This window comes from Buttiauxella sp., from assembly GCF_049686335.1.
Lineage (GTDB): Bacteria > Pseudomonadota > Gammaproteobacteria > Enterobacterales > Enterobacteriaceae > Buttiauxella.
This window is the reverse complement of the sequence record NZ_JBAVHX010000015.1, coordinates 1-115,343: the sequence shown is the minus strand read 5'-3', so window position 1 is coordinate 115,343 and position 115,343 is coordinate 1. Positions and strand designations below refer to the sequence as shown.

General features: G+C 50.7%; 97 protein-coding genes, 3 tRNA genes and 2 pseudogenes (1 of these 102 running past the window's edge). 44 read left to right on the top strand and 58 right to left on the bottom strand.

The genetic code is table 11. The annotated features are described in order from the left end of the window. Positions 1-819, top strand: the 3' portion of a protein-coding gene (gene lplA / locus WBL83_RS12885) for a lipoate--protein ligase LplA (RefSeq protein WP_424589521.1). 198 nt of this gene lie to the left of the window's left edge; only the last 819 of its 1,017 coding nucleotides appear in the window; its start codon lies off the left edge, out of view; it ends in the stop codon at positions 817-819. Here lplA and yjjJ read toward each other — a convergent pair. The 14 genes from yjjJ to WBL83_RS12815 form a co-directional block, all read right to left on the bottom strand. After that, the gene (gene yjjJ, locus WBL83_RS12880; RefSeq protein ID WP_424589520.1) at positions 816-2,144 is read right to left on the bottom strand and encodes a type II toxin-antitoxin system HipA family toxin YjjJ; all 1,329 of its coding nucleotides are present in this window, start codon (positions 2,142-2,144) and stop codon (positions 816-818) included. The two genes, lplA and yjjJ, sit on opposite strands and share 4 nt — an antisense overlap. A gap of 141 nt (positions 2,145-2,285) precedes the next feature. Then, entirely contained in the window at positions 2,286-3,005 is a 720-nt protein-coding gene (gene deoD / locus WBL83_RS12875) for a purine-nucleoside phosphorylase (RefSeq protein WP_034459469.1), read from the bottom strand. 57 nt (positions 3,006-3,062) lie between these two features. Continuing rightward, positions 3,063-4,286, bottom strand: coding sequence for a phosphopentomutase (deoB, locus tag WBL83_RS12870; RefSeq protein WP_424589519.1), 1,224 nt, complete (start codon positions 4,284-4,286; stop codon positions 3,063-3,065). A 73-nt stretch (positions 4,287-4,359) separates the two neighbouring features. After that, positions 4,360-5,679 carry a thymidine phosphorylase gene (gene deoA / locus WBL83_RS12865; RefSeq protein ID WP_424589518.1) on the bottom strand — a complete coding sequence of 440 codons (1,320 nt, stop codon included), beginning with the start codon at positions 5,677-5,679 and terminating at the stop codon, positions 4,360-4,362. 59 nt (positions 5,680-5,738) lie between these two features. Continuing rightward, positions 5,739-6,518: a deoxyribose-phosphate aldolase gene (deoC, locus tag WBL83_RS12860; RefSeq protein WP_424589517.1), complete on the bottom strand. Its 780-nt coding sequence runs from the start codon at positions 6,516-6,518 to the stop codon at positions 5,739-5,741. A gap of 340 nt (positions 6,519-6,858) precedes the next feature. Continuing rightward, positions 6,859-8,136, bottom strand: coding sequence for a NupC/NupG family nucleoside CNT transporter (locus WBL83_RS12855; RefSeq protein WP_424589516.1), 1,278 nt, complete (start codon positions 8,134-8,136; stop codon positions 6,859-6,861). A 166-nt stretch (positions 8,137-8,302) separates the two neighbouring features. Further along, on the bottom strand, positions 8,303-9,082 hold the full coding sequence (locus WBL83_RS12850) for a TatD family hydrolase (RefSeq protein ID WP_424589515.1): 780 nt from the start codon (positions 9,080-9,082) through the stop codon (positions 8,303-8,305). Further along, the gene (locus WBL83_RS12845; RefSeq protein WP_424589514.1) at positions 9,079-10,152 is read right to left on the bottom strand and encodes a patatin-like phospholipase family protein; all 1,074 of its coding nucleotides are present in this window, start codon (positions 10,150-10,152) and stop codon (positions 9,079-9,081) included. Before WBL83_RS12845 ends, WBL83_RS12850 begins: the two co-directional genes overlap by 4 nt. A gap of 195 nt (positions 10,153-10,347) precedes the next feature. Then, complete coding sequence (locus tag WBL83_RS12840; protein WP_064513877.1) at positions 10,348-10,509, bottom strand: DUF1328 domain-containing protein; 162 nt, start codon at positions 10,507-10,509, stop codon at positions 10,348-10,350. Between the two features lie 214 nt (positions 10,510-10,723). Beyond that, positions 10,724-11,341 (bottom strand): molecular chaperone OsmY, encoded by a 618-nt coding sequence (gene osmY, locus WBL83_RS12835; protein ID WP_424589513.1) that lies wholly within the window; start codon positions 11,339-11,341, stop codon positions 10,724-10,726. Positions 11,342-11,691: 350 nt separating this feature from the next. Continuing rightward, positions 11,692-13,281 carry a peptide chain release factor 3 gene (gene prfC / locus WBL83_RS12830; RefSeq protein WP_424589512.1) on the bottom strand — a complete coding sequence of 530 codons (1,590 nt, stop codon included), beginning with the start codon at positions 13,279-13,281 and terminating at the stop codon, positions 11,692-11,694. 272 nt (positions 13,282-13,553) lie between these two features. Beyond that, positions 13,554-14,228 carry a pyrimidine 5'-nucleotidase gene (gene yjjG, locus WBL83_RS12825; protein ID WP_424589511.1) on the bottom strand — a complete coding sequence of 225 codons (675 nt, stop codon included), beginning with the start codon at positions 14,226-14,228 and terminating at the stop codon, positions 13,554-13,556. Between the two features lie 15 nt (positions 14,229-14,243). After that, complete coding sequence (rimI, locus tag WBL83_RS12820; RefSeq protein WP_424589510.1) at positions 14,244-14,687, bottom strand: ribosomal protein S18-alanine N-acetyltransferase; 444 nt, start codon at positions 14,685-14,687, stop codon at positions 14,244-14,246. Next, positions 14,656-15,078: a DNA polymerase III subunit psi gene (locus WBL83_RS12815; protein WP_424589509.1), complete on the bottom strand. Its 423-nt coding sequence runs from the start codon at positions 15,076-15,078 to the stop codon at positions 14,656-14,658. The genes rimI and WBL83_RS12815 overlap by 32 nt, the downstream gene beginning before the upstream one ends. Positions 15,079-15,186: 108 nt before the next feature. Between WBL83_RS12815 and rsmC the strand changes: the two genes are divergently transcribed. The 4 genes from rsmC to WBL83_RS12795 all read left to right on the top strand — a co-directional run bounded on the left by rsmC (position 15,187) and on the right by WBL83_RS12795 (position 16,660). Further along, positions 15,187-16,218, top strand: coding sequence for a 16S rRNA (guanine(1207)-N(2))-methyltransferase RsmC (rsmC, locus tag WBL83_RS12810; RefSeq protein WP_424589508.1), 1,032 nt, complete (start codon positions 15,187-15,189; stop codon positions 16,216-16,218). 120 nt (positions 16,219-16,338) lie between these two features. Continuing rightward, positions 16,339-16,425: transfer RNA gene (locus tag WBL83_RS12805), tRNA-Leu, on the top strand. 29 nt (positions 16,426-16,454) lie between these two features. Continuing rightward, positions 16,455-16,541 (top strand) — tRNA-Leu (locus WBL83_RS12800). Between the two features lie 32 nt (positions 16,542-16,573). After that, positions 16,574-16,660: transfer RNA gene (locus tag WBL83_RS12795), tRNA-Leu, on the top strand. A 53-nt stretch (positions 16,661-16,713) separates the two neighbouring features. Here the strand turns inward: WBL83_RS12795 and WBL83_RS12790 are convergent. Further along, complete coding sequence (locus WBL83_RS12790; RefSeq protein ID WP_424589588.1) at positions 16,714-16,953, bottom strand: DUF1435 domain-containing protein; 240 nt, start codon at positions 16,951-16,953, stop codon at positions 16,714-16,716. A gap of 274 nt (positions 16,954-17,227) precedes the next feature. On the opposite strand from WBL83_RS12790, the gene WBL83_RS12785 reads away from it, so the two are divergent. Both WBL83_RS12785 and fhuF read left to right on the top strand, forming a co-directional pair. Continuing rightward, the gene (locus tag WBL83_RS12785) at positions 17,228-18,292 is read left to right on the top strand and encodes a GGDEF domain-containing protein (RefSeq protein WP_424589507.1); all 1,065 of its coding nucleotides are present in this window, start codon (positions 17,228-17,230) and stop codon (positions 18,290-18,292) included. Between the two features lie 108 nt (positions 18,293-18,400). Continuing rightward, positions 18,401-19,189 carry a siderophore-iron reductase FhuF gene (gene fhuF / locus WBL83_RS12780; RefSeq protein WP_424589506.1) on the top strand — a complete coding sequence of 263 codons (789 nt, stop codon included), beginning with the start codon at positions 18,401-18,403 and terminating at the stop codon, positions 19,187-19,189. Between the two features lie 45 nt (positions 19,190-19,234). Here the strand turns inward: fhuF and WBL83_RS12775 are convergent, their stop codons facing one another. Continuing rightward, the gene (locus WBL83_RS12775) at positions 19,235-20,581 is read right to left on the bottom strand and encodes a PTS sugar transporter subunit IIC (RefSeq protein WP_424589505.1); all 1,347 of its coding nucleotides are present in this window, start codon (positions 20,579-20,581) and stop codon (positions 19,235-19,237) included. Between the two features lie 439 nt (positions 20,582-21,020). Between WBL83_RS12775 and WBL83_RS12770 the strand changes: the two genes are divergently transcribed. Then, positions 21,021-21,479: a YbaK/EbsC family protein gene (locus WBL83_RS12770; RefSeq protein WP_424589504.1), complete on the top strand. Its 459-nt coding sequence runs from the start codon at positions 21,021-21,023 to the stop codon at positions 21,477-21,479. 42 nt (positions 21,480-21,521) lie between these two features. Here WBL83_RS12770 and WBL83_RS12765 read toward each other — a convergent pair whose 3' ends face one another. The 4 genes from WBL83_RS12765 to pobA all read right to left on the bottom strand — a co-directional run bounded on the left by WBL83_RS12765 (position 21,522) and on the right by pobA (position 25,262). Further along, positions 21,522-22,226: a helix-turn-helix transcriptional regulator gene (locus WBL83_RS12765; protein ID WP_424589503.1), complete on the bottom strand. Its 705-nt coding sequence runs from the start codon at positions 22,224-22,226 to the stop codon at positions 21,522-21,524. Between the two features lie 21 nt (positions 22,227-22,247). After that, positions 22,248-22,898: a LuxR C-terminal-related transcriptional regulator gene (locus WBL83_RS12760; protein ID WP_424589502.1), complete on the bottom strand. Its 651-nt coding sequence runs from the start codon at positions 22,896-22,898 to the stop codon at positions 22,248-22,250. Positions 22,899-23,136: 238 nt separating this feature from the next. Beyond that, on the bottom strand, positions 23,137-24,024 hold the full coding sequence (locus tag WBL83_RS12755; protein ID WP_424589501.1) for a helix-turn-helix domain-containing protein: 888 nt from the start codon (positions 24,022-24,024) through the stop codon (positions 23,137-23,139). A gap of 53 nt (positions 24,025-24,077) precedes the next feature. Further along, positions 24,078-25,262: a 4-hydroxybenzoate 3-monooxygenase gene (gene pobA, locus WBL83_RS12750; protein WP_424589500.1), complete on the bottom strand. Its 1,185-nt coding sequence runs from the start codon at positions 25,260-25,262 to the stop codon at positions 24,078-24,080. 303 nt (positions 25,263-25,565) lie between these two features. On the opposite strand from pobA, the gene WBL83_RS12745 reads away from it, so the two are divergent. The 4 genes from WBL83_RS12745 to WBL83_RS12730 all read left to right on the top strand — a co-directional run bounded on the left by WBL83_RS12745 (position 25,566) and on the right by WBL83_RS12730 (position 28,175). Next, a complete protein-coding gene (locus WBL83_RS12745) occupies positions 25,566-26,342 on the top strand; it encodes a threonine/serine ThrE exporter family protein (protein WP_424589499.1) in 777 nt (258 codons plus the stop codon). After that, positions 26,333-26,806, top strand: a complete 474-nt coding sequence (locus tag WBL83_RS12740; RefSeq protein WP_424589498.1) for a threonine/serine exporter — start codon at positions 26,333-26,335, stop codon at positions 26,804-26,806. The genes WBL83_RS12745 and WBL83_RS12740 overlap by 10 nt, the downstream gene beginning before the upstream one ends. A 108-nt stretch (positions 26,807-26,914) precedes the next feature. Further along, positions 26,915-27,556, top strand: coding sequence for a TetR family transcriptional regulator (locus WBL83_RS12735; RefSeq protein ID WP_424589497.1), 642 nt, complete (start codon positions 26,915-26,917; stop codon positions 27,554-27,556). Positions 27,557-27,671: 115 nt separating this feature from the next. Further along, entirely contained in the window at positions 27,672-28,175 is a 504-nt protein-coding gene (locus WBL83_RS12730; RefSeq protein WP_424589496.1) for a DUF2501 domain-containing protein, read from the top strand. A 46-nt stretch (positions 28,176-28,221) separates the two neighbouring features. Here WBL83_RS12730 and WBL83_RS12725 read toward each other — a convergent pair whose 3' ends face one another. The 3 genes from WBL83_RS12725 to WBL83_RS12715 form a co-directional block, all read right to left on the bottom strand. Further along, positions 28,222-29,238, bottom strand: coding sequence for a class I SAM-dependent methyltransferase (locus WBL83_RS12725; protein WP_424589495.1), 1,017 nt, complete (start codon positions 29,236-29,238; stop codon positions 28,222-28,224). 140 nt (positions 29,239-29,378) lie between these two features. Continuing rightward, positions 29,379-30,545 (bottom strand): M20 aminoacylase family protein, encoded by a 1,167-nt coding sequence (locus tag WBL83_RS12720; protein ID WP_424589494.1) that lies wholly within the window; start codon positions 30,543-30,545, stop codon positions 29,379-29,381. A 14-nt stretch (positions 30,546-30,559) separates the two neighbouring features. Then, positions 30,560-31,894, bottom strand: coding sequence for an MFS transporter (locus WBL83_RS12715; RefSeq protein ID WP_424589493.1), 1,335 nt, complete (start codon positions 31,892-31,894; stop codon positions 30,560-30,562). Positions 31,895-32,064: 170 nt separating this feature from the next. On the opposite strand from WBL83_RS12715, the gene WBL83_RS12710 reads away from it, so the two are divergent. Beyond that, the gene (locus WBL83_RS12710; protein WP_424589492.1) at positions 32,065-33,012 is read left to right on the top strand and encodes a LysR family transcriptional regulator; all 948 of its coding nucleotides are present in this window, start codon (positions 32,065-32,067) and stop codon (positions 33,010-33,012) included. 67 nt (positions 33,013-33,079) lie between these two features. On the opposite strand, the gene rfbC is transcribed toward WBL83_RS12710, so the two are convergent. From rfbC to ascF, 3 genes are all read right to left on the bottom strand, one after another. Then, complete coding sequence (rfbC, locus tag WBL83_RS12705; RefSeq protein ID WP_424589491.1) at positions 33,080-33,628, bottom strand: dTDP-4-dehydrorhamnose 3,5-epimerase; 549 nt, start codon at positions 33,626-33,628, stop codon at positions 33,080-33,082. A gap of 180 nt (positions 33,629-33,808) precedes the next feature. Beyond that, positions 33,809-35,239: a 6-phospho-beta-glucosidase gene (locus WBL83_RS12700; RefSeq protein ID WP_424589490.1), complete on the bottom strand. Its 1,431-nt coding sequence runs from the start codon at positions 35,237-35,239 to the stop codon at positions 33,809-33,811. Positions 35,240-35,256: 17 nt separating this feature from the next. After that, the gene (gene ascF, locus WBL83_RS12695; protein ID WP_424589489.1) at positions 35,257-36,717 is read right to left on the bottom strand and encodes a PTS cellobiose/arbutin/salicin transporter subunit IIBC; all 1,461 of its coding nucleotides are present in this window, start codon (positions 36,715-36,717) and stop codon (positions 35,257-35,259) included. A 292-nt stretch (positions 36,718-37,009) separates the two neighbouring features. Between ascF and WBL83_RS12690 the strand changes: the two genes are divergently transcribed. Beyond that, the gene (locus WBL83_RS12690; protein WP_424589488.1) at positions 37,010-38,026 is read left to right on the top strand and encodes a LacI family DNA-binding transcriptional regulator; all 1,017 of its coding nucleotides are present in this window, start codon (positions 37,010-37,012) and stop codon (positions 38,024-38,026) included. 132 nt (positions 38,027-38,158) lie between these two features. On the opposite strand, the gene WBL83_RS12685 is transcribed toward WBL83_RS12690, so the two are convergent. Then, a complete protein-coding gene (locus WBL83_RS12685) occupies positions 38,159-39,190 on the bottom strand; it encodes an NADP-dependent oxidoreductase (RefSeq protein WP_424589487.1) in 1,032 nt (343 codons plus the stop codon). Positions 39,191-39,288: 98 nt separating this feature from the next. Further along, positions 39,289-40,809 carry a methyl-accepting chemotaxis protein gene (locus tag WBL83_RS12680; protein ID WP_424589486.1) on the bottom strand — a complete coding sequence of 507 codons (1,521 nt, stop codon included), beginning with the start codon at positions 40,807-40,809 and terminating at the stop codon, positions 39,289-39,291. A gap of 295 nt (positions 40,810-41,104) precedes the next feature. Between WBL83_RS12680 and proP the strand changes: the two genes are divergently transcribed. The 8 genes from proP to WBL83_RS12640 all read left to right on the top strand — a co-directional run bounded on the left by proP (position 41,105) and on the right by WBL83_RS12640 (position 50,617). Then, on the top strand, positions 41,105-42,610 hold the full coding sequence (gene proP, locus WBL83_RS12675) for a glycine betaine/L-proline transporter ProP (protein ID WP_424589485.1): 1,506 nt from the start codon (positions 41,105-41,107) through the stop codon (positions 42,608-42,610). A gap of 335 nt (positions 42,611-42,945) precedes the next feature. Then, entirely contained in the window at positions 42,946-44,514 is a 1,569-nt protein-coding gene (locus tag WBL83_RS12670; protein ID WP_424589484.1) for an ABC transporter substrate-binding protein, read from the top strand. A 120-nt stretch (positions 44,515-44,634) separates the two neighbouring features. Then, positions 44,635-45,663, top strand: a complete 1,029-nt coding sequence (locus WBL83_RS12665; protein ID WP_424589483.1) for an ABC transporter permease — start codon at positions 44,635-44,637, stop codon at positions 45,661-45,663. After that, entirely contained in the window at positions 45,663-46,496 is an 834-nt protein-coding gene (locus WBL83_RS12660) for an ABC transporter permease (RefSeq protein WP_424589482.1), read from the top strand. The genes WBL83_RS12665 and WBL83_RS12660 overlap by 1 nt, the downstream gene beginning before the upstream one ends. Further along, on the top strand, positions 46,489-47,325 hold the full coding sequence (locus WBL83_RS12655) for an ABC transporter ATP-binding protein (RefSeq protein WP_424589481.1): 837 nt from the start codon (positions 46,489-46,491) through the stop codon (positions 47,323-47,325). Before WBL83_RS12660 ends, WBL83_RS12655 begins: the two co-directional genes overlap by 8 nt. Beyond that, positions 47,312-48,034: an ABC transporter ATP-binding protein gene (locus tag WBL83_RS12650; RefSeq protein WP_424589480.1), complete on the top strand. Its 723-nt coding sequence runs from the start codon at positions 47,312-47,314 to the stop codon at positions 48,032-48,034. Before WBL83_RS12655 ends, WBL83_RS12650 begins: the two co-directional genes overlap by 14 nt. 254 nt (positions 48,035-48,288) lie before the next feature. After that, the gene (gene ygjG, locus WBL83_RS12645) at positions 48,289-49,680 is read left to right on the top strand and encodes a putrescine aminotransferase (RefSeq protein WP_424589479.1); all 1,392 of its coding nucleotides are present in this window, start codon (positions 48,289-48,291) and stop codon (positions 49,678-49,680) included. A gap of 112 nt (positions 49,681-49,792) precedes the next feature. Continuing rightward, complete coding sequence (locus WBL83_RS12640) at positions 49,793-50,617, top strand: benzoate transporter (RefSeq protein WP_424589478.1); 825 nt, start codon at positions 49,793-49,795, stop codon at positions 50,615-50,617. Between the two features lie 119 nt (positions 50,618-50,736). Here the strand turns inward: WBL83_RS12640 and WBL83_RS12635 are convergent, their stop codons facing one another. From WBL83_RS12635 to WBL83_RS12615, 5 genes are read right to left on the bottom strand one after another with little or no spacing between them, the layout of a single operon-like run. Next, entirely contained in the window at positions 50,737-51,801 is a 1,065-nt protein-coding gene (locus WBL83_RS12635) for a glycoside hydrolase family 130 protein (RefSeq protein WP_424589477.1), read from the bottom strand. Further along, on the bottom strand, positions 51,785-53,368 hold the full coding sequence (locus tag WBL83_RS12630) for an alpha-glucosidase (RefSeq protein WP_424589476.1): 1,584 nt from the start codon (positions 53,366-53,368) through the stop codon (positions 51,785-51,787). Before WBL83_RS12630 ends, WBL83_RS12635 begins: the two co-directional genes overlap by 17 nt. An 11-nt stretch (positions 53,369-53,379) precedes the next feature. Next, on the bottom strand, positions 53,380-54,207 hold the full coding sequence (locus WBL83_RS12625; RefSeq protein ID WP_424589475.1) for a carbohydrate ABC transporter permease: 828 nt from the start codon (positions 54,205-54,207) through the stop codon (positions 53,380-53,382). Then, positions 54,208-55,074, bottom strand: a complete 867-nt coding sequence (locus WBL83_RS12620; protein WP_424589474.1) for a carbohydrate ABC transporter permease — start codon at positions 55,072-55,074, stop codon at positions 54,208-54,210. 9 nt (positions 55,075-55,083) lie between these two features. Next, positions 55,084-56,256, bottom strand: coding sequence for an ABC transporter substrate-binding protein (locus WBL83_RS12615; RefSeq protein WP_424589473.1), 1,173 nt, complete (start codon positions 56,254-56,256; stop codon positions 55,084-55,086). A gap of 297 nt (positions 56,257-56,553) precedes the next feature. Here WBL83_RS12615 and WBL83_RS12610 point away from each other — a divergent pair, with 297 nt between their 5' ends. From WBL83_RS12610 to WBL83_RS12600, 3 genes and pseudogenes are all read left to right on the top strand, one after another. Next, positions 56,554-57,606: a LacI family DNA-binding transcriptional regulator gene (locus tag WBL83_RS12610; protein WP_424589472.1), complete on the top strand. Its 1,053-nt coding sequence runs from the start codon at positions 56,554-56,556 to the stop codon at positions 57,604-57,606. 81 nt (positions 57,607-57,687) lie between these two features. Continuing rightward, positions 57,688-57,930, top strand: a pseudogene (locus tag WBL83_RS12605) (phosphomannomutase CpsG); the annotation flags it as partial. Positions 57,931-58,032: 102 nt separating this feature from the next. Further along, positions 58,033-59,106, top strand: a complete 1,074-nt coding sequence (locus WBL83_RS12600) for an ABC transporter ATP-binding protein (RefSeq protein WP_424589471.1) — start codon at positions 58,033-58,035, stop codon at positions 59,104-59,106. A gap of 55 nt (positions 59,107-59,161) precedes the next feature. Here WBL83_RS12600 and lsrG read toward each other — a convergent pair whose 3' ends face one another. The 6 genes from lsrG to lsrA are packed head-to-tail and all read right to left on the bottom strand — an operon-like array spanning position 59,162 to position 64,889. Next, positions 59,162-59,455 carry a (4S)-4-hydroxy-5-phosphonooxypentane-2,3-dione isomerase gene (gene lsrG / locus WBL83_RS12595; protein ID WP_424589470.1) on the bottom strand — a complete coding sequence of 98 codons (294 nt, stop codon included), beginning with the start codon at positions 59,453-59,455 and terminating at the stop codon, positions 59,162-59,164. Next, entirely contained in the window at positions 59,452-60,342 is an 891-nt protein-coding gene (lsrF, locus tag WBL83_RS12590; RefSeq protein WP_424589469.1) for a 3-hydroxy-5-phosphonooxypentane-2,4-dione thiolase, read from the bottom strand. Before lsrF ends, lsrG begins: the two co-directional genes overlap by 4 nt. Before the next feature lie 10 nt (positions 60,343-60,352). Beyond that, positions 60,353-61,372 carry an autoinducer 2 ABC transporter substrate-binding protein LsrB gene (gene lsrB / locus WBL83_RS12585; RefSeq protein ID WP_424589468.1) on the bottom strand — a complete coding sequence of 340 codons (1,020 nt, stop codon included), beginning with the start codon at positions 61,370-61,372 and terminating at the stop codon, positions 60,353-60,355. A gap of 2 nt (positions 61,373-61,374) precedes the next feature. Further along, a complete protein-coding gene (lsrD, locus tag WBL83_RS12580; protein WP_424589467.1) occupies positions 61,375-62,379 on the bottom strand; it encodes an autoinducer 2 ABC transporter permease LsrD in 1,005 nt (334 codons plus the stop codon). Further along, a complete protein-coding gene (gene lsrC, locus WBL83_RS12575) occupies positions 62,380-63,411 on the bottom strand; it encodes an autoinducer 2 ABC transporter permease LsrC (RefSeq protein ID WP_424589466.1) in 1,032 nt (343 codons plus the stop codon). Continuing rightward, positions 63,408-64,889 carry an autoinducer 2 ABC transporter ATP-binding protein LsrA gene (gene lsrA / locus WBL83_RS12570; RefSeq protein WP_424589587.1) on the bottom strand — a complete coding sequence of 494 codons (1,482 nt, stop codon included), beginning with the start codon at positions 64,887-64,889 and terminating at the stop codon, positions 63,408-63,410. Before lsrA ends, lsrC begins: the two co-directional genes overlap by 4 nt. 231 nt (positions 64,890-65,120) lie before the next feature. Here lsrA and lsrR point away from each other — a divergent pair, with 231 nt between their 5' ends. Together lsrR and lsrK are read left to right on the top strand one after the other, a co-directional pair. Then, positions 65,121-66,092 (top strand): transcriptional regulator LsrR, encoded by a 972-nt coding sequence (lsrR, locus tag WBL83_RS12565; protein WP_424589465.1) that lies wholly within the window; start codon positions 65,121-65,123, stop codon positions 66,090-66,092. 40 nt (positions 66,093-66,132) lie between these two features. Further along, entirely contained in the window at positions 66,133-67,725 is a 1,593-nt protein-coding gene (lsrK, locus tag WBL83_RS12560; RefSeq protein ID WP_424589464.1) for an autoinducer-2 kinase, read from the top strand. A 357-nt stretch (positions 67,726-68,082) separates the two neighbouring features. Here the strand turns inward: lsrK and WBL83_RS12555 are convergent, their stop codons facing one another. Then, a complete protein-coding gene (locus WBL83_RS12555; protein ID WP_424589463.1) occupies positions 68,083-69,477 on the bottom strand; it encodes a carbohydrate porin in 1,395 nt (464 codons plus the stop codon). A 446-nt stretch (positions 69,478-69,923) separates the two neighbouring features. On the opposite strand from WBL83_RS12555, the gene WBL83_RS12550 reads away from it, so the two are divergent. After that, positions 69,924-71,942, top strand: coding sequence for an FAD-dependent oxidoreductase (locus tag WBL83_RS12550; protein WP_424589462.1), 2,019 nt, complete (start codon positions 69,924-69,926; stop codon positions 71,940-71,942). Between the two features lie 112 nt (positions 71,943-72,054). Here the strand turns inward: WBL83_RS12550 and rlmG are convergent, their stop codons facing one another. Next, positions 72,055-73,191 (bottom strand): 23S rRNA (guanine(1835)-N(2))-methyltransferase RlmG, encoded by a 1,137-nt coding sequence (rlmG, locus tag WBL83_RS12545; protein ID WP_424589461.1) that lies wholly within the window; start codon positions 73,189-73,191, stop codon positions 72,055-72,057. A gap of 107 nt (positions 73,192-73,298) precedes the next feature. Here rlmG and WBL83_RS12540 point away from each other — a divergent pair, with 107 nt between their 5' ends. Next, positions 73,299-73,799, top strand: a complete 501-nt coding sequence (locus WBL83_RS12540; protein ID WP_424589460.1) for a M48 family metallopeptidase — start codon at positions 73,299-73,301, stop codon at positions 73,797-73,799. Between the two features lie 71 nt (positions 73,800-73,870). Here the strand turns inward: WBL83_RS12540 and WBL83_RS12535 are convergent, their stop codons facing one another. Next, positions 73,871-75,514 (bottom strand): glycerone kinase, encoded by a 1,644-nt coding sequence (locus tag WBL83_RS12535; protein ID WP_424589459.1) that lies wholly within the window; start codon positions 75,512-75,514, stop codon positions 73,871-73,873. A gap of 135 nt (positions 75,515-75,649) precedes the next feature. On the opposite strand from WBL83_RS12535, the gene WBL83_RS12530 reads away from it, so the two are divergent. Continuing rightward, positions 75,650-77,152, top strand: coding sequence for a helicase HerA-like C-terminal domain-containing protein (locus WBL83_RS12530; protein ID WP_424589458.1), 1,503 nt, complete (start codon positions 75,650-75,652; stop codon positions 77,150-77,152). A 110-nt stretch (positions 77,153-77,262) separates the two neighbouring features. Here the strand turns inward: WBL83_RS12530 and lptG are convergent, their stop codons facing one another. Together lptG and lptF are read right to left on the bottom strand one after the other, a co-directional pair. Next, the gene (lptG, locus tag WBL83_RS12525; RefSeq protein WP_424589457.1) at positions 77,263-78,342 is read right to left on the bottom strand and encodes an LPS export ABC transporter permease LptG; all 1,080 of its coding nucleotides are present in this window, start codon (positions 78,340-78,342) and stop codon (positions 77,263-77,265) included. Then, positions 78,343-79,446 (bottom strand): LPS export ABC transporter permease LptF, encoded by a 1,104-nt coding sequence (gene lptF, locus WBL83_RS12520; protein WP_424589456.1) that lies wholly within the window; start codon positions 79,444-79,446, stop codon positions 78,343-78,345. A 275-nt stretch (positions 79,447-79,721) separates the two neighbouring features. Here lptF and pepA point away from each other — a divergent pair, with 275 nt between their 5' ends. The 3 genes from pepA (at position 79,722) to WBL83_RS12505 (ending at position 84,673) form a co-directional block, all read left to right on the top strand. Continuing rightward, positions 79,722-81,233 (top strand): leucyl aminopeptidase, encoded by a 1,512-nt coding sequence (gene pepA, locus WBL83_RS12515; protein ID WP_424589455.1) that lies wholly within the window; start codon positions 79,722-79,724, stop codon positions 81,231-81,233. Between the two features lie 119 nt (positions 81,234-81,352). Then, positions 81,353-81,811, top strand: a complete 459-nt coding sequence (locus WBL83_RS12510; protein ID WP_424589454.1) for a DNA polymerase III subunit chi — start codon at positions 81,353-81,355, stop codon at positions 81,809-81,811. A 6-nt stretch (positions 81,812-81,817) separates the two neighbouring features. After that, positions 81,818-84,673, top strand: a complete 2,856-nt coding sequence (locus WBL83_RS12505; RefSeq protein ID WP_424589453.1) for a valine--tRNA ligase — start codon at positions 81,818-81,820, stop codon at positions 84,671-84,673. Between the two features lie 52 nt (positions 84,674-84,725). Here WBL83_RS12505 and WBL83_RS12500 read toward each other — a convergent pair whose 3' ends face one another. Beyond that, entirely contained in the window at positions 84,726-85,931 is a 1,206-nt protein-coding gene (locus tag WBL83_RS12500; RefSeq protein WP_424589452.1) for a YjgN family protein, read from the bottom strand. A 197-nt stretch (positions 85,932-86,128) separates the two neighbouring features. Here WBL83_RS12500 and WBL83_RS12495 point away from each other — a divergent pair, with 197 nt between their 5' ends. After that, positions 86,129-86,632, top strand: coding sequence for a GNAT family N-acetyltransferase (locus WBL83_RS12495; protein ID WP_424589451.1), 504 nt, complete (start codon positions 86,129-86,131; stop codon positions 86,630-86,632). A gap of 53 nt (positions 86,633-86,685) precedes the next feature. On the opposite strand, the gene uhpT is transcribed toward WBL83_RS12495, so the two are convergent. The 6 genes from uhpT to rraB form a co-directional block, all read right to left on the bottom strand. Next, positions 86,686-88,077: a hexose-6-phosphate:phosphate antiporter gene (uhpT, locus tag WBL83_RS12490; RefSeq protein ID WP_424589450.1), complete on the bottom strand. Its 1,392-nt coding sequence runs from the start codon at positions 88,075-88,077 to the stop codon at positions 86,686-86,688. A gap of 138 nt (positions 88,078-88,215) precedes the next feature. Continuing rightward, on the bottom strand, positions 88,216-89,544 hold the full coding sequence (locus WBL83_RS12485; RefSeq protein WP_424589449.1) for an MFS transporter: 1,329 nt from the start codon (positions 89,542-89,544) through the stop codon (positions 88,216-88,218). Positions 89,545-89,553: 9 nt separating this feature from the next. Further along, positions 89,554-91,056, bottom strand: coding sequence for a signal transduction histidine-protein kinase/phosphatase UhpB (gene uhpB, locus WBL83_RS12480; RefSeq protein ID WP_424589448.1), 1,503 nt, complete (start codon positions 91,054-91,056; stop codon positions 89,554-89,556). Then, a complete protein-coding gene (uhpA, locus tag WBL83_RS12475) occupies positions 91,056-91,646 on the bottom strand; it encodes a transcriptional regulator UhpA (protein WP_424589447.1) in 591 nt (196 codons plus the stop codon). The genes uhpB and uhpA overlap by 1 nt, the downstream gene beginning before the upstream one ends. A 92-nt stretch (positions 91,647-91,738) precedes the next feature. Beyond that, a complete protein-coding gene (gene miaE / locus WBL83_RS12470) occupies positions 91,739-92,500 on the bottom strand; it encodes a tRNA isopentenyl-2-thiomethyl-A-37 hydroxylase MiaE (RefSeq protein WP_424589446.1) in 762 nt (253 codons plus the stop codon). A 57-nt stretch (positions 92,501-92,557) separates the two neighbouring features. Beyond that, the gene (rraB, locus tag WBL83_RS12465) at positions 92,558-92,983 is read right to left on the bottom strand and encodes a ribonuclease E inhibitor RraB (protein WP_424589445.1); all 426 of its coding nucleotides are present in this window, start codon (positions 92,981-92,983) and stop codon (positions 92,558-92,560) included. Positions 92,984-93,147: 164 nt separating this feature from the next. Here rraB and argF point away from each other — a divergent pair, with 164 nt between their 5' ends. Next, complete coding sequence (gene argF / locus WBL83_RS12460) at positions 93,148-94,152, top strand: ornithine carbamoyltransferase (protein ID WP_424589444.1); 1,005 nt, start codon at positions 93,148-93,150, stop codon at positions 94,150-94,152. 169 nt (positions 94,153-94,321) lie between these two features. Here the strand turns inward: argF and WBL83_RS12455 are convergent, their stop codons facing one another. Beyond that, complete coding sequence (locus WBL83_RS12455) at positions 94,322-94,774, bottom strand: YhcH/YjgK/YiaL family protein (protein WP_424589443.1); 453 nt, start codon at positions 94,772-94,774, stop codon at positions 94,322-94,324. A gap of 689 nt (positions 94,775-95,463) precedes the next feature. Between WBL83_RS12455 and speFL the strand changes: the two genes are divergently transcribed. From speFL to ridA, 6 genes are all read left to right on the top strand, one after another. Beyond that, on the top strand, positions 95,464-95,568 hold the full coding sequence (speFL, locus tag WBL83_RS12450) for a leader peptide SpeFL (protein ID WP_121814831.1): 105 nt from the start codon (positions 95,464-95,466) through the stop codon (positions 95,566-95,568). Between the two features lie 323 nt (positions 95,569-95,891). Further along, positions 95,892-98,054, top strand: a complete 2,163-nt coding sequence (gene speF / locus WBL83_RS12445; protein WP_424589442.1) for an ornithine decarboxylase SpeF — start codon at positions 95,892-95,894, stop codon at positions 98,052-98,054. Positions 98,055-98,176: 122 nt separating this feature from the next. Continuing rightward, complete coding sequence (gene potE, locus WBL83_RS12440; protein WP_424589441.1) at positions 98,177-99,493, top strand: putrescine-ornithine antiporter; 1,317 nt, start codon at positions 98,177-98,179, stop codon at positions 99,491-99,493. A gap of 285 nt (positions 99,494-99,778) precedes the next feature. After that, positions 99,779-100,711: an aspartate carbamoyltransferase gene (gene pyrB / locus WBL83_RS12435; RefSeq protein ID WP_424589440.1), complete on the top strand. Its 933-nt coding sequence runs from the start codon at positions 99,779-99,781 to the stop codon at positions 100,709-100,711. A gap of 17 nt (positions 100,712-100,728) precedes the next feature. Further along, entirely contained in the window at positions 100,729-101,190 is a 462-nt protein-coding gene (gene pyrI / locus WBL83_RS12430) for an aspartate carbamoyltransferase regulatory subunit (protein ID WP_424589439.1), read from the top strand. A gap of 172 nt (positions 101,191-101,362) precedes the next feature. Further along, positions 101,363-101,749: a 2-iminobutanoate/2-iminopropanoate deaminase gene (ridA, locus tag WBL83_RS12425; protein WP_424589438.1), complete on the top strand. Its 387-nt coding sequence runs from the start codon at positions 101,363-101,365 to the stop codon at positions 101,747-101,749. 154 nt (positions 101,750-101,903) lie between these two features. Here the strand turns inward: ridA and WBL83_RS12420 are convergent, their stop codons facing one another. Next, positions 101,904-104,294 (bottom strand): beta-N-acetylhexosaminidase, encoded by a 2,391-nt coding sequence (locus tag WBL83_RS12420; protein ID WP_424589437.1) that lies wholly within the window; start codon positions 104,292-104,294, stop codon positions 101,904-101,906. Positions 104,295-104,448: 154 nt separating this feature from the next. Then, positions 104,449-107,163 (bottom strand): magnesium-translocating P-type ATPase, encoded by a 2,715-nt coding sequence (gene mgtA, locus WBL83_RS12415; protein ID WP_424589436.1) that lies wholly within the window; start codon positions 107,161-107,163, stop codon positions 104,449-104,451. 466 nt (positions 107,164-107,629) lie between these two features. Here mgtA and treR point away from each other — a divergent pair, with 466 nt between their 5' ends. From treR to treC, 3 genes are all read left to right on the top strand, one after another. Continuing rightward, positions 107,630-108,577: a trehalose operon repressor TreR gene (gene treR, locus WBL83_RS12410; protein WP_424589435.1), complete on the top strand. Its 948-nt coding sequence runs from the start codon at positions 107,630-107,632 to the stop codon at positions 108,575-108,577. Between the two features lie 124 nt (positions 108,578-108,701). After that, the gene (gene treB / locus WBL83_RS12405; RefSeq protein WP_424589434.1) at positions 108,702-110,120 is read left to right on the top strand and encodes a PTS trehalose transporter subunit IIBC; all 1,419 of its coding nucleotides are present in this window, start codon (positions 108,702-108,704) and stop codon (positions 110,118-110,120) included. Positions 110,121-110,249: 129 nt separating this feature from the next. Further along, positions 110,250-111,905, top strand: coding sequence for an alpha,alpha-phosphotrehalase (gene treC / locus WBL83_RS12400; protein ID WP_424589433.1), 1,656 nt, complete (start codon positions 110,250-110,252; stop codon positions 111,903-111,905). Between the two features lie 103 nt (positions 111,906-112,008). Here treC and WBL83_RS12395 read toward each other — a convergent pair whose 3' ends face one another. The 4 genes and pseudogenes from WBL83_RS12395 to WBL83_RS12380 all read right to left on the bottom strand — a co-directional run. Further along, positions 112,009-112,560 carry a hypothetical protein gene (locus WBL83_RS12395; RefSeq protein WP_424589432.1) on the bottom strand — a complete coding sequence of 184 codons (552 nt, stop codon included), beginning with the start codon at positions 112,558-112,560 and terminating at the stop codon, positions 112,009-112,011. Continuing rightward, positions 112,557-114,194 (bottom strand): LysM peptidoglycan-binding domain-containing protein, encoded by a 1,638-nt coding sequence (locus tag WBL83_RS12390; protein ID WP_424589431.1) that lies wholly within the window; start codon positions 114,192-114,194, stop codon positions 112,557-112,559. Before WBL83_RS12390 ends, WBL83_RS12395 begins: the two co-directional genes overlap by 4 nt. Before the next feature lie 8 nt (positions 114,195-114,202). Beyond that, positions 114,203-114,577, bottom strand: a complete 375-nt coding sequence (locus WBL83_RS12385; RefSeq protein ID WP_424589430.1) for a DUF4431 domain-containing protein — start codon at positions 114,575-114,577, stop codon at positions 114,203-114,205. Positions 114,578-114,613: 36 nt separating this feature from the next. After that, positions 114,614-115,343, bottom strand: a pseudogene (locus WBL83_RS12380) (hypothetical protein); the annotation flags it as partial.

Sequence of the window (115,343 nt, the reverse complement as noted above, 5' to 3'; positions counted from 1 at the left end):
CGACTGGCCAGACGCAGCAGCGGCGGTGGCGCGGTGTTCCACGATTTAGGCAATACCTGTTTCACGTTTATGGCGGGAAAACCGGAATACGACAAGAGCGTGTCGACGGCCATTGTGGTCAATGCGCTTAACGCTCTGGGCATCAGTGCCAGCGCTTCCGGACGCAACGATCTGGAAGTCGCGACACCTGAAGGGGTGCGTAAAGTTTCGGGCTCAGCGTACAAAGAGACTATGGATCGGGGTTTCCATCATGGCACGTTATTGCTTAACGCAGATTTGAGCCGCCTGGCAAATTATCTGAATCCAGATAAAAAAAAGCTTCAGGCCAAAGGCATAACGTCAGTCCGCGGTCGCGTGGCAAACCTCAGCGATCTGCTGCCGGGCCTGACCCACGATCAAATATGCGATGCGGTGCGCGACTCTTTCTTTGCTTATTACGGTGAGCGTGTCGAGGCGGAACACATCTCCCCAGATGCCCTGCCAGACCTACCTGGTTTTGCAGAAACCTTTGCCCGCCAAAGCAGTTGGGAATGGAATTTCGGCCAGGCACCGGCTTTTAGTCATTTGCTGGATCAGCGTTTTACCTGGGGTGGTGTTGAACTGCATTTTGATGTGGAGAAAGGTCATATCACCCGCACGCAAATATTCACCGACAGCCTGAATCCCGCGCCTCTTGAAGCGCTGGCTGCCCGTTTGCAGGGTTGCCTGTATCGCAGTGAGATGTTGCAACAGCAATGTGAAACGCTGATTGCCGATTTCCCGGAACAAGAAATGGAACTGCGTGAAATGAGCGCGTGGATTGCGCAGACGGTGCGTTAGGCAAGACGTTTCACGCTGGCTTCTACCGCATCCATTTCTGAAGCCATCGCACAACTCAGCTCACGGAAACTTTCGCTAATCCCCTGCTTCTGGCTTGCTTCAAGCCAGAACTGGCGAGCAAAAGGCACCATCTCCAACCACACCTCGCGCGGGACAACGGGATCAATCTGCGGTTTTACCCGTTCCCTGCGCATATTCCCGGCGCTGTTCGGGGCAAAGGCCATGGGTAGCATGTCGTAGACAGGCGCCAGGCGCAGCGGCATATCAGAAAGATAGAACGAAAGATTCCCTGCGTGCATATCGCTGTTGGCTATTAACCGGCCAAACGCCCAGATGCGTTGCGTCAGGCGTAGAGTTGCAGGTTCAACCGACTTTTGGGCGAGTAATTTTTCCATCGTGACGGGCCAATGCTGTGCCCCGCTGGCAAACTCACTCTGCACCGCCTCTAGTGAGACAATTCCTCTGCGGCCCTGCGCGCCAATACAATCAAAACGAATGACTTCAAGGAATGTTTGCCCTTGCGTATTGGTCAGAACTTTTGCCGTCGAGGCGGGGATTCCGGCCTGAGCCAGAATGCTGAGCGCTAAGGCTTCAGCATAAAGTAAATCAGACCAGCGCTGGCTATTCTCGTTTTGTAGCGACGGGGTAAATTTAACGATGACCTGTGCCGGCCCGGTCGTAGTTTGTGCGTAACAGGTAAATTTAGGCTGTTCGCCCCCCGCCGACGATCCGACAATATCACCCGCAAGTGCGTTATTCGCCCGTTCGCTATAGACAGATAATTTATCCGCCTCAGGAATGACTGACGGCAAAGGCGTTTCAAACCAGCGCCGATAGCTTTCCTCGCCAACCAGCCAACCACCAAGGTTTTCCGATACCTGCTGTGACAGCGCCAGTAGAACATCCTCTTCCTGCCACAAGCGAATATCTTCCGGTAACCCCGCTTGCTGCGCTAATTTGCGCCCCCACATTCTTCCCAAAAAACCCTGGGGGCGAAGATCGGTCAAATACCAAGGGATCCCGTCAAACCACTGCGCTGCACCATTATTCAGAATGACCAGACAACTCCCCTGCGGCCAAATGGGATACAACTCGCCGAAGCGCCACGCCTGCCCGACATCATCAATTTGCCACAACGGGAACTGCTGAATCTGACGAACAGGACGCCGCAGAGCGTAGCGAGTTGCTCTGGCGGCGCCCGCTTTAATCACATTGTTCTGAGCATTTACAAGACGTGAAAACGTCGCCTGGCTGACACCCAAACGCTGCCGCAATAAATTTGCAGTTTGTGGCCCGTGGAGTAATAAATCAGTCAGAGCGCTCATGTGAATAGATTCGTGAATAGATACTTGAATAGATTTATAGCGCTATATATTTGAAAGGTAAAGCAGGTATGAAGATTGAGGGAGTTTAAGTGAATAGATACTATGAACAAATAAAGGGTGCCGAAGCACCCTTTTTGAATCTTACTCTTTGTCGCCCAGTAACACAGACTCAAGAGCAATCTTGATCATATCGTTAAAGGTGGTCTGGCGCTCTTCAGCAGTCGTCTGCTCGTGAGTACGGATATGGTCAGACACGGTGCAGATGGTCAGTGCTTTCGCGCCGAATTCTGCTGCCACGCCGTAGATACCCGCAGCTTCCATTTCCACGCCCAGGATGCCGTATTTTTCCATTACGTCAAACATGGTTGGGTCTGGAGTATAGAACAGGTCTGCAGAGAAGATGTTGCCAACGCGAGCGTCAACGCCCAGCGCTTTCGCCGCATCAACCGCGTTACGCACCATGTCGAAGTCAGCGATTGCTGCGAAGTCATGGTCTTTGAAACGCAGACGGTTCACTTTGGAATCGGTGCAAGCACCCATGCCGATAACCACGTCACGCAGTTTCACGTCAGCGCGTACCGCACCGCAAGAACCCACACGGATGATTTTCTTCACGCCGAAATCAGTGATCAGCTCTTTGGTGTAAATGGAGCAGGATGGGATACCCATACCGTGACCCATTACAGAGATTTTGCGGCCTTTGTAAGTACCGGTGAAACCCAACATGCCACGCACGTTGTTAACTTCACGAACGTCTTCGAGGAAAGTTTCTGCAATATGTTTTGCACGCAGCGGATCCCCAGGCATCAAAACGACGTCTGCGAAATCACCCATTTCAGCATTAATATGTGGCGTTGCCATGTTTATATCCTTGTTAAAAGAGGTTCATCACGGGCGGAAAAACTCCGCCCGACAAAATCACAGCATGTTCTTGCCGTAGTCCATCGGGGACGTGCCGAAATAGCTGGCAACCGTCTGGCCGATATCCGCGAAGGTTTCGCGATGGCCCAGAGAACCGGCTTTCACTTTCGGGCCGTACACCAGAACTGGAATGTGTTCACGGGTGTGATCGGTACCTTGCCAGGTTGGGTCACAACCGTGGTCCGCAGTGAGGATCAGAATATCGTCCTCTTTCAGCAGCTCCATCAGCTCTGGCAGGCGACGGTCAAACAATTCCAGCGCAGCAGCATAACCTGCTACGTCGCGACGGTGGCCGTAAGACGAGTCGAAATCAACGAAGTTAGTGAACACGATTGTCTCGTCGCCCGCATCTTTCATCTCTTTGATGGTGGCATCAAACAGCGCATCCAGACCGGTCGCTTTCACTTTTTTGGTGATGCCGACTTCAGCGTAGATATCTGCAATTTTACCGACAGAAACTACCTGACCATTCTTCTCATCAACCAGTTTTTTCAATACGGTTGGCGCAGGTGGTTCAACAGCCAGGTCATGACGGTTACCGGTACGCTGGAAGTTACCCGCTTTATCGCCGATAAACGGACGCGCGATAACACGACCAATGTTGTAGCCACCTTCAGTCAGCTCTTCACGTGCGATTTCGCACAGCTCGTAAAGTTTATCCAGGCCGTAGGTCTCTTCGTGGCACGCAATCTGGAACACGGAGTCAGCGGAGGTATAGAAAATCGGCTTGCCGGTTTTCATATGCTCTTCGCCCAGCTCGTCCAGAATGACTGTACCGGAAGAGTGGCAGTTACCGAGGTAGCCCGGCAGGTTTGCGCGCTCAACCAGTTTATTCAGCAGTTCTTCCGGGAAGCTGTTTTGCGTATCAGAGAAGTAGCCCCAGTCGAATAGCACAGGAACACCGGCGATTTCCCAGTGACCTGACGGGGTATCTTTGCCTGATGACAGCTCATGCGCCCAACCGTATGCACCGATAACTTCTGCATTACCGTCCATACCTGCCGGGATTTTACCGGTAGAACCTTCGGCGGCTTTCACCAGCCCAAGGCGAGTCAGGTTTGGCAGATGCAGTGGCCCTTTACGACCTTTGTCTGCTTCGCCTTTTGCACAAGCCTCTGCAATGTGGCCGAAGGTATCAGAGCCAACATCGCCAAATTTTGCTGCATCTTCTGTTGCGCCGATGCCGAAAGAGTCCAGCACCATAATAAATGCACGTTTCATAATTTCTCCTGCGTCGTTGCGCCTGAAACACCCAGGGGCGTTTCAAAAAGTGATCAGATCAGTATGCCAGCATTTAGCTAATACGGCGATACACGACTGGCGTTTCGACTGGCTTTGTACCGTTAACTTTGATTGCCGCTTTTACTGCGCGGGCTGCTTCCTGCCACTGGTCTTCACTTGCTGCGTGAATCACGGCCAGCGGACGGGAAATCTCAACGCTATCGCCCAGTCGCACCATGTCTGTAAAACCAACGCTGTAGTCCAGGGAGTCGGAAGCCTGACGGCGACCACCACCCATAGCAACCACCGCCATGCCTAATGCACGGGTGTCCATTTCTGAGATAAAACCTGATTTATCGGCATATACGGCTTTGCTCAACACCGCGGTTGGCAGGTACTTCGCATAATTTTCGACGAAGTCTGTCGGGCCTTTTTGTGCCGCGACCATACGTCCAAACACTTCTGCCGCTTTACCGTTATCCAGTACCGCTTGCAGTTTCTGGCGTGCTTCGACGTCATCTTTCGCCAGGTTACCGGAAAGTAACATTTCCACGCAAAGCGCCATGGTGACTTCATGCAGACGCGGGTTAACGTATTCACCGGTCAGGAACTGCACCGCTTCGCGAACTTCAACCGCATTACCCGCGCTGGATGCCAGCACCTGGTTCATGTCGGTCAGCAGCGCCGTGGTTTTCACGCCCGCGCCGTTCGCCACGCCAACAATGGCCTCAGCGAGTAATTCAGAAAGCTCATAAGTCGGCATAAATGCCCCGCTACCGACTTTCACGTCCATCACCAGCGCATCCAGGCCTTCGGCCAGTTTCTTCGCCAGAATAGAAGCGGTAATCAGCGGGATGGAGTCTACAGTCGCGGTAATATCACGCGTGGCGTAGAAACGTTTGTCCGCCGGTGCGAGCGAATTAGTCTGGCCGATAATCGCCACGCCGACATTTTTGATGATGTCGCGAAAACGGTTATCGTCCGGGAAAATATCAAAACCAGGGATCGCTTCGAGTTTATCGAGCGTACCGCCGGTATGGCCTAAACCACGGCCAGAAATCATTGGCACATAACCGCCACATGCCGCCACCATTGGGCCGAGCATTAATGACGTTACATCACCCACGCCGCCCGTTGAGTGTTTATCAACGATTGGGCCGTTCAGATTGAGACTCTTCCAGTCCAGTACGGTTCCTGAATCTCGCATCGCCATGGTCAGTGATACGCGTTCCGGCATAGTCATGTCGTGGAAGAAAATGGTCATTGCCAGCGCGGCAATCTGCCCTTCAGAGATAGTGTTATCCCGAATACCATTGATGAAGAAGCGAATTTCTTCATCACTTAGAGCATGACCATCACGTTTTTTACGAATAATTTCTTGAGCGAGGAACAAGGTAACCCCCTGAGTGGATCAGGTGAAATGCGGCGGGGAAACCGCCGCAAAGGAAGAGATTAGTAGCCGCTAGCGCTTTTGCCATCGCCATGACCCAGAGCTTTTAACAGGCTCGCGAGCAGGCTGGATGCACCAAAACGGTAGTGACGGGAATCAGCCCAGTCAGCACCAAACAGTTCATCAGCGATAGACAGGAACAGAGCGGCGTCTTCAGCAGTACGCACGCCACCCGCTGGTTTGAAACCAACAGTTTTCGCGACATTCATATCACGAATGACTTCCATCATGATGCGCGCGCTTTCTGGCGTTGCGTTGACCGGGACTTTACCGGTAGAAGTTTTGATAAAATCAGCACCGGCTTTGATAGAAATTTCAGACGCTTTACGAATCAGCGCTTCTTCTTTCAGCTCGCCGGTTTCAATGATCACTTTCAGCAGAACGTTCGCCGCTGCACAAGCTTCTTTGCAGGCTTTCACCAGTTCAAAACCCACTTGCTCGTTACCGGCGATCAGCGCACGGTACGGGAACACCACGTCAACTTCGTCTGCACCGTATGCGATAGCCGCACGGGTTTCAGCCAGGGCAATTTCGATATCATCATTGCCGTGTGGGAAGTTAGTCACAGTCGCAATGCGGATATCAGGCGTGCCTTGTGCGTTCAGGGTTTTACGAGCAATAGGGATGAAACGAGGATAGATACAAATCGCCGCAGTATTACCCACCGCTGTTTTGGCCTGATGACAAAGTGCTATCACTTTTTCATTCGTGTCATCGTCGTTCAGGGTAGTCAGGTCCATCAATTTCAGGGCACGCAGACTGCTTGCAGTTAAATCGGTCATAACACTCTCCAACAAAAGATATAGAAGTCTCTGGCTTCGAAACTCAACACGTTGGAGCGGACTTGGTTCCTTGAAGAGCAGAGGCAACACTGGTCACCCTCACGTTGAGATCCATCTCACCGCACATCATATGTAGCAATGTTATAATTATAACATTCACTGCATTGATAATTTTGTGTCTCGCTTCACAAAAGCCAAAGGAGAAATTACATGCTTTGTACAGTATATGTGATTTAACAACGTTAGATAGAGTAAAAACGCGAATCGAAAATAAAAAATGGCCGACAAAACTGCCGGCCATTGATTTCACAGGGATGTTAAAATTTTAACATCGCCTTTTTTAGAGTGACAGGAACACCCCGGCAATGGTTGCACTCATCAGGTTAGACAACGTACCTGCAGCAACAGCCTTCAGGCCAAGTTGGGCAATATCGTGACGGCGGTTTGGCGCCATGCTTCCAAGGCCACCAATCAGGATAGCGATAGAAGAAAGGTTAGCAAAACCACACAACGCGAAGGAAATAATTGCTTTGGTGTGATCTGACAGAACTTGCAAACCTGCTGCCGCAACGGTGGCGTCATCTTTCAGGTATTCCCCGAAGTTCAGGTATGCCACAAATTCGTTGATGATCAGTTTCTGGCCGATGAAGGAACCGGCAACGTTAGCTTCACTCCAAGGCACACCGATAACCCAGGCAAGCGGTGAGAACACCCATCCCAGGATCAATTCCATCGAAAGTTGCGGGAAGTTAAACCAACCGCCGATACCAGACAGCATGCCGTTAAGCAGGGCAATCAATGCCACAAATGCCAGCAACATGGCGCCAACGTTCAGGGCCAATTGCATACCAGAAGCCGCACCTGATGCCGCAGCATCCAGCACGTTCGCCGGGCGATCTGGGTCGTTTTTCATCGACTCCAGTTCTGGTGCATCGTTTGGTGTTTCTGTTTCAGGCAGGATGATTTTTGCAAACAGTAAACCGCCAGGTGCCGCCATGAAGGATGCGGCAATCAGGTACTCAAGCGGCACGCCCATTTGTGCGTAACCGGCTAATACTGAGCCTGCAACAGAAGCTAAACCACCACACATGACGGCGAACAGCTCTGAACGTGTCATGGTCGCGATATACGGACGAACAACCAGCGGAGCCTCAGTCTGCCCAACAAAGATGTTGGCGGTTGCAGACAGAGATTCGGTACGAGAGGTTTTCAGAACCTTACGCAGACCACCACCCAGAACACGGATGACTAACTGCATGATGCCCAGGTAGTAAAGCACGGCAATCAGAGAGGAGAAGAAGACGATAATTGGCAGAACGCGCAGGGCAAAAACGAAGCCGCCGCCGCCAAAGACTTCGAACATTTTGTCCGAAACCAGCCCGCCGAACAGGAAGGAAATACCCGCGTTACCATAAGCGATAACGTTAGCAACCCCTTCAGACATGGCTAACAGAACTTTACGACCGACCGGAACATACAGGATGAGAGCCCCGATACCGACCTGGATAAGCCAGGCACCCAGTACGGTGCGCAGATTAATCGCTTTGCGATTACTGGAGAGTAAAACCGCGATCAGCAGCAGAACGATCATGCCGATCAATCCCATGATTAGTTGCATACAGAGTCCCTGTGTATAGATTGAAGAAATGTCAGCGAGCAAAAAGCTACAACGGGCGGGATTATAGCGGCAGAGGTGCCCGTAAATGCCATGGCAATCACGTATTTCTACAAATTCAGGGAGACGTTTATCTTATATAGTGAGCTACATCACATTCCACTGATGATTATTCCAAACCAAATAATTGATGGCAGTTATGAATGAAGGTATTTGCAATAACATCCGCAGGTTCTGAACGCAGCGCACACAGCGTCTGAAAAACCTCAAAAATACGTTCCGGGCGATTAGCCTGCCCTTGCCAACCATTAAGTGGCATATCGGGTGCATCAGTTTCCAACACCAGAGCGCTAAGCGGTAATTGCGCCATCACATCACGCGTTTTGCTGGCTCGCGGATAAGTGATTGTTCCTCCCACCCCAATCTTGTAACCCAGGGCCACAAAGCGTTCGGCCTGTTGCAGGCTTCCCGCAAAGCCGTGCACCACGCCGGTTCGCGGTAAGTCGTGGCGTTTTAAATGGGCGGCGAGTTTGTCATGTGTGCGGCGGGAATGAAGGATAACCGGCAGATCGTAACGTTTAGCCAATTTGAGCTGGGCATCCAGCATCGCTTCTTGCTTATCAAACAGCGGATTATCCATATACAGATCAAGACCCATCTCGCCAATAGCGACAAGCTTTTTCGGGCGTTGTTGCAGATGATGTTCCAGCAGTGCCAGCGACGCATCCTGGTGTTTATGAATCACTATCGGATGCAAACCCAGTGCGACATACAGCGGCGGATAATTATCGGCCAGCGCCAGAACCACACCAAAGCGGTCGGCCTCAATGGCTGGAACGATAATTTTTTCAACGCCTGCCTGCGCGGCAAGCCCCAGGCTACTGACTTCATTACCGCTAAACGGCGGGAAGTCGAAGTGACAATGAGTGTCGTAAAAGGTCATCGTCACGCCGTGTCCTCGTTATTAAAGGTAGAATCGTTCGCCTCCGGGGTTTCTACCACCGCCTGGGATAACGGTTCCTGAGCCACCACTTCAGGGGTAAGCACCACAGAACCGGGCACCAGAATACGCGGAGAATGACGTTTGATTGGCGGTTGCGTCGCCAGCATTCTGCCTATGGTGGCGAGGAAATAACGCCCGCATAAACGGCCAGTTTTATAGTCCGTATTCAGCGCCGGTAACCGGCTGCCTAACGCCATGCTCATCAGGGGTTTCGGTGGATAAATTTCAAAAATTCTCAGTTTGCCCGGCGGCTTTTCAATAAAGTTCTGTATCTCCCGATAACTGGTTTCGTGATGATGCACCAGATTGAGTAGCGGTTGCAGGCTGCTGTCCCCAAGCCAGCGTTCCATTCGTTTAAACCATTCAGGTGTGTAATACATTTGCGAAGGCACGGTGCGGATAACCACCAGCGTGTCTGCGCCCAGACGCACCGCTTCTCGTACCGGAATGGCATCGCTTATTCCACCATCCTGATAACCGATTCCATCAATCTCCACACCACTGCGGTAAAAACCGGGGATTGCGCTGGAGGCTTTGAGAATATTCAGCCAACTGGTGCTGTTTGGCGAAAAATACCCGGGACTGTAATCATCGCTACGGCAGGCGCACATATAAAACGCTTTGTCAGACTCAAACAGTTTTTCAGCTGTCGCCATAGAGAGCGGAATTTTTGTCGAAGTGGCCTCAACCAGCCAGTCGAGATCGATGAGATGCCCGCCACGCACAAAGCGCAGAGGATCGAAAAATTCACGGGTCGTGGTAAAACGGGTGATCACTCTTCTGGCGTAACCAGGTTGGTGACAAACGTAAGCGGAAAGGTTTTGTGCACCGGCTGAGGTGCCTAAGAAAAGGTCGAACGGGTTGAAATTAGCGCGCATAAACTCGTCCAGCACGCCGGCTGTAAAGATCCCACGCTGCCCACCACCTTCACAAACAATGGCAAGTTTGCCGGGACGAAACGCTTTTAACGCAAGCGGCGCGATATTGCCGAGCGTAACGGGTATTCGTTGTCCCACCCTGCTTTTCCTTGGTTCGTTATCCTTCATCTTTCAAGTCGCAGGGGTGTTGGCTGCAACTCGAAATCTAAAGGATATTTATTATTAGTTATTAGTTATTTGTTAGTCGCTTAAATACGCGAGAGCCAGTCTATATAGACTGGCTCTCTGGTCTGTCTTTACTGATTATATACCCAAAATTGATGGGTAAAACCGCTAAGGACGTTTTCGTCCCATAAACAGGCTAACCAGGAACAGAATAATACCTACCACGAAGACAATTTTTGCTGCACCTGCCGCAGTACCCGCAAGAGTACCAAAACCCAGTGCTGCTGCAATCAACGCAATGACCAGAAAAATAATGCCCCAACGAAACATATGCCTCTCCTTAACCATAGTGAACCCGAATCGCTTCTGGATGAGTGCGAGCTAAGCACTCATTGGCGATATTTGGTATTGATGTTACTGACTGCTCCCTCGCTTTGACGAGGGATAAAGCTTCTATACCCGCCATACTTGAAGCCGCATCAGCGTTGGCGTTACACCGTTGCCGCCTTGATGCAGCTTCAAATACTTTGGCTATGAATTTTATTTACTTCACTTTCAGGTCGTTTTTGACGCTTTTAACGCCATCAACTGCTTTTGCGATGCTTTCAGCTCGCGCGGACTGCGCGTTTGATTCCACTGTACCTGACAGCTGTACAACACCTTCGGTGGTTTCAACTTTCACATGGCGCGAAGGCACGATGTCGTCAGATAAAAGTTTAGCTTTAATTTCGCTAGTGGTTGCAGTATCGCCTGCATAACCGCTGGCTGATTTATCAGCGCCTTCACGTACATGCAGCTTATCGCTGACGGAAGAGACCCCTTCCACGCCTTTAGCGACTTTCACGGCTTGCTCAGCCTGCGCCTGGCTCTCAACGAAACCACTTAAGGTCACGACTTTTTTCTCAGTTTTCACTGAAATGTCAGTGCTTTTGATATCTTTGTGATCGACGAGGGCTGCTTTCACTTTCGCTGTGATCGCGCTGTCGTCCATGTAATTACCGACGTCTTTTACAGAGCTATCAATTTTTTCGCCTGCTGTAGTGGCTGTAGATTCCGTTTTGTTCAGCATGGTGTCTTCAGCCAGCGCACTTCCGCTTGCCAGCACTGAACCCAAAACAACCGCTAACAGAGTTTTAGAAATCTTAGTCGTAGTCATAGTCATCGATTAATTCCTATTGTTTTGCTCGCTATTCGAGCACAAGCCGTTGCGTCACGGCTTTCCATTTAAAACAAGCTAGTACTGCAGCCTAAAAATTTACGTACAGTTTTAAATAACGCCGTTCGAAATCAGTGTGAACGAACTCGCCAGAAAGCTTCACTTACCTGACATATTCGACCAACTAATTTGTCACTGGTTTGTTAAATATAGACAACAATCACAGAATTGCATGGGGAGGACGGGGAAAAACAGGGAATAGTGGGGGAAATGGGGGAAATTAAGAACATTCCGTAAGGGATTAATAAGACGGGAAAAGTAGCAGGACGCGACGGCTGTCGCGCCCTGAGAGACGATTAGTGCTCGCGAGTTTTACGGAAGTTCACTTCTGGGTAACGATCTTGCGTCAGGTTCAGGTTTACCATGGTTGGCGCGATATAAGCGAGGTTGTCGCCGCCATCGAGTGCCAACTGCAATTCGTTTTTCCGTTTGAATTCTTCAAACTTCTTCACGTCGTTACTTTCAACCCAACGCGCCGTCGAAACGTTGACTGACTCGTAAATCGCTTCAACGTTGTATTCGCTTTTCAGTCGCGCCACAACCACATCAAACTGCAGCACACCCACCGCACCGACGATCAGATCGTTGTTGGCGATTGGACGGAACACCTGCACCGCGCCTTCTTCAGAAAGCTGAACCAGGCCTTTGAGCAACTGCTTCTGCTTCAACGGGTCACGCAGACGAATACGACGGAACAGTTCCGGTGCGAAGTTCGGAATGCCGGTGAACTTCATCATTTCGCCCTGGGTGAAGGTATCACCAATCTGGATGGTACCGTGGTTGTGCAAGCCGATGATGTCGCCTGGATAGGCTTCTTCAACGTGCGAGCGGTCACCGGCCATAAAGGTCAGCGCATCAGAGATCACCACGTCTTTACCGGTACGAACCTGGCGAAGTTTCATGCCTTTTTCGTATTTGCCGGACACCACACGCATAAATGCCACGCGGTCGCGGTGTTTCGGATCCATGTTTGCCTGAATCTTAAACACGAAACCGGTGAACTTATCTTCTGCTGCCTCAACCTGACGGGTGTCAGTTTTACGCGGCATCGGCGCTGGAGCCCATTCAACCAGGCCATCGAGCATATGGTCTACGCCGAAGTTACCGAGGGCAGTACCGAAGAAGACTGGCGTCAGCTCGCCTTCAAGGAACAGTTCACGGTCAAACTCGTGAGAAGCACCTTGTACCAGCTCCAGCTCGTCACGCAATTGTGCCGCCAGGTCTTCACCAACAGCCGCGTCAAGTTCAGGGTTGTCTAATCCTTTAACGATGCGCACTTCCTGAATGGTGTGACCTTTACCGGTCTGGTACAGATACGTTTCGTCTTTATAGAGGTGATAAACCCCTTTAAACAATTTGCCGCAGCCGATTGGCCAGGTGATAGGAGAACAAGCAATTTTCAGCTCACGTTCAACTTCATCCATCACTTCCATTGGGTCACGGATGTCACGGTCAAGTTTGTTCATAAAGGTGAGGATCGGCGTATCACGCAGACGGGTTACTTCCATCAGCTTACGCGTACGATCTTCTACACCTTTCGCGGCATCGATAACCATCAAACAGCAGTCGACAGCGGTCAGAGTACGGTAAGTATCTTCGGAGAAGTCTTCATGCCCCGGGGTATCAAGCAGATTGACCAGGCTGTCGCGATACGGGAATTGCATAACAGAGGTAGTAATCGAGATACCACGCTGCTTTTCCATTTCCATCCAGTCAGATTTAGCATGCTGGCTGGAGCCACGGCCTTTGACCGTACCTGCTGTTTGGATCGCCTGTCCGAACAGCAACACTTTTTCAGTGATGGTCGTTTTACCGGCATCCGGGTGAGAAATGATCGCAAAAGTGCGGCGTTTCCCCACTTCTTGCAAAAAAGGAGACAAAGTCATAATGAAATCTTCTGTGAAATGCGCACAGAGAAAGCTGTGCGGCAAATGAACATTACCTGGCGGCTATTTTACCCATCAGGTCAGGTTTAACAATGGAGCTTGATACCCAAATGGAGCTTGATACCCAAATGGAGCTTGATACCCAAAATAATTCGAGTTGCATTGAGGCGGCAAGAGAGCGAGTCCCGATGAGCTTACTTTAGTAAGTGATTCGGGTGAGTAAACGCAGCCAACAATGATGCAGCTTGAAGTATGAGGGGTATTTGCAGTCATTAGTTACACAACAATCGCTCCAGTTCATTTAATGAGGCAACTTCCCAGGTTGGTCGGATGCCTTCCGGTAAGCTTCTTCCGTGGGCATTCAGCCAGCAGGTCGCAATTCCCGCGTTTATGCCGCCCAGAATATCTGATTCTGCGGTATCGCCAACCATCAAAACGCGGTCGCGTCGCGGGTTGCCCATTTTCTCAAACGTAAAATCAAAGATTTTGCGATCGGGTTTTGCGACCCCAACTTCCTCTGAAATCACCAGCAGGTCTAAATAGTCTCGCAGGCCGGTACGCTCAAGGCGGATTTGCTGCAACGCCGTAAAACCGTTGGTAATAATACCGATTTTTACTTTATCTTTTAGGGCATTAAGCAACGAGAGCGCACCGGGTAATGGCACGCAAATTTCAGCCATCGCATTCAGAAATGCGGCGTTAAGGTCACCCGCCGGGACAGATAATCTTTCCGACCAGCCCTGGAAACGTTGGTGCTGCAACTGCAGTGCGCTAATGGCACCGTTCTGGTAATCGACCCACAAAGGCTTGTTAACTGCTTGGTAATCCTGGAAATCGTCAGCGGTAAACGTCACGCTATAATCGAGAAACATCCGCTGTAAGCCGCTAAATGCGTCAAAGGTAAATAACGTTTCGTCAGCATCAAATAAAATCCAGTCCCAGTTCATCAACACACCTTCGTTTTAGCCTAATGGTAACGCCATAATGATGGCGTCTTCCCGACCCTCTGTTGTCGGGTAGTAATTACGGCGAATAGTCGCCTCGTTAAAGCCCAGGCTTTCATAAAGTGCAATCGCTGCCTTGTTCGAGGCGCGCACTTCAAGCCACAGGGTAAACACATCTCGCGCTTCCAGTTCGCTGATTAAATACTCCAGCAACTGACGGCCCAATCCCTGCCTTTGATAAGCAGGATCGACCGCAATATTAAATAACGTCGCTTCGTCCAGCACGACCTGGGTCACCGCAAACGCCGCCATTTTGCCGTCTACATCGAGACGCAAATTCAGATACCGATCGCCTTCGTTGCTGGCGAAAGTTTTTTCACTCCACGGGAAGGCATGGCTGCGAAGCTCGATGGCATACGCCGAGCTCAAGTCATTTGTGGTGAGGGAAGAAATCGTGTTCATATTCGCAAATTTGCTGCCACAGCGCCTGTCTTGCCGCGCCATTTTGATAAAGTTCGTTTAATTCGGGGGTCGCTAACTGCGCCCCTGGAATGGAGAGCGGTTCACTCACTCCCAGTCGCCAGCTATTACAGCGGCTTTCGCCAGGTAGCATCGCGGCACGTTCAGGTGTTAATTGCATAACCTGCTGTGCATCCAGATTCAAACTGCGCAAAACATCATTAACCAATGGATCGCTTAAATCTGGAAGGTTTTCGGCAATCATCAGTAGCTTAACGTTTTCATGCAGTGAGACTGCAATTTCGCCCTTCAATGCAGCCGGGCGTCGCAGCTCCCACTGGGTAATGCCCAGTTGTTGTAACAACCAGTCACGTCGCAAAGGTATTTGGGGCATAGCGAAACCCGATAGAGAGTGCCAATTGGGGCGCAAATATAGCAAATTCATCGAATGTACGCCATTAAAGCTCTATAATCGCCGCTCTGCTTTAATAGGAGTGTCCTGATGTCTGCGTTAACCCCGGCAAGTGAAGTGCTGCTGCGCCATAGCGATGATTTTACCGAAAGCCGCGTGCTGTTTGCCGGTGATTTACAAGACGACCTGCCTGCGCGTTTCGAAACGGCTGCAAGTCGCGTCCATACCCAACAATTTCACCATTGGCAGGTGTTGAACGCCCAGATGGGCGATGATGCACAATACAGCCTGGTGGCAGATGCCAGCACCATTGGCGACTGCAACACCCTGATTTACTACTGGCCTAAAAACAAGCCAGAAGCTCAGTTCCAGTTGATGAATATTCTTTCGCTGATGCCAGTCGGTAGCGACATTTTTGTGGTTGGCGAAAACCGCAGTGGTGTGCGCAGTGCTGAGCAAATGCTCGCAGAATTCAGCCCACTGAATAAAATTGATAGCGCTCGTCGTTGCGGTTTCTATCATGGCCGTCTGGAAAAACAGCCACAGTTTGATGAGCATTCCTGGTGGGATGAGTATCAACACGAAGGCCTGACCGTGAAAACGTTGCCTGGCGTATTTAGCCGTGACGGCCTGGATACCGGCAGCAAATTGCTGCTTTCCACGCTAACGCCGCATACCAAAGGCAAAGTGCTGGATGTCGGTTGTGGTGCTGGCGTGCTGGCAGTTTCACTAGCAAAACATTCTCCAAAAGTCCGTCTGACGTTGTGTGATGTTTCAGCGCCAGCTGTCGCAGCCAGCCGTGCAACTCTTGCAGCCAATGAGATTGAAGGCGAAGTTATCGCCAGTAACGTCTACTCCGAAGTGAATGGTCGTTTTGACATGATTATCTCTAACCCGCCGTTCCACGATGGTCTTCAGACCAGCCTTGATGCAGCGCATCAGCTGATCCGTGGCGCAGTTCGTCATCTGAATATGGGTGGTGAATTACGTATCGTGGCGAACGCCTTCCTGGCGTATCCGGACGTGCTGGACGAAACCTTTGGCAACCACGAAGTGATTGCTCAAACTGGCCGATTCAAAGTTTATCGCTCCGTTGTTATGCGTGGCGTAAAGAAGCGCTAACACCCTGTTGTGCCGCTTTTTCCAGCGATTAGAAAAGCGGCACCAAATTAACTGTTGACGACGCGCAGAAAACATCTAGAATGCGCCTCCGTGGTTACAATACTTCGGTGTTGTGGGTATGCGAAGGTGGCGGAATTGGTAGACGCGCTAGCTTCAGGTGTTAGTGTTCTTACGGACGTGAGGGTTCAAGTCCCTCTCTTCGCACCATTAACCACGCAAGATATCGTTCGCACTGCGCGAAGGTGGCGGAATTGGTAGACGCGCTAGCTTCAGGTGTTAGTGTTCTTACGGACGTGAGGGTTCAAGTCCCTCTCTTCGCACCAATGCGAAGGCGATATCAGATAAGTTTTGAATTGCGAAGGTGGCGGAATTGGTAGACGCGCTAGCTTCAGGTGTTAGTGTCCTTACGGACGTGAGGGTTCAAGTCCCTCTCTTCGCACCAATTCTTATCAATCTTTTCCTTTAGTACTCTCATCATCCTCTGTTTTATCTCCTTTATTTCATCGTTCCCAAATTCATCATCACTAATGCAAGTCCGCTGGCAAACGCAACGCATGATGGCAATAGTACAAAGTGACGTAACCGTTTATGGTACAGCATTGCCGTAGTCGCCAATAATCCCAGTACAATCAGCACTCGCCACTGACTAAAAGAAAGATCCAGATACAATAACGCGGCGACGATCCCTCCAGGTATCAGTACACCCCACGCGCTCTCTAACTGCCGTTGTAACATCATCGCCATCTCGCCAATCGTAAATGATAACCAATATCATATGATATAATTTCTCGTTTGTCAGCGATGGCATCGCGCTTTGTTTACATGAGTAATTGTTCAGCATTCATCATCATCGGATGACATAATTTCATTAAGGTGATAGATTTAGCACCGAATTAAAATCTATGATTAACAACCACATAATTACTTTACGTAATCATATTCCCTGTCTCTTTTTTATAACATTATTCAACAACATAACGTTGTATTCGAGTCGAAAGAATTATTTGATATGACAGCAACAACCTGGCGCGCTTTACTCAAAGGGAAACATCAACTCTCGTTGCGTTTATTTTTATTACTGAACGCCTTTTCTGCGGGATTTAGTATTGCGTCGCCTTCTGCCAACACTCAGCATCTTACCGTACCGATAATCATGGTGCTGGTGATAAGCCTCGCATGCCTGGTTTGGCAGTTCGTTAACAAAAAACAGTTGATCAACATTAACGCTATCTCGTTAATAATTGGATTACTTTGGTCGTGGCATATTTATATAAAAGTCAGTGTGATGCCAATTAGAGATCTCAATTTTCTAATTATTGCCTTATTGGCGATATTATTTATTGGTTCGATCTCTTTTATTAATAATATACAAGCATTTATTGCCTCCTGCCTGCCTGTAACCGCGATGATATTGTGGCTCGATCGAGGGGATAACTGGCCCCGTGTTTTGTATTCGATTGCCCTGCCAGGCATAGGCATTACCATTCAGACCATCATTCAGCAACGAAACGATAAATTTACCCGTCGCTTGATGGATAAACTGCTCGAAGAGAAAGAAACTCTTAATGATTTGAGCATGTTAGACCCGCTTACCGGTCTGTATAACCGGCGTGGTTTTCAAAACCGTCTTGAGACCGTGCTCGCTCTCGGTAGTGGCACGCATTTCGTCTTGTTGCTCGATATCGATCATTTTAAAGCTTTCAATGACAATTATGGCCACAGCATGGGCGACCAGGCCCTGACGCATGTTTCCGCAGCCATTCGCGATGCCGTACGTTCGCGCGATATCGTCACCCGCTATGGGGGTGAAGAATTTATGGTGTTGCTGACGAATGTGGATGCTGAGCAGGCTTTGCAAACCGCTGAACGGATCCGCAAGCGGGTTTATGATTTAAAAATACCCCATTTGTTTAATGAAGATGTTGCCACTCACGTCACGACCAGTATTGGTCTTGCTGTTCTCGAACAAGGGGATATTGAAGAAGCTTTACGCCAGGCTGATAGCGCTCTTTATCGGGCCAAACGCCAGGGCCGTAATAGCATATTTGTCAGCGAGTCGCTGCAACCCTCCTGAGTCATAACCGCCTTTCAAAAACTCGCGCACAAAATAGCCTTGCTAAAGGCCATGCCTATAGATAGGATTAGCAATCATTATCATTTGTATTAGTGGTCTTGTTTGTCGATGGCTTTACAGTCTTCACTGTTTTTTGATGAATTTGCATGGCAGTCGCCATTTACCCGCTCACAACCGTCGCAGGCGGATGAGTTGCGCGCGCATTTCGTCGCACATCGGCCCTATTTTAACGACTTCATCAACCTCGGTGAGCACGCTCCAGCACACAGCCAGACGCTTTTACAATGGTCGCAGCCAGCGGCATTAACCTCGCTTCTCGCCTGTTACAGTGACCATATTTATCGCAACCAGCCGCAACTTGCCCGTGAAGGTAAACCGCTGAAGTCCCTGTGGGCGCAATGGTACCTTGGCCTGTTAGTACCTCCGCTGGTGATGGCGTTGATAACTCAACCGCGCGCCCTGAATGTCGACCCACAACATATTCATGTCGAGTTCCATGAAACGGGCAGAGCCGCTAATTTCTGGATAGACGTTCATGAAGACAAAGTGGCCACCACTCTGCCGTTGCAGCAACGCCTCGAGAAACTCCTGGTTGAAGGGATACTGCCTGTCGTGGATGCGCTGGAAAGCACCGGTGATATAAATGGAAAACTCATCTGGAGCAATACCGGCTATTTGCTGAATTGGTTTTTTGGCGAGCTGAGAGAGTTGCTTGATGAAGCGACAATCGCGCAATTACGTCACGCTTGTTTCTTTGAAAAACAACTGCACAATGGGCAAGAAAATCCCCTTTACCGCACAGTCATTCAACGCGAAGGTTTACTGGTTCGTCGCACCTGCTGCCAGCGTTATAAGTTGCCAGATGTACAACGTTGCGGTGATTGCACCTTAAAGTAAAACGGCGGGTTTCCCCACCGTTTCATCTCACTCTTTCCTTCTCTATCAGGCAGCTTGTTGGCTCTCTTCGCCAGACGCTTTCTGAGCTTCTTCTGCTTCTTGTTCCAGCAACTGCTTCTCGTACACCTTGAAGAACGGGAAGTAGATAATGGCGGAAACAACGGCCAGCAAGATAACCAGAACGGCCGCACGGAAATCCCAGCCCAGCGCCCATGCCGCACCGATTGGAGCAGGCGCTGTCCATGGCACAACGGAAATCACCCGGCCAATTAAATCCATCTTCATCGCGCCCCATGCCAGCACGGCGTTAACCATTGGTGCCAACAAGAATGGAATGAAGAACACTGGGTTCATCACGATTGGCGTACCGAAAATCACCGGCTCGTTAATGTTAAAACAGGTTGGAACGATACTCAGTCGGCCGATAGAACGCAGGTGGGCAGACTTACTGCGTAGATAGCAAATCACCAGACCCATGGTTGCACCCGAACCACCCACAACGATGAAGAAGGTCCAGAACGCTTCCATAAAGATATGCGGCAGTGGTGCACCTTGCGCCAACGCGCTCTGGTTCATCCCCAGATTGGTCAGCCAGAACATTTGCAGCATACCGGAAACAATCGCCGCGCCGTGGATCCCTGCAAACCACAGCAAGTGGCCAATCAGCACCGCCAGCAGAATCGCAGGCAATGAATCAGCAGCCGATACCAGAGGTTTAAACACAGACATAATCGCTTGCGGGATCAGCATATCGAACTGCGACTGAATCAGCAGGCTCAGCGGGTAAAGTGTCAGAACCACAACCAGTACCGGAATCAGAAGATCAAAGGAGTTTTTGATCATCGGCGGAACCTGGTCTGGCAATTTGATCCCGATATTATGCGCTTTCAGGAACCGCATCATTTCGACGCAATAAACTGCCACCAGGATCGCAGTGAAGATCCCCGTTCCACCCAGGCTATCCATTGGCATAACGCCTTTGGTTTTCGGTGCTGCCACCAGCAAAAATGCCATCAGTGAAAGCATCGCACACATGAACGGATCAAGGCCGTGCGACTTCACATAGTGTTTACCGAGGTTGTAGGCGATGGCCGCACAAATGTAGATAGACATGATGCCCATCGTCATATCAAACGGCGTCAGAATTTGCCCTTCAAACTGTTTTGCCATATCCAGCCACGCACGAGCAAAGCCCCAGGTGGTGGTTGGCGAGAAAGGTGGATAAGCGAAGACCAGCAGGAACGAACCGACAATCATGAATGGCATCGCAGAAATAAATCCATCACGAATCGCCATGACGTGGCGTTGTGAAGAAATTCTTCCAGCGACTGGACTCACGTAGTTTTCTACAAAGCGGAAAATTAAATTAAAGGCTGCATGATTCGATGACATAGCGGTGCTCCTGTCAGGCTTTCAACGCGAAGGTTGCTGCGGGAAGCGAATTGCCGCGCAACAGTCCGTCATTCATATAATTGATCCCCGTAGCCGGGACCTTTTTAGTAAAAGCTTTAATGTCTAAAACACTGGCAGGGGCATCAGTGGCACAGCATAAAAAAATATGTTTCATAGGCTGCTCTTATTATTGGGTACAGGTGTGTGACCGTTTCAGTATTCATCGCCTTTTCTTACTCTGCAACCGGTTACTGAAACCGGTTGCAGTGATTGTGAAGAAGATCCAGAAATCACTGAAACTTTGAGTTGTTTAGCTATTTCACATCACAGCATTGCACTTGGCTCACTATCTTCTGGGCGCAGATAAATGAGCGTGCGCTGGTTTACATATAGCCCAGCCTTATGCCAAATTATTTGCGACCAAAAATGGGAGAAAAGCATGAGCCTGCAGTCAGTCCGGCAATTCTTTGCCGAAAACGCCCCGGATATCGACATCATCGAATTAAATCAAAGCACCGCTACCGTCGCTCTGGCAGCTGTCGCCCATAACGTTGAACCGGGTCAAATTGCTAAAACATTGTCGTTGAAAGTTAAGGATCAAGTCGTGCTGGTTGTCGCGAAAGGTGACGCAAGGCTAGATAATAAAAAACTTAAAGCCGCTTTGGGGGCAAAAGCCCGCATGTTAAGCAGTGATGAAGTGGTTATCTGGACGGGTCATCCGGTCGGTGGCGTTTGCCCGTTTGGCCTGGAAAATCCGTTAACGGTTTACTGTGATATTTCGCTTAAACAGTATGAAGAAGTCTTGCCTGCGGCGGGAGCCATTCATAGCGCGGTGCGTATTTCCCCTGCTCGTCTGGCTGAACTGACGGCCGCACAATGGGTTGATGTTTGCCAGTAATCAGATGACTGAGGTCGACTTAGCGAACCTCAGTCATTTTCTTCAAATACCCTGGTGATAGGGCGGTAAATTTAGCTCCTGCATTCCTTGCTCACTGAGCATCCACGCAAACATTTCGGCATCCGTTTTCAGCGCCAGTCTGCGCAGAGCACTGCTTTTTTGCGCACTGATAGTTTTGTAGTTTTTCTCGAGAAGTGTCGCAATTTGGGCCAGCTGCCAGCCTTTGCTGAGGAGCCGTAAAACACGGCGTTCTGAAAAAGTTAAGTTGGTGTTGGTCACCGTATTACTGGCCGAGCTTACGGCTATTTCCTGCAAAAGATGCCGGCTGATTCTTTCGATTTGGCCACCGCGGTTAAACACATGCTCGATAATACTGTTCAGCGGTTCATGTAACGAAAGCAACGCGGTGTTAGCTGTTAACAACCGTTCAATGGCGATATTCACCAAATTCGCAGGGAGAGTGAAAACCCACTCCACTTGCCGAAATTCATTTTGCAAATGATTGAAGTCATCACAGACTTTAAAGATCTCCTGCAAAGGGCTGTCCAGCTCAATCAGCGCCACATCGATATGCAGCAAAATTTCAGGCCTGAGATCCAAATAGTTATCCATAAGAATGAGTGATGACTTCTCAGCACGTTCCTTCATCAGAAACTGAAGGCCTTCTCTCATCAGTGGCCGTTTGCTAATCACTAATGCGCGGCAAAATGGGTTGCGCAAAAAGATCTTCTCTTTGCTGTCCTGCATAAATACCTCCCTTTAAAACAGTTACTTCCCTGAAAATGCACAACCCAGTTCGTGGAGATCTTTCTCACACTGTAGGCCAAGTTTTTCCATCGCATGTCGTTTATGCGCACTCACGGTTCTGATATTGCGCCCTAAACTCTGCGCCACCTGGCTGACGTTGTAGCCAAGAAATAGCTGCCCCATGACCTGGGCTTCGCAGACAGTCAATTCACTGGAAATTCTCGTATCCAGAATGTTCCTGATCATCGGGCTGGAAATCATCGACTTAGAGGAGAATGATTTTATGATTAAGTCAGTGAAGGTTGCGGTTGGCTCAATTTGAGAAATAATCGCCCGCACGCCTAAAGCAGAAATATAATTCAGCACGCCAGGTTTGTGGTTGCGCGTGTAAGCAACAATGGCAGTGGTCGGTTGTACCGTAAGGCACCAGTTAATAAATTTTACCTCCTCGGCAAGCTGCATTGAGGATTCGCTGATATTCAATATCACAAGCGATCCAGGCGCCATTAATACATCGCCATAGGCTTCATCAAGCCTTTTGATATTATTGACTAATTTATTAATTCTCGGTATCGACTTCAAGCGATGAACTATCCCTACCGCCGTTAACACGCAGGGTACAACGACCATTATCTTGCCAGGAATATTGCCAGCAGTGATTATATTTTCCATATCATACCTTTAATTAATATAACCCTATCATAAAAAATATGAACGATGATTCATTAATAGATTAATTATATAAAGGACATCACCTCTACAATATTAATCATCTTAAAATAGAAGGAGGGTTTGATAACGGGCGAGTATTTCAAATAATGGTCGTTATTACAAGAGAACGACAAGCGAGGTAATAAAATTAGCATTGGTAAATGCTAATTTAAATATAATTAAATAATACTTTTTTAGATTAAAGCGTTTTCAATTGGTGCATGGGATGAAGACGAAAATCCTTCGGCGTCGTCCCTGTATAACGGCGGAAAAAGCGTGAAAAATAGGTTGCGTCACTGAAGCCGAGAAAATCCGAAATCTGGCTAATCGTCATGCTGGTATACAGTAAACTCCGTTTGGCTTCGAGCAACACCCGTTGATGGAGCACATTCAGGGCGCTACAACCAAAGAACTCATGGCACAGGGTATTAAGATGCACCGTTGATAAACCCACTTCACAGGCATAATGCGTGATGTGTAGTTGTTCACGATAATGACTTTCAACCAGTTGATTGAATTGATGAATGACCGCGCGCTTACGCTCAACGCGTGAGCTACTGCCCGGAGCCGGAGCACTCTGCCGATTGAGCCAGACCAGCAGTGCGCTTATCAAAGAGTGCAGCATCATGTCGCGCGCTTCTCCCGTCCCCTCGTATTCACTCTGTAGAGTACTAAACAGCGTATTAATCTGCCGGTTCGAGCCTTTCACCGGTACGCATGCGGCCTGATTAAGCACCTGCAAAGGCCGGCCAAACTGCTGTTCAAACTGGGCGATTAATGGAGCTGAAAATGACAAAGAATAGCCCTGAGCCCCCGGCGAGAATTTAAAACCGTGCACGCACAATGCAGGCACGACCTGAATACAGGCGTGCCCCACATGGTGCTTAACACCTTCGATATCGATCTCCACCTGGCCTTTATGCAAATAGAGTAATTGCACCAGGTCCGCATGCTGATGAATGCGAATGTGCCATTCATAAAGGCTGCTGCGGCTGTGAATCGATTCGCAATGCAGCAAATCAGCTGCCGGCCAGTTCCGATTTTCACCATACAGTTTAAAGACCGGAATACTGGGGTTCAGATTCATGACGTCCTCTTTCAGGGTACAAAATCCACAGTTTATTGACGAATAAGTGTAGTTTATTCAACTGACTCGAACGGCAGACCGACATAGTTTTCAGCAATCGTCGTCAGTCCTGCGCGAGAAGTCAGATAGTACTCACGGTCCGCTTGCTGCATTTTACGGTCAAACGCGTTCATCCCTTCAAAATCATGCAGAAGATTGGTCATAAACCAGCTAAAACGCTCGCCTTTCCATACGCGGCGCAATGCCATGGGTGAATAAGTTTCCAGTAAATCGGTTCGTCCTTCCTTGTACACTTTACATAAAATCCGATACAGATAGTTCACATCAGAAGCGGCCAGGTTGAGCCCCTTTGCCCCCGTCGGCGGGACGATATGGGCGGCATCGCCCACGAGGAAAAGGTTGCCGTACTGCATCGGTTCGACCACAAAACTGCGTAACGGCGCGATACTCTTCTCAAGTGAGTGAGCAGTCACTAACTTATCCGTCAGATCTTTTGGCAGTCGCTGTTTAAGCTCGTCCCAGAAACGTTCGTCCGACCAGGCTTCAACACTATCCGTCAGCGGAACCTGCAAATAGTAACGGCTTCTGGTTAGTGAGCGCTGACTACACAAAACGAACCCGCGTTCGTGATGGGCATAAATCAGTTCATGATTGACCGGCGGTGTGTCGGATAACAAGCCCAGCCAGCCGAAGGGATAGACCCGTTCATACTCGCGCGTGACTTCTGTGGGAATCGCTTTGCGTGAAACACCATGGAAACCATCGCAGCCCGCAATATAATCGCAATCGATGCGGTAGGTTTCGCCCTGCTTCTCAAAGGTGACATAGGGCGAATCACTTTTTACATCAAACAATTGCACATTGGTTACCCCGTACATCGTGGGTGCCTGGCTCTTAGAGCGCGCTTCCATCAAATCACGCGTCACTTCTGTCTGGCCGTAGACCATTACCGTTTTGCCTCCCGTTAACGCTTTGAGCGCAACGGGAATGCGTTTTCCATCGACCAGAAACTCAACCCCTTCATGAACCAGCCCTTCAGAATCCATTCTTTCACTGACACCGGCTTCACGCAGTAAATCTACGGTGCCATTTTCCAGGATCCCCGCGCGGATGCGCCCCTGAACATGTTCCGGTGTTTGTCTCTCTAGCACCACATTGCTGATGCCCGCGTTGTGCAACAACTGCCCCAACAACAAACCTGATGGGCCGGCTCCAATTATCACGACTTGAGTTTTCATAAGGTACGCTCTCAGATAAGACGTTATATAAATGTTATTTTTATGTTTATAAAATGCGCGTTAATGCATTTTTATCGTCCGCAGAGAGGAAAAGAAGGCCAATATCCGTCTAAAACGTGCACTTTTCGAAAGTCGCACCCAAATTGTGGGCGAGTTCATAGTTCGCTGAAATAGTGTGCGAAATCCGTTATTACGCTAAATGTTGATCTGGCGCGCCTGAGTACAGGGGTCGGCCTATGTTAATAATGGAGGATGTTAAAATTTGAGCGACAGATGTCGCTTTTCATCTTTCATAGGCCAGGCATGTCGACAGATGTAAACCCCCAACGTGAAGTCACCCGACTCTGCATTCAGTGTGGGCTTTTTTTGCTGCAGCACGGAGCAGAAAGCGCCCTGGTTGAAGAGCTTTCCTGCCGTTTGGGCATGGCATTAGGGATGGATAGCGTTGAAAGCTCAATTTCAGCGAACGCCATCGTGCTCAGTACCATCAAAGACAATCAGTGTCTCACTACGACGCGCAAGAACATCGACCGTGGCATCAACATGCACGTCGTGACGGAAGTACAACACATCGTGATCATGGCAGAACATAAGCTGCTGGATCATAAAGATGTTTTGAAACGCTTTTCGCACATTAAACCTCTGCGCTATCCCCGTTGGTTAGTGGTGTTGATGGTCGGTCTTTCTTGCGGATGTTTCTGTAAGCTCAATCATGGCGGGTGGGATGGCGCCTTCGTCGCCTTCGTTGCCAGTTCGGTGGCAATGTATGTGCGGTTGCTGCTCACTGCACGCCATCTGCATCCACAAATTAACTTCTGCATTACGGCATTTGTTGCGACCACGATTTCAGGGCTGCTGATTGCCAAAGGCCCATTCGCAACGACCTCAAACATTGCGATGGCGGCAAGCGTGCTGCTGCTGGTGCCGGGTTTTCCACTGATCAACGCCGTTGCCGATATGTTTAAAGGTCACGTCAACACCGGCCTTGCGCGATGGGCAATGGCCAGTTTACTCACGCTTGCCACCTGCATTGGTGTCGTGATGGCGATGTCGTTATGGGGGCTGAAAGGATGGGAATAGTCGACTTTTTACTGGCGCTGATCCAGGACATGGCGCTGGCAGCCATTCCCGCCGTCGGTTTTGCGCTGGTGTTTAACGTTCCCCAACGTGCTTTGCCCTATTGCGCGTTGCTGGGCGCAATTGGCCACGGCTCCAGAATGGCGATGATAACAGCCGGTTTGAACATTGAATGGAGCACGTTTATCGCTTCACTTCTGGTGGGCAGCATCGGTATCCAGTGGTCGCGCTGGTATCTGGCACATCCGAAAGTCTTTACCGTGGCGGCCGTCATTCCGATGTTCCCAGGCATCTCCGCCTACACCGCAATGATTTCTGCCGTGAAACTGAGCCACTTTGGTTACACCGAAGACCTGATGATTCAGCTACTCACTAACTTCCTCAAAGCCTCGTTTATCCTTGGCGCCCTATCGATTGGCCTATCGATTCCCGGCTTGTGGCTGTACCGCAAACATCCACGAGTGTGATGTGTTTCAGGGCTTCGATAACTCGGCAGTGCTTTGCCTGCGCAAACTTGTTTTAATGTCATCAGGCCTGGGCGGTACCAGCGGCCTGATGACATTAAGGAGCCTTGCGTGGAAACCCACGAAATTTATCTTCCGGAGCGTTTTGACGACGCCAGTTTGAAAGAAAAGATTTTCTTCAGCGCCATTAGTTTGTTCGCTGAATTTGGCCTTAACGGCGCACGCATGGAGCAAATTGCAGAGAAGGCAAATACCACCAAACGGATGGTGGTTTATCACTTCAAAACCAAAGAGTTGCTATACGTTCAGGTGCTGGAATATGTCTACACCCAGATTCGTAGCTGTGAGCGCCAACTGAATCTCTCCAACCAGCCGCCAGTAGAAGCGATGGTGGAACTGGTGGAATGGACCTTTGATTTCCACGCCACGCATCCCGATTTCATTCGTATTATCTGCATGGAAAACATGCAGCGTGGGCGTTTCGTCAAAGAGTCCACTTACCTGCGCGAGATAAACCGCAGTGCGCTGGAATTACTGGAAGATGTGCTGACTCGCGGCCAGGAAAAACAGCTCTTCAACAAACTCGTTACCGCCAAAGATGTTCACCGCCTGATCAGTAGCTTTAGCTTCTACCATGTGGCAAACAGCTACACCTTTTCAAACCTGTTTGAAGATGGAAGCGAACCGGTTGATAGCACCTCCCATTATCGGGAAATGGCGGTAAAAGTGGTGCTGCGTTACATTGGCCCCTAATAAATCATGCTTTCTGGATGTTTTAAGAACTCTCCAGGCTCCGAAGGGCCCAGATAAAGCGGTATACTCGAGGAAATTCTCCTGCGATGCAGGTTATATAAAAGAGTATAAGCAGATGAAAGCAAACAATAAGGTCACGTGTGCTCTGGCACTGGCAGCATCCATTTTTGCCGGGCAGGCAGTAGCGGCAAGCTGGCAGGATCAGCTGAGTAGTGCGGCAAGTGAGTTGAGCAAATCCACAAGCAGTACTGGTACTACCGGCACCACGGGCAACTCTGCAGCATCACTGAGCAGCCTGCTCGCCAGTGGGACTAACGCCCTGAGCGCTAACACCATGACCAACGCGGCGGGTATTTTGCAGTACTGCATGAACAACAAACTGGTCTCCGCCACCAATCCAGAAAACGTCAAAAACCAGCTTCTGGATAAACTGGGCCTGGATAGCGGCACGAAAGAGACTCAGCCACAAGATTACACTCAGGGTTTGATGGGTCTGCTGAACACCGGCAAAGGCCAGCAACTGAATCTGCAAACCATCGGCAGCTCGCCGCTGGCAGAAAAAGTGAAAACTCAGGCCTGTGATTTTGTCCTGAAACAGGGCATGAATTACCTGGGTTAATAAATTCTCCTGCTCCTTATTTCAGGAGCAGGATTTTAAAAGCATTCTATTCCCGCACATTAATTTCCATCACCGCGTAAACCCCATCACTGGGAAGTGTTACGGTCACATTCTGCAGATTAATCCCCGCAGCCAGAATAATTTCTCTGAGCTCGAAAAGCGTGCGCGGATAAATCGTCGTCCAGCCAACACAACGCAAAGCGAAATCAATTTGTGGACTGGTTTTAAGCATATTCGAAATAATCAGCACGCCGCCAGGTTTAACCAAACGTAACGCGTGGCGAATAAAATGCACCGCCTCAGACTCCGAGAAATATTCGAAAATCCCTAACCCGTCGACTAATTCCGCGGACTGCTCGCCCAGTTCCTGCACGAGTTTGTCAGTGACAATCATGCGGTCGAATAAATTGCGCATCAGCAGCTGAAAATGCTGCCCTTCCACCAGTCCATATTGTGTCGCCAGACCACGGGCAAACTTCAGCGATTGCCTGTCATGATCAATCAGCAATAAGGTAAATTTCTGCGACTTCAATTTTGCACTGTGCAGAGTCTTGAGGACCGGCACTGCCGCGCCGCAAGCGAGGCTAATCCAGTTGGCAGCAACACTGTCATTAAGATGAAAATCGGCAATGGCGGCCATCACTTTTGCGCGGGAACGAATACCTCGCGCATCATTGGCGTGAATAAACCACGGACGACTATTGAGATCCATTTCGCCACCGCTGATTAATCTCACCGCCAGTGGATGTTGCACAGCCCACAGGGCAAGCGCTGTAGGAACCAGCTGGCAACGCCACTCCTCCAGGGCGGGGCGGGAACGAAAAGCTTGTTCGGAGAGTTTGTTACGGCAGCGGATCCGCCGCTTCCCCAGGTTATCTACAAATATTTCCGGGGCTTCTAACGAGAGATCGCAGGCGAGCTGTTGATTGATGTCATCGATCTGCTCTACAACCTGATCCTTCATCGGCCAGTTATCACTTATGTCGCTGCAAGTGATGTGTTTAATGGCAAGATCCGCAGGCACCGATCCCGGGATCACTGAGAGAAAAGGTTGCCAGGGCATGTAGAACCTCTGCGGACATTTTCTTTCAGTGTAGAAAATTCAGGGTTATTTACCGTCAGCAGAAAGTTGTAATTTTACGGCAGAATTACCGCTTGAGAAGTGCGCCCTCACCGCGCGTTAAGCCAGGCGAGGGCTGAGGATCAGCGTAAAAATGACTCGGTTAATTTGACCCAATAGGTCGCCCCACCTGAAATACAGGCATCGTTAAACTGATAGAGCGGGTGGTGAACCGAGTAATCATTGTTGCCCGTTGCAGTACCCAACCACAAATAGCAGCCCGGCACTTCTTCCAACATAAATGAGAAGTCCTCGCTGCCCATGGCACTTTTCACCTGCGCCGGATCCGCAACCTTATCAGTACCAAAAACATCACGTGCTACCTGTAATGCAAACTCGGTCTGCTGAGGATCATTCACCGTCACCGGATAACCGAAATCCACCGCGATCGAGGCCTTCACGCCGAAGCTTTCAGCCTGAGAATGCACCAGTTTCTGAATACGTTGTTTCACGGCGTCACGGACTTCCGATTTGAAAGTACGCATATTGAGCTTGAGCACGGCGCTGTGCGGGATGATGTTGTGTGTGGTGCCGCTTTGCAGACTTCCCACAGTGACCACCGCGGAATCCTGCGGATCCACATTGCGCGACACAATGGTTTGCAGCGCCATGACGATCGAGGCTCCGGCCACGGTAGGATCGATACAGTGCTCCGGCATCGATCCATGTCCGCCCTTGCCTTCCAGCGTGATTGTCATGCTGTCGGATGAAGCCATCAACGCGCCGGGTTTTGTCGCGATCTCGCCTGCTGGCAGCAATGGGAAATTGTGCAGACCAAACACCGCATCACACGGGAACAGCTTAAATAAGCCGTCATCAATCATTCGTTTGGCGCCACCAACAGACTCTTCTGACGGCTGGAAAATCAGGTGGAGAGTACCGCTGAATGGGCGATGCTCTGCCAGATAACGCGCAGCTGACAGCAAAATGGCGCAATGTCCGTCGTGTCCGCAGGCATGCATTTTCCCTTCGACCACACTCGCCCATGGTAACCCGGTTTGTTCTTGCATAGGCAACGCATCCATATCAGCACGAATGCCCAGACGCTGAGTTCCGGTTCCTGATTTCAGTGTCCCTACCACTCCGGTGCCGCCCAATCCGCGATGTACCTCGTAACCCCAGCCAGTCAGCAGTTCAGCAATGCGATCGCTGGTGCGGAACTCTTCAAAACCTAACTCCGGGTGCTGATGGAAATCACGACGAATGGCAATCATCTCTTCTTCGTAATCGAGAATTTCTTTAATAAGCATAGGGTTATTCCTTTTTATTCATCACAGTAAGTTTTGCGTTCGTGCCAGGCAACTAATGCTGAAAAAGTCACGATAGCGCAGAACATGAGATACCAGGCCGGAGCCATCGGTTGTCCGGTGACTTTCAACAACCAGGTCACGATCAATTGTGCGAATCCACCAAACAACGTAACGCCAATGGCATAAACCATTGCCATACCGGAGGCGCGAACAGCTTTTGGAAATGCTTCGAGGATCAACAGGAAAAATGCCGCAGAACTGATGTTCGCGAGGATCTGATCCAGGGCTATCAGTAGAAGGGTGACCCCGAGCGGTGCGCCATGCAGAATCGAGGCGAAGATCGGCCAAATCAGGATGAATGATCCTACCGCACAGCCGATCAAGATCGGTTTGCGCCGTGGTAATTTGTCTGCCAGTTTGCCGCCAAAGAACGGCACAATTAGCGTTAACGCCGCAGCGGTCAAGCTCACCCACCACGAAGTGCTGGCAGGCATATGCAACGTGTTAACCATATACGCGGGCATGTAGTAGATGATGATGTAAAAAGTGGTGGTGCCTTTCATCACCAGCAAAATGCCCAGTAACAGGGCGCGGCGATGTTCACGCCACAGGGTAAATGCTGAACTTTCTGCCTTCGGGCCAGGTGTGGCTGAATGCGTTTCTTCAAGTTGGCGACGGATGTACAAACCAATCGGCATTATCGCCAGGCCAACAATAAACGGGATACGCCAGCCCCAGTCATACAGCTGCTGTTCGCTCAGAACATGACTCAGACCTGCGCCCATTGCCGCACCGAAAAGTGCCGCTCCGCCCTGGCTGGTCATCTGCCAGCTCACTCGCGCGCCGCGGCGAGACTTATCCCCGGCTTCCATCAACCACGATGTCGCCGCCCCCACTTCGCCACCAGCAGAAAAGCCCTGCAACATGCGTCCCGCTACCAGGACGATGGGAGCCATAATCCCGACCTGATGATAGGTCGGGGCAAACGCCACCATCATCACCCCTAAAGACATTAGCCCGAGGATCAGCGTCATGGCCGCTTTACGTCCGTGTTTATCGGCATAGCTGCCTAACACCATGCTACCGAGCGGGCGCATCACAAACCCCACGCCAAATGTCGCCACCGCCAGCAGCAGCGAGGTGTAATCATTGCTGCTCGGGAAAAACAGATGACCAATGATCACCGAGAAAAAACTGTAAACCGCAAAGTCGTAGATCTCGAGGCCATTGCCGATGGTTACCGCCACCAGCGACTTAGCGTTAGCGCGCTCCGGGACCAAAGCCGCCTGATTCGGAAGCGATGCTGAGATCCCGGCATCCGCCTGGGCATAGCTGACACGTTGTTTCATGCTCACTTCCTATTTTGTTACTCAGATGTAAACAAACTGGGGTTTAATTCACTATCTGCATAAAAAAAGAACATTACAATCATAAAAATTAGTTATGCCTTTGGTTATCTTATTTGTATTGTTAGAGGGCAAAATTTGCACCACGGTGATGAATCAGGCGGGACCGAAAATTGAAAATCAAACTAAATCAGTTAGATATTTTGTTGGAAGTTGCCGCACAGGGCAGCATTGGCAAAGCAGCAAAAGCGTTACACCTCACACAACCAGCGATTTCTAAAACTATTCAGGAGATGGAGGCGGAAATCGGCATGCCGATTCTGCAACGCTCATCACGCGGCGTAACGTTAAATGAGTACGGACAAGTTCTGCTGCGACATGCGCGAGACATCGACCGCTCGCTGCACCAGGCGCGTGACGAAATCGACAATCTGCTGGGTAAAGCCATGCGCCAGTTACGCGTGGGATTCACATCTGCCGCCTCCTACGGGCCATTTACCCAAACGGTCATTCAATTTCAGGCTCGTTATGCCGGCGTGAAACTGATCGTAATGGAAGGCAGACCGCAACAAATTCATCATGCGTTGGAAAATCAGCGCCTGGATATCGCGGTCATCACCAGCGCCAGTAACGAAGTGCCAAACGGCATGTATAACGAAACATTGTATGCGCTGAGTAACACGATAATTGCCGGGAGCCACCATCCGGTCACGCATACGACTTCGCTAAAGAAATTGATGGATTATCCGTGGCTGGACTGGGATGAACCCGGCGAGCATTCGATTCTTGGCCAGGTTTTCCGACGCTACAACCTGCCGCTGCCGCAAAACATCATCCATTGTTCATCGCCGTGGATTATGGCCCGCATGATGGAACAAACGGATATGGTCAGCATGTGGACCTCAGTGCGCCTGCGCTTTCCAGGCTACAGCGCAAACTTGCGCCCATTGCTGCTGCGCGAAGTTCTTCCCGCCAGCAGTATCAGCATTCTGTGCCCGAATATAGGACGCCTCTCCAGTGCCGGGCATACCTTTATGGAAATGCTGAGAATCAACACGCGGGACTGGTTACAAGATAGCGATGCGTTGGAGATGGTGGTGCGGGGCAGGACTGGGGAATAACAGGGGTCGCAGGCACAACCCCTTGAGATAACAAACTATTTTAAGCTATTTCTGCAGCAAAATTCGATTAAAAATAGTCAGCGTCTTTGAAGCTTTTCGCCTGGCGATCTTTATCGGACAACAGACGCGGCGCATCAATTTCAGGCCAGGAGATGCCAATATCGCGATCTTCCCAGAGAATGCTGCGATCGCTTTGTGGCGCGTAGAAGTTAGTGGTTTTATACAAAAACTCAGCTTCATCACTGACGGTCATAAAACCGTGTGCAAAACCTTCAGGGATCCACAACTGGCGTTTATTCTCAGCACTTAACAAAACGCCCACCCACTGACCAAACGTTGCAGAATGTTGGCGGATGTCCACTGCGACATCAAACACTTCACCTACCGCACAACGCACCAGTTTTGCCTGGGCATTCGGTGCCAACTGGTAATGCAAACCGCGCAGCACGCCCTTGCAAGATTTTGAATGATTATCCTGAACAAAATTAACCGGACGCCCTACCGCTTCTTCAAATACTTTCTGATTAAAGCTTTCAAAGAAAAATCCGCGGTCATCACCGAAAACTTTTGGTTCAAAAATAAGGACTTCTGGAATTTTAGTTTGAATAATATTCATGACTATCTTTTTGTGAAGAGAGATTGGACGCACATATTATCGTATCTGGGCCGGACAATCAGCCCCCAGAAAAAAGGCAACCCGTGGAATTGCGGAAAGAAATGTCACCAGACGCAGAAGACAAGAGTGAAAACCGGGTACGGCACCCCGACGATTAAATCGGGGCACCAGACGGGCAAACTAGCTTAAATCCCCACCATTGCTGGCGATCACTTTCTTATACCAGTAGAACGATTTTTTACGCGTACGGGTCAGCGTGCCGTTGCCCTGGTCGTCGCGATCAACATAGATGAAACCGTAGCGCTTGCTCATTTCACCTGTCGATGCAGAAACCAAATCAATGCAGCCCCATGAGGTGTAGCCGATAACCGGAATACCATCTTCGATAGCGTCAGCCATCGCTTTGATGTGCTCACGCAGGTAGCTAATACGATAGTCGTCGTTGATTTCACCCTGCGCGTTGACTTCATCTTTTGCACCCAGACCGTTTTCAACGAGGAAGAGTGGCTTCTGGTAGCGGTCGTACATCATGTTCATGGTAATGCGCAGGCCAAGTGGATCAATGCCCCATCCCCATTCACTCGCTTCAATGTACGGGTTTTTCAAGGACTTCACGATGTTTGCCGCATTGCTGTTGAGCTCGTTCATATCCCCTGAAGCACAACGCGAGGCGTAGTAACTGAACGAGACAAAATCGACGGTATTCTTGAGGATCTCGTCATCGCCTGGCTGCACTTCCAGCTCAAAGCCCTTCTCGCGGAACAGACGTTTGGCGTACGACGGGTAGGCACCACGCGCCTGCACATCGATAAAGAACAGGTTCTCACGATCTTTTTCAAGCGCAGCCCAGACATCTTCAGGTTTGCAGGAATACGGATAGAAATTCCCGCCTGCCAGCATGCATCCGACCTGATTGTCTGGGTTAACTTCGTGAGCAATTTTGGTCACTAAAGCACTGGCAATCAGTTCGTGGTGTGCTGCCTGATATTTCACTTGTTCTTTGTTATCGCCTTCTTCGAAGACCAGACCTGCACCAGAAAAAGGAGCATGCAGTAAAATATTGATTTCGTTAAAGGTAAGCCAGTATTTCACCAGACCGTCAAAGGCTTCAAAACAGGTACGGGCGTAATGGGTGAAAAACTCCACCATTTTGCGGCTGCGCCACGAACCATATTCCTGCACCAAATGCATCGGGACATCAAAGTGGCACAGCGTCACCAGCGGTTCGATATTATGTTTTTTGCACTCGGCAAACAGGTCACGGTAAAAAGCGATACCTTCGGCGTTTGGCTCTTTCTCATCCCCTTTCGGGAAGATGCGGCTCCAGGCAATCGAAGTACGGAAAACGGTAAAACCCATCTCCGCCATCAGGGCAATATCATCTTTGTAGCGATGATAAAAATCGATTGCCTCGTGGCTTGGGTAAAATTCATCATCACGCAGTGCAAAACGTTTTTCTAAACCCAGTTTTACCGCCAGACGATGCTCGCCGTGGGGAATGGTATCGACCGTGGAAAGCCCTTTTCCACCTTCGAGGTAGGCGCCTTCAGCCTGGTTTGCCGCGATGGCACCGCCCCATAAAAAGTCATCTGGAAAAATGGATGCTGACATAAAGTCCCTCTTCTAAGTTAGTTAACGTTTACAGCATGTTGCGGTGCAACAACGGCGTTTGGCTGGATGGGCTCTTTCTCGTCGCTCTGCTCAACTGGGATATCTTCAAAGCCCAGGATTAACGTCAGGAAGAAAGAGAGCACTACGGCCAGAATCATCACGCCAAACACCCAAACGATGCTCATTGGATTTGCTGGATCAAAGAACTGCACACTGGTGAACAGGCCTGGAGAGGCCATGGAATGGCTCGCCAGCCCACCAATTCCTGCGACAGCGCCGCAGACAAAACCACTGATTAATGCCGCAATCAGTGGGCGTTTCAAACGTACCGCCACACCGTAAAGTGCTGGCTCTGAAATACCCGCCACTATCGCCGATGCCGCAGCAGCGAGTGCCGTCTGGCGCAGTTCAGGGTTTTTGGTTTTCCACGCTACGGCCAGTGATGAACCACCCAAAGAGAGGTTGGCCCCAATCTCAGATGGCATAACCATGCCTTCTTTGCCCGTTTCGGCAATGGTCTGAATAATAGACGGTGTAAATACGCGGTGCATACCGGTCATCACCAGCAGCGGCCACAGGGCGCCCATAATCGCCACCGACAACCAGCCCAGATAGCTGTGAATGGTGTAAACCAGTGAAGAAATTCCGCTACCAATCCAGATGCCCAACGGGCCAATCAGCATGATGGCGATAGGTGCGGAGATAAGCACAATCAGCATCGGCTTGAGGAAGTTTTTTGTCACTGCAGGCGTGATACGGTCAACCCATCTTTCAATGTAAGAAAGCAACCAGGTCATGCATAACGCAGGGATCACGGTATAGGTGTATTTCACCGCAGTAACCGATAAACCCATAAATTCAACCGGTTGGCCTTGTGCAGCTTTTGCCATCAGGTCAACAAAGTTTGGGTGCACCAACACACCGGCGATAGCGATAGCCAGCGACATATTGGTTTTGAATTTTATTGCTGCGGACGCCGCAACCATTACCGGCAGGAAGAAGAATGCGCCATCGCCAATCACGTTGAGGATGATGAGCGTGGAGGAGCCTTTGCCAAACACGCCGGTCATATCAAGAATCATCGCCAGCAGTTTGACCATCGACCCGCCGATAATCGCGGGAATCAACGGCGACATGGTACCAATCAGCGCATCCAGAATCCCTGCCCCGATACGCTTCAGCGTGATTTTGTTTTTACCGTTGGCAGGTACCGCCGGCTGCATGCCTTCAGGAAGCAGTTTCAGCACTTCGGCATACGCCTGAGAAACGGTGTTACCGATAATCACCTGGCATTGATTTTCGCTACGAACTACGCCCAATACACCATTAATGGATTTGAGCTTTGCAGTATCTACGCGGCTGTCGTCGTTTAACACAAACCGCAAACGCGTCATGCAGTGTGTCACCGCACCTACGTTTTCCGCACCACCAATTGCGTCGACTATCGACTGAGATACTGCTGCATAATTCTTAGCCATGAGTTACCACTCTTTCGTATGACACTCTAGTTTTATATTTAAATTCATTTAGTTATGAATATTCTTTCCGGTTTCACCGCATCGACTAGTAGGGACTGAGAGGTAGGTAACCGGTTCCACATTAGATTGACCACGCCCAACAAACAGATCAAATACTAATTTTACAGATTGTGAATTTTGTGATGACGATCGCCATAACCGGCGAGTCTGAATGCAAGACACTCCCCGTGGAGCAGTATTTTGTCGCCGGGAATGTGTAAAATGGGGCATTCAATAAAGCCAGGAAGCTCCCATGTCGACAATGCTAGAAGTGGCACAGAAAGCCGGTGTCTCAAAAGCGACCGTTTCACGCGTTTTATCCGGCAAGGGATACGTCAGCGAAGCTACAAAAGAGCAGGTCTATAAAGCGATTGAAGAGGCGGGATATCGCCCTAATTTACTGGCGCGAAATCTGGCGACGAATAAATCAGAATGCATCGGTTTAGTGGTGACCAATACCCTGTATAACGGCAGTTATTTCAGTGAAATACTGTCGCAGGCGGCGAAGAAATTAGAAGATAATGGCCGCCAGCTTATTCTGGTGGATGGCAAACACAGCGCACAAGAAGAGCGTGAAGCGATTCAATTCTTGCTCGATTTGCGCTGCGATGCGGTAATTATTTACCCGCGTTTTTTGACCATTGATGAAATGGACGAAATTATTGACCAGCATAAGCAACCGATTATGGTGGTGAACCGAAAATTAAGAAAACACCAAAGCCACTGTATTTGTTGTGACCACAAAGGCTCCAGTTTCCTCGCGACTAAATATCTTATTGAGCGTGGGCATCATGATATTGCCTTTATTACTGGCACCATGGACTCGCCGACCGCAATTGAGCGTTTAGCCGGTTACAAAGAAGCGTTAAATCAATATGATATTGGGGTAAACGACGCGCTGATCGTACAAGGTAAATGGACGCCAGACAGTGGAGTGTCAGCAGTAGAAACGCTGCTTTCCCGCAAGCAGAAGGTCAGCGCGATCCTTGCCAGTAATGACGAAATGGCAGTCGGCGCGATGAAAAAATTAAGTGATTTGGGAATTTCAGTACCGCAGGAAATATCCCTGCTCGGCTTTGATAATATTCCGACTGCCCCTTATCTTTCACCGGCATTATCGAGTATTAAAGATCCGGTAAGCGAAATGATAAGTGAAGTGATCAGCCGTTTAATATCGATGTTAGATGGCGGGTATTTATCGAAAGAGAATGTTTTCACCTCGGAATTACTGGTACGAAATTCAGTGGCCGATGGGCCATATATAAAGTAAAAAAATGTCGGATGACGCTGCGCTTATCCGACCTACAAAAGAGTGTGGTCAGGTGGATAAGCGTCAGCGTCATCCACCATTTTCACCTAGTGGTCGGGTGGATAAGCGTTAGCGTCATCCACCGTTTTCATCTTAGTCAGCGACTTTCACAATCAACTTACCAAAGTTCTTGCCGACTAACAGACCGCGAAACGCTTCTACGCTGTTCTCCAGGCCATCAACAATATCTTCACGGAATTGAATTTTCCCTTCCGCCAGCCACTGGCTCATTTGTTTAAAGAATTCTGGATAACTATCGGCGTAATCCTGCGAAATAATAAAGCCTTGTACGCGCAGACGTTTTTTCAGGATGGTACCCATTAGCAGCGGCAAACGGTCCTGTTCAAAGGCGCTATTCATGCCGTTGTACTGGCTGATGACACCGCACACAGGAATACGCGCTTTGGTATTAAGCAACGGCAATACCGCATCAAACACCGCGCCACCGACGTTTTCAAAATAGACGTCGATGCCTTTGTCACAGGCCTTTTTCAACTGCTCAGCAAAATCTGGCGCTTTGTGGTCGATGCAGGCATCGAATTTTAAGGTCTCGGTCACGTAGCGGCATTTATCTTCGCCACCCGCGATACCCACGACTTTTGCTCCGCGCAATTTTGCCACTTGCCCCACTACCGAGCCGACTGCCCCACTGGCTGCCGCAACGACTACCGTTTCCCCCGCTTTAGGCTCACCAATATCGGTCAGCCCCATATAACCGGTAAAACCAGGCATGCCGAGTAAACCGAGCGCATACGAAGGGTGTTGCATATTCGGGTCGAGTTTCTCTAAGCCTTCGCCGTTAGACAGCGCGTAATCCTGCCAGCCGGTGTAGGCCAGCACCAGGTCACCAGCCTTGTAATCTGCGTGTTCAGATTTCTCGACACGACAAACCGTACCTGCGCCGATAACGTCACCAATCGCCAGCGGTGCCGAGTAAGACTGGGCATCATCCATGCGCCCGCGCATATATGGGTCGAGGGATAAATAGAGGGTGCGCAGCAATAACTCACCCGCGGCAGGCTGTGGTACAGGGACTTCTTCGAGAAGAATATCTTTATCCGTTGGCATACCTTGCGGGCGTTTTGCCAGCACAAAGCGACGGTTAGTTTGGGACGACTGCGTCATAACGCTCTCCATAGATTAGGGTCGTGAGTAAACGGTCAATCTGTCCCAGACTAGCTAAAAATTCGCGAGAGTGCGGTGAAATATGTGCCTTATAGAATTTAATGCAAAACCGTCACCGCATCTTCCAGTCGCGTTGCGCGGTGCTTCACCATTGCAGACACTTCGGCACTTTCTTCCACTAACGCGGCATTTTTTTGCGTGATAGCGTCCAGTTCTGCGACCGCACGCGTTAAATCAGACAGTCCTTCGGCCTGCTCAGAAGTGGCGTGGCTGATTTGCCCTAAAAGCTGAGTCACATTGCGCACCTGTTCAACGATGTCATTCATGGTGCGCCCGGCTTCGTGAACCTGAATGGTGCCTGACTGTACTTTGCTGGCGCTGGCATCGATAAGCTTGCGGATGTCATTCGCCGCAGTCGCACTGCGCTGGGCAAGGTTTCGCACTTCACCGGCAACCACCGCGAACCCTTTACCCTGTTCCCCGGCGCGCGCGGCTTCTACGGCGGCGTTAAGGGCGAGGATATTGGTCTGGAAGGCAATGTCGTTGATTAAGCTGGTGATGGAGCCAATCCGTTGCGTGCTGTCCGCGATGTCAGCCATGGTCGTCACCACGGTTTCCATCGCTTTGCCGCCATGGGTTGCCGCCTGGCTCGCAGAGCTGGAAAGTTTATCGGCTGCTGCCGCGGTTTCTGAGTTGTTCTGCACCGATACCGCCATCTGGCTCATGGTAGAGACGGTTTGCTGCACATTAACCACCGACTGGCGGGTACGTTCATTGAGTTCGACGTTGCCCTGTGCCAGCGTCTCGCTGCCACTGCGAACATTTTCCACCTGATGGCTAACATCATGAATCAGCCAGCGACACATCAGCCCAAGCTGGCCGATAGCCCGCAATGTCATGCCGATTTCATCCGTTCGGGCGAGATGCAGCACACGCTGCTGATTTCCGGTCGCTACTTCCAGCGCCTGACGCGCCACGTTTTCCAGCGGACGGGCAATTTGCCACTCAAGCAGTGCGCAGACTAAAACGCTCGCCACTGCTGCAATCAACACAGACAGCCCACTTTGCCCCAGCGCGATGGACGCAGCCAACATCAGCATAAAAGCGCTGATGATTATCATCCGAATGCGCCAGCGCAGTGGTAACGCCGGTAATTTCCCCAGCCAGCTTTTACCCAAAACCAGCCCCTTATACAGGCGATATTTGCAGCGCCCCTCTTTGAGCGCTTTGTAGAGTGGTTCGACAGCGGCCACCTCTTCCGGCTGCGCTTTGGTGCGAATTGACATATAGCCAGTGGTTTTACCGTTGCGCACCACCGGCACAACATTCGCCCGCACCCAATAGTGATCGCCATTTTTACGCTGATTTTTGACGATACCGGTCCAGGGTTCGCCCTGTTTCAGGGTGTACCACATGTCAGCGAAAGCGGCTTTTGGCATATCGGCATGGCGCACCAGATTGTGCGGGCAACCGGTGAGCTCCTGAAGCGAGTACCCGCTCACCTTCACAAACGCATCGTTCGCATGGGTAATCGTGCTTTTTAAATCGGTGGTGGACATCAGTGTGATGTCCTCATTCAGCAGGTATTCATGCTGTGTAGCAGCGGTCCGCGCAGTCATAGCAACTCCCTTGGCAGGTTATTTTATTGTTAATTCTTTTGATGTGTTGTTATTTCGGCGCTGCAAAGATTTACTTTAGCGGGTAAACTTGACGGCAATCACACTTTTTAAATTAAGCCATATTTTTTATAATGACTTTAGGGATCATGAACATTTTCCAATAATTTCATAAAGTTATTAATGGAATTTGCATAGTGACGTTGAGTGCTGGAGTTTTAACCTTCAATTTTTAACTACCCCACTACACTTAGTACGGGAGACGTTTTCGCTCCCACAAGGAAAAAAGAGGATAATAATGTTAAAAAGGAAAAAGAGAGTCAGACCTATCAAGGTCAGTGACGTAACCATCATCGACGATAGCCGTCTTAAAAAGGCGATTACCGCGGCATCGCTTGGCAATGCGATGGAATGGTTTGATTTTGGCGTATACGGCTTTGTAGCCTACGCCCTGGGTAAGATCTTCTTCCCGGATGCCAGCCCAAGTGTGCAGATGATTGCCGCGCTGGGTACTTTCTCTGTTCCCTTCCTGATTCGCCCGTTAGGTGGCCTGTTCTTCGGCATGTTGGGTGATAAGTATGGTCGCCAGAAGATCCTGTCCATCACTATCATCATCATGTCATTGAGTACCTTCTGTATTGGTCTTATTCCGTCGTACGCGAGTATCGGTATCTGGGCGCCAATCCTGTTGTTACTTGCGAAAATGGCGCAAGGATTCTCAGTCGGTGGCGAATACACCGGTGCTTCGATTTTCGTAGCGGAGTACTCCCCGGACCGTAAACGCGGCTTTATGGGAAGCTGGCTGGACTTCGGCTCCATCGCAGGCTTTGTCTGTGGTGCGGGTGTGGTGGTACTGATAACAGCCGTTGTGGGTGAAGAAAACTTCCTCGAATGGGGCTGGCGTCTGCCGTTCTTCCTTGCCCTGCCTTTAGGGATTATCGGTCTGTATCTGCGTAACGCGCTTGAAGAGACACCGGCATTCCAGCAGCACGTCGAGAAGCTTGAGCAAGGCGATAAAGAAGGGCTGGCAGACGGTCCAAAAGTTTCCTTTAAAGAGATTGCCACCAAACACTGGCGCAGCCTGCTGACCTGTATTGGTATCGTGATTTCGACCAACGTCACCTACTACATGTTGCTGACGTACATGCCGAGTTACCTGTCTCACAACCTGCATTATTCCGAAGAACATGGCGTACTGATTATCATCGCCATCATGATTGGGATGCTGTTTGTCCAGCCGGTGATTGGCTTGTTGAGCGACCGTTTTGGCCGTCGTCCATTTATTGTGTTCGGTAGTATCGCGTTACTGCTTTTCTCCATCCCTGCCTTTATTCTGATTAACAGTAATGTGCTGGGTCTGATATTCGCCGGGTTGTTGATTCTGGCGGTTATTCTGAACTCCTTTACCGGCGTCATGGCATCGACATTACCGGCCATGTTCCCAACGCATATTCGCTACAGTGCGCTGGCAAGTGCCTTTAATATTTCGGTACTGGTCGCGGGTGTCACGCCAACGGTTGCCGCCTGGTTAGTCGAAACCACCGATAACCTGATGATGCCAGCCTATTATCTGATGGTGGTGGCGGTGATTGGCCTGTTAACCGGTCTGACGATGAAAGAAACCGCGAATAAACCGCTGAAAGGGGCAACACCTGCGGCGTCTGATATTGCTGAGGCGCGTGAAATTGTTCAGGAGCATCACGATAATATCGAGCAGAAAATCGAAGATATTGATCGTGAGATTGAAGAATTACAGGCGAAACGTACCAACCTGGTCGATCAGCATCCTCGCATCAACGAGTAATATTTAGCATTATCCAAAGCGCCGGGCCATTGCCCGGCGTTTTCATTTCCGGCTTAACCCTCATTCTCAGAAGGAATTGGTTATGTCTAAAATTTATAAGCAAAGTATTTTTTGGACTTTGCGAATATTCATAACTCACCTAACGTAGCCTGCTCAAAGAATAACAATTGATAGATATCAGATGGCTGACAAAGGGTGATAAAGGTGTTTTGTCGGGTGGATAAACGCTCGCGTCATTCACCCTTTACGCCCGCTGTGTCGGATGACGCTGCGCTTATCCGACCTACGAAGAGTCATCAGTCTCCTATATTCTTCCTTTTTAAGCAGGGTGCCACATGCAAAGAAAAGTACTGCCGTTAATGCTATTAGCTGCAATCTCCGCCAGCAGCTTTGCCGCCACACCGCCAAATACCTTAATTGTTGCCCAGGGGCTGGATGATATTGTCAGCCTTGACCCTGCTGAAGCGAACGAGCTTTCCAGTATTCAAACCGTACCCAGTCTTTATCAGCGCCTGGTCCAGGCCGACCGCGATGATCCCGCGAAAGTTGTCCCGGTGCTGGCAGAAAGCTGGCAGGGCGATGCGGCCAACAAAAAATTGACGATTAAACTGCGTCCCGATGCCAAATTCTCCTCAGGCAATCCGCTGCGCCCGGAAGACGTTATCTTCTCTTACACCCGTGCCGTCACGCTCAACAAGTCTCCCGCGTTTATTCTGAACGTGCTGGGCTGGCAGCCAGATAACATCGCCAGCCAGCTGAAGAAAGTTGACGACAACACGCTGGAAATCCACTGGACTGCCGATGTCAGCCCAGCGGTGGCGCTGAATATTCTCTCCACGCCAATCGCCTCTATCGTGGATGAAAAAGCGGTTTCGCCTAATGCGAAAGCCGGTGATTTCGGTAATGAGTGGCTGAAAATGCACTCGGCGGGCAGCGGCCCGTTCAAAATGCGCGTTTACCAGCCGCATCAGGCGATAGTGCTGGACGCAAATGCCACGTCTCCAGGCGACGCGCCAAAAGTTAAAAACATCATTATTAAAAACGTGCCAGACCCGGCTGCTCGCCGCCTGCTGATTCAGCAAGGGGATGCGGATATCGCCCGTGATTTAGGTGCCGATCAGACCAGCGCGCTGGAAGGCAAACCTGGCGTGAAAGTGCTGAGCATCCCTTCTGCCGAACAAAACTATATGGTGTTCAATGCGGGCAACAGTGCCAACCCGCTCCTGAAAAATCCAGCGTTGTGGGAAGCATCACGCTATCTGGTGGATTACGCAGGCATCACTAAAGACCTGCTGAAAGGCCAGTATTTTATCCACCAGAGTTTCCTGCCTGTCGGTTTCGCTGGTGCGCTGGACAACAACCCGTTCAAATTTGACCCGGCCAAAGCGAAAGAGATCCTCGCGAAAGCAGGCATCAAAGATGCGCACTTCACACTCGATGTGGAAAACAAACCGCCATTTATTACTATCGCACAGTCAATGCAGGCGAGCTTCGCTCAGGGTGGTGTGAAGATTGATCTGCTGCCCGCTGCTGGTAGCCAGGTGTACGCTCGCGTGCGTGCTAAACAACATCAGGCCGCGATCCGCTTGTGGATCCCGGATTACTTTGACGCGCATTCCAACGCCAGTGCCTTTGCCTACAACGATGGCAAAGCCAGCACGGTGGCGGGTCTGAACGGCTGGCAGATTCCTGAGTTAAACAAACAAACGCTGGCCGCCGTGGCAGAAGCCGATCCGGCTAAGCGCCTGGAACTGTATAAGAAAATACAGGAAGAGGTGCAACACAACTCACCGTATGTGTTTGTTGATCAGGGCAAAACTCAGATCGTGGTACGTGAAAATGTGAAAGGCTATCAGCAAGGCTTAAACGCGGATATGGTGTATTACGATCGCGTGAGTAAATAAGATCTCCCCTCACCCTAACCCTCTCCCCCAGGAGAGGGGATTGACCCGTTTTCTCCCTCTCCCTCAGGGAGAGGGTCGGGGTGAGGGTTGCATTATCCAACACCAGCAAAAGAGTTACCCATGTCTGAAGTCTCATTTCGCCGCCCGTTGCTCACCCTGGCCCAGGGAGTATTTACCCTGGCACTCACGCTTGTCGGCCTGCTGCTTATCACCTTTGCCTTGTCGGCACTTTCCCCTGTCGATCGCGTGTTGCAAATCGTCGGCGACCACGCAAGCCAGGCGACCTACGATCAAGTGCGCCACCAGCTTGGCCTGGATAATCCCCTGCCCGTTCAGTTCTGGCATTATCTGACGAATCTCGCTCATGGTGATTTAGGCACCGCCAGCGCCACTGGCCAACCGGTGCTCCAGGATTTACTCGCCGCCTTCCCGGCAACCCTTGAACTCGCCACCCTAGCGCTGATGATTGGCAGCGTTTTTGGCGTGATTTTTGGCGTGCTGTGCGCCCGATTTGCAGGCTCGCCGTGGGACCTGGCAGTGCGCACTTTCACGCTGCTGGGCAACTCCGTTCCTATCTTCTGGCTGGGCTTATTGATGCTGGCGTTGTTTTACGCACGCCTGCAATGGAGCGCCGGGCCGGGTCGCCTGGATGATATCTACCAGTACAGCGTGGAAGCCAAAACCGGTTTTGTGCTGATAGACACCTGGCTTTCCGGTGACCGCGACGCGTTTATCAATGCCATCAATCACCTGACTTTACCGGTATTGCTGCTGGCCTATTACTCGCTGGCCAGTATTACTCGTCTGACGCGCACCGCCTGCCTGAGCGAAATGAACAAAGAGTACATCACGCTTGCACGTGCCAAAGGTGCCGGAGAGATGACGATTCTGGTGCGCCACGTGCTGCCCAATATTCGCGGCACGCTATTTACGGTTATCGCCCTCGCCTACACCGGCATGCTGGAAGGGGCGGTACTCACCGAAACCGTCTTTTCCTGGCCGGGCATCGGGCGTTACCTCACAACCGCGCTCTTCGCCGGGGACACCACCGCAATCATGGGGGGCACGCTGCTGATTGGCGTGTCGTTTGTCATTATCAATAATCTGACTGACGTGCTGGTGCGAGTCACCGATCCGAGGGTGCGCTAATGCCGTCTTACCTGTTTTTACGCCGTACTTTGCGATCGCCCGCCGCCCTGTGCGGCCTGGTGATTATCACCTTGCTGGTGCTGGTTGCCGTTTTCGCCCCGCTTATCGCGCCCTTCGACCCGAACTGGCAAGACGCCGCCGCGCGTCTGCAAGCGCCCAATGCGCATCACTGGCTGGGAACCGATAGCTACGGTCGTGACCTGCTTTCACGCCTGGTTTACGGTGCTCGTCCGGCTCTTGGCCTGGTGCTGCTGGTGACGGTAATTACCCTTCCCCTTGGGCTTCTGATCGGCATTCTTTCGGGCTATTACGGCGGCTGGCTCGAGCGCGTGCTAATGCGTTTTACCGATGTGGTGATGTCGATGCCGCGCCTGATTCTGGCGTTCGCTTTTGTGGCAATGCTTGGCCCAGGGCTTGTGAATGGCGCGCTGGCACTGGCGCTGACCACCTGGCCTGCGTATGCACGCCAGTCCCGTAGCGAAATTCAACGTCTGCGTCATAGCGACTACCTTGCTGCCGCCGAAATGATGGGCATCCGTGGCCCGCGTCTGTTAGCAGGCCATATTCTACCGCTCTGTTTGCCTTCGGCGATTGTGCGCCTGGCGCTGGATTTAGCAGGCATTATTCTGGCTGCCGCCGGGCTGGGCTTCTTAGGATTAGGCGCAAGACCGCCGATGTCCGAATGGGGTTCAATGATTGCCGACGGGATGCAGGTCATTTTTGACCAGTGGTGGATTGCTGCCATTCCAGGCACCGCCATTTTAATTAGCAGCCTGGCATTTAACCTGTTGGGCGATGGTTTACGCGACGTGCTGGAGCCAGGCCATGAGTGACAATCGAATTGAAGTGAAGGGGTTAAACATCGATTACCCGGGCGCGCGCGTGGTGGACAATCTGTCCTTTACGCTGGGCAACGAGCGGCTGGCGTTGGTGGGTGAATCAGGCTCCGGTAAATCCATGACGGCGAGAGCGCTGATGGGGCTGGTGCGCAAACCTGGCAAAGTGAGTGCCACTCAACTCAATGTTCTGGATAACGATCTGTTGACTCTGCGCAACCGCGACTGGCAATACCTGCGCGGCAATGGCATCGCGATGGTCTTACAAGATCCACGCTACGCGCTCAATCCGGTCAAAAGCGTTGCCCAGCAGATCGACGAGGCGTTACGTCTGCACCAAAAAATGTCTGGCGCGCAACGTCGCGAGCGCATCCGCGAAGTCATCCATGCCGTAGGCTTGCAGGAAAACGTGCTGGCGCGTTATCCGGCAGAGCTTTCAGGCGGTATGGGGCAGCGCGTGATGATTGCCATTGCGCTGGTGAACAATCCAAAAGTCTTGATTGCCGATGAGCCCACTTCCGCGCTGGATGCGCGGTTACGTAACCAGATTCTGGAACTGCTGGTCGAGCAGTGCGAACAACGTCAGATGGCCATGCTGTTAATTAGCCACGATCTTCCCCTGGTTGCACAGCATTGCCACCGTGTGCTGGTGATGTATCAAGGGCAAAAAGTCGATGAAATGCCAGCCAACCAACTTTCTCAGGCCACGCACTCATACACCCGCACGCTCTGGACATGCCGCCCGAACGCGGCGACTTACGGCATGATGTTGCCGACCCTGGACCGTAGCCAGAATCTGCAAGGAGAGAGCAATGGCAATCGTTGAAATCAGTCACCTCGGCGTGCAGTTTAGCGCCAAAGGCCAGGTGAAAACCGCCGTGCGCGACGCCAGCTTTACCGTTAATTCAGGTGAAACGTTCAGTTTAATTGGCGCTTCAGGATGCGGGAAATCCACTCTTCTGCGCGTGCTGGCCGGGTTGCAGCGAGAATGGCAAGGCAACGTAAAACTGCTCGGTGAGCCAATCAAACCCGGCGCGCGTTTTCAGGGTGATTTGCGCCGCAATGTACAAATGGTGTTTCAGGATCCGTACGCCTCGTTACATCCCAATCATACGATTTATCGCACTTTGGCCGAGCCGCTAACGATTCATGGCGAGGCGAATATTGCCGACCGTGTCGAAGAAGCGCTGCTTCAGGTTGGGCTGCCAACCGATGCCATGAAGCGTTATCCGCACCAGCTTTCAGGCGGGCAACGCCAGCGTGTCGCCATTGCGCGTGCCTTGTTGCTGCGCCCTAAAATTCTGCTGTTGGATGAACCCACCTCCGCGCTGGATATGTCAGTGCAGGCAGAAATTCTTAATCTACTGAACCGCCTGAAACACCAGTTTGGCATGACTTACCTGCTCGTCAGCCACGATGCCGATGTGATTGCGCATATGTCAGACCGTGCAGCGTATATGGCGGACGGTGCGATACAGCATGAGTTCGATCGCGCCGCTCTGGTACGCGGAGAACACCGCATGGATGCCGCTTAAGCGGCATCAAGATTGATTCGCACCAATAAGCAGCACGACGCATGGTTATGGTGCAAAAAAACCACATATCCCATAGCAAAGCCCGCTCATCCCAGCATATTTAGCCGCAAAACGTGACTCTTTGTGATTAATTATTACGCAATCGAGATTAACCAGATCGTTTATCCTGATTTTGCTTAGGGGAAGCGAAGTGGCGTATTCCCTGCAATACTTATTTTGTGTATCGCGTGATACGTCATTCCCAGGAGCACATTTTGAACAGGTTACCCACTAGCGCTTCGGCTCTTGCCTGCACAGCGCACGCTCTCAACATCATCGAAAAGAAGTCACTCAGTCATGAGGAGATGAAAGCGCTAAACCGGGAGGTTATCGAAAACTTCCAACAGCATGTGAATCCGGGTTTTCTTGAGTATCGCAAATCAGTGACCGCCGGCGGGGATTACGGAGCCGTAGAGTGGCAAGCGAGCAGTCTGAATACGCTTGTCGACACCCAGGGTAAGGAATATTTAGATTGTCTGGGTGGGTTCGGCATTTTTAACGTGGGGCACCGTAATCCAACAGTGGTATCCGCCGTACAGCATCAGCTCGAAAAACAACCCCTGCACAGTCAGGAGCTGCTCGACCCCTTACGAGCAATGCTAGCCAAAACCCTTGCGACCCTCACTCCGGGTAAACTCAAATACAGCTTCTTTAGTAACAGCGGTACAGAATCGGTTGAAGCGGCGATTAAACTCGCCAAAGCCTATCAATCGCCACGAGGTAAATTTACCTTTGTCGCAGCCTCAGGCGCATTCCATGGCAAATCTCTCGGGGCATTGTCAGCAACCGCAAAAGCGGCTTTCCGTAAACCGTTTATGCCGTTACTTCCGGGCTTCAGACATGTACCGTTTGGCAATATCGACGCGTTACGCACAGAACTCAGTGAATGCCGTAAAACCGGTGATGATGTCGCAGCCGTGATCCTTGAACCTATTCAAGGAGAAGGCGGCGTGATTATCCCGCCAGCAGGTTATTTAACGGCGGTTCGTAAGCTTTGCGATGAATTTGGCGCACTGCTTATTCTTGATGAAGTGCAAACCGGTATGGGACGTACGGGCAAAATGTTCGCCTGCGAACATGAAAACGTACAGCCTGATATTTTATGCCTCGCCAAAGCATTAGGCGGCGGTGTGATGCCGATTGGCGCGACGGTTGCGACAGAAGAAGTTTTCTCTGTGCTGTTTGATAATCCTTTCCTGCACACCACCACCTTTGGCGGCAACCCGTTAGCCTGTGCGGCGGCACTTGCCACAATCCATGTTCTGCTTGAGCAAAATCTTCCCGCTCAGGCGCAGCAGAAAGGGCAGCTTTTAGTGGATGGCTTCCAGGCCCTGAAACGTGAGTTCCCGGAACTGGTGGTTGATGCGCGTGGACAAGGTTTATTGATTGCCATTGAGTTTAGCGACAACGACATTGGCTATAACTTTGCCAGTGAAATGTTCCGCCAGCAGGTTCTGGTCGCCGGGACGCTCAACAACTCGAAAACCATTCGTGTTGAGCCACCGCTCACCATCACCATCGAGCAGTGTGAACATGTGTTGAGTTGTGCACGGAAGGCGCTGGCATCGCTTCAGGTCAATGTTGCAAAAACCGAGTTAGTCCTGTGATGAATCATCCCCCGGAGCGATCATTCCGGGGGATATATTTAGCCTGATAATGTTCTTACCCTGCTGAACGTTCTATACTTGCGGTCCTTATTTAAAGCCTGGTTGCCCCTTTATGATCTACGACTGCTTCCTCTACTACGATGAAGACATGTTGCTCGATATTCGACTCAACGTGCTCAATGACTATGTTGATAAATTTGTCATTGTTGAATCGACTCACTCTTTTACCGGTCAGCCAGTAGAGTTGCATTTCGACATCAACAAGTTCGCCAAATTTAAAGACAAAATTATCTACGTCGTCTTTGATGAAAAGCCAGTCGCAGACAGTTGGACTAACGAAGCCAGAACGCGTAATGCCATCATGAATGGCCTGACGGCGGCAAAAGACGATGACACGATTATTGTTTCCGACGTCGATGAAATTATTCGTCCGCAAGCCATCGCGGCTTATAAACCCAATTATCTGTGCACCACGCTGTATCAGAATTTTTATAACTATCAGTTTAATTTACAGGTGTTTAATACTGATGGTTCGCCGCGCCGTTGTACGCTGCCGAAAATGACCAGCTATAAAAATCTGCGCACGTTCTTTAATGGTGAGCCTGAAACTTTACGCAATGTGAAGCGCTCGGCGATTCGCAAAAGCTGGTTGAAATGGCGCTGGCTGAAATTAAGAACGCACGTTGTGCAGGATGCAGGCTGGCACTTCTCCTGGATAATGACGGCAGAACGTATCTCAGAAAAAATGTCGACCATTTCACATACTGAATACGATACGCCAGAGCTGAATAATCAAGAACATATCAAGAATGCGATTGAGAATGGGCTGGATATTTGGGCTCGTGAAAGAAACCTTCAGGTTATCGATCTACAAAGCGGCGATTTCCCGGATTATCTGAAGCAAAATGCGCAACGTTTTGCTGAGTTTATTCGCTAAGTTCCTCTCCCGCTTGCAGTGTCTCCTGGCTACAGTCTGGTGAAATAGGGCAAGGTTCCCCATTCACCAGGCAGCTTTCCACAGCGAAATGTGTATGCAGATGCCCCTAAAACAGAGCGTTATTGCTTGTTCAGTTTCAGGTGCTTCCACAAATCTGCAAGCGACATTGTCGCCAGCGCCATGCACTGATCTGCCGCGCCATACCAGATATGCAGCGTTTCATGACGAATTAATGCCCCACAAGTAAACACCACATTGCCAAAAAATCCTTCGCGTTCGTATGGTGCAATCGGTTCAAGAAGCGGTACCGGCGACTTAGCGAGAATGCGCGTAGGATCGTTAAAATCGAGCAGTAATGCGCCGAGGCAATAACGCAAGTTAGCTTCTACGCCATGGTAGATTTCCAGCCAGCCAAATTCGGTTTTCAGCAACGGTGCACCGCCGCCAGATTTAAATCCGTCCCATTCGTCACCAGAACGCCCCAATAAATGGCGGTGATTTCCCCAATGCAGCATATCGGGTGATTCACAGATCCAAATTTCCGGATGGCCGAAGTGGCACGGTGCCGGGCGGGTGAGTGCCATATATTTGCCAGCGATCTTTTCCGGGAAGAAGCACACATCGCGGTTGTCCGGGCAGAAGATCAGCCCCTTCTTTTCCACCTGTTTAAAATCTTTGGTGGTGGCAAGTGCTGTGGTGATCCCAAGCGGTGAAATGGCGGAATAATTGATATACCAGAGATCGTCGATTTTAGTCAGACGCGGATCTTCGCAGCCAAATTGTTCGTACTGGGTATCCGGAACCATGAAAGGATCGGCATCAATCGTGAAATTCACACCATCCTGGCTTCTTGCCAATCGCAAATGCGACATTGATGTCAGCCATGTTTGTGCACGATCGCTTTTTAAAACAATGCCGCGCGGATCACTGAAATCATAACGATCATCACGTCGGTCAAAAGTACGCGTCGACGGTCGCCATTGCCCGCCTGACTCTTCGAGTAGCGGAACAGTGACCAACTGAGGATCGTCATTTTCAATACTTTCGGCGACGCGTAAGAGTAAAAGAATTTCGCCGTCCTGTTCCGCCACGCCTGCGTTAAACACGCATTCAACTTTCCGCTCGGGACGTGAAGGGATTACATCTGCAGGGGTGATAAGAGGATTTTTACTGTGCCTTTGCATAACAACTCCTTTTGATAATAAATTCGTTTTTCCCCAACCATTCAGAATTATTGCCTGCGACTGTGGGGGCGTTGATCTCACACCACGGATTTCTGATGGATTTGCCAAAATTGACAGCCACCCACGTACACTCGTCTTCACTTTGGCGGGAAAACCAGATGCAGTCCCCGGTACGGCCTAAATCCCGGTAAACACCGGTGCGTAATGAAGAGGAAGCATGGCGCAATGCGATCATTTTTTGATATTCATGCCATAGCGAATCCGGCTGCTGGCGTTGCGCGTCAGCGTTAATCTCAAGGGAATTTGGGTTGAGCGGCATCCACGGTTTTACGCAAGAAAAGCCGGAGAAAGGGGCGGCACTCCACGGCATCGGTGAACGAGAACCATCGCGCGACTGGCTTATGGCGCAGGCCAGTGCTTCATCCGTACTAAGCCCTGCGGCAAGTGCGGTTTGGTAGTGAGTTTTACCCTGAATATCAAAAATCTGTTCGGCTGTTTGCGGCAGATAATTGCTCATCCCCAATTCGTCACCCTGGAAGATAAACGGCACACCTAAAGCGGTAAGCTGGAGTGCCATTACCGCTCGGGCGCGCGGCGTATCGCGTTGCGTTTCGCCAAAGCGGCCTATCATGCGCGGCATATCGTGGCTGGAGAAAAATAGCGTTGGCATCCCTGATTGCTGCTGGCGCATGGCTTGCAGCTCACCAAATAAGCGTGCGACATCGAAGGTTTTATGGCTACCGAGGTTGAAGTTAAACACCACATCCATCAGTTCAGGGCTTTGGTAACGGCTCAGAACAGGCAGCTCTTCGCTACCAATTTCGCCAATCAAAAAATAGTCGCCCTGCTGGCGAATATAGTGGCAAATTCGACGCAGCACATGTTCAATTCCGGGTTGGTTAACATCGTTTTCATGCTGTTGTTGACCATCATTTTCGGGGTTATCCGGGCCAACTCCGTCGGTGGTGAGGAAATTAATTACATCAAAGCGAAAACCATCCACACCCTGTGCTATCCAGAAATCAATAACCGCAAAAATTTCTTGTTCAACCTGTGGGTTAGCCCAGTTTAAATCGACCTGCTGTGGGGCAAATTTATGGTAGTAATATTGCCCGGTGTCAGGTTCAGCCTGCCAGGCGCTACCGGAAAAAAACGACTGCCAGTTGTTCGGTTGGTGGCTAAAAATAAAGTAGTCCCGATAGCGACTGTGCGGGTTATTAAAAGCATCTTTAAACCACGGATGTTCTGTTGAAACGTGGTTAATCACCAGATCGATAACCACACGAATACCCTTCGCATGGCATGCCGCAACCACTTTACGAAAGTTATCCATGCTGCCAAAACGTAAATCGACCGCGCAGTAATCGCAAATGTCGTAACCATTATCCACCAGCGGCGAAGGATAAAATGGTGTTATCCAGACTCCGGTAATACCCAGGTCGGCCAGGTAATCCACCTTCTGTTCCAGGCCAATAAAATCCCCTAATCCATCGGCATTGCCGTCGCAAAATGAGGGTAGATAAATTTGGTAAAACACCGCGTCCTGCCACCATTGCGAGGTTTTCATTCACCGGTTCCTTACTTAAGTGACAAGGACATGCCTTGTAGGAAGTATTTGCGAAACAGCAGAAACAACGCGACGACTGGCAACATTTGCACGACTGAACCCGCCAGCACGGGGCCAAGATAGATTCCGTAGGCTCTATTGAAGGTGGCGAGTAATACCGAGAATGGCATTTTATCGACATCACGCATCACGATTAACGGCCAGAGAAAATTGTCCCAGGAGCTGGAAAAGGTAAACAGCGCGACAATCGCCAGAATCGATTTATTCAGCGGCATCATCACGTGGCGCAGTATTCCCCACAGATTTGCGTGGTCGAGTTTTGCTGCATACAGGTAATCGTTGGGCGTTCCTTTAAAACTTTGCGACACCATAAATATGCCCCAGGCACTCATCCCATAAGGCAAAATCATGGCGCTGTAGCTATTAATGAGTCCTAATTCACGCATCAATACGAATTGTGGAATGATGAACATAAAGGCCGGGAAGACCATTTGGATAATCAACAAATTCTTGAAGGTGTTTTTACCGCGAAAATCGGTTTTAGCCACCGCGTAACCGACCAATATTGAGGTAAATGTAACGCACGCAGTGATGGTCGCAGAAATAAATAGCGAGTTAAACAGGGTGCGCAAAAAGGGTTTATCGGCGCGGTTACTGTTATCAAATAAGAAAATGTAATTTTCCAGCGTGAAATTACCGGAGAAAAGACCCGATGTATAAATTTGTGCCGTCGGTTTTAACGAAGAGACGACCATCCAGATAAACGGATACAACCATGTCACGGCCAAAATAAACATCAACAGATGAACCAGTAAACTCAGTGGCGTTAAATTTTTCATTTACACAATCTCAATATTTTTCTCGAACAGTTTTCTGAATAACCAAATCAGTAAAAAACTGCATGCGGCGACGATAATAGACATTGTCGCAGCCCAGGTTGGTTTCATTTTCTGGAAGGCAACTTCATACATCACCACCATTGGCATGGTCGTACTGTTGAGTGGTCCACCGCCAGTAATTAAATACGGTTCGGTGAAAATACTGAATGCCACCGTAATTGCCAGTACCATTACCATGACAATTTGTGGATTCATCATCGGCAGCGTAATGGCCCACATCTGCTTAAAGCGCCCTGTTTTATCAAGCTGTGCGGCACTATAAATATCACCAGGAATTGCCAGCATACCGGAATAAAGAATCAAGCCGTAATAGCCGACAAATTTCCAGGTAACAATTAATGCAATGGACAACATCGCCCAATCAGGATTAGTGAACCACGGAACAGAAACGCCAAACCATTCTTGCAAGAAATGATTCACCGGTCCAAATTCACTAAATAATTTCGAAAATACAATCGAGTAAGCCACGCCGGAAGAGATATTCGCAATCAGAAAGCTCAGCGTAATAAACCCTTTGCCATATTTTAATTGCTTAATACCGGCAGCAAAAAGAAAAGATGCTATAAACACAATCGGGATGTACCAGAGCAAAAAACGTAGCACGTTAAGCATTGACGTCCAGAACAGACGATCCTGCATTACGCCCAATAAATTTTGCAGCCCAGTAAATCGTGGCACACCAATAAACTGCCAGTGCGTAACACTTAATATCACCAACCAGGCTAACGGATAAAACCAAAAGAACAGTGAATAACCTAACCATGCGGAGGCCAGCAGGCCTCCTGTACGAGAATCATTACCAGCCATAACCGCCTCTTATTGCTTGAGAATGCTATTAATTTCCTGGGCGGATCTATCGAGCGCTTTGGCCGGTTCGTCATGCTTGAAAATAACCTGCTCCAGCATTTGCGTCATACTGCGCTGAATTTCCGTGGTTTGCGTAGTCGCTGCTGGGGGTAATGCCACGTTAACGTATGAAGCGATTTGTTTCTCGATCGGGTTTTGATTGAAATAGCCGACAAATAACGGGTTGGATAACAAGTCAGAACGCGCAGGCGGCATTCCCGTAGTTTCGAGCCAGCTAAGATCGTGTTCAGCATTACTGAATACCCACTTAATAAAGGCCCAGGCTTCCGTTTTATGTTGACTGGTACTGAACATGACCATGCCTTTGCTGTCGGCAAAAGTATGCGGATGTTCCGCCCCCTGCTCGGTCAGCATTGGGCCAATCTCTATTGTTTTCAGGATTTCTGGATACTGCTTGCGGTAACGCGCGATGTCCCACGGACCCCGTGCGGATGCCAATACCTGACCGCTTGCCAGAGGATCATCAGCGGCGGTGAAATCATAACTGCTCCAGCCACTGGCAAAGACTTTTCCCATAAAGGTCAGCACCGCTTTGCCTTCGTTATTATTAAATTGTGCCTGGTTATTGCTGATATAAGGTTTGCCACCATTTTGTGCATAGACCAGGGGAATAAAATCGAACCAGCGCTCCCACCAGTTTTTCCCGGCGGTTAATTGTATGGTGTAACCTTTATTATCCGCAGCCCGTAGTTCTGCCAGACGATAAAGTTCATCATAACGCATCGGGACTTTATCGAAACCATACTCTTTTAATAGATCGGTGCGCCACCACCAGACAATCGGATTAACATAAATAGGTAACACATTCGTTTGCCCGTTAATTCCCCATGCTGGCATTAAACTTTCCATTTTCCGGTTTTTTATCAGCTCCGGGTAATCAGGCATGTTTGACAAATCTTCCAGTTGACCAATTTCATTTAGCTGGCTGGCAAAACCGATAAACACATTGCTGGATATATCAGGCTCGGTCCCGGAAGCAAGCGCATTCATTATGGCCTCTTCTGAACTACTGGAATCAGGGATGGTTGTAAATTCTACTGGCGTATGTGCGGGATCCTGGTTCCACTCTTTAACTATTTTTGTCCAGAATGCTTCTTCATTTACATTTGGCGCGACCCACATTTTAATGGGTGCTTTGGCTGTTGCTTCCGTCTTTTTATCCTCAGGGCCACAGCCAGTTATACAAATACTGAGAAAAACTGAAGCTGTCCATATATATAATGTATTAATCCTCACGGTATCTCTCCATTTATTTTCTTGCAGCCTTGCGTGTTAAAACGTGGCTTACGCTAACACCGCTTATTTATGTTTAACGTTAAACAAATCACAATTCTGTTTTTGTTTAACGTTTAACTTATTTCCATCCCACACCATTATTAATAGTAATTTTGAATATCAACATGAGTGCACATAATTAATATGAATGATTTAGAAAAAGTAATTAATAAAAAAAATATAACTACTAAATCATTAGCCAAAGAATTAGGGGTGTCTCACACCACGATTTCCAATGCGTGGAATAACCCGGAGAAATTATCCCAAAAGCTGCGCAACAAAATATTAAAGCATGCGCAGACTATTGGCTTCCAGGGCCCGGATCCTTTAGGGCGAGCACTGCGTACCGGTAAATCTGACACTATCGGGATCATTTTCAATGATTCAATGAGTTATGTTTTTATCGACCTACACGACATCAACCTGATGCGCGGTATCGCTATGGAGTGCGAAAAACAAAAAACCAACCTGGTGCTTATCCCGTTATATAAACGCCAGCAGGCAAATAACCCGCAGATGACCACCTTAGTGGATGGCTACATTCTTAACGCAACACATAATAACGAAGCCATTATTCAGCAAACTCTGGCGCGGCAATTGCCCATCGTGACGCTGGATTTTTCACTGCCGCAATACAGCAGTGTTTCGATTGATAACGCGGGTGCGATGCGCGAGCTGTGTCTTTATCTTTTTGCAAAAGGTCACCGCCGCTTCGGCATTATCGCTTTCCCTTCACATAAAAATGCATCGGGTTTAAGCGCATTAAGCGAACCACTCAACGGCGACAACGCATTGATGTTGACGCGCGTAAATAGTTGTCGGGAAACCTTCATTGCACAACAGGTTGCCCTCGAAAATTGCTGGCTGTTTGAAACCCAACACGACGAAGCACACGGTGAAAGTGCGGCGCAGGCACTATTAAGCGCCCATCCGGACATCACCGCCCTGATTTGCCTCTCTGATCGTTTTGCCGCGGGAGCCGTCCACTACTGCCTCAAGCATCAAATCAGCATCCCACAACAGGTCGCCATTACTGGATTTGATAACACCGTTGTCGATTCTCAGGGTATCGGTCTGACGACTATCGCCCAGGATGCCCAGAAAAAAGGGCAGACCGCCGTCAAGCTGCTGCTGCAAAACGGCCCCGTTACCCACTTTCAATTGCATTACCAACTTATTTGCCGTGACTCGGCGTGAGCCTTCAAAAATGACAGGTGGATTATGGATGAATTAACGTGTTTCAAAGCCTACGACATACGGGGCGAGGTGGATGTTTCGCTGACGGTCGAGTTTATCCGCCTGCACCACAATCCGGATGGCACCTTCCCTGCCGATATTCCTAACCCAATGCGGCCAGAAAACCGCAGTTCAACCAGCGAGGCCATTCGCTTTCATCAGGCTGATTTTGGCGTCGCGTGGGACGGGGATTTCGACCGCTGCTTTTTCTTTGATGAGCACGGTGAATTTGTCGAAAGTTATTACCTGGTTGGGCTGTTCGCACAATGGTTCTTACAACATGTACCCTTATCCGCCTCAACGTTGAGACGCGAGCCAACCCCACGCTCTTACTTGCCAAAACTGATGAATTGATTTCAGTGATATCTAAAAATAAAGGGACTTCAAATGACCAGTCTAACCTTACGAAATATTCATAAAAAATATGATAAGAACACCATTATCGAAAACTTATCTCTGGAAATAGCGTCCGGTGAATTTATCGTTTTGGTTGGGCCTTCTGGATGCGGTAAATCGACGTTATTGCGTCTGGTTGCCGGGCTGGAATCACCGGATGGCGGAACGATTATGATGGGTGAGGAGAATGTCACAAACCTTGCCGCAGGTAGACGCAGCTTATCGATGGTGTTCCAGTCCTACGCGCTCTACCCGCATATGACCGTGCGTGAAAACCTCTCTTTCGGCCTGAAGAATATGAAAACACCTGCCGCAGAGATTGAATCGCGTATTGGGCTGGCGGCAAAAATGCTGAAACTTGATGAGATGCTCGAACGCTTGCCACAAAATTTGTCCGGCGGGCAGCGCCAGCGCGTCGCAATTGGTCGCTCAATTGTGCAACAGCCCCAGCTATTTTTGTTCGACGAGCCACTCTCTAATCTCGATGCTTCGCTGCGGGTTGAAATGCGCCAGGAAATTCAGGAATTACACAACAATCTGAAGAACACCATGATTTACGTCACACATGATCAGGTCGAAGCAATGACGCTCGCAGACAAAATCGTGGTGCTCTACAAAGGAAAAATAGAGCAAATTGGCACGCCGCTTGAGCTTTACAACTCACCTGCCAACCTGTTCGTCGCGGAATTTATCGGTACGCCGAAAATCAATCTGTTGAACGCAACCTGGCAAAATGGAGGGTTAAGGCTCACCAATGAACTGTTCTTCCCGTTGCGCGTCCAGCCCGTTGGTATCAGCGAAGACGATAAGCTGTTTGTCGCCATCCGCCCGGAGAATATCCGCCCTGATGATTCAGGTGATTTTTGCTTTAACGCCACGACACGGCTTTGCGAATTACAGGGGGATTCAACGCTGGTGTGGTTTTCTTTCGAAGAAACCAACCTGTGCCTGAAATCGTTCCAGCAGCTTAACTATCCACCACGACATGCGCTTTCATTAAGCATTGACGAACAGCATCTTCACTTGTTTGACGGGCTGGGCAAACGAGTGAACTTAGCGAGATAGATGATTTTAACCCTCACCCCAGATAAGGTCTGGGGTGAGAGTTTGGAGAAAAAAGCTACCCAGGCAACAACCCGATAAAACTCCGCTTCTTACGCGGTTCCGACATCATCCCATCGAGCTTTTCCACGCAAGCCAGATAATGCGGCGTTTGCTTGTGCGCCTGCACCGCCTCGTCGTTTTGATAGGCCTCGTAGATGAAAAATCTCGTCGCCACGTCTGGATCTTGCAGCACATCAAAACGCAGATTCCCCGGCTCCTTGATGGATCCTTCGTGATTGGCGCGGAATACATCCATAAACTCATCGACCCGTTCCGGCTTAATGTTAATTTCCACCAGCGTCACATTCATGCCTTGTCTCCATGGTGTTTTTCATCCAGCCAGAACTGATACGCCTCGCGGGCCGGAACATTCTCATGCACCACCTTTTTCACCGCTTTTAGCATCGCGAGCGGCGCGTCAGACTGGAAGATATTACGCCCCATATCCACACCCGATGCCCCCTGGTCGATGGCGCGGAAGCACATATCCAATGCCTCTTGTTCCGGCAATTTCTTGCCTCCAGCAATCACTATCGGTACCGGGCAACTGGCGGCAACTTTCTCGAAACCTTCTTCAACAAAGTAGGTTTTCACAAATTGCGCACCGATTTCCGCCGCAATGCGGCTGGCGAGTGAGAAGTAACGCGCATCACGCGCCATCTCTTTACCCACCCCCGTCACGGCAAGGGTTGGGATGCCATAGCGCGTCCCTTCGTCCACCAGTTTGATGATGTTGTTGATCGACTGATGCTCATACTCGCTGCCGATGTAAATCTGTGCCGCCACCGCGCAGGCGTTCAAGCGCAGCGCGTCTTCCATGGTGACCGCCACACTTTCTCGCGATAGTTCGCTGAGAATCGAGTTTCCCCCCGAGGCACGCAACACCACCGGTTTGTTGGTCGCCGGAGGCACGACGCTGCGCAAAATACCGCGCGTACACATCAACACATCGGTTTCCGGGAATAGCGGCGCAATAGATAAATCGATACGTTCAAGTCCGGTAGTCGGCCCCTGAAAATAGCCGTGGTCGAAGGCCAGCATGACGGTGCGCCCGGAGTCGGGGTTAAATATCCGCGCCAGCCGCGACTGCATCCCCCAATCCAGCGCGCCGCTGCCTTTCAGATAGAAGGCTTTATTCTCCTGCGGGCGGCCAATGCCGTAATCTTTGCCGTCTCTGATATCGTCAAGATCTGCCATTTTTCCTCCCTCAGAAATCGTATTTGCCGATGTTGTTTTTGGTGAACACCACGCGTTCGGGAAGCAGCACAATCCCGTTGCCTTTGGCTTCATACTGGTAGCCCTGAACGCTATTAGGCTCGACTTTCAGGCTGCCAATTTTCGCCACATCAATCGTGTCACCGACGTTAAGATCGCCCTTTTTCAGCATGGTATTTGCGACGTTGACCGCAATTTCACCCTGCTGTACGACGTCCCACAGACCAAACGCTTTCACCGTGCCGCGCTCAACATACGGGCGCATCACGTTCGGTGTACTGAAGCCCACAATCGCCACATTGGTGCGTTTCAGGTTTTCGGCAGCCTGTGCCGCGGCGGGTAGCGCATTGGCATCAGGCGCGATGATCGCATCCAGATCCGGGTACGCTTTCAGAATACCTTCGGCGGTTTGTAGCGATTTAGTCGCGTCGTTATAGCCAAACTGCGTGGTGACGATCTCCCACTGTGGATGATCTTTGGCAATTTTCGCCTTCGCCTCTTTCACCCACTGGTTTTGATCGGTCACCGTTGGGCTTGAGTAAAAGAAGGCGACTTTCGCCGCAGGTTTAGTCACCTGTTTCGCGGCCATATCCACCAGCATGCCGCCGAGCTGTTGCGGCGTTCCCTGGTTGATGTAAATACTGCGACACTCAGGCTTGGTATCCGAATCCCAGGTCAGTACTTTTACCCCGCGCTGCATGGCGCGTTTCAGTGCCGGACACAGTCCGTCAGGAGAAACTGCTGAGACAATAATCGCGTTGTAGCCCTGGTTGACGAAGTTGTTGATAAGCTGCACCTGGCCGGAAACGCTCGGTTCCGTTGGGCCATCGTAAGTTACCGGAACACCCAGATCTTTGCCTGCTTGCATCGCGCCGCTACCGCCGCTGGTAAAGAAGCCCACGCCAATCAGTTTAGGGATAAAGGCAATCCTGTCGGCGGCTTGTGCACTCACTACACCAAAGGCCAAAGCCCATGCACTGAGCTGTAGCACGCGTTTTGTTGTCTGCTTCATAATCAAACCCCCGTTAGTTTTTTGTAACCGCGCAAACGACGCCACGTCGTCTGTAGATAATCGCGATGCAAACTCACCGAACGACCAATGACCACCACAATCAACAGCGCACCGGACAACGCACTCGATACCTGATTAGGCACGCCAGCCATCTGTAAACCTTGTTGTAAATACCCCACCAGCAGCGCTGCCAGCGCGGTTCCCAGAATCGAACCGGAGCCGCCATAAATGTTCGCGCCACCCAGCACCGCCGCCGTTAAAGCAGGCATCAGTAAATCGCGCCCTAAATCAGAACGCACTGAACCGAAGTAAGAAACCAGCACAATCGCCGCAATCGCCGACGCAAGCCCCACCATGCCATACACGCCATATAACGAACCGTTGACAGGCAACGCCGCGTAACGCGCAGCCCGTGGATTTTGACCAATCAGAAAAATATGGCGACCAAAGCGCGCACGATGCGTCAGCAGCCAGAACAACAGCGTGATAACGGCGAACATCACCAGCGGGATCGGCAAGCCGAAGAGCGTAAGATTGGCAAAATTGGTAAACGCATCAGGGAAGCCGCCGATGCCTTCATAACCTGTCGCTCCCGCCATACCAGAAAGCAGCAGCGCTGCCCCACCGAACAGGTACAACGTGCCGAGCGTGATAACCAGCGGACTGATGCCGGTGTAGTGAATCAGGGCGGCGTTAAACAGCCCACACAACAGACCGACGACGAGCGTGAGAATAATCGACAGGGCAATCGGCACTCCCGCTTGTAACATCACGCCCAATACAATCGCACACAGGCCAATGGTGGAACCGAGGGAAATATCAATGCCGCCGCTGATAATGACCAGCGTCAACGGCAGCGCCACAATCCCAATGCAGATAAAATCACTGGTGCTGAACAGCAGCATATTGACGTCCAGCATGCGTGGATTAATGGCACCGAACAGCAGAATTTCTGCCACCAGTATCAGCAGTAGCGCCACTTCCCAGTTAAGTTTCAGCTTGCTCATTTACGCCACATCCTTCTTCTTACGGGGAAACTGCCGCACGTTTTTGGCACCGGGTACTGGCGGCACAAAGCGGCTGTATTTCTGCGCCCGTTGATGGCGAGCCAGCGCCTGTCGCAAGCGCCCATCCAGCACCAGCACGCCCAGCAAAACCAGCCCGGCGATAAAGTCATTCCACCAGGCAGGGAGTTTGAACAGCACTAATACGGTGTCGATTTGGGTGAGGAAGAAGGCGCCGAGGAAGGCGCCAATCACGGTTCCAGTGCCGCCGAGTAATGAAATCCCACCCAGCACGCAGGCGGCGATAGCTTTCATCTCCAGTCCGCTGCCAGTTTGGTTGGGAACAAAACCAATTTGCGAAGCAAAGATAATGCCCGCGATAGCCGCCAGCATGCCGTTAAAAGTAAACGCTAAAAGACGGGTGCGGTTTACCGCAACGCCGAGCTGACGGGCAGCGGCAAGGTTGTCGCCTACCGCATAGAAATCACGCCCGAAGGCAGTTCGCGCTAACATCCACGCGGCAATCGCCACCAGAACCAACACCAAAAAACCGAGCGGTGAAATCCCTAATGCGACCGGTTCTGACAGCGCTTTCAGGCTGGCGGGCAGCCCTTCAATCCATTTACCACCCGTCCACAGCAGCATGCCGCCACGATAAAGCCCTAGCGTGCCAAGCGTCGCTACAATCGCCGGGATACGTAGCCACACCACTAACACCCCGTTAAAGAAACCCGCGAGGGCGCCAATCAGCAAGGCGAACAGCATCGCCACTAGTAATCCGAAGCCACTGTTGAGCGCCACGCCTACGGCAATCGCACACAAACCGACGGTTGATCCCACTGAGACGTCGATGTTGCGCGTCAGCATCACCATGGAGGCACCCACCGCCAGCAGGATCAGGATCTGCGCGCTGGTGAAGATCATGCTCAGCGTTTGCAGGCTGAAGTAGTTATGATTGAGCGCCACCAGCACGGCGAACAGAGCGACGATCGCCAACAGCGCGCTCAGTTCGCGGTTACGGAGTAATTTCTTCATGCTTTACCTCCGCCAAACGCCATGCTCATCATGCTTTCGACCGTTATTGCGGGCTTGCGTAATTCACCGTTCATCGCGCCCTGATGCATCACCAGCACACGATCCGCAAGGCCACTGAACTCGTCCAGATCGCTGGAGATCATCAATACTGCGACGTTTTGCGCCGCCACACTTTTGATCAGCTGATAAATATCCGCGCGCGCCGCGACATCCACGCCGCGCGTGGGCTCATCGATGATAAGCAGCAAGGGATTGGCTTCCAGGCAACGTGCCAGCAGGACTTTTTGCTGATTGCCGCCAGACAGCGTGCGTACGGTTTGCTCCGCATTATTGAGTTTGATCCCCAGCGCCCGGTGATAGCGCTCCACTACAGCCGCTTCCCGTTTGGTTTGCTGCCAGACACTGGGTTCGTTGAGCGCGACGGTATTCCACCGAATCGGCGCATCAAGGAAGAGACCTGAAACTTGCCGATCTTCAGGCAGATAGATAAGTCCACGATCGAGGCGTGCTTTCGTGCGATCGCCATTAATTTCTCTGTTTTCCAGATAAATGCGGCCACCGCGTACCGGACGCAGGCCATACAGTGTTTCCGCGAGCTCCGTGCGTCCGGATCCGACCAGTCCCGCAAGACCGACGATCTCCCCTGCGTACAACTCAAAACTGAGATCGATAAACCCTTCTCCGGTGAGCTCTTCGACGCGTAATACCGGGAAATCCTGCGGCCCGGTGCGCCGGTTACCGGGCAGAGCCAGCCACAGTTTTTGCGTATCACTCAGCGCATGCTTGCGGTCGACTGGCGTCATGGCGTTGATCAGCTGCTCATCCAGCAACTGTGACGTTTCGCCTTGCAGCACCACCGCACCGTCGCGCATCACCGAGATATGGCTTGCGATCTGGCGGATCTCAGGCAGTTTGTGCGAGATAAAAACAATGCCGACACCGAGGTTTTGCAGTGCCCGGATCTGGCGGAACAGGCGTTCGGTTTCACCCGGCGTGAGGGAGGCAGTCGGTTCATCAAGGATCAAGATCTTCGCCTCGCGCATCAGACCGCGCAGGATCTCAACCATCTGTTGATCCGCCACTTCTAAGGTGCTGGCGGTCGCAGCGAGCGGTATCTGGCACTCGAGCTGCTGCATTTTCTCTTGCAGCCGTTTCTCAACATCACTTTGGCGCGGCAGACGAAAAAGAATGTTTTCCCGCACCGTCAGATTGGGGAATAGCATCGGCTCCTGCGGCACCAGATAAATACCCAGTTCATGAGCCTGCCCCGGTTTAAGGCGCCCAAATGCTTTACCGTGGACCTTCAGTTCACCGCTATCGGCGGTTTCGACACCGGCGAAGATCTTCATCAGCGTCGACTTCCCTGCCCCGTTCCCGCCCAGCAATGCGTGGACCTGCCCTGCATGCAGAGCAAAATCAATAGCTTTCAGCACGCTCACGCCTGAAAATTGTTTGCTGATGTGGTGAGCTTCCAGCATTGCGGTGGTGTTGGGCATCTTCACTCCACAATTGAACAAAAGAGAAATTGAATTAATAATGTTCAAAAGCGTAGACGCAGGGTTATATTTACAACAGGGCAGAGATCACAAAATTTTTAAATAGATCAGCTAAACCCTTTGCATCTGAAAATGATCTTTTTGCCGTGTGCTTCACATTTTCCGACTCCGCACTTTCGAACATATGATCTAAATTTTAATAAGAGTTCATCTATGAGCGATAAACGAGCAGCAGAAGAAGGCAAGCTAGCTGCCTTGCCGATGGCAGAAGAAGAGCTATTAGCGCGTGTGGCCTGGTCTTACTACCACGACGGGTTAACCCAGAATGACATTGGTGAGCGACTTGGCTTACCACGCTTAAAGATTTCGCGCCTGCTGGAAAAAGGCCGTCAGTCGGGGGTAATTCGCGTTCAGATTAACTCCCGTTTTGAAGGTTGCCTGGCGCTGGAAACCCAGTTGCAGCAGCGCTTTGGCCTGAAAATTGCCCGGGTTCTTCCCGCGCACAGCACGCCCGCAATGAACACCCGTTTGGGCATTGGTGCGGCGCAATCGCTGATGGGTATTCTGGAACCGGGGCAGTTACTGGCGGTGGGATTTGGTGAAGCGACCATGAACTGCCTGCAACATCTGAGCGGGTTTATTGGTTCGCAGCAGATCCGGCTGGTGACGCTTTCCGGTGGTGTCGGCCCGTATATGACCGGCATCGGCCAGTTGGATGCGGCTTGTAGTGTCAGCATGATCCCCGCCCCTTTACGGGTTTCATCACCGCAGGTGGCCGAGATTTTACGTATGGAATCGAGCGTGCGGGATGTGATCCTCGCGGCGACCGCCGCAGATGTCGCAGTGGTCGGGATTGGCGCGATTAATCAGAAGCGCGATGCCACCATTTTGCGCTCCGGTTATATAAGCGAAGGCGAACAACTGATGTACGCCCGCAAAGGTGCGGTGGGCGATATTCTTGGCTATTTCCTGCAAGCGGATGGCGAACTGGTGGAGGGTTTGGAAATTCACCGCGAATTACTCGGTGTGACGCTCGATGACCTGGCTCATCTCCCGACAATTTTGGGGGTTGCCGGCGGGACAGACAAAGCGGACGCGATTTATGCCGCACTGAAAGGTCAGCGAATCAATGGCCTGGTGACGGAAGAAGAGACTGCGCGGGCGGTACTGGCGCTGGCGGATTAAATCTAATTCGTCGCCAGCCGCGCTCATAAGAGGTAAGGCGATGAGTTATTTACTTGCACTGGACGCCGGAACGGGCAGCATCCGCGCCGTGATCTTCGATACTTCAGGCCACCAGATTTCCGTCGGTCAGGCAGAATGGAAACACTTGAGTGTCGTCGATGTCCCCGGCTCGATGGAGTTTGACCTCGTCACCAACTGGCAGCTCGCCTGCCAGTGCATCCGTGAGGCGCTGCAAAAAGCGCATCTCCCTCCAGGCGCCATCAGTGCGGTTTCCTGTTGTTCAATGCGCGAAGGGATCGTGCTTTACGATAGCTTTGGCACACCGATCTGGGCCTGTGCCAACGTCGATGCCCGTGCCAGCCGTGAGGTGAGCGAGCTTAAAGAGATCCACGATAACCAGTTTGAATCTGAGGTTTACCATGTTTCCGGCCAGACGCTGGCGCTAAGTGCCATGCCGCGCCTGCTGTGGCTTGCGCATCATCGGCCCGATATTTATCGTAAAGCCGCGACAGTCACGATGATTAGCGACTGGCTGGCGGCCAAACTTAGCGGTGAACTGGCGGTCGATCCCTCTAATGCGGGCACCACGGGCATGCTGGATTTATCCACCCGCGACTGGCAGCCCGCGCTGCTGGATATGGCCGGCCTGCGCGCGGATATTCTCTCGCCAGTAAAAGAGACGGGCACCGTGCTCGGTCAGGTCACCCAGGAAGCGGCGCAACAGAGCGGTTTGCTTGCTGGCACACCCGTCGTGATGGGCGGTGGGGATGTGCAACTCGGTTGCGTCGGGCTGGGTGTGGTCCGTGCAGGGCAAGCGGCGGTTTTGGGTGGCACCTTCTGGCAGCAGGTGGTGAACCTGCCCGCAGTCAAAACCGATCCAGAGATGAACATCCGGGTGAATCCGCATGTTATCGCCAACATGGTGCAGGCTGAATCCATCAGTTTTTTCACCGGCCTGACTATGCGCTGGTTTCGTGATGCTTTTTGCGCAGAAGAGAAATTGCTCGCCGAAAGGCTGGGTGTCGATACCTATGCCCTGCTCGAAGATATGGCCGCGCGCGTTCCGGCAGGTTCGCACGGCGTGATGCCGATTTTCTCGGATGCCATGCATTTTAAGCAGTGGTATCACGCGGCACCGTCGTTTATTAACCTCTCCATCGATCCCGAAAAGTGCAACAAAGCGACGCTATTTCGGGCACTTGAAGAGAATGCGGCGATTGTGTCGGCCTGCAATCTTGAGCAGATTTCCGGGTTTTCGGGTATTCAGTTTGAGTCACTGGTGTTTGCTGGCGGGGGGGCAAAAGGCGCTTTATGGAGCCAGATTTTAAGCGACGTGACCGGCTTGCCGGTGCGAGTACCCGTCGTGAAAGAGGCGACGGCGCTGGGTTGTGCGATTGCGGCGGGCGTCGGTGCCGGGATTTTTAATAATCTGGCAGATGCTGGCGAACGGCTGGTGCAATGGCAGCGCGAGTTTACGCCGAATCTGGCGCATCGTGAGTTGTATGACGAGATGAAACGCAAGTGGCTGAAGGTGTATGCCGATCAACTCACGCTGGTTGATAGCGGTTTGACGACCTCGATGTGGCAAGCTCCGGGGTTGGTGATGCCACCCTCACCCCGACCCTCTCCCTGAGGGAGAGGGAGAACATCCGGCCCCCCCTCCTGAGGGAGAAGGAGAACATCCGACAATCTCCTCTCCTGGGGGAGAAGGAGAACACCGGGCAATCCCAACTCCTGAGGGAGTGGGAGAACTCCGGACAATCCCCTCTCCTGGGGGAGAGGGAGAACACCGGGCAATCCCCTCTCCTGGGGGAAAGGGAGGACATCCGACAATCCCCTCTCCTGGCGGAGAGGGATAACACCTGACAATCCCCTCTCCTGGGGGAGAAGGAGAACACCGGACAATCCCCTCTCCTGGGGGAGTGGGAGGACTCCGGACAATCCCCTCTCCTGGGGGAGAGGGTTAGGGTGAGGGCGTTAACCCTTCACATTAGAAGTAATACTTAAATCTCACACGCCCGCCGTAACGGGTGTTATCGCTGTTATCGTTACTGTTATTATCCGCGTTGACCCACGACACATAAGTCCCCAAATAAATATTAAAGTTCTTCATGCCCATCACGTTCGGGAAGAGATACGAAGAGTGAATGGTATGGATGTCGTAAGTGCCCGCATCAGTAATCCAGCAATCATTGTCACAATTATTCACCAGGTTACTGACATTAAACTTGTCGATATCGTTATGAGCATAGATATAACCTAACTCAAAGCGTTTCCATAAGGCGTTTACGCCTGCGGTGAAATCGGTTTCGTCGGCCGCGTCCATGTAGGCGGTACTCAGGTTTGCCACAACACCGTTGTCAGGGTCGTTTTTCTGCCCGTTCCACGTCATCGTCAAGCCATAACCGGTGCGGCTGGATTGATCAACCATTTGGCCGTTTGCATCCGTATAGCCATAGGCGTTATCCACTACTTGCGTTTCCATTGCTGCGGCGGCTGAGAAAGCCCCATCAGACCAGGCAACCACCGGGCGAATATAAGCCACGTTTTTGTCTTTAACTAGTTCACTGCCATGATAGGCCATGTCCTGATACAACGACGTGCCATCTTCAAGCAGAGTATTTAATTCGAAATACCAGTTGTCGATGTTTTTGCTCATCAAGAAGCTACCGCCGGAATCACTACGACCTCGACCTTCCTTCATCATGTAGATGTAGCCATAACCATCGCCGTACAGATCGTTGGCGGTGTTACCCGAATACTCAACAAAAGTATCCTGATTCAATGGGAACATATCGTAGGCTTCAAAGCGGCCAACTTTAATCTTCCAGTCATTTTCCTGACCAAAGAAGAATGCCGCATCATCAAGATTCATGCTGCCGGTTAAATCCGCTAATGGCTGAACAGAGAAGCCAGCAAATTTTCCGTCTTGCATCCGGCGATAGCCATCAAAACCAAGCAGAATGCGACCGTTAATATCCCAACGTTCGTTAGTGCCATCAGCCCAATTGTTATTGGCACTGCTGCGCATAGATGTCAGTCCATTACTCCGGCTGGCAGCATCCATATTAAATTCAACATCGCCATATATTTTCAGGTCGCCATAACCGGTTAAGGATAATTTTGGTGCCGGATTATCCTCTGGGCTATTAACGGATTGCTCACTCACCACCGCAACCGGTGCAGTGGTCTGTGGCGCGACGGGTTTAGATTTAAGCTGTTGGATTTCTGCTTCGGCACTCGAAGCTCGTTGCTCTGCGGCTTGTAAGCGTTCTTCTAATTGATTCAGACGTTGTTCAAGTGCACTTTGCTGTGTTGAGGCGATGGCTCCTGTTGATAACATCGCGCCCACAAAAAGTGCCAGTGTTTTTATTTTTACACACATACTATGTCCTTATAATATTCATTATCAAATAGCCCCAATGAATGTGTTAAATAAACACACCGCCGATGGGAATTACCTTTCTAAGAAATGTTCGACAAGAACATAACAATTTTAATTTCACGTCACACAGATAAATGGCAAATATATTGACCACATCACATTCAAAGTTTTTAAAATATCAAATATGCAGCAATGCATTTATATAAAATATATATCGGTTCCAACATATAATATTGCCAGCTATTTTTGGTGAAATTTATCAATTAAAAAACGTAAATTCATCATTTATGCTGACAACCGCTAACGCTGGATGTATGAGCAAGAAAACCGAAGAACTTTGAATCCCGTCACAATCATTTGATCCCTTTTTTCCCATAAGCGCCGCAGACCGCTAAATTACTAACTCATCCGACCACATAATAATAATGACCCTGCAGGAAGAAAATATGAGCTATCCGTCGCTGTTTGCCCCGTTAGACTTGGGTTTCACCCAGCTTAAAAACCGAGTGCTGATGGGTTCGATGCATACCGGACTTGAAGAACACCCGAAGGGTGCGGATCGTTTAGCGGCATTTTATGCCGAGCGCGCACGCCACGGTGTCGCGCTGATTGTCACTGGCGGTGTGGCGCCTTCACCTTCTGGCGTTGGAGTGGAAAGCGGCGCGGTACTCAATGATGTCAGCCAGCTTGCTCATCATCAAATTGTCACCGACGCGGTGCACAACGAAGGCGGGAAAATCGCCCTGCAAATCCTGCATACCGGGCGTTATAGCTACCAGCCAAACCCCGTCGCCCCTTCCGCCATCCAGGCCCCGATCAACCGTTTTAAGCCTCACGCCTTGAGTCATGAAGAGATCCTCACCTTGATTGAAGATTTCGCCCACTGCGCAAGTCTTGCACAGCTTGCCGGTTACGACGGTGTCGAAATCATGGGTTCCGAAGGCTATTTGATTAATCAGTTTTTAGCCGCAAGAACCAACCAGCGTGATGACGAATGGGGTGGCGATTACCCACGACGCATGCGTTTTGCCATAGAAGTCGTGCGGGCGGTACGCGAAAAAGTCGGTGCGAATTTTATTATTATCTATCGCCTGTCGATGCTGGATTTAGTCGACGGCGGTGGCACACTGGATGAAGCCATTGAGCTTGCTAAAGCTATCGAAAAAGCCGGTGCCACGCTGATTAACACCGGTATCGGCTGGCATGAGGCGCGAATTCCGACCATCGCCACGCCGGTTCCACGCGGTGCATTTAGCTGGGTGACACGCAAACTCAAAGGATCGGTTTCTATTCCGCTGGTCACCACCAACCGAATTAACGATCCGCAAACCGCTGACAAGATCGTTGCGGATGGCGACGCCGATATGGTGTCGATGGCGCGGCCTTTCCTCGCCGACGCGGAGTTTGTATCTAAAGCCCAGCAAGGGCGCGAAGATGAAATCAACACCTGCATCGGCTGCAATCAGGCGTGCCTCGATCAGATTTTCCTCGGCAAAGTGACCTCATGCCTGGTCAATCCCCGCGCCTGTCACGAAACCAAAATGCCGATTGTCCCAGCGCGTGTGCATAAAAATCTGGCGGTCATCGGAGCAGGGCCGGCTGGCCTGGCCTTTGCCGTAAATGCCGCTGGGCGTGGGCACAAAGTGACATTGTTTGATGCAGCCTCAGAAATCGGCGGGCAATTTAATATCGCCAAGCAGATCCCGGGGAAAGAGGAGTTTTACGAAACGCTGCGCTATTACCGTCGCATGCTGGATCTGAACGGCGTGGACGTTCGCCTGAATCAATACGTCACCGCACCCATGCTTGAAGCGTTCGACGAGATTATTCTCGCCTGCGGTATCGAGCCACGCATGCCGGCTATCGAGGGCATCAAACATTCTAAGGTCTTAAGTTATATCGATGTGTTACGTGAAAAAGCAGCGGTTGGTGACCGCGTGGCGATTATCGGTGCTGGCGGCATTGGCTTTGACACCGCGATGTATTTAAGCCAGGAAGGGGAATCCACCAGCCAGAATATCGCCGAGTTTTGTGTGGAATGGGGTATCGACACCAGCCTGCAACACGCAGGTGGCCTGCGTCCTGAAGGCGCTCAATTGCATAAAAGTCCGCGCCAGATTGTGATGCTGCAGCGCAAAACCAGTAAACCGGGCGAAGGCCTCGGGAAAACCACCGGATGGATCCATCGCACCACTCTTCTGGCGCGCGGGGTCAAAATGCTCGCAGGCGTGACTTACGAACGCATTGACGACGACGGTCTGCACATCACTGTTGGCGGTGAGCCGCAAACTCTGCAAGTGGATAACGTGATTATTTGCGCCGGGCAAGATTCACGCCGTGAACTGGCAGAACCGCTGCGCGAATTGGGGAAAACTTTGCATTTAATTGGTGGGGCGGATGTGGCGATGGAACTGGATGCCCGACGTGCAATTGAGCAGGGCACCCGTTTAGCATTGGAGATTTAGCGCTAAACGTCGGATGACGCTGCGCTTATCCGACCTACTAGCTAGGTACTGCGGTTTTGTAGGGTGGATAAGCGTTAGCGTCATCCACCATTTTCATCGAGGGCGACAAATCTTAACGGTGACGACCTAACTTCACGGCTTTCAACACTACAAACTTTTTGTTGGTCGCAACAGTATCGCAGTTACCGAAGATCTTCTTCAGCTTGTGATAGTAGTCCAGATGGCGGTTAGCAACGATATAAAGCTCGCCGCCATTTTGCAGGCAACGACGCGCATGGTGGAACATCTCCCACGCAACCTGGTCGGTCAGCGCATGCTGCTGATGGAACGGTGGGTTGCACAGGATAGTGTTAAAGCGATACGGCTCAACACCTGACAGCGCGTTGTTTATCATAAACTCACAACGATCCAGATTTTCTGGCATGTTGGTTTCAACGTTCAGGCGGCTGGACGCAACGGCCATCGGTGATTCATCAACAAACACCACTTTCGCTTCTGGATTTTGCTCCAGCAAATGCAGGCCAATCACACCGTTACCACAGCCTAAATCGACAATCTCGCCTTCCAGATTGTCCGGCAAATTCTCGATAAAGAAACGCGCACCGATATCCAGACCGGTACGAGAGAAGACGTTCGCGTGGTTGTGAATCGTCCATGGCGTGCCATCCAGTTTCCAGCTCAGCGTGTCTGCGGATTCTTTCAGTGCCGGAGCATTGAAAGTACAGTTGATCAGACGAGCCTTTTTCCACGCCAGTGTGGTGGTGGTGGGTCCGAGGATCTTTTCAAACAACTCGATAGTAGAGTTGTGAATATCACGCGTTTTCGCACCCGCAATAATGCGTGTTTCTGGTGTCGCAACATGACGCAGTGCGCGTAGCTGTTGTTCCAGCAGTGCCAGCGTTTTAGGGATCTTAATCAGAACGACTGCCGGTGCTTCCGGATATGTGGCGGTGCTATCAAGGAACGTAACGCTGGATTCAACGATACCGTTCTCACGTAAATTCTCACGGATAGCCAGTTCGCTAAGATACGAGTCGCTGATGCTATACGGCTTGTGTTCAGCCAGCACGCAAGAAAGCGCCCCGAAATTATCGTTAAAAATCAGGACCGGGCCACTGATTTCGATTTCGTCCAGTTGCTGCAGTAAGTAGTCATCCGCAGCTTCCCACGCCTGTAGTGGGTTAACATCATCCGTTTCCGGAAAACGTTTTAGTGTCAGTGAACGGAAACCGTTGTCTAATTGGCTCATCGGCCCTCCTGGATGGTAAAATTTCGGCGTAATCCCCGAATGGGGGCGTGAGTATACCCTTTTTTTTCCAAACTGCCCTTTGAAAGACGTCAAGCAAGAGAGAACTCATGAGCAATTTAACTTATCTGCAGGGATACCCAGAACATTTGCTCTCACAGGTTCGTACCCTGATTGCGGAACAACGTCTGGGCGAAGTGCTGCAAAAACGCTACCCGGATACGCATAACATCACTACCGACAAAGCGCTGTATGCCTGGACGCAAGATTTGAAGAATCAGTATCTGCGCAATGCGCCACCAATTAATAAAGTGGCGTATGACAACAAAATTCATGTGCTGAATAATGCGTTGGGTTTGCACACGGCGGTGTCACGCGTTCAGGGAAATAAGCTAAAAGCCAAGGCCGAGATTCGCGTGGCAACGGTGTTTAAAAATGGGCCTGAGGCCTTTTTACGCATGATCGTGGTGCACGAGCTCGCGCACCTGAAAGAAAAAGATCACAACAAAGCGTTTTACTCGTTGTGTTGCCATATGGAACCGCAATATCACCAGCTGGAGTTTGATACCCGTCTGTGGTTAACGCAGATGGCATTAAGCGGGCAGGCATAGTTCCGAGGATGAAAGGGGGGATGACGCAGCAGTAATCCACCTTACAACCCCCCGCATTCTCGCTACAAATCCTATTGTTTACCCATGGCTGCAAACACCGCCGCAATCGCCACCGCGCCAGGATCTTTCACTCCATTCAAATTTTCGCTATTCACATACGATGAGCGCCCCGCATTAGCTTTTTGCATCTGCGCAGTAGCATCTGCCCCCTGTTGTGCGGCCTTCACGGCTGCTTTCAGATCGCTATCTCTTAGCGCTTCTAGCGCAGGTTGCAGCGCGTCAATTAACGTACGATCGCCAAGGTCAGCGCCACCGTAGCGTTTCATTTGCGCGAGGCCAAATAACAGCGCATCAGCAAGCGGCTGCTTTTTAGCGACTTTTTGCCCACTGGCGGTGAAGAAAATAGACATCAGCACGCCGCTTGAGCCGCCCATTACCGTCGCCAGCCGCTCGCCAATCAACTCCAGTAACGCGGCGCTATCATTGAGTGGCAGTTTGCCGCCCTCATTGAGTTGCGCGATATCTCTGGCGCCCTGGGCAAACGTGGAGCCGGTATCGCCATCCCCCACTTTCGCATCCAGCTCATTCAACGCTTTTTCTTGTTCGATTAGCGTGCCCGTGATGCTTTCAACCAAGGCTTTAACGTCCGCGTTTTCCGACGGTTTCGCCGATGATTCTGTGCGGATCACACTATGTTTTTGCCTCGGCATCGCGTGGAGTTTCACCGCCGGACACCAGCCCGCGGTTTCCACATCGGCCTGTAACGCTTTGATAAAGGTCTCATTAAGCACAATCGTAGAAAGTGAAAATCCTTTCATATCGAGTGCGGTGACCAGCGGTGCCGGGCCAATCAAATAGTCGATTTGATCCTTTAATTCTGAATGCACCAGCTCTTTGGTGAGGATGGCCATTTCCAGAGATGACACACCACCAAGATTGTTTATCAGCACCGCGAGCCTTGCCTCACTGCCGGTCTTTTTACGCAAATGTTTCACAAGCTTAGCAATCATCTTCTGGCTGTTTTGGCTATCCAGCGTGCTGGCACCGGGTTCGCCGTGGATCCCCAGCCCTAACTCGACATGCCCGCCTTTGATGCGCCCTTCCTGCTCATTTTGATCCGGCAGATTGCAGGTTTGCATGGCGACGCCCATGCTGGCAATGCTGTCGCAGGCACTTTGCGCGATGTCTCGAACATCACTCAAAGACTTGCCTTGCTCTGCGGCAAAGCCCGCAATTTTGTGCACCAGTACCGTTCCGGCAATCCCACGTGGCTGTTTGTTGTCAGGCAGAGAAATGTCGTCGCCAACAATAACCATCTCCACTTTCAGGCCGTGTTTTTTAGCTTTCTCAGCGGCAAGCCCGAAATTCAGACGATCGCCAGTGTAGTTTTTGACGATAAGCAGGCAGCCGCGATCGCCCGTCACCGCCACAATCGCATTTAAAACCGCATCCACACTTGGCGAAGCAAACAGGTCTCCGCAAACCGCAGCGGTTAACATCCCTTTGCCAACAAAGCCTGCGTGAGCCGGTTCATGCCCCGCTCCACCGCCAGAAATAATCGCGACTTTGCTTTTGTTCCAGTCCTTGCGCACCACCACACGAATGGCGGGATCGGTATCTAAACGGGTCAAATTGCGAAAACGAGAACTGATGATGACGCCTTCGATGGCATCGTTGACCATTTGATTGCGGTCATTAAAGAAGAATCTGGACATAGTTTCCCAATTAAAAGTAATACATATGCAAAGCATAGCCTTTGCTGCGAGAGATGCCGCAAACCGGTAGTTTTACAGATGACGTTCCGTATGCGCTTGCTATGCTTATGGAAATATCGTCATAGGGAAAACATCATGACTGCACCGCTGCTGGTTGCCAGAACCACTGAACAAGAACTGTATCTACTGCCCGGTATGGCCAACCGCCATGGGCTGATAACCGGTGCGACCGGCACGGGCAAAACGGTGACGCTGCAAAAACTGGCCGAGTCGTTTTCGCAGATTGGTGTCCCGGTGTTTATGGCGGATGTTAAAGGCGATCTCACGGGCATCGCGCAAGAAGGTGCTGCATCTGAAAAGCTGCTCGCACGGCTGGCGAAAATTGGCGTGACCGACTGGTCTGCGCATAACAATCCTGTGGTGCTGTGGGACATTTTTGGTGAAAAAGGCCATCCAGTACGCGCGACCGTTTCTGACCTTGGGCCGCTACTCCTTTCGCGGCTGCTTAACCTTAATGAGGTGCAGGCAGGTGTGCTGCAAATCATCTTCCGTATTGCGGACGACCAGGGCCTGTTACTGCTCGATTTCAAAGACTTACGCGCCGTGACGCAGTACATCGGCGATAACGCGAAATCTTTTCAGAACCAGTACGGCAACATCAGCAGTGCGTCGGTGGGCGCGATTCAACGCGGCCTGCTACAACTTGAGCAACAAGGCGCTGAGTATTTCTTTGGCGAGCCGATGCTGGATATCAAAGACTGGATGCGCACCGATGCCAACGGTAAGGGCGTTATCAATATCCTGTCTGCCGAAAAGCTTTACCAGATGCCGAAGCTTTATGCCGCCAGTTTGCTGTGGATGCTGTCAGAAATCTATGAACAGCTACCCGAAGCCGGCGACCTGGAAAAGCCTAAATTAGTCTTCTTTTTTGATGAAGCGCATCTGCTGTTTAACGATGCGCCGCAAGTACTGCTGGATAAAATCGAGCAGGTTATTCGCCTGATTCGCTCAAAAGGTGTGGGGGTGTATTTCGTTTCCCAAAACCCGTCAGACATTCCAGACACCGTGCTCGGACAGTTGGGTAATCGAATCCAGCATGCGTTGCGTGCCTTTACGCCGAAAGACCAGAAAGCGGTGAAAACCGCCGCACAAACCATGCGGGCTAACCCTAAATTCGACACCGAAAAAGCGATTCAGGAGCTGGGTACCGGCGAAGCACTTATCTCGTTACTGGACGAAAAAGGCAGCCCAACGGTCGTCGAGCGCGCCATGGTTATCGCGCCTTGTTCTCGCATGGGGCCCGTCACCGACGACGAACGTAACGGATTACTCAATCACTCTGCACTGTATGGTAAATACGATGAGACGGCTGACAGGGAATCAGCCTATGAGCGCTTACAGAAGGGCGTGCAAGCTGCGGGTGAGGAGCAAAATGCGCCGCCTGCGAAAGGTGAATCGGTTGCGGTAGATGGCGGAATTCTGGGTGGGCTGAAAGATATTCTTTTTGGAACTACCGGGCCACGCGGCGGTAAGAAAGATGGTGTGGTGCAAACCATGGCGAAAAGTGCTGCACGTCAGGTGACCAATCAAATTATACGCGGCGTATTAGGCAGTATCATGGGTGGGCGAAAACGTTAACGACTCTGCGGTACTGTTTTTGTAGGTCGGGTTAGCGTAAGCGACACCCGACAACAATTTATGGCCTGGTGGATGTCGCTTGCGCTAATCCACCCTACGTCCCCAATCCCTTAACCGGAGCGCTTCATCATTAGCCACAGGCTTATGAGGAAGAATGTGGCACTTGGCAACAATGCGCCCAAAATCGGTGGGATGCTGTACACCAGACTCAGCGGGCCAAAGATTTGGTCGAGCACGTAGAACACAAAACCAAAGCTGATACCGGTGACGACCCTCACCCCCATCGGCACACTACGCAGCGGGCCGAAGATGAACGACAGCGCCATTAACATCATGACCGCGACAGACAGCGGCGCAAAGATTTTGCTCCACATATTGAGCTGGTAACGCCCGGCATCTTGTCCGCTGGCCTTAAGGTATTTCACGTAGTTATGCAGGCCGCTAATCGACAGCGCATCCGGGTCGAGTGCTACCACGCCCAGTTTGTCTGGAGTGAGGTTAGTTTTCCACTCGCCACTGACTGTCTGTGAGCCGGTAATTTGTTTCTCGTCACTGAGATTAGACTCATCGACCTGAGACAAGCGCCAGACTTTATGCTCTGCATCATATTGCGCTGAAGCAGCATAACGCACTGATTCGAGGCGGCGCTCTTGAGTAAAGCTATAGATGCTAACGCCTGCGAGATCGTTGTTACCTTTCACACGTTCGATATAGACAAAGTTATGGCCATCTTTCGCCCACAAGCCTTGTTGAGTCGTTAATAACGAACCACCGTACATCTGCTGCGCACGGTAGTTACGTGCCATTTGTTCGCCTTGCGGAGCCACCCATTCGCCAATCGCCATTGTCAGCAACACCAGCGGAATCGCGGTTTTCATTACTGACAATGCAATTTGCAGACGAGTAAAACCGGAGGCTTGCATAACCACCAGCTCACTACGCTGAGCCAACATACCCAGCCCCAACAATGCACCGAGGAGTGCGGCCATTGGGAAGAAAATCTGGATGTCTTTTGGGATACTCAGAACGGTATACACCCCCGCCCCTAACGCCGAATAGCTGCCCTGACCGGCCTTTTTCAACTGGTCGACAAACTTAATAATGCCCGACAGCGACACCAGCATGAACAGCGTCATCATGATGGTGGTGAAGATGGTTTTACCGATATAACGGTCGAGAACACCAAACATTTATGCCGCTCCTCGTGTTTTGCTAAAGCGTGCACGTAGCTGACGCATCGGCACCGTATCCCACACATTGAGCACAACTGCGATGGCAAAATAGACCAGGTTAACCAACCACATCCAAATCATCGGGTCGATTTTCCCCTTCGCCGCATTCGATTTCAGGGACGTCTGAAGCAGGAAGAACACCAAATACAGCAACATGGCAGGGAGCATAGACAGCACACGGCCCTGGCGCGGGTTTACCACGCTCAACGGAACGACCATCAATGCCATGATAAATACGGTCACCACCAGCGTCAGACGCCAGTGTAATTCTGCGCGAGCGTTAGGCGCATCGCTTGCCCACAAGGTGCGCATGTACATCTGACTGGAGTCATCGGGATCAAGCGCTACCGCCTGGTGCCCAACAATTGCCTGATAATCCTGGAAGTCAGTAATACGGAAGTCACGCAACAGCGCAGTGCCTTCAAAACGCGTACCGGTATTAAGTGTTACAACCTGGGAGCCATCTGGCCGTTGTGATAAATGACCGGAATCAGCCACCACCACAGAAGGACGTGCATTACCTTTCGGGCGCAATTGCGCAAGGAACACATCTTTAAAGCTTGAACCGCTGACACTCTCGATAAACAGCACTGAGTTGCCATCGGTCGCTTGCTGGAATTGCCCTTGAGCCAGAGCCGCCATGCCAGGGTTTGCTTTAGCTTCCGCCAACACTTCATCCTGATGACGTGAAGACCATGGGCCGAGCCACATCACGTTGATGGTAGCCACTGCGCCGGTAAAGAGTGCGAGGATCATTGCAGCTTTGATCAGCACCGCTTTACTCAAGCCGCAAGCATGCATTACCGTGATTTCACTTTCGGTATACAGACGACCAAACGTCATGAGTAGCCCAAGGAACAGGCTAAGAGGCAGGATAAGTTGCGCCATCTCAGGCACGCCCAGCCCTAAGAGGGAGAAAACGAGATTTGTCGGAATGTCGCCGTCAACCGCCGCACCAAGGATCCTGACAAGCTTCTGACAAAAGAAGATCAGCAGCAGGATGAAGAGGATCGCAAGTTGGCTTTTGAACGTCTCCCGAACCAGATATCTTATGATAATCACATTAAATACGCCTGTGAAAACGAGTCTTTTTGCAGGAAAATCGCTTGTTTCATCGCTTATACGTCATTTATTCTCTTGAGTCGTCGAAAACATCGCTAAGCTTAAGAAGCTCAGCCTGTTTCTGGCACAGGGTGATTTAATTGACGTCGCCAAAACAGTAAAAACATACTCGTAAGATTAACACGAAGTCATCGCAACCGCGGACATGAGTTACGTAAGCTTGCAATTCTAGCTGTAGCCACCGTCGTTGTCTTTAAGATTCAGGAGCGTAGTGCATGGAGTTCAGTGTAAAAAGCGGTAGCCCCGAGAAACAGCGTAGTGCCTGCATCGTTGTGGGAGTCTTTGAACCGCGTCGCCTGTCCCCGGTCGCCGAACAACTCGATAAAATCAGCGATGGCTACATCAGCGCCTTATTGCGCCGTGGTGAGCTCGAGGGAAAACCCGGCCAAACGTTATTGCTTCACCATGTTCCGAACGTGCTTTCTGAGCGCATTCTGCTGATTGGTTGTGGCAAAGAACGCGAACTGGATGAGCGTCAGTATAAGCAAGTTATCCAGAAAACGATCAACACGCTAAATGATACTGGCTCGATGGAGGCCGTTTGCTTCCTGACCGAATTGCACGTCAAAGGCCGTAACACTTACTGGAAAGTACGCCAGGCAGTGGAAACGGCAAAAGAGTCTTTGTATAGCTTCGATCAGTTGAAGACCAACAAAAGCGAGCCACGTCGCCCGCTGCGTAAAATGGTCTTTAACGTGCCAACTCGTCGCGAACTGACGAGTGGCGAGCGCGCCATCCAGCACGGTCTGGCGATTGCTGCCGGTATTAAAGCGGCCAAAGATCTTGGCAATATGCCACCCAACATCTGTAACGCAGCGTATCTGGCTTCCCAGGCGCGTCAGCTGGCGGACTCTTTCAGCAAAAACGTTGTGACTCGTGTTATCGGCGAGCAACAGATGAAAGAGCTGGGCATGCACTCTTACCTCGCGGTGGGTGATGGTTCCCAGAATGAATCGCTGATGTCGGTAATCGAATACAAAGGCAATAACTCACCGGATGTGCGCCCAATCGTGCTGGTCGGTAAAGGCCTGACATTCGACTCCGGCGGTATTTCTATCAAACCTGCCGAAGGTATGGATGAGATGAAATACGACATGTGCGGCGCGGCTTCTGTGTACGGCGTGATGCGTATGGTGGCGGAACTTAACCTGCCGATTAACGTGATTGGCGTGCTGGCAGGCTGTGAGAACATGCCTGGTGGACGTGCTTATCGCCCGGGTGATGTGCTGACAACCATGTCTGGTCAAACTGTTGAAGTGCTGAATACCGATGCAGAAGGCCGTCTGGTATTGTGTGACGTGCTGACCTATGTTGAACGCTTCGAGCCAGATGTGGTTATCGATGTGGCAACACTGACTGGCGCATGTGTGATTGCACTGGGCCATCACATCACCGGTTTGATGTCGAACCACAATCCGTTGGCACACGAATTGATCGGCGCGTCCGAACAAGCCGGTGACCGTGCATGGCGCTTGCCGATTGCTGATGAATATCAGGATCAGCTGGACTCCAATTTTGCTGATATGGCAAACATCGGTGGTCGTCCGGGTGGCGCAATTACTGCGGCCTGCTTCCTGTCTCGCTTTACCCGTAAGTACAACTGGGCTCACCTGGATATCGCAGGGACAGCCTGGCGTTCAGGTAAAGCCAAAGGCGCGACCGGTCGTCCAGTGGCGTTACTGTCACAATTCCTGTTGAACCGTTCAGGCTTTAACGGCGAAGAGTGATTTAGCGCCCTCACCCTAACCCTCTCCCCCAGGAGAGGGGATTGTCGGGCTTTCTCCTTCTCCCTGGGGAGAAGGTCGGGATGAGGGAGAAACACCATTCAATATAAAAAGCTGGCCAAATGAAAAACGCGACGTTCTACCTGCTCGACAATGACACGCCCTCCGGGGATCTGAGTGCCGTTGAAGCGTTGGTGTGTGAACTGGCGGCAGAAAGCTTTCGCGCAGGAAAACGCCTGCTGATTGCTTGTGTTGATGAACAACAAGCTATCCGTCTGGATGAAGCACTTTGGCAGCGCGACGCACATGCGTTTGTACCGCATAATCTTGCCGGTGAAGGCCCACGTTATGGTGCGCCGGTAGAATTGGCCTGGCCGCAGCGACGTGGTAGTTCACCACGCGATGTACTGATTAGCCTGTTGCCGCAGTTCGCAGATTTTGCCACCGCTTTCCATGAAGTGATAGACTTCGTACCTTACGAAGAATCCCAGAAACAACTGGCCCGTGATCGCTACAAGGCGTATCGCGTTGCTGGTTTCCACTTGACTACGGCGACTCATACCCCGCCGGGAACGACATAGCAGACAATGGAAAAGACATATAACCCGCAAGATATCGAACAGCCGCTTTACGAGCACTGGGAACAGCAGGGCTACTTTAAACCAAATGGCGATACCAGCCAGGAAAGCTTCTGCATCATGATCCCGCCGCCGAACGTTACCGGCAGCTTGCATATGGGTCACGCCTTCCAGCAGACGATCATGGACACCATGATTCGTTACCAGCGCATGCAGGGTAAAAACACCCTGTGGCAGGCGGGCACTGACCACGCCGGCATCGCGACCCAGATGGTCGTCGAGCGCAAAATTGCCGCCGAAGAAGGTAAAACACGCCACGACTACGGTCGTGACGCCTTTATCGAGAAAATCTGGCAGTGGAAGGCAGAGTCTGGTGGCACCATCACCCGTCAGATGCGTCGTCTTGGCAACTCCGTAGACTGGGAGCGCGAGCGCTTCACCATGGACGAAGGTCTGTCCAACGCGGTGAAAGAAGTGTTCGTTCGCCTGTACAAAGAAGACCTGATTTATCGCGGCAAGCGCCTGGTAAACTGGGACCCGAAACTGCGTACCGCTATTTCCGATCTGGAAGTGGAAAATCGCGAGTCCAAAGGTTCCATGTGGCATCTGCGTTATCCGCTGGCTGACGGCGCGAAAACCGCCGATGGCAAAGATTACCTGGTTGTCGCAACCACGCGTCCAGAAACCGTGCTCGGTGATACCGGTGTGGCAGTCAACCCAGAAGATCCGCGTTACAAAGATCTGATTGGCAAATTCCTTGTGCTGCCGCTGGTTAACCGCCGCATTCCTATTGTTGGCGACGAACACGCTGACATGGAAAAAGGCACCGGCTGTGTGAAAATCACGCCTGCACATGACTTTAACGACTATGAAGTTGGCCGTCGTCACGCCCTGCCAATGATCAACATTCTGACCTTCGACGGTGACATCCGCGAAACGGCAGAAGTGTTCGATACCAACGGCGAAGAAGCCGATGTGTATAGCAACGAAATTCCGGCTCAGTTCCAGAAACTTGAGCGTTTCGCCGCGCGTAAAGCCGTTGTTGCTGCATTCGAAGAAATGGGTCTGCTTGACGAGATCAAACCACACGATCTAACCGTACCTTACGGCGACCGTGGCGGCGTGGTTATCGAGCCAATGCTGACCGACCAATGGTACGTGCGCACTGCACCGCTGGCGAAAGTCGCGGTTGAAGCGGTAGAGCAAGGCGACATTCAGTTCGTGCCAAAACAGTACGAAAACATGTACTTCTCCTGGATGCGCGATATTCAGGACTGGTGTATTTCTCGTCAGCTGTGGTGGGGCCACCGCATCCCGGCCTGGTACGATGCCGAAGGCAACGTCTACGTGGGCCGTAACGAAGCGGAAGTTCGTGCTGAAAACAATCTTGGCGACGACGTTGCGCTTAACCAGGACGAAGACGTACTGGACACGTGGTTCTCTTCCGGCCTGTGGACGTTCTCCACGCTCGGCTGGCCTGAGAACACCGAAGCGCTGCGCACCTTCCATCCGACCAGCGTGATGGTCAGCGGCTTCGACATTATCTTCTTCTGGATTGCACGCATGATCATGCTGACCATGCACTTCATCAAAGATGAAGACGGCAAGCCACAGGTTCCGTTTAAAACGGTCTACATGACCGGTCTTATCCGTGATGACGAAGGGCAGAAAATGTCCAAGTCCAAGGGTAACGTTATCGATCCACTGGATATGGTTGACGGTATTTCCCTTGAAGACCTGCTGGAAAAACGCACCGGTAACATGATGCAGCCGCAACTGGCTGAGAAAATCCGTAAGCGTACCGAGAAGCAATTCCCGAACGGTATCGAGCCGCACGGCACCGATGCACTCCGCTTTACGCTGGCAGCGCTGGCTTCTACAGGCCGCGATATCAACTGGGACATGAAGCGCCTGGAAGGTTACCGTAACTTCTGTAACAAGCTGTGGAACGCCAGCCGTTTCGTGATGATGAATACCGAAGACCAGGATTGCGGCTTTAACGGCGGCGAGATGGTTCTGTCACTGGCGGATCGCTGGATCCTGGCGGAATTCAACCGCACCGTGAAAGCATACCGTGAAGCGCTGGACAGCTATCGCTTTGATATTGCTGCTAACATTCTGTATGAATTCACCTGGAACCAGTTCTGTGACTGGTATCTGGAGCTGACCAAACCAGTAATGAATAGCGGCTCAGAAGCGGAACTGCGCGGCACGCGTAATACCCTGATCAACGTGCTGGAAGGTTTGCTGCGCCTGGCGCATCCAATCATTCCGTTCATCACCGAGACCATCTGGCAGCGCGTGAAAACCTTCAAAGGCATCAGCGACGATACCATTATGCTGCAGCCGTTCCCGGCGTATAACAGCGCGCAGGACGACGAAGCGGCGTTCTCTGATACCGAGTGGCTGAAGCTGGCGATCACCGCTGTACGTAACGTACGTGCCGAGATGAACATCTCTCCGGGCAAACCACTGCCAATCCTGCTGCGTAATGTGAGCGCGGAAGCCGAACGTCGCGTCAATGCGAACCGTACCTTCCTGCAAAACCTGGCGCGACTGGAAAGCATCACTCTGCTGCCTGCTGATGATAAAGGTCCGGTTTCCGTGACCAAAATTATCGACGGTGCAGAACTGCTGATCCCAATGGCAGGCCTGGTCGACAAAGCCGCTGAACTTGCGCGTCTGGATAAAGAGATGGCCAAGTTGGATGTCGAAATTGCTTCTATCGAAAACAAGCTGTCTAACGAAGGTTTTGTGGCGCGCGCGCCAGAAGCCGTTGTCGCAAAAGAACGCGAACGTCTGACTGCATGTGGCGAAGCTAAAGTGAAACTGACTGAGCAGAAAGCGACGATTGCTGCGCTGTAATTCGTTTCTCTGACAGTGAAAAGGCCGGGAGATTTCCCGGCCTTTTTTATGGCTACAAACTTAAATTCGGCACCAATCCGCGTGAAAGTCGGCTTACGATATCTGTGGCAATTTTTTCATTATGATCCTGCAAAATCAGTTCATCTAAATCACCATCAACCCATGTGTTATTCGCCAGGTAATGGCAATAACGAATACGCGCCCATGGGTAACCAAAGCCTAACGTACAAACAGTGATCAAAAGATTGATGATTAATTGTGTAATAAAACCGACTACGGTCAGCGTTGAGCGGAAGGCGATTTTTTCACTCAACACAACAGTATTAAAATAGTAATGACGAAGTTTTACTGACAAGAAACTAATGCAAACTATTACACCAACCAGATAAATGACATAACATAAAATAATATTAGTTTGCAGACTTTTCATGGTATCAGAAGCCACTAGCTGTTCGATATCTCCTGATATTCCAATAGAGATCAACTCCAGTAAGTTAGGTAAAATCAACCCCATGATAACGATTAAAAACGGGATCAAAATTAGCATAGTGTAAAAACAAATCAGAACGCATTTTTTAATACTCACTTGCGCTGCAAACTGTTGCGTCCCAAAACTCAAGTTATTAAAAAATAACTTAAGCCATAATCCAACCGTGACGCCCTGTACAACACTGCAGGCCATCACAGCCACGATAATGGAGAATGCAAAAGTCGTCATTACCCTCGATAAATCAAAAGGATTTATCGCAATGCTAACGGAGATCATGATATTACAAATTAAAAAGACAACCCCGAGCATCAATAACGGGCAACCTAGAATAGCCCACCATGCTTGTACCCCACTCGACTTAAAATTAAATCGTACGCCATTGAGCGTGGTAGATTGCATTTGATAACGCACGCTCAGCATCATCAAATAGGGAAGAAACATGACCATTAAAGCAATAAGAAAAAATGCCAAAAAGACGCTATGGGAATGTATTGCAGCTTGCGTAGCGAACACAAAAATACAGACGCATAACCAACTAATAAATATTGAACCGCCAGTCACATTATAAGAAAAGCTGGAGCCTGACAATTCTGTATTGTCGTATAAATAGCGCTTCGAACGAACAATTGCCCATGGTGTAAAAATGCCGAGTGTCACTGCCATTAACAATAAATTTACAATCAATACTAAAAAATACTCATGACCCGATCCACGGAATATTATTCTTCGTGAATTATCGGCCTCTATATAACCCTGTTGATCAGACATATATTTCCTTATGGAATGATTCCACTTATTTTTGTTAACTATTGATATAAAAAGACTTGCCAAAGATATTCAACCATAAATTACACACTCTAAATACTCCGGAATGGGATCCACAGTCCACTCCAGAAACTTGCTTGTTATGTTTCACAGTGGTATTAAAATGAGCTGTCTTTACCCCTTCATTAATGAGTTACGCCATGAATCTTGCTGCTCCGGTTGAAATCGCACTGCGCCGGATAACCGCCCACGACAATGCGGCTATCGCGCGTGTTATCCGCGAAGTCTCTGCTGAATACGGTTTAACTGCCGACAAAGGCTATACCGTAGCCGATCCTAATCTGGATGAATTGTTCCAGGTTTATAGCAAGCCAGGGCATGCTTTCTGGATTGTCGAACTGGATGGCAAAGTAGTGGGTGGCGGTGGCGTCGCGCCATTAAGCTGTAGCGAGCCGGATATTTGTGAATTGCAGAAGATGTATTTCCTGCCCGTTGTGCGCGGCAAAGGTCTGGCAAAACGTCTGGCTTTGCAGGCAATGGATTTTGCCCGGGAAGAGGGTTTTAAACGCTGCTATCTGGAAACCACCGCATTTCTGTTAGAAGCGATTGCGTTGTACGAGCGTCTGGGCTTTGAACATATTTCTGAACCGCTTGGCTGTACCGGCCATGTGGACTGCGAAGTGCGGATGATTAAGTCTCTGTAATCGTTGTGGAACGAGGTTGCTGGATCATGTCGATCCAGCAACCCTTTCAACGCTTACTGGGTAGCTAAACGTTGAATGCGTTTATCGCGGCGGATTTTGCGTTCTTCCATTACCGCGACCATTGCCATCAGCACGATACAGCCAATTGCCGCCGCATCCAGTGCTGCGAAAGTCCCCGCCCAACCGGTCAGGCCAAAGATTGGCGTACCGTCAGCAATCATCCCCAGCCCCAATTTAGCGAAGCTGTCACCGATAAGATAAGCGAAGGTTCCTTTGATGCCGTCGGCGGCACCGATAGCTTTCTTAGGCACGAACCCAACCGCCGCCACACCAATCAGCAACTGCGGGCCAAACACCAGGAAGCCCAGCGCGAACAACGATGCCAGATAGACATACTGGTTGCTGGCGTGCTGATAAATGCCGAGCGTCGCAATGATCAGTGCCAGTGCCACACAGGCTACCAGCGCGCGACGACCATTCGCCAGATCCGACAGCCAACCCCACAACAGCGTGCCGACCAGTGCGCCCACTTCAAACAGGGTAAAGCCCTGAATTGCCACTTCTTTGGAAAGCTTCAGCTCCTGGAAGGCATAAACCGTGGACCACTGGTCAATACCGATGCGCACCACGTAGAGGAAGATGTTGGAGAAACACAGCAGCCAGATGACTTTATTCTTCAGTACGTACTCGACGAAGATCTGCCATTTGGTCATCGACTCATCTTCAGTCTCTTTATCTTCTTCGCTGAGTTCTTCGCTAAACAGCTCTTCCGCTTTGCCCAGGCCGTAAGATTCAGGGGAATCGCTGCCATATCGCAGGCCAATAAAACCCACCACCAGCGCGATAATCGACGGGAAGATAAACATGCCAATCACGTGGCCATCGAACAGGAAGTTCGCGCCAAACAGTGCCACACCTGCTGCACCCGCTCCGCCGAGGTTATGGGAGATATTCCACAGGCCCAGGTAAGTTCCGCGCTTGCGACGAGGCGTCCATTTAGTGATGGTGGAGTAGCTGCATGAGCCACCCGCGCTCTGGAAGAAGCCGCTCAGAGCGTAGAAAGCAATCATCATAAACAGACTGACCGACCCCGTCCCCATGCTGGCGCTAAAGCCCAACATACAGATAGCCGAGAGGATCAGCATAAACGGCAGGAACTGTTTGGTGTTTTTGCCATCCGCATAGTAGGAAACCAGGGTTTTACCCACGCCGTAGGTGATGGAGAAGCCGAGGCCGATCATCCCCAGCTGCGTCATGCTTAACCCGTAGGTCGAGATCATGTCGTTCTGCGCGATGTTGAAGTTCTTACGGATCAGGTACATGGTCAGGTAGCCGATGAACACCACCAGATACGACTGCATGAACGGTTTGAACCACATCTTACGCCGCACATCGAGCGGCAGATCCAGGGTCGGCTTGCGCACCTGGTTTAATAAGGCCAGCATGGATTACTCCTGATTTAAAAACCTGCGTGATAGCAGGTATTGTAAAAATCAGCAGCGGCTTTGGCCTGAGACGGCTTCCAGGAGAAACCGGGAAAATTTCTTAGTTTTGCGCTATTCGAGGTAAAAAGGTGAGATGTATCACGCTTCGCTGCGGGTCTGTGGGGACTGAGCGTTAAGGAACGGGAGCAACAGCAGAGCTGAGATCCCCGCCGCGATGGCGATCACTGCGAAAAAACCATTCCAGTGCCAGATATCGATGACCCGTGCCAGCGGCCAGCCAGACAGAGAGGCACCGAGGTAAGCAAACAGACCAACAAAGCCGGTCGCCGCCCCAGCAGCCTCTTTGTGGGAGCACTCTGCCGCCGCCATACCGATCAGCATCTGCGGGCCAAACACAAAGAAGCCGGTGGTGAAGAAGCAGGCTGTCTGCATCACATAGCTGGCAAACGGCATCAGCCACAGCGAGCCGACCGAGAGCAAAATCCCGGCGGCAAATATCAGGTTCATCGGCCCACGGTTGCCGTTGAACAGTTTGTCCGAGCCCCAGCCTGCGACCAGTGCACCAATAAATCCTCCCAGCTCAAACATCGTGACTGCCGAGTTGGCGGTGACCAGATCCACGCCCAGCGTCTCTGACATGTAGAGATTGCCCCAGTCGTTGATGGCCGCCCGCACCACATAGACCAACACATAGCACAGTGACAGTAGCCAGATATAGGGGTTCTTCAGCACGTATTTGTAGAGGATTTCCCGACGCGTCAGTCCTGCGCCTTCCTGCTGTTGGGCGATTTCCAGTTCGTCGTGCCGCCAGTCACCTACCGCTGGCAAGCCCACTGTTTGCGGGCGATCGCGCAAGCGCCAGCAGAGAAATAGCCCGGCAAGAATCGCCAGCGAACCGGCGATCATCATCCCTGCACGCCAACCGTAATGCAGGGTCGCCGCGCCAACCACAATCGGGATCAGCGCCCCGCCGACGTTATGCGCGGTGTTCCATACCGCCCACCAGCCGCCGCGTTCGGTACGGGAGTACCAGGCCGTGAGCAAACGCGCGCACACCGGCGAGCCCCAGCCCTGGAAAAAGGCGTTCAGGGCCCACAACAGGCCAAATGCCCAAAGCGAGGTGGAGAAACCGAAAAGGATGTTAACAACTCCGGTCGCGATAAGCCCCAACCCCATGAAATAGCGGGCGTCAGAGCGGTCACTGACGATACCGGAGAAAAATTTCGACAACCCGTAAGTGATGTAAAACAGCGTCGCCAGCAGGCCGATATCAGTACGCGTCATCACGCCGCTGGCGAGGATTTCCGGCGCGGCAGCGTTGAAACTTTTACGGGTGAAGTAAAACAGCGCATAACCGAGCCAGATGGTTGTCAGAATGTGCCGACGCCAGTAGCCGTAGCGCGCGTCAATTTCAGCTTTATCGCTGATGGGGGTCGCCGCTGGGGGGACTTTCAGGAAAGATAACATCGCCAGTCCTTACGCATATCGCAATGGCAAACTGACGCTGACGCGCGTGCCGTGAGTACATGAAATGGCAAGAGTTCCGCCAAGTGCCGTGACGCGTTCGTGCATGCCTGCCAGGCCAAAACCCTGCTGTCCGGAGTCGGCTGGCAGACCGCTGCCGTCATCTTCAATCACCAGCATCAGCCGCTCGTCCTGCTGCCAGGCCTGAATGGTTACCGCGCTGGCGCTGGCATGCTTTACGATGTTGTTCAGCCCTTCCTGGCACACGCGGAATAATGTCACGCGCTGGCTTTCGCTCAGTGGCGGCTCGTCGATTTGCCAGTCGAGGTGGCTCACGATGCCACGGCCTTCCAGTTCCATTTCACGCATCAGCGAGCGAATCGCCTGTATCAGCGATAAATCATCCAGCTGGCGTGGACGCAGCCTTCCCAGCAGGCGGCGTACCGAATCATAAATTCCAAGAGATAGCTGTTCGATGTGCGCCCCACCCAGCTTCACGCCTTCATTGCCCGGAGCCAGCCGCTGCACAATGCCCGCCTGGGTACGAATCGCGGTAATCGTCTGGCCGATGTCGTCATGCAGCTCCCGCGCCACTTCGCGCCGCACGCTCTCTTCGGTTTCCAGCAGTCGTTCTGCAAGACGGCGGTTGCGTGCAAGTTCCGTTTGCAGGGACTGATTAAGCTCGCGCAGGCGTTGGATCCCCGCGCCGAGCAGCAGCCCGGTCAGGCTTTGTGCCAGCAGCGAAAGCAGCAAATCCACCGGATGATCGTGCCAGGTTTGGCTGGCGATCAGCGCAATGGCATTCATCAGCGTCGCGATCAATGCGCCCTGCCAACCGTAATGCCAGGCGAGAGCGATAATCGGCAGCGCCAGGCAGAACGGCGTAAAGCGGGCCAGTTCGTCAGGCAGCCCTAGTTGCAGCCACAGGCTGACCACAAACAGCAGCAAGTACCAGATAAGATGACGGGCGCGCCAGTTCACCGGCTGGGAAACGAGTCCGGGTCCCAGCGGTTGCCAGACGGTGCTGGTGAGATAGTGCCAGATGACAAGGCAGGTGGGCGCCAGAGTTAATCCGCCCGTCAGGGTGAGCAGCAACGCGTTTAGCGTCTCCTGCCCTTGTCCAATCCACGGCAGCGACTGTAACAACGCGGCAGCAATCAGCGCCCCGCCCTGACGCAGCAAGGTGCGCCAGTCACGTTGATGGCGATAGCGGGAGATCAGCGCCACCGGCAAAAGGGTCAGCACGCCGCCGATCATTAACAACGGAAGATGCGCCAGCGCCACTTCCTGCGCCAGCCAGCCAAGCATCAGCCACTCGGCTCCGAGCAATACCGGCCAGTAACCGCGCGGACATTGCAGCATCAAACCTAAACGCAGGCCGAAGGGAAACAGCAGCACTGCCAGCTCGGGCCGTTCCACCAGGTGCAGGCTGATGCTCCACAGGCAAAACCAGCTGGCCGCGAAGATAAAAAAGCTGGCGACGACTGAGATAAGCCGGGAGAAAAAGGGCTGCATTACCATCCGTCAAACAGGCGGTGAGCGAGCCCGACGTCGTTACTGACGCCGAGTTTTTCCATCAGATTGGCGCGATGGACGTGAACCGTCTTTGGCGACAGCCCAAGTTCGGTGGCAATCTCTTTGACCGCCATGCCCTGGGCGAGTTTTTCTGCCACCTGGCGCTCACGTTTGGTTAACGGATCCTGCCGTCCGGCCGCCAGTTTGATGGCGATGTCGGGCGTCAGGTAGCAGCCGCCTGCCGCCACCGTACGCACAGCGGCAATCAGCTCATCCGGGCTACACCGTTTGGAGAGAAAGCCGCGCGCGCCCGCGTTTAAAGCCTGCTCTACCAGCGCCGGGCTGTCGTGCACCGAGAGCATAATGGTCGCCATCCCTTTCGGGAGTTGACTGAGTAGTTCCAGCCCGGAAATATCCGGCATGGAGATGTCGCAAATACACACCTGCACGCCGCGCCCCGGCAGTCCGGCCAGCGCTTCGCGTCCGGAGCCAAACTCAACCACAATCTGAAAATCCGGTTCCAACCCCAACAACTGCGCAAAGCCGGAGCGGACGATAAGGTGGTCGTCAATAAGGGCGATGGTTGTCATGATACTTTCCAGGAAGGTAAAAACGCGCTTACCTTAGCGATAAGCGTGTTGCTGTTCAAGTCTTAAGCATTCCCTCGCCAGGCTGCTGCGCTTTAAGCCGTTGGAACGCCGCTGTGAAAACGAAATTCGCTATCCGGGCTGCTAATTGAAGCCGCTTCAACTTCGCCAAAGAAACGCACTCGATCGCTAATGTCCCTGCCGGCAATCTGTTCGGCTAAGGCTAAATAATCCTGATAATGGCGAGCTTCAGAACGCAGCAGCGACAAATAGAATTTCTGCAGCTCATCGTCCAGATGAGGTGCGAGTGCGGCAAAACGCTCACACGATCGCGCCTCGATATACGCGCCACAAATCAGTTTATCCACCAGCATCACTGGTTCATGGGTCCGCGTTTCGCCAAGCAACGCTTTTGCATAACGGCTGGCGGTGATTTTTACATAGGGAATGTTGCGGGCGAGCATAATCTCGCGCACCTGCCAGAAATGGTGCAGCTCCTCTTTAATCAACAAAAGCATGCTATCGATGAGTTGCTGGCCCCAGGCAGTCTCCGTTTTTGGCATTACGCTTTTGCTCAGGGTTTTATGCAGTGCGATAAAATCGGGTTCTTTGCCTTCGCGGAAAGTGAAATCTTCGTAGGGTTTAAGCCAGTCAAGTAACGCCTGCGCACTGGTTTTATCCGCAACATATTTGCGAATAAAAAACATGGCCGTTTGCGCAGCTTTGAGTTCGCACACCAGATGGTCGGTCAGCAGCAAGGGCAAGTGCTCTGGCTGTCGCGCTTTTTCAATCCAGGCATCAGGCGTGGGGCAGTGCAGGAAATTAAGTACCGGTGAGAGGAGTTGCGGGTAGTTCATAATGGATGGTGGTCATTCCTTGATGTGCAGCGGCATCACACCGCTGCACGGATGAGATTAGTGGCGAACGCCGTCGTCATCTTCATCTAACATATCTTCGTCATCGCCTTCTTCACCCTCTTCGCCGTTCGGGTCTTCGAAGTAAGTGCCCCAACCGTCGTAATCCACACCGAATTTCTCGGCGAGGTTCAGCAGTTGTTCAACCTGCTCATCCAGCAGTTCGGCTTTCAGCGCACATTCGCTGAGTACGTCGCAGCAGATAACAGTGTCACCCTCTTCCACTTCCAGCTCTTCTGGGTCAGTCACTTCGTAACCCATCTTGAATGCTTCAACAGCGGCTTTTTCAAGAGTTTCGAAATCGTCTGCGGAAAGGTGATGCTCGATAGTGTACAGCGCGTCAGGATCGCTGCCGTCTTCCAGTAATTCTTCAATAATCAAACGCGTCTCTTCGCGCTGCTCTTCCAGCAGTTCTGGATTTGCCATGGCCCTTTCCTCAATTTTGTAGGCAGATACTTCTATTTTCACACACGGCTGAGTTTGCCTCCACCTTTCCCGCTAAAGATTTTACTTTCGGGGTTGCAAATGAATATTCATACATATAAATTGAATTTATATTCAATCACTGGCGTGTGCCATAAGAGGAAGATATGAGTCATTTTTATCAAAAGCATTTCCTGAAATTACTGGATTTTACCCCTGCACAACTTAACGAATTGCTCGCCCTGTCAGCCAAACTGAAAAACGACAAGAAAAAAGGCACAGAAGTTCAACATCTTACAGGTAAAAATATTGCGCTCATCTTCGAAAAAGACTCGACTCGTACCAGGTGCTCTTTCGAAGTTGCCGCATTTGACCAGGGTGCGCGAGTCACTTATCTCGGCCCAAGCGGCAGCCAGATTGGGCATAAAGAATCAATTAAAGATACCGCGCGTGTTTTAGGCCGGATGTACGATGGCATTCAGTATCGCGGGTTTGGCCAGGAAATCGTTGAAACGCTGGCGCAGTATGCAGGTGTTCCCGTCTGGAACGGGCTGACTAATGAGTTCCACCCGACGCAATTACTGGCGGATTTGCTGACTATGCAAGAGCATTTGCCGGGCAAAACCTTCCAGCAGATGACGCTGGTTTATGCAGGCGATGCGCGTAACAACATGGGCAATTCGATGCTGGAAGCAGCCGCATTAACTGGGCTGAACTTGCGCCTGGTGGCGCCGAAGGCCTGCTGGCCGGATGAAAAACTGGTCACTGAATGCCAGGCCCTGGCGGCGCACAACGGTGGAAACATCACTCTGACAGAAGATGTGGCTGCGGGCGTCAAAGGTGCCGATTTCATTTATACCGATGTGTGGGTGTCGATGGGCGAAGCCAAAGAGAAGTGGGCGGAGCGGATTAATCTGTTACGGGATTATCAGGTTAACAGCGCGATGCTGGCGCTGACGGGCAATCCTGAGGTGAAATTCCTGCATTGCCTGCCCGCTTTCCACGACGACCAAACGACGCTTGGCAAACAAATGGCGGAGCAATATGGAATGCACGGCGGCATGGAAGTAACGGACGAAGTGTTTGAATCGCCAAACAGCATTGTTTTTGATCAGGCTGAAAACCGCATGCACACCATTAAAGCGGTGATGGTTGCGACATTAGCCAAGTGACATCCCCTCACCCCGCCCTCTCCCCAAAGGGGCGAGGGTGAAAACAAGTATCCCCTCTATCCAAACGGGCGAGGGTGAAAACAAGTATCTCCTCTATCCAAACGGGCGAGGGTGAAAACAAGTATCCCCTCTCCCTCAGGGAGAGGGCCAGGGTGAGGGTGAGAATTCGTTATTCCACCAACATCTTCACGACAACTTTACGCACGGTCGCAGGTTTACCCACCGCGCACAGTGGCTTGTGAACTTCGCCTGGGTAGAACACCACGAAATCCCCTTCATTTAATACGACCGTTTTTTCCTGTACGCCTTCAGGCAGGAACGCGATGTCTTTATCCGCTAACCAGTCAGTCTCAGGCGTGCCAGCAGGCAGACAACTGAACGTCATCCCTTCCTGACCACTCATCACAATCTGGATATCCAGATAGCGCTGGTGAAATTCTGCCGGGCGATCTTCGATTGGCTGTGTGGAATCTTCGGAAACCAGCATAAACAGACGGTTACCATCAATATCATGCTTCCCAAGTGTCGTTTCTGGGGTGACGTGTTGTTTAACGTGCTCAATGGCCTGGCGCAGTTCTTCAGGAAGCCAGGATTGCAAAGAGTGGATGTTGCCAATAATCATGATTATTACCTTTTTTGAAACGATGTTTTATTATTGTATTTATACGAGCATTCAGCTTCTGTCGCTACGAGTTTTTAATGAAAACCTGCGCTACATCCTAAAAAAATCCAGTGGCATTGAGAGTGAGTTAATCGGATGCTTGCGGCGCAATACCTTGTGTTCTTTTTTTATGCAGAATTTATCATTATTAACTTTTCACACAGCTCACCCCTCACCGCACCAGACAGTAAAAACAACAGATAAAAACCATCCTGAGATCATAAAGCAGAGATATGATTCATAAATACGAAAATACACAGCATTTATTGCTAACATACATACAGTGAATAAAAATGCGAAAACAAATATAGAAAATGAATAATTATGATTCCGCGAGAAAACTGAGCAATGAGACAAACGGTTAACATTTACACCCCATCTCATTATCAACTCCCCTTATTTATGGGCAATATTCTTATCATGTGTGTCAACGTTCTTGAAGCGATGTGGCTATTTCATTGCTATTCACCTTTGCTTATAAAATAACTTCACATTTATATAACTCCGGCAAAATGATACTTTATTCATTTGACTTAAATAAAAACAATGTTTTATTTTCCAGATAAAAATCATTAGTGACCAACATCACGGTTTTATCTCTTCCACTGATTACAATGGCCTCGATTTCCCACCATAAAAGGAAATAGAAAATGGAAAACAATAATAAGTCCATGCCACATATCCGACGGGTTACGCATATTATGATGCTGATACACCGTAGCTGTTTTGATTTTCATCTCTTCAACTCTAAGTAAAATCCCCCCACGGCATCTGCTTTTGCGGATACTTGTGCCTGCTGGTCGTCAAACGTCGAATAATCCAGTAACCTGCTGAATAGCATGTTGTTATCTGTCGTTTAACGTACAGCGCCTGACTATCCCATTTAGCATATCCGCCAATCTGGTGAATTAAACACCTGGCATTTATCGACTCACATCAGTAATTCAATAATAAGAATTATTGCGGGTAGCTATTGCCTTTAAAAAAATAATAAGCATCGGAATCCCTGCGTGGAATATCTGACGGCTATGCCATACCTAAATTTTACTTAATCAGAATATCAGAGAAGAAAATAAAAATGGAAAAATTAAAAATAGCAGTTAATACCCTCACGACTGAATGCTTTAGCACCGAGCGTGAAATCGTCGATATAACCAATACTAATTTTACAGATGTGTCGGCTGCTGTTATTTCCGTCAAGGATGCGACTACGGGAATGTTGAATACCATTGAACAAACAGGTTTTGGTATTCCCATCTTTGTGGCGGTTTGTTGCGAAGAAGAGTTGCCCGCTGAAGTGCTGCCTCGTGTCACAGGGGTGTTTGAACTGTGCGATGGCAATGTAGATTTCTACGGCAAACAACTGGAAGCGGCAGCCGCTAAATATGAAAAAGAAGTGCTGCCACCGTTCTTTGGTAGCCTGGTGGAGTATGTGCAGCAGGGTAATGCCGCCTTCGACTGCCCAGGACATCAGGGTGGACAATTCTTCCGCCGCCACCCAGCCGGTCGCCAGTTCTTTGATTACTTTGGCGAAACTTTATTCCGCTCTGACCTTTGTAATGCTGACGTTTCCATGGGTGATTTGCTGATCCACGAAGGCGCGCCGTGTACGGCACAGATGCATGCGGCGAAAGTGTTTAATGCAGATAAAACCTACTTCGTTTTAAACGGGACCTCTTCATCTAACAAAGTGGTGTTAAACGCGTTGTTAGCCCCGGGCGATCTGGTGCTGTTTGACCGTAACAACCATAAATCCAACCACCACGGCGCATTGATTCAGGCGGGTGCCACACCGGTCTATCTGGAAACTGCGCGTAACCCGTTCGGTTTTATCGGCGGTATTGATGCTCACTGTTTCGAAGAAAAATATCTCCGTGATTTAGTGCGCGAAGTGGCGCCAAATCGTAGCGCTGAAAAGCGTCCGTTCCGTCTGGCGGTTATTCAACTGGGGACTTACGACGGCACAATTTATAACGCGCGTCAGGTCGTCGATAAGATTGGTCATCTGTGCGACTACATCCTGTTTGATTCTGCATGGGTGGGTTACGAGCAATTCATTCCGATGATGAATGACTGTTCACCGCTGTTGCTTGAACTGAATGAAAACGATCCGGGGATCCTGGTGACACAGTCGGTCCACAAGCAGCAGGCGGGCTTCTCTCAGACTTCGCAAATCCATAAAAAAGACAAACACATCAAAGGACAGGATCGCTATGTTAATCATAAACGTATGAACAACGCGTTTATGATGCATGCCTCCACCAGCCCGTTCTACCCGTTGTTTGCCGCCCTTGACGTTAACGCCAAAATGCATGAAGGCGAAAGCGGTAAACGCATGTGGATGGACTGCGTAAAAGTGGGGATTGAGACCCGTAAACTGCTGTTAAAACTCTGCAAACATATCCGTCCGTTCGTACCGGAAACCATTGATGGCCGTAAGTGGGAAGATTTTGATACGGAAACCATGGCAAACGACCTGCGTTTCTTTGACTTCATCCCGGGCGAACGCTGGCACTCATTTGATAATTACGCCGAACACCAGTACTTCGTCGACCCATGCAAACTGATGTTGACCACACCAGGTATCAACGTCCAGACCGGTGAATACGATAGTTTCGGCGTGCCGGCGACTATCCTCGCCAACTTCCTGCGTGAGAACGGTATCGTACCGGAGAAATGCGACCTCAACTCTATTCTGTTCCTGATGACGCCAGCCGAAGACATGGCGAAGATGCAGCATCTTGTTGCACAGATTGCGCGTTTTGAACGCCTGATTGAAGAAGATGCGCCGTTATCTGAAGTGCTGCCATCCATCTACAAATCTTACGAAGAACGCTACCACGGCTACACCATCCGTCAGTTGTGCCAGGAAATGCATGACCTGTACGTCAGTCATGACGTGAAGCAGCTGCAAAAAGAGATGTTCCGTAAAGATCACTTCCCGAAAGTGGTGATGAATCCTCAACAGGCAAACATTGAGTTTGTACGCGGAAACGTTGAATTAGTGGCGTTATCGCAGGTTGAGGGCCGCATCGCTGCTGAAGGTGCCCTGCCATATCCTCCAGGTGTTTTATGTGTTGTTCCTGGCGAGATCTGGGGCGGTTCGGTGCAGCGTTATTTCCTGGCACTGGAAGAAGGGATCAATCTGTTGCCGGGCTTTGCTCCTGAGTTACAGGGTGTGTACATCAAGCTGGATGATGACCGTAAAAAACGCGCTTATGGCTATGTTATTAAACAATAAATCTGAGATCAGCAAACGTCAGGGTTACTGGCAAAAACTGGTTTTTCCATAAAAAAAAGAAACAGCGAAGAAGCGTGACGCTTCCGGTTCTTCGCTACTCAAAATTATTAAAGGAACAGATTATGAGTAAAAAAAACAACAAAATGGGTGTCGTTCAGCTCACCATTTTGACCGCGGTAAACATGATGGGATCAGGGATCATCATGTTGCCGACCAAATTAGCGGAAGTGGGGACACTTTCAATCATTTCATGGTTAGTGACCGCGTTGGGTTCCATGGCTCTGGCCTATGCATTCGCTAAATGTGGCATGTTCAGTCGCAAGTCAGGTGGGATGGGCGGTTATGCAGAGTACGCCTTTGGCAAATCTGGCAACTTTATGGCGAACTACACTTACGGAGTTTCACTGCTGATTGCCAACGTCGCGATTGCGATTTCTGCGGTGGGTTACGGCACTGAATTATTGAATGCTACGTTATCGCCAATTGGCATTTGTCTTGCCACTATCGGCGTACTTTGGCTTGCGACGGCAGCAAACTTTGGCGGCGCACGCATCACCGGTCGCATCAGTGGCGTGACCGTTTGGGGCGTGATTATTCCGGTGCTGGGCATTTCAGTGATTGGTTGGTTCTGGTTCAGCCCTACACTGTACGTGCAGTCATGGAACCCGCATCATCTGCCTGTTTTTGAAGCTATCGGTTCTTCTATCGCCATGACTCTGTGGGCGTTCTTAGGTTTAGAATCTGCCTGCGCCAACACCGATGTGGTTGAAAACCCAGAGCGTAACGTTCCTATTGCTGTATTAGGTGGGACGCTTGGCGCGGCAGTTATCTACATCATTTCTACCAACGTGATTGCCGGTATTGTGCCGAATATGGACCTGGCGAATTCAACCGCGCCGTTTGGCTTAGCCTTTGCTCAGATGTTTACTCCAACCGTGGGTAAAATCATCATGGCATTGATGATTATGTCCTGCGTAGGTTCCCTGTTGGGTTGGCAATTCACCATCGCTCAGGTATTCAAATCCTCTGCGGATGAAGGCTATTTCCCTAAAGTGTTCTCTAAACTGACCAAAGCCGAAGCGCCGGTGAAAGGGATGATTGTTATCGTTCTTATCCAGAGCGGGCTGTCTTTGATGACCATCAGCCCATCGCTGAACAAACAGTTCAACGTGCTGGTTAACCTGGCAGTTGTGACCAATATTATCCCTTACATTCTGTCGATGGCGGCGTTGGTCATTATCCAGAAAGTGGCAAAAGTTGATGCTAAGAAAGCGCGTCTGGCGAACATCTTCGCATTTATTGGTGCGATGTATAGCTTCTACGCCCTGTATTCATCAGGTGAAGAAGCGATGATGTATGGTGCCATCGTGACCTTCCTGGGCTGGACGCTGTATGGCCTTATCTCCCCGCGTTTTGAACTGCGTAAAACAGGGGTCTGATGTAGCAAATCTTTGGCGACATCGTTCGGAGGTAAGTATCCACAGCAACCGATTGCTTACAGCGAAAATATGTGAATTATTCGCTTGAAGTGTCCACTTACACGCGTATAATGCGCCACAATTTGCCGGGAGGAAGCATGGTCCAGTGTGTTCAAAAAATTGCCACACCACGTCGTCTGAAAGACGGCGCGAACCTGTTTTTCTTTCCGTTGCTTCAATCAATTCCAAAGGCCCCTCGTTGAGGGGCCTTTTTTTTTGCCCGACGCCCGAGAACAGGAGATAACCATGGCTAACCCCCTATATCAAAAACATATCATTTCCATAAACGATCTCAGTCGTGAAGAGCTTGAACTGGTGCTCGCGACCGCGGCAAAACTGAAAGCCAACCCGCAACCTGAGCTGTTAAAGCACATCGTCGTTGCCAGCTGTTTCTTTGAAGCATCAACGCGTACCCGCCTTTCTTTTGAAACCGCCGTTCACCGCCTGGGGGCGTCTGTTGTCGGCTTCTCAGACAGCAGCAATACCTCCCTTGGCAAAAAAGGCGAAACGCTGGCCGATACCATTTCGGTTATCAGCACCTACGTTGACGCCATCGTCATGCGCCATCCGCAAGAAGGGGCGGCACGCCTGGCAACTGAATTCTCGGGCAATGTCCCGGTGCTGAATGCCGGTGACGGTGCCAACCAGCATCCGACTCAAACGCTGTTGGATTTGTTCACCATCCAGGAAACGCAGGGGCGTCTGGAAAACCTGAATATCGCGATGGTCGGTGACCTGAAATACGGCCGCACCGTGCACTCTCTGGCGCAGGCGCTGGCGAAGTTTGAAGGCAACCGCTTCTTCTTTATCGCGCCAAACGCGCTGGCGATGCCGAAGTACATTCTCGATATGCTGGATGAAAAAGGCATTGAGTGGAGCTGCCACGAAGCTATCGACGATGTCGTCGCTGACCTGGACATTCTGTATATGACTCGCGTACAGAAAGAGCGTTTAGACCCTTCGGAATACGCCAACGTGAAAGCGCAATTTGTTCTGCGTGCCGCAGACCTCGTGGATGCTCGCGAAAATATGAAAGTCCTGCACCCGCTGCCACGCGTTGATGAAATTACTACTGATGTCGACAAAACCTCCCACGCCTGGTATTTCCAGCAAGCAGGCAACGGTATCTACGCCCGCCAGGCACTGTTGGCGTTAGTTTTGAATCCTGAACTGGTTTGAGTAAGAGGAAGAGTAAGATGACACACGACAACAAATTACAAGTTGAAGCGATTAAACGCGGCACCGTTATCGATCACATTCCTGCTCAGGTGGGCTTTAAGCTGCTGACCCTGTTCCAGTTAACGGAAACCGACCAGCGCATCACTATCGGCCTGAACTTGCCGTCGCGGGAACAGGGCCGTAAAGACCTGATCAAAATCGAAAATACTTTCCTGACCGACGAGCAAGTTAACCAGCTGGCGCTGTATGCCCCCCACGCTACCGTCAACCGAATTGATGAATATGAAGTGGTTGGCAAAAGCAAACCGAGCCTGCCTTCGCGCATTGATAAAGTTCTGGTCTGCCCAAATACCAACTGCATCAGCCGCAGCGAACCGGTTCATTCTTCATTCGCAGTGAAAAAGAGCGGTGAAAGCATCAGCCTCAAATGCAAATATTGTGAGAAGGAGTTCGCACATTACGTTGTGCTGGCTGATTAATCATTGCCGACATAGCTCTCGTCCCTATAATGGACGGGAGCTTTTTTTTGTAGCTACCGGCTTGAAGGTCAAAATAATGTCGGATGACGCTCACGCTTATCCGACCTGTGAAAAGTCGTTGTAGGGTGGATAACCGTAAGCGTCATCCACCTACTCTATGAAGGGAATAACTATGTCTCGTACCATCAGCACCGAAAACGCCCCAGCAGCTATCGGCCCATATGTTCAGGGTGTCGATCTTGGCAGCATGATTATCACTTCCGGTCAGATCCCAGTTAACCCAAAAACCGGCACCGTGCCAGAAGATGTGGCGGCACAAGCACGTCAGTCTCTGGAAAACGTGCAGGCGATCGTTGAAGCGGCTGGCCTGAAAGTGGGCGATATCGTTAAAACGACCGTTTTCGTTAAAGATCTGAACGATTTCGCTACCGTGAATGCGACTTACGAAGCCTTCTTTACTGAGCACAACGCGACTTTCCCAGCGCGTTCTTGCGTAGAAGTCGCTCGTCTGCCAAAAGATGTGAAAATTGAAATCGAAGCGATTGCTATCCGCCGCTAAGGATATTCGCTAAAAGAAATGTCGGATGACGCGAAGCTTATCCGACCTACATTTTGATTTTGTAGATTTTGCAGATTTTGCAGATTTTGCAGATTTTGCAGATTTTGTAGGGTGGATAAGCGCAAGCGTCATCCACCATTTCCACCTTCTATAATTACTTCACACTCGCCCGCAATAATTTCTGCAACGGATAAACCGCGGCAATCACCACTTCATCCTGAGTTTGCGCGGCCTCATCGAGCTGTTTCTGAATGGCATGATATTCATCCGCACTCAATGATCCCTGCTTCGCCACCAAATCCGTTAACCGCAGCCCCATGCCCGCCAGCTTATCGACATTTTCTGCCACCGGTTTTAATGCCTTGAGCTGATAATTACCGTCGATGAGTTCCAGCACATCTGGCGTGTTGCTTTGCCAGCGGGAAAAGGTACGACGCAGTGAATCCGCGCTGTTACCGTCTTCCGGATCGGCGATCAGTTTATCGACCCACAGATCCAGCGCCCGCACCTGGCTGCTTTCCGCTGCTAACGCATCGGCAAAACGGTTTAGCGGTTCGAAGTGATGATAATTACCGGCCTGGAACTTCAGATGCTGACGCGTGTAGTACTGCGCCGGTTCAACGGCCTGCGCCAGAATTTGCAATGGCATGATGTCCGGCGTGCCTGCAAGACGCGTCAGCTGTTGGGCCGCTGCGGTATGCTGCTGCAAACCTACAGAAACGCTCGACCAGGCGTCTATCGCCTGCAAACGCTGGTACATGTTATCGATGTCTTTCACGTCTTCCGTCGACCATAAACGCTCTGCCACCGCAAAAGTACGCGGCCACAGTTTAATATCCAGCAATGGCGATATCACGTTTTCAGCCCACAGCGCCGCTTCGCCACCGAGAATATTGGACATCTGTTCCGGCGTTGGCACCACCGGCTGGATCCCGTCCGGCACATTATCCAGTTTCTGACCCGTCGCCGGATAACGCACGTTGCCCACCAGCAAATAGCCGCTCAATTTATCTTTATCGAGGGTTAATACCGGGCGGGTTTCCCCCATCCAGGTATCCACGGTAAAGGTCACTTGAGTCGGGCTTAACCAGTCGATATCACGCACCGCACGACGGGATTTCCCTTTGAAGTCGATGAATCCGCGCCACGCCGTTTTGCTGTTGACCAGGGTAAAACTGCCTTCTACGGCGCTGCCTTTCAGACGCGGCATACTGAAGAACCAGCTCTGCGCGCTGTCAGCCTCAGTGATTTTATCGATGCCATTCAGCCCTTGGGGCAGGATCTCATTGCGATAGTGATAAGCGGTGGACTGCGGCTGATCGACGTAAAAGCCGGTGGAGAGAATGCCCTTATAACCGTTCGCCGCCACCGATCCTAACGCGTCCTGCCCTTGCCAGGATTGGATCAGAATATTTTTCGGCAGATCCGGGTGATAGATCTCATCCCACCCCATCATTTGGCGATGATGTTTTTCGAGGATCTTCTCCAGCCGCTGGTTGAAGTAAGTCTGCAAAGCGTGGGTGTCAGCCAGATTATGCTGTTGCATAAACGCCTTAATTGGTGCTGACGCTTGCCATTGCGAGTCATCCACTTCATCGCCACCGATGTGCAAATAACTGTCCGGGAAAATGGCCGTCAGCTCACCAATCAGCGTATCAACAAACTTGTAAGCGGCTTCGTTGGTCGGGTTAAGCAGCGGTTTTAATACGCCCCAATGGCGCTCCATTTGGTATGGCCCTGGCGCACTCATCAATTCCGGATAAGCGACGGCAATCGCCGAAGCGTGACCTGGCAAGTCCATTTCTGGCACTACCCGAATACCGAGCGAGGTCGCATAGCGCACCACTTCTTTCATCTGCGCCTGGGTATAAAAATCCCCATCACTCGCCAGTTGCTGCAGTTTTGGATAAGCGGTAGAAGCAAAGCGCCAGCCTTGATCGTCGGTGAGATGCCAATGGAAAACGTTCATTTTTGCGGCCGCCATGCCGTCTAACTGGCGCAAAATATCTTTAACCGGCATGAAGTGTCGAGCGGAGTCGACTAACAATCCGCGCCATGGAAAACGCGGCTGATCTTTGATGGCGACAAACGGAATGGCGGTGTTTTCAGGGCCGTTCTGGATCAGCTGCAACACAGTTTCCATGCCGCGCATGGCACCAAAACGCGTATTGGCTGTAAGTTTTATCCCCTCCGCAGTCACGCTTAATGCGTAACTTTCATCACTGCCCAGTTTCGGCAGTGGTGCGACGGCATTTTTGATTTGGATGTCTATGGTAGGTTTTTCAGGGTTGGCCTGTGCCGGTTGCAGTTGCCAGCCCGTTTGTTGGGAAATTCTTTGCCGCCAGCGGTCGATTGCTCCGGGCAGTTTATCGCCGTTAATGTTGATGGAGATGGCGTTGTCGAGAATCAGTTCGCCTTCGGCAGCTGGACGCTCAACCTGTTGCGGCCAGGGCATTAAGGGTAAATCGCCAGCAGGACTTGCCCAGGCCTGGCAAGTTGCCGCGATACACCCAGCCAACAGGCTCAAACGTATTGATTTAAACATGAATATTCCTTTCACAATGACGGGCCAGAAAAAAGCAAAAACAATCTGGTAACACGTGTAGAAATATTCATCAAGATTATGGCGAGATGCAGATCACATCCCGCTGATATTTCCTGTACCCATTAGCATTCGAGTTGCAGGCGTGTTGGGTAGATTACTGCCAGCCGTAACGGCGGCTATAGATGCCTTTTACGCACTGAGTCAGCGTCATGTATCCCGCAAGGATAGCAATCAGCCATGGGAAGTAGCTCAGCGGCAACGCCTGAAGTTGCAAATAACTTGCCAGCGGCGAGAACGGCAAGGCAATTCCGACCACCATCACCACCAGCGTCATCACCATCAACGGCCAGGCGGCGCGGCTTTGAATGAATGGAATGCGACGGGTACGAATCATATGCACAATCAATGTTTGCGACAGTAATCCCACCACGAACCAACCCGACTGGAACAGGGTTTGCGCTTCCGGCACGTTGGCCTTAAACACCCACCACATGACGCAGAATGTCACAATATCGAAGATGGAACTGATCGGCCCGAAGAACACCATGAAGCGCCCTAAATCTGCCGGGTTCCAGCGCTGCGGTTTCTTGATTTGCTCGTCATCAACGTTATCGAACGGGATCGCCACCTGGGAGACATCGTACAGCAGGTTCTGAATCAGTAAGTGCAGCGGCAACATCGGCAGGAACGGCAAGAAGGCGCTCGCCACCAGCACGCTAAACACGTTACCAAAGTTAGAACTGGCGGTCATTTTGATGTACTTCAGCATGTTAGCGAAGGTTCTGCGCCCTTCAATCACGCCCTCTTCCAGCACCATCAGGCTTTTTTCCAGCAGGATGATATCTGCCGCTTCACGGGCAATATCCACCGCTCCATCCACCGAGATACCAATGTCTGCCGCACGCAGAGCTGGCGCATCGTTAATGCCATCGCCCATAAAGCCCACCACATGGCCTTCGCCACGCAGCAAACGCACGATGCGCTCTTTGTGCATTGGTGTGAGGCGGGCAAACAGCGTGGTACGTAATGCCAGCGCGGCAAGCTCCGCATCTTCCATATTCTCGATATCGCTGCCGATAACCACGTCGCCGACATCCAGCCCGACTTCACGGCACACTTTCGCAGCGACCAGTTCGCTGTCACCGGTCAGGATCTTCACGGCAATTCCGCTTGCTTTGAGAGCTTTCAAGGCAGGCGCAGTGGTTTCTTTCGGTGGATCGAGGAATGCGATATAGCCTTCGAGAATCAGATCCGATTCATCAGCACGACCGTAATCTTCACTACGTGCAGGCAGGAATTTGCTCGCCACGGCGACCACACGCAAACCCTGGCGGTTCAGATCGTCCGTCACGCGGCGAATACGCGCCAACAAGGCGTCGCTGAGCGGGACGATTTCGTCGCCGTAACGAACCTGTGTGCAGACATTGAGGATCTCTTGCAGCGCACCTTTGCAGATCAACTGATGCACTTCTGGCTGTTCGGAGACCACGACCGACATACGGCGACGCTCGAAGTCGAAGGGGATCTCATCCACTTTTTGCCAGCGTTCTGCGGCACTGCGCGCGCACTCTTCGTCCACTCCTTCCAGTACCGCCACATCCAGCAGGTTTTTCAGGCCAGTCTGGTAGTGGCTATTAAGCCAGGCGGAATGCAAAACGTGGTCGCTGACCGTGCCGAGAATATCGGTATGAGATTCCAGAACAATGCGATCCTGAGTGAGCGTCCCGGTTTTATCGGTGCACAGAATATCCATTGCGCCAAAGTTCTGAATCGCATCAAGGTGTTTGACGATGACTTTCTGTTTAGAGAGTTTTACCGCGCCACGTGCCAGCGTCGAGGTGACGATCATCGGCAGCATTTCTGGCGTCAAACCCACCGCAACAGAGAGCGAGAACAGGGCTGCCTCCCACCAGTCGCCTTTGGTGAAACCGTTGATCAACAGGACGATTGGCGTCATCACCAGCATGAAGCGGATAAGCACCCAGCTCACACGGCTGATACCTTTCTGGAACGCATTCGGCTCACTTTCTTGCTGAGTCACACGCCCGGCAAGTTGACCAAACCAGGTGTTACCGCCGGTGGCGATAATCATCGCAAGCGCCGTTCCGCTCACGACGTTGGTGCCCATAAAGCACAGCGTGTCACTTTCCAGCGGGTTGTTGTGGGACATATCACGGCTGACCGCAACCTTTTCAACCGGTAACGATTCGCCAGTCAGCGATGCCTGGCTGACGAAGAGATCGCGCGCCTGCAATACGCGCAGATCGGCTGGGATCATGTCCCCTGCGGCAAGTTTAACGATATCGCCAGGCACCAGTTGGTCGAGGGGAATTTCCACAAACGTATTTTCACCCTTCTCGTCAATGGCTCGCAGCACCGTCGCGGTGTTGCTGACCATCGCTTTGAGTGTATCGGCCGCTTTGGTGGAGCGCGCTTCCTGTACGAAGTTCAGCAATGTCGCAATCACTACCATTAGCGCAATCACGCCTGCGGCAAAAAGATCCTCAGTCGAGTAGGAAAAAATGCCGAGAACCGTCAGTAACAAGTTGAAAGGGTTACGATAGCACTGCCACAAATGCACCCACCATGGCGACGCTTTCTGCGCCGGGATTTGGTTCAGGCCATGACGTTCGCTAGCGCGTTCAACTTCTTGCGCATTCAATCCTTCAGGATGGCTATGGAAATCGAGATACAGCTGTTCTTCGGACGCTTGCGCATATTTCAGGCAGGCTTCGCTCAGTGAAGCGGGGATCTCGTGCGCATGTGCAACGGTGTTATCGTCGAGCATCACGTCGCGCTGGATCAAGCGACGAGGCAAGTGGCGGCTGAGTTGTGCAAACAACTGCCGGGTCAGATTTTTTAACAGCATAGTAGTCCCTCGGCCCCACGCAATGCGGAGCCTGGTGACATGCAGGCGCGGCTAATCCTTACCTTGCAGGCCAAATAATGTCTTCAGCAGGGATATCGTTGATTGATACAAGATAGATCTCTGCCTTACGCAATCCGGTAAGGCAAGAAGGGAGTCTTACCGGATTATTCCTGTTATTACAGGGTCTGGACTGGGATCAGGTTCCATGTCGCCTCCGGTTAAAAAGATGTTGAGATTCGCTACCGTCTTAAAGACCGTGTCGGATGACGCTGCGCTTATCCGACCTACGAAAAAAACTTCAAGCCGTTGCAGGGTGGATAAGCGAAAGCATCATCCACCATTCTCGTTCGAGTCGCGTGCATTTTACGCCCGTGAAACTAAACCCAACGTAAACCAGATTTTTTACGTTGTGGTATCGTTGGCTAGCCTTAATTCTAATGAGCAATTGATTGCCGGGAACCAACACATGCATAACCGTCTCACCATCAAAGATATCGCCCGTTTAAGCGGTGTGGGTAAGTCTACTGTCTCGCGCGTTCTGAATAATGAAAGTGGGGTCAGTGCCCGTACGCGCGAGCGCGTGGAAGCGGTGATGCAGCAGGAAGGTTTCTCCCCTTCTCGTTCGGCTCGTGCGATGCGTGGGCAGAGCGATAAAGTGGTCGCGATTATTGTGACGCGTCTGGACTCGCTCTCGGAAAACCTCGCGGTTCAAACCATGCTGCCATCGCTCTACGAGCAAGGTTACGATCCGATCATGATGGAAAGTCAGTTTTCCCCCAAACTGGTTGAAGAGCATTTGGGCATCTTGCAGCGTCGTAACATCGACGGTGTAATTTTGTTTGGCTTCACCGGGATAACAGAGAAGATTTTGCAGTCATGGCAGTCGACGCTGGTTCTGATGGCCAGAGATGCCAAAGGATTTGCCTCAGTGTGTTATGACGATGAAGGGGCGATTCATATTTTGATGACGCGCCTTTATGAACAAGGGCACCGGCAGATTAGCTTCCTCGGCGTTCCCCATAGCGATATCACCACCGGTTACCGCCGCCATCAGGCCTATCTCGCTTTCTGCGACAGCCACCAGCTGACGCCTAATTTTGTACTGCCGGGTCTGGCCATGAAGCAAGGCTATGATCATGTCGCGCAAGTGCTGACTCCCGAAACGACCGCCCTGCTGTGCGCCACCGATACTCTCGCTTTAGGTGCGAGTAAATATCTGCAAGAACATCAATGTCCCAACCTGCAACTGGCGAGCGTCGGCAGTACGCCGCTGATGAAATTCCTCCATCCAGAGATAGTCACCGTCGATCCGGGTTACGCCGAAGCCGGTCGTCAGGCCGCAAAGCAGTTGATCGGCCAAATCACACAAACCTGCGATCTGCAGCAGATCGTTATCCCCGGATCATTGCAGTAATTCCTCGTTGTTGACGGTTTATTGTGATCGTCTCCGTGTTTCGGGAACGTTCCCATTTTCGAGAAAAAGATTAATAGTTAACCTTGCTGGCAGATAAAACCACACCTCTCTGGGGCATCACAAAATGGCCAAAGTGAAACAACAACATATCGACAAGCTGATAGAACTTGTCGGCGGACGCGCCAACATCGCAACCGTGAGTCACTGTATTACGCGTTTGCGTTTTGTACTGAACAACCCGGCCGCTGCATCGCCAAAAGAAATTGAAGAATTACCGATGGTGAAAGGCTGCTTTACAAATGCCGGACAGTTCCAGGTGGTGATTGGCCCGGAAGTGGGTGATTACTACCAGGCGCTGATCGCCACTAGCGGCCACAGTAATTCAGACAAAGAGCAGGCAAAACTCGCGGCGCGCCAGAATATGAAATGGCATGAACGGATGATCTCCCACTTCGCTGAGATCTTCTTCCCACTGTTACCGGCTTTAATAAGCGGCGGTTTAATCTTAGGTTTCCGCAATGTTATCGGCGACTTGCCGATGAGTAACGGGCAGACGCTCGCGCAAATGCACCCGTCGTTACAATCGATTTATGACTTCTTATGGCTGATTGGCGAGGCGATTTTCTTCTATTTGCCGGTAGGTATTTGCTGGTCTGCAGTGCGAAAAGTGGGTGGGACACCTATCCTTGGGATTGTACTTGGCGTCACGTTGGTCTCACCACAGCTGATGAATGCCTATGAATTAGGTAGCAAAATTCCTGAAGTGTGGAACTTTGGCTGGTTCACCATTGAGAAAGTGGGTTACCAGGCGCAGGTCATTCCAGCGTTGTTGGCAGGCCTGGCTTTGGGCTTTATTGAGACGCGTCTGAAACGCATCGTGCCAGATTACCTCTATCTTGTAGTAGTGCCTGTGTGTTCACTGATTCTCGCGGTCTTCCTGGCACATGCGTTTATCGGCCCGTTTGGTCGCTGGATTGGTGATGGTGTGGCCTTTGCGGTTCGCCACCTGATGACCGGCAGTTTTGCCCCGATTGGTGCCGCGCTGTTTGGCTTCCTGTACGCACCGCTGGTGATTACCGGTGTGCATCAGACCACGCTCGCCATCGATATGCAGATGATTCAGAGCATGGGCGGAACGCCAGTTTGGCCACTGATTGCGCTGTCTAACATTGCTCAGGCATCAGCGGTTGTCGGCATCATTATTTGCAGCCGTAAACATAACGAGCGTGAGATTTCAGTACCGGCGGCGATTTCTGCCTATCTCGGTGTGACCGAACCGGCGATGTACGGCATCAACCTGAAATACCGCTTCCCGATGTTATGCGCGATGGTTGGCTCGGGTCTGGCTGGTTTGCTGTGTGGTTTGAGCGGCGTGATGGCGAACGGGATTGGCGTGGGCGGTTTGCCTGGCATTCTGTCTATTCAGCCGCGTTACTGGGAAGTTTATTCCCTCGCGATCCTGATCGCGGTGGTGATCCCGATTGTATTGACCAGCGTGATGTACAAACGCAAATACCGTCAGGGCACGTTGTTAGTGGTGTAGGCGGTTCACAATCAATGGTGGATGACGCTAACGCTTATCCACCCTACAACTCATTTTCGTCGGTCGGATTAGCGTTAGCGACATCCGACATCAGGGGCCATCGTGGCCCCATCGTTTTAGGAAAGTGCTATGAATACAACTCCTCCATGGTGGCAGCATGGTGTCATCTACCAAATCTACCCGAAGAGTTTCCAGGACACGACTGGCAATGGAACCGGTGACTTAATCGGCGTTATCAAACGTCTTGATTACCTGAAGTTGCTGGGTGTTGATGCCATCTGGCTGACGCCGTTTTATGTCTCCCCGCAGGTGGATAATGGCTATGACGTCGCAAACTACTGCGCCATCGATCATACCTACGGCACGCTGGATGACTTTGATTTGCTGGTTGCAGGCGCACACGAGCGCGGCATCCGCGTCATTCTGGATATGGTGTTTAACCATACTTCCACGCAGCATGCCTGGTTCCACGAGTCGCTTAACAAGGACAGTTCCTATCGCGAATTTTATATCTGGCGCGACGGTACGCCGGATATCTTGCCGAATAACTGGCGCTCTAAATTTGGCGGTAATGCCTGGCGCTGGCACGCAGAGAGCGGCCAGTACTATCTGCACCTGTTTGCCCCGGAGCAGGCGGATCTCAACTGGGAAAACCCTCAGGTGCGTAATGAGCTGAAAAAGGTCTGCGAATTCTGGGCCGATCGTGGCGTTGATGGCCTGCGCCTCGACGTGATTAACCTTATCTCTAAAGATCAGGATTTCCCGAACGACATTGAAGGCGGTGACGGTCGTCGTTTTTACACCGACGGGCCGCGTATTCATGAATATTTGCAGGAGCTCAGCCGCGATGTGTTTGTCCCACGTGAGTTGATGACCGTGGGTGAGATGTCTTCCACCACGCTCGATAACTGCCAGCAGTACGCCGCGCTCAACAGCAATGAGCTGTCGATGACGTTTAACTTCCATCACCTGAAAGTGGATTATCCTGATGGACAGAAATGGGCGCTGGCAGCCCCGGATTACATCGCACTGAAAGCGATTTTCAGCCACTGGCAACAGGGCATGCACAACGTGGCGTGGAACGCACTGTTCTGGTGTAACCACGATCAGCCGCGCATTGTGTCGCGCTTTGGTGACGAAGGCGAACTGCGTGTTCCGGCGGCGAAAATGCTGGCGATGGTGCTGCACGGCATGCAAGGCACGCCGTATATCTATCAGGGCGAAGAGCTGGGGATGACCAATCCACACTTCAAACGCATCATTGATTACCGCGATGTCGAAAGCCATAACATGTACGCTGAACTGCGCGCACAAGGCCGGGACAGCGATAATCTGCTGGCGATCCTCGCCAGTAAATCTCGTGATAACAGCCGGACTCCGATGCAGTGGGATGCTGGCGAAAACGCAGGATTCACCACTGGCACACCGTGGATAAACCTGTGTGACAACTATCAAAGCATCAATGCCAAAGCCGCAGTGAATGACCCTGACTCGGTGTTTTACGCCTATCAGCAACTGATTAAATTGCGTAAAGCGAACCCTGTTTTCACCTGGGGTAGCTATCAGGACCTGCTGCCGGAGCATCCGTATCTGTGGTGTTATCGCCGCGAATGGCAAGGCCAGACGCTGGTGGTTGCCGCAAACCTCAGCCGTGAGAATCAGTGGTGGATGCCTGAAGCCTTCGAAGGTAACTGGGAAGTGCTGATGAAGAACTACTCTGATGCGGCGGGTAAACCAGGCGAGATGAGCTTACGGCCATTTGAAGCGGTTTACTGGTTGCAGTAATAGAGTTATATCAAGTTTGAATAAAAGCCCTATTGGGCTTTTATTTTTTATATCTGTGATTCACAGCAAACCCATCAATAAAATAGTAACAAAATTAAAATCATTATGGCGCTGGTGTTGGAAGCTCAACAATAACCTTGCATATAGCTTGCCCTAATTTAACATCATCAACCACATCATCAACTAGTAATGTAGATTTATTGATGCCCTTGCTTTTATCGATGGATGACAAACTATAGAGGTTTATATAATTGTTGACTAGCTCATAGAATAATATCCCATCAAAACCTTTTACCAGTTCATCCTTATACCCCCCAATAATACTGCTGAGTCTGTTTATATATTTTTTATTTTTCAATGTACCTTCTAACAACTGATTATTTATCTCATGCGGTTTAGTTTTGAGATAAAACACATCAACACTGGTTCGCATTCTTGACTTGATTTTACCAAAAGTAATATCACACGTAGGAGACAACTCATTGTCCACACCATAGTGTTTTTTAAAGTAGCTATCGATATTGTCCTTCAGGACTACGCCAGATGTCATGGGGACAACGACTAAAAAGAGGCCGCCAGGTGAGCCAGAAAAAGATAACCTGGAATATAAAGAGAAAAAGAAAAATATCATAATAAATAACATCCTATGTTTCATAGACCACCACCTTCATTCGAATTTGATTGAAGGCCTATCCCAAAAACATGTGTGTTTTCTTCATCTACATTAATTAAATTTAAATCATTATTTATATTCTCGTACCCTACTGGCAGATAGAACTTGTAAAATTTTTGATATTTACCATCAAAACTGGCTGTTATGTCAGTCAATGAATACTCTGAAATTTTTAATGTTCCACCACCAAAACGACTACCACCCTGATTACCACCCAGGGCGGCTATTCCTCCCGAAACAGACCTTCCATATACAAATGTTATATGGCCACTACCCGTATCAGCATGTGTTGAATTATTATAGTTTTTCAATACCATGATCGCGCCATATACAGGTTCACTTATTTCATAAAATTTGGTTGACTCATTCACTGGAAATTGTGAAGAACGTGTATTGCTACGCGCATGATAGTAGTTGGCACAATTCAAACAATAAGTTACAAACGAAGCACACCATGCAGTGCCTCTTAATGTTCCAGTACTTTCAGCAAGTACATGATAATTATCCTCAATATCTCCTTCCCCCATTCCATGCCATTCTTTTGCCTCACGTATTGCTATTTCCATCCACGGAGCTAGATCAGTGTTACTCCCAATATTTGCCTGTGGAAAGCCGTTATCAGAAGTTCCTGTTGATACGTGTTGTTGAGTTTTTTTTGGTGTTTGTTGTGCCTGTGCGACATGAGGCTTGCTCATACCACCAGGTACTTTAAGTTTCTGACCAACTGCTATCACATTCACATTCGTGATGCCATTCAGATTAGCAAGCCTTTTCACTGTGGTATGAAGCCCTCTGGCTATTTTCCCGAGCGTATCACCTTTTTTCACCAAGTATTCTTCTGTCGATTTTTCACCCTCCTTATGTTCTCCAGTTTTTGCTATGAAATTTTGACCATTTTTTAACAACAATATATTTTTACTGCTTTCACCAGCAGTGGTTGAAAAGATACTTTCATCTTTTCCATTGAGATTTGTCACAAAAATACTGATGTTTGTTCTATCAGAAAAATGAGCGATAGCAGGCAATTCCCCATAGTTATTCGTATTCCATTCATAGGTACACTGATCAATAACCACTTTAACTCTTTCGTTTGAAATAGGTCTATTGCCATCAGAAAAAATGATGTTTGTTGTAGGTACTGCATTTTCTTTCTGGGTGTTCTTTTTATTATAATAACCCTCCATCTTTTTTATGGCTTCCATCACTCGCTCTAGAATTTTATCATCCATATTTTTTATACAATCAGAACCTTTAACATTAGCTTCATCAATAATAAAAGTGGAGTATTGCTGCGGATTATTTCCATCCTTAGATGGAGAATAGGCCTCAGTAAGCTCATCAATCGTATAGTCTTTATAAGTCATTTTGAGCAATAGTTTCAAGGCTTGCCAGCCCGTATTATAATCAGGGAAGATCATAAACTTTCCACTTTTTGTGACTGCAATACCAATTTTAAATACATCACAAACTGATGTTTTGGAAGGCCTTATATTTCCTGGATTGAAAAATCGCCAGCATGGGTTACCTCCTGTTCGTAAATATCGGGTGCCGTCTTCTGCGATAAATTCAGCGGTCAAAGTGGCCATGTCATGTTTAACACTAACGAATTTCATCATTTTACCTGTTATTTTTCTGAGGTTTTTTCTAATTTACTGGAAAGCAATAAAACAGCAGTGAAGTGATTTGCAGTAAAAGCCAGTGTTAGTTTCCCTGATGCAGTGACGTGTTTATTTATTAAGTTTGATGAAAGGCCAGAATGAGGAGGGAATATGGTGATATCTTTATTCCAATTCGGAAACGATTTATCTATATCAACCACACACTCTAGTGGCTTATCTAACTGAATAATCCATCTGTTAACAGATTCTGATTCATCGCCTAAAGATGGATATGTTTTATACACAAGAATGCCAGTAAGAGTTGTTATATCCCCATTCTGTAAGCAGGTAGCCTGGGAAAAAAATGAAATAAAACAAAGAAACAATATTAATGAGCGCATTTTATTTCCTTAGAAATAATTTTAAAAAAAACGAAATCATTCATCATTTCCTATGTCACCCACAATTTTCGCTATTAATTCTGAGGGTAGAAAATTCCCGTCATCCATATCAATTTTATCAATGTAGGGATCTGCATAAAGCGTCTCAGCGAACAGAATATCTTCAGCTATATTTCCTTGCGGACTATCAGTCACGTTAATGTGTAATACATTCCATCCTACCTCTCCGAGTGCAAGGCTGAATTCATCCGGCTCATTAGATTTAATTCTCGGGGTGCGACCATCGTCACCTATACTGCCTTGCGAAACTATATTTCCTATACTGTTTCGTATTACATATAGCTTATTTATCGCATCTTCACTTAAGGCAAACCTAAGACTTTGCGGCTTAGGTTCTGACTCAGATGATTTTGTTTTTTCTGCACCATTTCCTCCGGAATCTTCCCCAGAGTTTCCACTCCCGTCCTCATCCTCCGGAGGCTCATCTGCTGAATCATCCTTATCACTCAGATGGCTCAATACCGCTGCCTGCAACGTCTGCACCGGTGTCCCCGGACTGCCGCCGCCGTTGAGATTGATTTTCAGGCCGGTGATATCCACGCCGCCGGGATGAATGACGATGAATGAGCCGCCCATTTTCAGCGTGATTTTGCTGTTGCTCTGCAGCACGATATCGCCCTGAGCATCCACACCCAGCGCACCCGCCACTTTCTGCGCCAGGTCGCCTTTCACTTCCAGGCTGTGACTGCCCTTCACCAGGCTGATA

Coding starts and splice junctions, on each gene's coding strand:
- rfbC (WP_424589491.1), bottom strand. CDS start 33,628: ATGAATATTATTCAAACTAAAATTCCAGAAGTCCTTATTTTTGAACCA.
- WBL83_RS12395 (WP_424589432.1), bottom strand. CDS start 112,560: ATGAAACATAGGATGTTATTTATTATGATATTTTTCTTTTTCTCTTTA.
- WBL83_RS12420 (WP_424589437.1), bottom strand. CDS start 104,294: ATGTTTAAATCAATACGTTTGAGCCTGTTGGCTGGGTGTATCGCGGCA.
- WBL83_RS12665 (WP_424589483.1), top strand. CDS start 44,635: ATGTCTGAAGTCTCATTTCGCCGCCCGTTGCTCACCCTGGCCCAGGGA.
- WBL83_RS12600 (WP_424589471.1), top strand. CDS start 58,033: ATGACCAGTCTAACCTTACGAAATATTCATAAAAAATATGATAAGAAC.
- WBL83_RS12390 (WP_424589431.1), bottom strand. CDS start 114,194: ATGATGAAATTCGTTAGTGTTAAACATGACATGGCCACTTTGACCGCT.
- ascF (WP_424589489.1), bottom strand. CDS start 36,717: ATGGCTAAGAATTATGCAGCAGTATCTCAGTCGATAGTCGACGCAATT.
- WBL83_RS12855 (WP_424589516.1), bottom strand. CDS start 8,136: ATGCAACTAATCATGGGATTGATCGGCATGATCGTTCTGCTGCTGATC.
- uhpT (WP_424589450.1), bottom strand. CDS start 88,077: ATGCTGGCCTTATTAAACCAGGTGCGCAAGCCGACCCTGGATCTGCCG.
- WBL83_RS12770 (WP_424589504.1), top strand. CDS start 21,021: ATGAGCCTGCAGTCAGTCCGGCAATTCTTTGCCGAAAACGCCCCGGAT.
- pyrB (WP_424589440.1), top strand. CDS start 99,779: ATGGCTAACCCCCTATATCAAAAACATATCATTTCCATAAACGATCTC.
- WBL83_RS12755 (WP_424589501.1), bottom strand. CDS start 24,024: ATGAATCTGAACCCCAGTATTCCGGTCTTTAAACTGTATGGTGAAAAT.
- ridA (WP_424589438.1), top strand. CDS start 101,363: ATGTCTCGTACCATCAGCACCGAAAACGCCCCAGCAGCTATCGGCCCA.
- WBL83_RS12765 (WP_424589503.1), bottom strand. CDS start 22,226: ATGCAGGACAGCAAAGAGAAGATCTTTTTGCGCAACCCATTTTGCCGC.
- deoC (WP_424589517.1), bottom strand. CDS start 6,518: ATGACCGATTTAACTGCAAGCAGTCTGCGTGCCCTGAAATTGATGGAC.
- WBL83_RS12485 (WP_424589449.1), bottom strand. CDS start 89,544: ATGTTATCTTTCCTGAAAGTCCCCCCAGCGGCGACCCCCATCAGCGAT.
- uhpB (WP_424589448.1), bottom strand. CDS start 91,056: ATGCAGCCCTTTTTCTCCCGGCTTATCTCAGTCGTCGCCAGCTTTTTT.
- WBL83_RS12775 (WP_424589505.1), bottom strand. CDS start 20,581: ATGTCATCGAATCATGCAGCCTTTAATTTAATTTTCCGCTTTGTAGAA.
- WBL83_RS12615 (WP_424589473.1), bottom strand. CDS start 56,256: ATGTGGGTCGCGCCAAATGTAAATGAAGAAGCATTCTGGACAAAAATA.
- yjjG (WP_424589511.1), bottom strand. CDS start 14,228: ATGAACTGGGACTGGATTTTATTTGATGCTGACGAAACGTTATTTACC.
- treR (WP_424589435.1), top strand. CDS start 107,630: ATGCATAACCGTCTCACCATCAAAGATATCGCCCGTTTAAGCGGTGTG.
- WBL83_RS12455 (WP_424589443.1), bottom strand. CDS start 94,774: ATGATTATTGGCAACATCCACTCTTTGCAATCCTGGCTTCCTGAAGAA.
- treB (WP_424589434.1), top strand. CDS start 108,702: ATGGCCAAAGTGAAACAACAACATATCGACAAGCTGATAGAACTTGTC.
- WBL83_RS12745 (WP_424589499.1), top strand. CDS start 25,566: ATGTCGACAGATGTAAACCCCCAACGTGAAGTCACCCGACTCTGCATT.
- potE (WP_424589441.1), top strand. CDS start 98,177: ATGAGTAAAAAAAACAACAAAATGGGTGTCGTTCAGCTCACCATTTTG.
- deoD (WP_034459469.1), bottom strand. CDS start 3,005: ATGGCAACGCCACATATTAATGCTGAAATGGGTGATTTCGCAGACGTC.
- WBL83_RS12640 (WP_424589478.1), top strand. CDS start 49,793: ATGATCTACGACTGCTTCCTCTACTACGATGAAGACATGTTGCTCGAT.
- WBL83_RS12630 (WP_424589476.1), bottom strand. CDS start 53,368: ATGAAAACCTCGCAATGGTGGCAGGACGCGGTGTTTTACCAAATTTAT.
- WBL83_RS12610 (WP_424589472.1), top strand. CDS start 56,554: ATGAATGATTTAGAAAAAGTAATTAATAAAAAAAATATAACTACTAAA.
- lsrA (WP_424589587.1), bottom strand. CDS start 64,889: ATGCTGGAAGCTCACCACATCAGCAAACAATTTTCAGGCGTGAGCGTG.
- WBL83_RS12505 (WP_424589453.1), top strand. CDS start 81,818: ATGGAAAAGACATATAACCCGCAAGATATCGAACAGCCGCTTTACGAG.
- WBL83_RS12680 (WP_424589486.1), bottom strand. CDS start 40,809: ATGACTGCGCGGACCGCTGCTACACAGCATGAATACCTGCTGAATGAG.
- rsmC (WP_424589508.1), top strand. CDS start 15,187: ATGTCTGCGTTAACCCCGGCAAGTGAAGTGCTGCTGCGCCATAGCGAT.
- osmY (WP_424589513.1), bottom strand. CDS start 11,341: ATGACTATGACTACGACTAAGATTTCTAAAACTCTGTTAGCGGTTGTT.
- WBL83_RS12685 (WP_424589487.1), bottom strand. CDS start 39,190: ATGACGCAGTCGTCCCAAACTAACCGTCGCTTTGTGCTGGCAAAACGC.
- lsrD (WP_424589467.1), bottom strand. CDS start 62,379: ATGAGCAAGCTGAAACTTAACTGGGAAGTGGCGCTACTGCTGATACTG.
- lsrB (WP_424589468.1), bottom strand. CDS start 61,372: ATGAAGCAGACAACAAAACGCGTGCTACAGCTCAGTGCATGGGCTTTG.
- WBL83_RS12635 (WP_424589477.1), bottom strand. CDS start 51,801: ATGCAAAGGCACAGTAAAAATCCTCTTATCACCCCTGCAGATGTAATC.
- WBL83_RS12650 (WP_424589480.1), top strand. CDS start 47,312: ATGGCAATCGTTGAAATCAGTCACCTCGGCGTGCAGTTTAGCGCCAAA.
- WBL83_RS12740 (WP_424589498.1), top strand. CDS start 26,333: ATGGGAATAGTCGACTTTTTACTGGCGCTGATCCAGGACATGGCGCTG.
- WBL83_RS12500 (WP_424589452.1), bottom strand. CDS start 85,931: ATGTCTGATCAACAGGGTTATATAGAGGCCGATAATTCACGAAGAATA.
- WBL83_RS12690 (WP_424589488.1), top strand. CDS start 37,010: ATGTCGACAATGCTAGAAGTGGCACAGAAAGCCGGTGTCTCAAAAGCG.
- lptG (WP_424589457.1), bottom strand. CDS start 78,342: ATGTTTGGTGTTCTCGACCGTTATATCGGTAAAACCATCTTCACCACC.
- lsrC (WP_424589466.1), bottom strand. CDS start 63,411: ATGAAGAAATTACTCCGTAACCGCGAACTGAGCGCGCTGTTGGCGATC.
- WBL83_RS12385 (WP_424589430.1), bottom strand. CDS start 114,577: ATGCGCTCATTAATATTGTTTCTTTGTTTTATTTCATTTTTTTCCCAG.
- WBL83_RS12555 (WP_424589463.1), bottom strand. CDS start 69,477: ATGTGTGTAAAAATAAAAACACTGGCACTTTTTGTGGGCGCGATGTTA.
- rimI (WP_424589510.1), bottom strand. CDS start 14,687: ATGAACACGATTTCTTCCCTCACCACAAATGACTTGAGCTCGGCGTAT.
- uhpA (WP_424589447.1), bottom strand. CDS start 91,646: ATGACAACCATCGCCCTTATTGACGACCACCTTATCGTCCGCTCCGGC.
- lsrK (WP_424589464.1), top strand. CDS start 66,133: ATGAGTTATTTACTTGCACTGGACGCCGGAACGGGCAGCATCCGCGCC.
- WBL83_RS12730 (WP_424589496.1), top strand. CDS start 27,672: ATGAAAGCAAACAATAAGGTCACGTGTGCTCTGGCACTGGCAGCATCC.
- WBL83_RS12785 (WP_424589507.1), top strand. CDS start 17,228: ATGACAGCAACAACCTGGCGCGCTTTACTCAAAGGGAAACATCAACTC.
- WBL83_RS12790 (WP_424589588.1), bottom strand. CDS start 16,953: ATGTTACAACGGCAGTTAGAGAGCGCGTGGGGTGTACTGATACCTGGA.
- rraB (WP_424589445.1), bottom strand. CDS start 92,983: ATGGCAAATCCAGAACTGCTGGAAGAGCAGCGCGAAGAGACGCGTTTG.
- WBL83_RS12815 (WP_424589509.1), bottom strand. CDS start 15,078: ATGCCCCAAATACCTTTGCGACGTGACTGGTTGTTACAACAACTGGGC.
- rlmG (WP_424589461.1), bottom strand. CDS start 73,191: ATGAGCCAATTAGACAACGGTTTCCGTTCACTGACACTAAAACGTTTT.
- pepA (WP_424589455.1), top strand. CDS start 79,722: ATGGAGTTCAGTGTAAAAAGCGGTAGCCCCGAGAAACAGCGTAGTGCC.
- WBL83_RS12620 (WP_424589474.1), bottom strand. CDS start 55,074: ATGGCTGGTAATGATTCTCGTACAGGAGGCCTGCTGGCCTCCGCATGG.
- lsrR (WP_424589465.1), top strand. CDS start 65,121: ATGAGCGATAAACGAGCAGCAGAAGAAGGCAAGCTAGCTGCCTTGCCG.
- WBL83_RS12655 (WP_424589481.1), top strand. CDS start 46,489: ATGAGTGACAATCGAATTGAAGTGAAGGGGTTAAACATCGATTACCCG.
- argF (WP_424589444.1), top strand. CDS start 93,148: ATGAGTCATTTTTATCAAAAGCATTTCCTGAAATTACTGGATTTTACC.
- WBL83_RS12670 (WP_424589484.1), top strand. CDS start 42,946: ATGCAAAGAAAAGTACTGCCGTTAATGCTATTAGCTGCAATCTCCGCC.
- lsrF (WP_424589469.1), bottom strand. CDS start 60,342: ATGGCAGATCTTGACGATATCAGAGACGGCAAAGATTACGGCATTGGC.
- speFL (WP_121814831.1), top strand. CDS start 95,464: ATGGAAAACAATAATAAGTCCATGCCACATATCCGACGGGTTACGCAT.
- WBL83_RS12625 (WP_424589475.1), bottom strand. CDS start 54,207: ATGAAAAATTTAACGCCACTGAGTTTACTGGTTCATCTGTTGATGTTT.
- lsrG (WP_424589470.1), bottom strand. CDS start 59,455: ATGAATGTGACGCTGGTGGAAATTAACATTAAGCCGGAACGGGTCGAT.
- WBL83_RS12540 (WP_424589460.1), top strand. CDS start 73,299: ATGAGCAATTTAACTTATCTGCAGGGATACCCAGAACATTTGCTCTCA.
- WBL83_RS12550 (WP_424589462.1), top strand. CDS start 69,924: ATGAGCTATCCGTCGCTGTTTGCCCCGTTAGACTTGGGTTTCACCCAG.
- proP (WP_424589485.1), top strand. CDS start 41,105: ATGTTAAAAAGGAAAAAGAGAGTCAGACCTATCAAGGTCAGTGACGTA.
- WBL83_RS12700 (WP_424589490.1), bottom strand. CDS start 35,239: ATGTCAGCATCCATTTTTCCAGATGACTTTTTATGGGGCGGTGCCATC.
- miaE (WP_424589446.1), bottom strand. CDS start 92,500: ATGAACTACCCGCAACTCCTCTCACCGGTACTTAATTTCCTGCACTGC.
- WBL83_RS12660 (WP_424589482.1), top strand. CDS start 45,663: ATGCCGTCTTACCTGTTTTTACGCCGTACTTTGCGATCGCCCGCCGCC.
- speF (WP_424589442.1), top strand. CDS start 95,892: ATGGAAAAATTAAAAATAGCAGTTAATACCCTCACGACTGAATGCTTT.
- WBL83_RS12720 (WP_424589494.1), bottom strand. CDS start 30,545: ATGCTTATTAAAGAAATTCTCGATTACGAAGAAGAGATGATTGCCATT.
- treC (WP_424589433.1), top strand. CDS start 110,250: ATGAATACAACTCCTCCATGGTGGCAGCATGGTGTCATCTACCAAATC.
- yjjJ (WP_424589520.1), bottom strand. CDS start 2,144: ATGAGCGCTCTGACTGATTTATTACTCCACGGGCCACAAACTGCAAAT.
- deoB (WP_424589519.1), bottom strand. CDS start 4,286: ATGAAACGTGCATTTATTATGGTGCTGGACTCTTTCGGCATCGGCGCA.
- WBL83_RS12840 (WP_064513877.1), bottom strand. CDS start 10,509: ATGTTTCGTTGGGGCATTATTTTTCTGGTCATTGCGTTGATTGCAGCA.
- mgtA (WP_424589436.1), bottom strand. CDS start 107,163: ATGCTGTTAAAAAATCTGACCCGGCAGTTGTTTGCACAACTCAGCCGC.
- WBL83_RS12510 (WP_424589454.1), top strand. CDS start 81,353: ATGAAAAACGCGACGTTCTACCTGCTCGACAATGACACGCCCTCCGGG.
- prfC (WP_424589512.1), bottom strand. CDS start 13,281: ATGACTTTGTCTCCTTTTTTGCAAGAAGTGGGGAAACGCCGCACTTTT.
- fhuF (WP_424589506.1), top strand. CDS start 18,401: ATGGCTTTACAGTCTTCACTGTTTTTTGATGAATTTGCATGGCAGTCG.
- WBL83_RS12725 (WP_424589495.1), bottom strand. CDS start 29,238: ATGCCCTGGCAACCTTTTCTCTCAGTGATCCCGGGATCGGTGCCTGCG.
- WBL83_RS12530 (WP_424589458.1), top strand. CDS start 75,650: ATGACTGCACCGCTGCTGGTTGCCAGAACCACTGAACAAGAACTGTAT.
- pobA (WP_424589500.1), bottom strand. CDS start 25,262: ATGAAAACTCAAGTCGTGATAATTGGAGCCGGCCCATCAGGTTTGTTG.
- WBL83_RS12715 (WP_424589493.1), bottom strand. CDS start 31,894: ATGAAACAACGTGTCAGCTATGCCCAGGCGGATGCCGGGATCTCAGCA.
- WBL83_RS12760 (WP_424589502.1), bottom strand. CDS start 22,898: ATGGAAAATATAATCACTGCTGGCAATATTCCTGGCAAGATAATGGTC.
- WBL83_RS12535 (WP_424589459.1), bottom strand. CDS start 75,514: ATGTCCAGATTCTTCTTTAATGACCGCAATCAAATGGTCAACGATGCC.
- pyrI (WP_424589439.1), top strand. CDS start 100,729: ATGACACACGACAACAAATTACAAGTTGAAGCGATTAAACGCGGCACC.
- WBL83_RS12495 (WP_424589451.1), top strand. CDS start 86,129: ATGAATCTTGCTGCTCCGGTTGAAATCGCACTGCGCCGGATAACCGCC.